96 protein-coding genes, 2 pseudogenes and 3 riboswitches (1 of these 101 running past the window's edge) are annotated in these 115,343 nt (G+C 69.8%); of the genes and pseudogenes, 55 read left to right on the top strand and 43 right to left on the bottom strand.

All coding sequences use genetic code 11. From position 1 onward, the window contains the following. Positions 1-198 precede the first annotated feature (198 nt). Positions 199-558, top strand: a complete 360-nt coding sequence (locus tag ACIRP2_RS26715) for a hypothetical protein (protein ID WP_404254468.1) — start codon at positions 199-201, stop codon at positions 556-558. A gap of 45 nt (positions 559-603) precedes the next feature. On the opposite strand, the gene ACIRP2_RS26720 is transcribed toward ACIRP2_RS26715, so the two are convergent. From ACIRP2_RS26720 to aceA, 4 genes are all read right to left on the bottom strand, one after another. Then, a complete protein-coding gene (locus tag ACIRP2_RS26720; RefSeq protein ID WP_404254470.1) occupies positions 604-1,092 on the bottom strand; it encodes a DUF4430 domain-containing protein in 489 nt (162 codons plus the stop codon). Positions 1,093-1,255: 163 nt separating this feature from the next. After that, positions 1,256-1,329, bottom strand: a riboswitch (cobalamin riboswitch). 195 nt (positions 1,330-1,524) lie between these two features. Continuing rightward, positions 1,525-2,418, bottom strand: a complete 894-nt coding sequence (locus tag ACIRP2_RS26725; RefSeq protein ID WP_404254472.1) for a 3-hydroxybutyryl-CoA dehydrogenase — start codon at positions 2,416-2,418, stop codon at positions 1,525-1,527. Continuing rightward, a complete protein-coding gene (gene aceB / locus ACIRP2_RS26730) occupies positions 2,415-4,013 on the bottom strand; it encodes a malate synthase A (protein WP_404254474.1) in 1,599 nt (532 codons plus the stop codon). The genes ACIRP2_RS26725 and aceB overlap by 4 nt, the downstream gene beginning before the upstream one ends. 80 nt (positions 4,014-4,093) lie before the next feature. After that, complete coding sequence (gene aceA, locus ACIRP2_RS26735; RefSeq protein WP_404254476.1) at positions 4,094-5,380, bottom strand: isocitrate lyase; 1,287 nt, start codon at positions 5,378-5,380, stop codon at positions 4,094-4,096. 468 nt (positions 5,381-5,848) lie between these two features. Here aceA and ACIRP2_RS26740 point away from each other — a divergent pair, with 468 nt between their 5' ends. Further along, positions 5,849-7,225 (top strand): short-chain fatty acyl-CoA regulator family protein, encoded by a 1,377-nt coding sequence (locus ACIRP2_RS26740; RefSeq protein ID WP_404255111.1) that lies wholly within the window; start codon positions 5,849-5,851, stop codon positions 7,223-7,225. 3 nt (positions 7,226-7,228) lie between these two features. Here the strand turns inward: ACIRP2_RS26740 and ACIRP2_RS26745 are convergent, their stop codons facing one another. Next, the gene (locus ACIRP2_RS26745; RefSeq protein ID WP_404254478.1) at positions 7,229-8,149 is read right to left on the bottom strand and encodes an ABC transporter substrate-binding protein; all 921 of its coding nucleotides are present in this window, start codon (positions 8,147-8,149) and stop codon (positions 7,229-7,231) included. A gap of 48 nt (positions 8,150-8,197) precedes the next feature. Next, positions 8,198-8,383: riboswitch (cobalamin riboswitch) on the top strand. Positions 8,384-8,574: 191 nt separating this feature from the next. Here ACIRP2_RS26745 and ACIRP2_RS26750 point away from each other — a divergent pair. From ACIRP2_RS26750 to ACIRP2_RS26770, 5 genes are read left to right on the top strand one after another with little or no spacing between them, the layout of a single operon-like run. Further along, positions 8,575-10,074: a CoA-acylating methylmalonate-semialdehyde dehydrogenase gene (locus tag ACIRP2_RS26750; protein WP_404254480.1), complete on the top strand. Its 1,500-nt coding sequence runs from the start codon at positions 8,575-8,577 to the stop codon at positions 10,072-10,074. Positions 10,075-10,079: 5 nt separating this feature from the next. Beyond that, positions 10,080-11,225, top strand: coding sequence for an acyl-CoA dehydrogenase family protein (locus tag ACIRP2_RS26755; RefSeq protein WP_404254482.1), 1,146 nt, complete (start codon positions 10,080-10,082; stop codon positions 11,223-11,225). Beyond that, positions 11,222-12,313 (top strand): enoyl-CoA hydratase/isomerase family protein, encoded by a 1,092-nt coding sequence (locus ACIRP2_RS26760; RefSeq protein WP_404254484.1) that lies wholly within the window; start codon positions 11,222-11,224, stop codon positions 12,311-12,313. Before ACIRP2_RS26755 ends, ACIRP2_RS26760 begins: the two co-directional genes overlap by 4 nt. Further along, entirely contained in the window at positions 12,310-13,209 is a 900-nt protein-coding gene (mmsB, locus tag ACIRP2_RS26765) for a 3-hydroxyisobutyrate dehydrogenase (RefSeq protein ID WP_404254486.1), read from the top strand. The genes ACIRP2_RS26760 and mmsB overlap by 4 nt, the downstream gene beginning before the upstream one ends. Further along, on the top strand, positions 13,206-13,982 hold the full coding sequence (locus ACIRP2_RS26770; protein WP_404254488.1) for an enoyl-CoA hydratase: 777 nt from the start codon (positions 13,206-13,208) through the stop codon (positions 13,980-13,982). The genes mmsB and ACIRP2_RS26770 overlap by 4 nt, the downstream gene beginning before the upstream one ends. 84 nt (positions 13,983-14,066) lie before the next feature. On the opposite strand, the gene ACIRP2_RS26775 is transcribed toward ACIRP2_RS26770, so the two are convergent. The 3 genes from ACIRP2_RS26775 to ACIRP2_RS26785 form a co-directional block, all read right to left on the bottom strand. Then, on the bottom strand, positions 14,067-14,195 hold the full coding sequence (locus tag ACIRP2_RS26775) for a hypothetical protein (protein WP_404254490.1): 129 nt from the start codon (positions 14,193-14,195) through the stop codon (positions 14,067-14,069). Continuing rightward, complete coding sequence (locus tag ACIRP2_RS26780; protein ID WP_404254492.1) at positions 14,188-14,487, bottom strand: hypothetical protein; 300 nt, start codon at positions 14,485-14,487, stop codon at positions 14,188-14,190. The genes ACIRP2_RS26775 and ACIRP2_RS26780 overlap by 8 nt, the downstream gene beginning before the upstream one ends. Positions 14,488-14,600: 113 nt before the next feature. Then, complete coding sequence (locus ACIRP2_RS26785; RefSeq protein WP_404254494.1) at positions 14,601-16,040, bottom strand: short-chain fatty acyl-CoA regulator family protein; 1,440 nt, start codon at positions 16,038-16,040, stop codon at positions 14,601-14,603. A gap of 210 nt (positions 16,041-16,250) precedes the next feature. Here ACIRP2_RS26785 and ACIRP2_RS26790 point away from each other — a divergent pair, with 210 nt between their 5' ends. The 5 genes from ACIRP2_RS26790 (at position 16,251) to ACIRP2_RS26810 (ending at position 23,188) form a co-directional block, all read left to right on the top strand. Then, positions 16,251-17,762, top strand: coding sequence for an MmgE/PrpD family protein (locus tag ACIRP2_RS26790; RefSeq protein ID WP_404254496.1), 1,512 nt, complete (start codon positions 16,251-16,253; stop codon positions 17,760-17,762). Then, positions 17,762-18,667: a methylisocitrate lyase gene (gene prpB / locus ACIRP2_RS26795; RefSeq protein WP_404254498.1), complete on the top strand. Its 906-nt coding sequence runs from the start codon at positions 17,762-17,764 to the stop codon at positions 18,665-18,667. The genes ACIRP2_RS26790 and prpB overlap by 1 nt, the downstream gene beginning before the upstream one ends. A gap of 93 nt (positions 18,668-18,760) precedes the next feature. After that, positions 18,761-19,900, top strand: a complete 1,140-nt coding sequence (locus ACIRP2_RS26800; protein ID WP_404254500.1) for a bifunctional 2-methylcitrate synthase/citrate synthase — start codon at positions 18,761-18,763, stop codon at positions 19,898-19,900. 136 nt (positions 19,901-20,036) lie between these two features. Beyond that, positions 20,037-20,263, top strand: a riboswitch (cobalamin riboswitch). 166 nt (positions 20,264-20,429) lie between these two features. Continuing rightward, entirely contained in the window at positions 20,430-22,754 is a 2,325-nt protein-coding gene (gene metE / locus ACIRP2_RS26805; protein WP_404254502.1) for a 5-methyltetrahydropteroyltriglutamate--homocysteine S-methyltransferase, read from the top strand. Positions 22,755-22,858: 104 nt separating this feature from the next. Further along, on the top strand, positions 22,859-23,188 hold the full coding sequence (locus tag ACIRP2_RS26810; protein WP_404254504.1) for a hypothetical protein: 330 nt from the start codon (positions 22,859-22,861) through the stop codon (positions 23,186-23,188). Positions 23,189-23,259: 71 nt separating this feature from the next. Here the strand turns inward: ACIRP2_RS26810 and ACIRP2_RS26815 are convergent, their stop codons facing one another. Beyond that, positions 23,260-23,679 carry a hypothetical protein gene (locus tag ACIRP2_RS26815; RefSeq protein WP_404254506.1) on the bottom strand — a complete coding sequence of 140 codons (420 nt, stop codon included), beginning with the start codon at positions 23,677-23,679 and terminating at the stop codon, positions 23,260-23,262. 293 nt (positions 23,680-23,972) lie between these two features. After that, entirely contained in the window at positions 23,973-24,254 is a 282-nt protein-coding gene (locus tag ACIRP2_RS26820; protein ID WP_404254508.1) for a hypothetical protein, read from the bottom strand. Positions 24,255-24,628: 374 nt separating this feature from the next. On the opposite strand from ACIRP2_RS26820, the gene ACIRP2_RS26825 reads away from it, so the two are divergent. Together ACIRP2_RS26825 and ACIRP2_RS26830 are read left to right on the top strand one after the other, a co-directional pair. After that, positions 24,629-25,306 (top strand): GAP family protein, encoded by a 678-nt coding sequence (locus tag ACIRP2_RS26825; RefSeq protein WP_404254510.1) that lies wholly within the window; start codon positions 24,629-24,631, stop codon positions 25,304-25,306. A 325-nt stretch (positions 25,307-25,631) separates the two neighbouring features. Further along, on the top strand, positions 25,632-27,470 hold the full coding sequence (locus tag ACIRP2_RS26830; protein ID WP_404254512.1) for a glycoside hydrolase family 15 protein: 1,839 nt from the start codon (positions 25,632-25,634) through the stop codon (positions 27,468-27,470). A gap of 22 nt (positions 27,471-27,492) precedes the next feature. Here ACIRP2_RS26830 and ACIRP2_RS26835 read toward each other — a convergent pair whose 3' ends face one another. From ACIRP2_RS26835 to ACIRP2_RS26850, 4 genes are all read right to left on the bottom strand, one after another. Further along, positions 27,493-27,714, bottom strand: coding sequence for a hypothetical protein (locus ACIRP2_RS26835; protein ID WP_404254514.1), 222 nt, complete (start codon positions 27,712-27,714; stop codon positions 27,493-27,495). A 114-nt stretch (positions 27,715-27,828) separates the two neighbouring features. Beyond that, positions 27,829-28,668, bottom strand: coding sequence for an SDR family oxidoreductase (locus ACIRP2_RS26840; RefSeq protein ID WP_404254516.1), 840 nt, complete (start codon positions 28,666-28,668; stop codon positions 27,829-27,831). A gap of 165 nt (positions 28,669-28,833) precedes the next feature. Continuing rightward, a complete protein-coding gene (locus ACIRP2_RS26845; RefSeq protein WP_404254518.1) occupies positions 28,834-30,414 on the bottom strand; it encodes a GMC oxidoreductase in 1,581 nt (526 codons plus the stop codon). Positions 30,415-30,536: 122 nt separating this feature from the next. Further along, positions 30,537-31,241 (bottom strand): cyclase family protein, encoded by a 705-nt coding sequence (locus ACIRP2_RS26850; protein ID WP_404254520.1) that lies wholly within the window; start codon positions 31,239-31,241, stop codon positions 30,537-30,539. A 710-nt stretch (positions 31,242-31,951) separates the two neighbouring features. Between ACIRP2_RS26850 and ACIRP2_RS26855 the strand changes: the two genes are divergently transcribed. From ACIRP2_RS26855 to ACIRP2_RS26870, 4 genes are all read left to right on the top strand, one after another. Continuing rightward, entirely contained in the window at positions 31,952-33,592 is a 1,641-nt protein-coding gene (locus ACIRP2_RS26855; RefSeq protein WP_404254522.1) for a molybdopterin-dependent oxidoreductase, read from the top strand. A 268-nt stretch (positions 33,593-33,860) separates the two neighbouring features. Continuing rightward, complete coding sequence (locus tag ACIRP2_RS26860) at positions 33,861-34,934, top strand: tellurite resistance/C4-dicarboxylate transporter family protein (protein WP_404254524.1); 1,074 nt, start codon at positions 33,861-33,863, stop codon at positions 34,932-34,934. Positions 34,935-35,369: 435 nt separating this feature from the next. Further along, positions 35,370-37,904 carry an ATP-dependent Clp protease ATP-binding subunit gene (locus ACIRP2_RS26865; RefSeq protein ID WP_404254526.1) on the top strand — a complete coding sequence of 845 codons (2,535 nt, stop codon included), beginning with the start codon at positions 35,370-35,372 and terminating at the stop codon, positions 37,902-37,904. Between the two features lie 166 nt (positions 37,905-38,070). Beyond that, entirely contained in the window at positions 38,071-38,412 is a 342-nt protein-coding gene (locus ACIRP2_RS26870; RefSeq protein WP_404254528.1) for a hypothetical protein, read from the top strand. Between the two features lie 106 nt (positions 38,413-38,518). Here the strand turns inward: ACIRP2_RS26870 and ACIRP2_RS26875 are convergent, their stop codons facing one another. Beyond that, entirely contained in the window at positions 38,519-40,891 is a 2,373-nt protein-coding gene (locus tag ACIRP2_RS26875) for an FdhF/YdeP family oxidoreductase (protein ID WP_404254530.1), read from the bottom strand. A gap of 264 nt (positions 40,892-41,155) precedes the next feature. Here ACIRP2_RS26875 and ACIRP2_RS26880 point away from each other — a divergent pair, with 264 nt between their 5' ends. From ACIRP2_RS26880 to ACIRP2_RS26890, 3 genes are read left to right on the top strand one after another with little or no spacing between them, the layout of a single operon-like run. Further along, positions 41,156-42,043, top strand: coding sequence for an oxygenase MpaB family protein (locus ACIRP2_RS26880; protein ID WP_404254532.1), 888 nt, complete (start codon positions 41,156-41,158; stop codon positions 42,041-42,043). A 27-nt stretch (positions 42,044-42,070) separates the two neighbouring features. After that, entirely contained in the window at positions 42,071-44,347 is a 2,277-nt protein-coding gene (locus tag ACIRP2_RS26885; protein ID WP_404254534.1) for a tetratricopeptide repeat protein, read from the top strand. 22 nt (positions 44,348-44,369) lie between these two features. Continuing rightward, positions 44,370-45,914 carry a phytoene desaturase family protein gene (locus tag ACIRP2_RS26890; RefSeq protein WP_404254536.1) on the top strand — a complete coding sequence of 515 codons (1,545 nt, stop codon included), beginning with the start codon at positions 44,370-44,372 and terminating at the stop codon, positions 45,912-45,914. A 66-nt stretch (positions 45,915-45,980) separates the two neighbouring features. Here the strand turns inward: ACIRP2_RS26890 and ACIRP2_RS26895 are convergent, their stop codons facing one another. Genes ACIRP2_RS26895 through ACIRP2_RS26945 form a run of 11 tightly spaced genes read right to left on the bottom strand, consistent with a single transcriptional unit; the run spans position 45,981 to position 59,955 of the window. Continuing rightward, a complete protein-coding gene (locus ACIRP2_RS26895) occupies positions 45,981-46,955 on the bottom strand; it encodes an acetylxylan esterase (protein ID WP_404254538.1) in 975 nt (324 codons plus the stop codon). 4 nt (positions 46,956-46,959) lie between these two features. After that, positions 46,960-49,386 carry a polysaccharide lyase 8 family protein gene (locus ACIRP2_RS26900; protein WP_404254540.1) on the bottom strand — a complete coding sequence of 809 codons (2,427 nt, stop codon included), beginning with the start codon at positions 49,384-49,386 and terminating at the stop codon, positions 46,960-46,962. Between the two features lie 10 nt (positions 49,387-49,396). Further along, positions 49,397-50,548, bottom strand: a complete 1,152-nt coding sequence (locus ACIRP2_RS26905) for an SGNH/GDSL hydrolase family protein (RefSeq protein WP_404254542.1) — start codon at positions 50,546-50,548, stop codon at positions 49,397-49,399. Then, complete coding sequence (locus ACIRP2_RS26910; RefSeq protein WP_404254544.1) at positions 50,545-51,624, bottom strand: DUF1565 domain-containing protein; 1,080 nt, start codon at positions 51,622-51,624, stop codon at positions 50,545-50,547. The genes ACIRP2_RS26905 and ACIRP2_RS26910 overlap by 4 nt, the downstream gene beginning before the upstream one ends. Continuing rightward, positions 51,621-52,223, bottom strand: a complete 603-nt coding sequence (locus ACIRP2_RS26915) for a hypothetical protein (RefSeq protein WP_404254546.1) — start codon at positions 52,221-52,223, stop codon at positions 51,621-51,623. The genes ACIRP2_RS26910 and ACIRP2_RS26915 overlap by 4 nt, the downstream gene beginning before the upstream one ends. Positions 52,224-52,225: 2 nt before the next feature. Then, complete coding sequence (locus ACIRP2_RS26920; protein WP_404254548.1) at positions 52,226-54,205, bottom strand: hypothetical protein; 1,980 nt, start codon at positions 54,203-54,205, stop codon at positions 52,226-52,228. Between the two features lie 3 nt (positions 54,206-54,208). After that, positions 54,209-55,999, bottom strand: a complete 1,791-nt coding sequence (locus ACIRP2_RS26925) for a heparinase II/III family protein (protein WP_404254550.1) — start codon at positions 55,997-55,999, stop codon at positions 54,209-54,211. Beyond that, on the bottom strand, positions 55,987-56,751 hold the full coding sequence (locus ACIRP2_RS26930) for an SDR family NAD(P)-dependent oxidoreductase (protein WP_404254552.1): 765 nt from the start codon (positions 56,749-56,751) through the stop codon (positions 55,987-55,989). The genes ACIRP2_RS26925 and ACIRP2_RS26930 overlap by 13 nt, the downstream gene beginning before the upstream one ends. Positions 56,752-56,795: 44 nt before the next feature. After that, complete coding sequence (locus ACIRP2_RS26935; protein ID WP_404254554.1) at positions 56,796-57,719, bottom strand: carbohydrate ABC transporter permease; 924 nt, start codon at positions 57,717-57,719, stop codon at positions 56,796-56,798. Then, complete coding sequence (locus ACIRP2_RS26940) at positions 57,706-58,674, bottom strand: carbohydrate ABC transporter permease (protein WP_404254556.1); 969 nt, start codon at positions 58,672-58,674, stop codon at positions 57,706-57,708. The genes ACIRP2_RS26935 and ACIRP2_RS26940 overlap by 14 nt, the downstream gene beginning before the upstream one ends. Positions 58,675-58,686: 12 nt before the next feature. Beyond that, complete coding sequence (locus ACIRP2_RS26945; RefSeq protein ID WP_404254558.1) at positions 58,687-59,955, bottom strand: ABC transporter substrate-binding protein; 1,269 nt, start codon at positions 59,953-59,955, stop codon at positions 58,687-58,689. Positions 59,956-60,181: 226 nt separating this feature from the next. Here ACIRP2_RS26945 and ACIRP2_RS26950 point away from each other — a divergent pair, with 226 nt between their 5' ends. Then, positions 60,182-61,285: a LacI family DNA-binding transcriptional regulator gene (locus ACIRP2_RS26950; protein ID WP_404254560.1), complete on the top strand. Its 1,104-nt coding sequence runs from the start codon at positions 60,182-60,184 to the stop codon at positions 61,283-61,285. A gap of 138 nt (positions 61,286-61,423) precedes the next feature. Further along, entirely contained in the window at positions 61,424-61,660 is a 237-nt protein-coding gene (locus ACIRP2_RS26955) for a hypothetical protein (RefSeq protein WP_404254561.1), read from the top strand. A 237-nt stretch (positions 61,661-61,897) separates the two neighbouring features. On the opposite strand, the gene ACIRP2_RS26960 is transcribed toward ACIRP2_RS26955, so the two are convergent. Further along, entirely contained in the window at positions 61,898-62,545 is a 648-nt protein-coding gene (locus ACIRP2_RS26960; protein ID WP_404254563.1) for a class I SAM-dependent methyltransferase, read from the bottom strand. Positions 62,546-63,015: 470 nt separating this feature from the next. Here ACIRP2_RS26960 and ACIRP2_RS26965 point away from each other — a divergent pair, with 470 nt between their 5' ends. Then, positions 63,016-63,714, top strand: a complete 699-nt coding sequence (locus ACIRP2_RS26965; RefSeq protein ID WP_404254565.1) for an SIS domain-containing protein — start codon at positions 63,016-63,018, stop codon at positions 63,712-63,714. A gap of 394 nt (positions 63,715-64,108) precedes the next feature. On the opposite strand, the gene ACIRP2_RS26970 is transcribed toward ACIRP2_RS26965, so the two are convergent. Together ACIRP2_RS26970 and ACIRP2_RS26975 are read right to left on the bottom strand one after the other, a co-directional pair. After that, positions 64,109-65,329: an MFS transporter gene (locus ACIRP2_RS26970; protein ID WP_404254567.1), complete on the bottom strand. Its 1,221-nt coding sequence runs from the start codon at positions 65,327-65,329 to the stop codon at positions 64,109-64,111. A 159-nt stretch (positions 65,330-65,488) separates the two neighbouring features. Beyond that, on the bottom strand, positions 65,489-66,364 hold the full coding sequence (locus ACIRP2_RS26975) for a phosphotransferase (RefSeq protein ID WP_404254569.1): 876 nt from the start codon (positions 66,362-66,364) through the stop codon (positions 65,489-65,491). 205 nt (positions 66,365-66,569) lie between these two features. On the opposite strand from ACIRP2_RS26975, the gene ACIRP2_RS26980 reads away from it, so the two are divergent. Then, positions 66,570-67,214 (top strand): LysE family transporter, encoded by a 645-nt coding sequence (locus ACIRP2_RS26980; protein ID WP_404254571.1) that lies wholly within the window; start codon positions 66,570-66,572, stop codon positions 67,212-67,214. Between the two features lie 63 nt (positions 67,215-67,277). Here ACIRP2_RS26980 and ACIRP2_RS26985 read toward each other — a convergent pair whose 3' ends face one another. After that, the gene (locus ACIRP2_RS26985; RefSeq protein WP_404254573.1) at positions 67,278-69,128 is read right to left on the bottom strand and encodes a serine hydrolase; all 1,851 of its coding nucleotides are present in this window, start codon (positions 69,126-69,128) and stop codon (positions 67,278-67,280) included. A 182-nt stretch (positions 69,129-69,310) separates the two neighbouring features. Between ACIRP2_RS26985 and ACIRP2_RS26990 the strand changes: the two genes are divergently transcribed. From ACIRP2_RS26990 to ACIRP2_RS27010, 5 genes are all read left to right on the top strand, one after another. Then, positions 69,311-70,420 carry an NAD(P)H-dependent flavin oxidoreductase gene (locus tag ACIRP2_RS26990; protein WP_404254575.1) on the top strand — a complete coding sequence of 370 codons (1,110 nt, stop codon included), beginning with the start codon at positions 69,311-69,313 and terminating at the stop codon, positions 70,418-70,420. Next, entirely contained in the window at positions 70,417-71,967 is a 1,551-nt protein-coding gene (locus ACIRP2_RS26995) for an acyl-CoA synthetase (RefSeq protein ID WP_404254577.1), read from the top strand. The genes ACIRP2_RS26990 and ACIRP2_RS26995 overlap by 4 nt, the downstream gene beginning before the upstream one ends. A gap of 510 nt (positions 71,968-72,477) precedes the next feature. Beyond that, positions 72,478-73,548, top strand: a complete 1,071-nt coding sequence (locus tag ACIRP2_RS27000) for a zinc-binding dehydrogenase (protein ID WP_404254579.1) — start codon at positions 72,478-72,480, stop codon at positions 73,546-73,548. After that, positions 73,545-74,471: an ROK family protein gene (locus ACIRP2_RS27005; RefSeq protein ID WP_404254581.1), complete on the top strand. Its 927-nt coding sequence runs from the start codon at positions 73,545-73,547 to the stop codon at positions 74,469-74,471. The genes ACIRP2_RS27000 and ACIRP2_RS27005 overlap by 4 nt, the downstream gene beginning before the upstream one ends. An 86-nt stretch (positions 74,472-74,557) precedes the next feature. Beyond that, positions 74,558-75,619, top strand: a complete 1,062-nt coding sequence (locus tag ACIRP2_RS27010) for a phosphotransferase family protein (RefSeq protein WP_404254583.1) — start codon at positions 74,558-74,560, stop codon at positions 75,617-75,619. A 63-nt stretch (positions 75,620-75,682) separates the two neighbouring features. Here ACIRP2_RS27010 and ACIRP2_RS27015 read toward each other — a convergent pair whose 3' ends face one another. After that, a complete protein-coding gene (locus ACIRP2_RS27015; RefSeq protein ID WP_404254585.1) occupies positions 75,683-76,297 on the bottom strand; it encodes a hypothetical protein in 615 nt (204 codons plus the stop codon). A gap of 109 nt (positions 76,298-76,406) precedes the next feature. Here ACIRP2_RS27015 and ACIRP2_RS27020 point away from each other — a divergent pair, with 109 nt between their 5' ends. Then, a complete protein-coding gene (locus ACIRP2_RS27020; protein WP_404254587.1) occupies positions 76,407-76,907 on the top strand; it encodes a hypothetical protein in 501 nt (166 codons plus the stop codon). Here the strand turns inward: ACIRP2_RS27020 and ACIRP2_RS27025 are convergent. Then, entirely contained in the window at positions 76,904-77,308 is a 405-nt protein-coding gene (locus ACIRP2_RS27025) for a toxin-antitoxin system YwqK family antitoxin (RefSeq protein WP_404254589.1), read from the bottom strand. The genes ACIRP2_RS27020 and ACIRP2_RS27025 overlap by 4 nt on opposite strands. A 590-nt stretch (positions 77,309-77,898) precedes the next feature. Between ACIRP2_RS27025 and ACIRP2_RS27030 the strand changes: the two genes are divergently transcribed. The 12 genes from ACIRP2_RS27030 (at position 77,899) to ACIRP2_RS27085 (ending at position 89,084) form a co-directional block, all read left to right on the top strand. After that, entirely contained in the window at positions 77,899-78,471 is a 573-nt protein-coding gene (locus tag ACIRP2_RS27030; RefSeq protein WP_404254591.1) for a hypothetical protein, read from the top strand. A 134-nt stretch (positions 78,472-78,605) separates the two neighbouring features. Beyond that, positions 78,606-79,874 (top strand): aspartate aminotransferase family protein, encoded by a 1,269-nt coding sequence (locus ACIRP2_RS27035; protein WP_404254593.1) that lies wholly within the window; start codon positions 78,606-78,608, stop codon positions 79,872-79,874. Further along, positions 79,871-80,785: an inositol monophosphatase family protein gene (locus ACIRP2_RS27040; RefSeq protein ID WP_404254595.1), complete on the top strand. Its 915-nt coding sequence runs from the start codon at positions 79,871-79,873 to the stop codon at positions 80,783-80,785. Before ACIRP2_RS27035 ends, ACIRP2_RS27040 begins: the two co-directional genes overlap by 4 nt. Then, positions 80,782-81,687: a diiron oxygenase gene (locus ACIRP2_RS27045; protein WP_404254597.1), complete on the top strand. Its 906-nt coding sequence runs from the start codon at positions 80,782-80,784 to the stop codon at positions 81,685-81,687. The genes ACIRP2_RS27040 and ACIRP2_RS27045 overlap by 4 nt, the downstream gene beginning before the upstream one ends. Continuing rightward, positions 81,674-82,537, top strand: a complete 864-nt coding sequence (locus ACIRP2_RS27050) for an aminoacyl--tRNA ligase-related protein (RefSeq protein WP_404254599.1) — start codon at positions 81,674-81,676, stop codon at positions 82,535-82,537. Before ACIRP2_RS27045 ends, ACIRP2_RS27050 begins: the two co-directional genes overlap by 14 nt. Next, complete coding sequence (locus tag ACIRP2_RS27055; protein WP_404254601.1) at positions 82,534-83,553, top strand: NAD(P)H-dependent flavin oxidoreductase; 1,020 nt, start codon at positions 82,534-82,536, stop codon at positions 83,551-83,553. Before ACIRP2_RS27050 ends, ACIRP2_RS27055 begins: the two co-directional genes overlap by 4 nt. Further along, on the top strand, positions 83,529-83,792 hold the full coding sequence (locus ACIRP2_RS27060; protein ID WP_404254603.1) for an acyl carrier protein: 264 nt from the start codon (positions 83,529-83,531) through the stop codon (positions 83,790-83,792). The genes ACIRP2_RS27055 and ACIRP2_RS27060 overlap by 25 nt, the downstream gene beginning before the upstream one ends. Before the next feature lie 31 nt (positions 83,793-83,823). Next, positions 83,824-84,384: an MOSC domain-containing protein gene (locus ACIRP2_RS27065; RefSeq protein ID WP_404254605.1), complete on the top strand. Its 561-nt coding sequence runs from the start codon at positions 83,824-83,826 to the stop codon at positions 84,382-84,384. 454 nt (positions 84,385-84,838) lie between these two features. Continuing rightward, a complete protein-coding gene (locus ACIRP2_RS27070) occupies positions 84,839-86,209 on the top strand; it encodes an MFS transporter (RefSeq protein WP_404254607.1) in 1,371 nt (456 codons plus the stop codon). A 363-nt stretch (positions 86,210-86,572) separates the two neighbouring features. Continuing rightward, complete coding sequence (locus ACIRP2_RS27075; protein ID WP_404254609.1) at positions 86,573-87,499, top strand: DMT family transporter; 927 nt, start codon at positions 86,573-86,575, stop codon at positions 87,497-87,499. 170 nt (positions 87,500-87,669) lie between these two features. Next, on the top strand, positions 87,670-88,107 hold the full coding sequence (locus ACIRP2_RS27080; RefSeq protein WP_404254611.1) for a DUF1152 domain-containing protein: 438 nt from the start codon (positions 87,670-87,672) through the stop codon (positions 88,105-88,107). Between the two features lie 275 nt (positions 88,108-88,382). Then, the gene (locus ACIRP2_RS27085) at positions 88,383-89,084 is read left to right on the top strand and encodes a metal-dependent hydrolase (protein ID WP_404254613.1); all 702 of its coding nucleotides are present in this window, start codon (positions 88,383-88,385) and stop codon (positions 89,082-89,084) included. Between the two features lie 343 nt (positions 89,085-89,427). On the opposite strand, the gene ACIRP2_RS27090 is transcribed toward ACIRP2_RS27085, so the two are convergent. From ACIRP2_RS27090 to ACIRP2_RS27105, 4 genes are all read right to left on the bottom strand, one after another. Further along, positions 89,428-89,670, bottom strand: a complete 243-nt coding sequence (locus tag ACIRP2_RS27090) for a hypothetical protein (RefSeq protein WP_404254615.1) — start codon at positions 89,668-89,670, stop codon at positions 89,428-89,430. Between the two features lie 876 nt (positions 89,671-90,546). Continuing rightward, positions 90,547-90,927, bottom strand: a complete 381-nt coding sequence (locus ACIRP2_RS27095; RefSeq protein ID WP_404254617.1) for a hypothetical protein — start codon at positions 90,925-90,927, stop codon at positions 90,547-90,549. Between the two features lie 209 nt (positions 90,928-91,136). Next, a complete protein-coding gene (locus ACIRP2_RS27100; protein ID WP_404254619.1) occupies positions 91,137-92,312 on the bottom strand; it encodes a cytochrome P450 in 1,176 nt (391 codons plus the stop codon). A 673-nt stretch (positions 92,313-92,985) separates the two neighbouring features. Then, a complete protein-coding gene (locus ACIRP2_RS27105; protein ID WP_404254621.1) occupies positions 92,986-94,080 on the bottom strand; it encodes a galactosyldiacylglycerol synthase in 1,095 nt (364 codons plus the stop codon). A 416-nt stretch (positions 94,081-94,496) separates the two neighbouring features. Between ACIRP2_RS27105 and ACIRP2_RS27110 the strand changes: the two genes are divergently transcribed. Genes ACIRP2_RS27110 through ACIRP2_RS27120 form a run of 3 tightly spaced genes read left to right on the top strand, consistent with a single transcriptional unit; the run spans position 94,497 to position 97,032 of the window. Beyond that, positions 94,497-95,312: an SDR family NAD(P)-dependent oxidoreductase gene (locus ACIRP2_RS27110; RefSeq protein WP_404254623.1), complete on the top strand. Its 816-nt coding sequence runs from the start codon at positions 94,497-94,499 to the stop codon at positions 95,310-95,312. A gap of 8 nt (positions 95,313-95,320) precedes the next feature. Then, positions 95,321-96,280: a DMT family transporter gene (locus ACIRP2_RS27115; protein WP_404254625.1), complete on the top strand. Its 960-nt coding sequence runs from the start codon at positions 95,321-95,323 to the stop codon at positions 96,278-96,280. An 11-nt stretch (positions 96,281-96,291) separates the two neighbouring features. Further along, positions 96,292-97,032 (top strand): polysaccharide deacetylase family protein, encoded by a 741-nt coding sequence (locus ACIRP2_RS27120; RefSeq protein ID WP_404254627.1) that lies wholly within the window; start codon positions 96,292-96,294, stop codon positions 97,030-97,032. 253 nt (positions 97,033-97,285) lie between these two features. Here the strand turns inward: ACIRP2_RS27120 and ACIRP2_RS27125 are convergent. Next, positions 97,286-97,441: pseudogene (locus tag ACIRP2_RS27125) on the bottom strand (aldo/keto reductase); the annotation flags it as partial. Positions 97,442-97,476: 35 nt separating this feature from the next. On the opposite strand from ACIRP2_RS27125, the pseudogene ACIRP2_RS27130 reads away from it, so the two are divergent. From ACIRP2_RS27130 to ACIRP2_RS27140, 3 genes and pseudogenes are all read left to right on the top strand, one after another. Next, a pseudogene (locus ACIRP2_RS27130) lies at positions 97,477-97,608 on the top strand (IS5/IS1182 family transposase); the annotation flags it as partial. Between the two features lie 16 nt (positions 97,609-97,624). Then, the gene (gene arr / locus ACIRP2_RS27135; protein ID WP_404254629.1) at positions 97,625-98,035 is read left to right on the top strand and encodes an NAD(+)--rifampin ADP-ribosyltransferase; all 411 of its coding nucleotides are present in this window, start codon (positions 97,625-97,627) and stop codon (positions 98,033-98,035) included. 1,210 nt (positions 98,036-99,245) lie between these two features. Further along, the gene (locus ACIRP2_RS27140) at positions 99,246-99,392 is read left to right on the top strand and encodes a hypothetical protein (RefSeq protein ID WP_404254631.1); all 147 of its coding nucleotides are present in this window, start codon (positions 99,246-99,248) and stop codon (positions 99,390-99,392) included. 311 nt (positions 99,393-99,703) lie between these two features. Here ACIRP2_RS27140 and ACIRP2_RS27145 read toward each other — a convergent pair whose 3' ends face one another. The 3 genes from ACIRP2_RS27145 to ACIRP2_RS27155 are packed head-to-tail and all read right to left on the bottom strand — an operon-like array spanning position 99,704 to position 102,929. After that, the gene (locus ACIRP2_RS27145) at positions 99,704-100,612 is read right to left on the bottom strand and encodes a carbohydrate ABC transporter permease (protein WP_404254633.1); all 909 of its coding nucleotides are present in this window, start codon (positions 100,610-100,612) and stop codon (positions 99,704-99,706) included. Then, positions 100,609-101,625, bottom strand: a complete 1,017-nt coding sequence (locus tag ACIRP2_RS27150) for a carbohydrate ABC transporter permease (RefSeq protein WP_404254635.1) — start codon at positions 101,623-101,625, stop codon at positions 100,609-100,611. Before ACIRP2_RS27150 ends, ACIRP2_RS27145 begins: the two co-directional genes overlap by 4 nt. Continuing rightward, positions 101,622-102,929 (bottom strand): ABC transporter substrate-binding protein, encoded by a 1,308-nt coding sequence (locus tag ACIRP2_RS27155; RefSeq protein WP_404254639.1) that lies wholly within the window; start codon positions 102,927-102,929, stop codon positions 101,622-101,624. The genes ACIRP2_RS27150 and ACIRP2_RS27155 overlap by 4 nt, the downstream gene beginning before the upstream one ends. Positions 102,930-103,470: 541 nt before the next feature. On the opposite strand from ACIRP2_RS27155, the gene ACIRP2_RS27160 reads away from it, so the two are divergent. The 3 genes from ACIRP2_RS27160 to ACIRP2_RS27170 all read left to right on the top strand — a co-directional run bounded on the left by ACIRP2_RS27160 (position 103,471) and on the right by ACIRP2_RS27170 (position 107,951). Continuing rightward, positions 103,471-105,174 (top strand): class I mannose-6-phosphate isomerase, encoded by a 1,704-nt coding sequence (locus tag ACIRP2_RS27160; RefSeq protein ID WP_404254641.1) that lies wholly within the window; start codon positions 103,471-103,473, stop codon positions 105,172-105,174. Next, entirely contained in the window at positions 105,171-106,118 is a 948-nt protein-coding gene (locus ACIRP2_RS27165) for an ROK family protein (protein WP_404254643.1), read from the top strand. Before ACIRP2_RS27160 ends, ACIRP2_RS27165 begins: the two co-directional genes overlap by 4 nt. Positions 106,119-106,181: 63 nt before the next feature. Beyond that, positions 106,182-107,951, top strand: coding sequence for a beta-galactosidase family protein (locus tag ACIRP2_RS27170; protein ID WP_404254645.1), 1,770 nt, complete (start codon positions 106,182-106,184; stop codon positions 107,949-107,951). A 107-nt stretch (positions 107,952-108,058) separates the two neighbouring features. On the opposite strand, the gene ACIRP2_RS27175 is transcribed toward ACIRP2_RS27170, so the two are convergent. Continuing rightward, positions 108,059-109,228, bottom strand: coding sequence for a Gfo/Idh/MocA family protein (locus tag ACIRP2_RS27175; RefSeq protein ID WP_404255113.1), 1,170 nt, complete (start codon positions 109,226-109,228; stop codon positions 108,059-108,061). 425 nt (positions 109,229-109,653) lie between these two features. Between ACIRP2_RS27175 and ACIRP2_RS27180 the strand changes: the two genes are divergently transcribed. The 3 genes from ACIRP2_RS27180 (at position 109,654) to ACIRP2_RS27190 (ending at position 111,936) form a co-directional block, all read left to right on the top strand. Next, positions 109,654-110,430 (top strand): FadR/GntR family transcriptional regulator, encoded by a 777-nt coding sequence (locus tag ACIRP2_RS27180; protein ID WP_404254647.1) that lies wholly within the window; start codon positions 109,654-109,656, stop codon positions 110,428-110,430. A gap of 30 nt (positions 110,431-110,460) precedes the next feature. Next, the gene (locus ACIRP2_RS27185; RefSeq protein ID WP_404254649.1) at positions 110,461-111,504 is read left to right on the top strand and encodes an enolase C-terminal domain-like protein; all 1,044 of its coding nucleotides are present in this window, start codon (positions 110,461-110,463) and stop codon (positions 111,502-111,504) included. Positions 111,505-111,606: 102 nt separating this feature from the next. Then, entirely contained in the window at positions 111,607-111,936 is a 330-nt protein-coding gene (locus ACIRP2_RS27190; RefSeq protein ID WP_404254651.1) for an L-rhamnose mutarotase, read from the top strand. 102 nt (positions 111,937-112,038) lie between these two features. Here the strand turns inward: ACIRP2_RS27190 and ACIRP2_RS27195 are convergent, their stop codons facing one another. Beyond that, on the bottom strand, positions 112,039-114,411 hold the full coding sequence (locus ACIRP2_RS27195; protein WP_404254653.1) for a hypothetical protein: 2,373 nt from the start codon (positions 114,409-114,411) through the stop codon (positions 112,039-112,041). A gap of 41 nt (positions 114,412-114,452) precedes the next feature. Continuing rightward, positions 114,453-115,343, bottom strand: partial view of an aldo/keto reductase gene (locus tag ACIRP2_RS27200; RefSeq protein WP_404254655.1) — the 3' portion only. The gene runs 105 nt beyond the window's last position; only the last 891 of its 996 coding nucleotides appear in the window; the start codon falls outside the window, past its right edge — the gene reads right to left on this strand; the stop codon is at positions 114,453-114,455.

Raw genomic sequence — 115,343 nt, forward strand, 5'->3', positions numbered from 1 at the left:
GGTCCCGGCGGGGGGGGCGCGCCCCGCTACCTTTAACTCTTGGGGGGCCCCCCGTCCGCGGGGGGGGGGGTGGCCTTTACACCCCCCCGGGGGGGGGGGGGGGGGCGGGGCCCCCCCACCCCGCACCGTTGCACTCCGATCGGCGGGAAGGACGAGGTGAAAGAGGAACGTTTACCTACGGTGTCGGAAAGGTCGCGGATGGCCAAAATTGTGCCGCGTCATGTAACCATCGACGGGGCGCAGTTGGTCGCCCTCACGGAACAGGAGTACGAGTGTCTCGCAGCGTCCCGGCGGCAGTTCGGCTCCCATGTGGTGCGGCTGCGCATGACCCGTGAAGCGCTGACCTCCTTGACCCGAGTGGCAGAGGCGATGTGCGCTCTGCTCCGGTCGGGCGAGGTCCCGGCCGAAGCCGTCCGCAGGGCACCCGACAGCGCCCGGACTCCGCCGAAGAGCCTGCTCGGGGCTCTGGAGGCGGCGGTCGAGCAGGCTCAACGGGTGATCGGAAAGCGGGGTGGCACACCCTCAGACTCCTTGCACGGCCCCCAGCCCAAGCGCTAGGGGCCGAGTCGGGCGTGGTCCCGTCCGTAAGCCCTTCAGGGTCGGCTAGAAGGACGTCCAGGTGAAGGCGACCTCGTCACCCGCGTTGATCTGGAACTGGCATCCGCCGACCGGGGTCGGCGTGCCGTTGACGGAGATGCTCCAGTAGGCGGAGCCGCCGCCGCTCACGTTCTTGATGGTGTCCACGGAGAAATCGTCGAAGGACGCGTACCAGGTGCCGTCCCAGCCGAAGTAGTTGAGGCGGGCGGCGTCGTCGAGGGCGGCGGTCGGGGTGGGCACCTTGGTCGGGTTGGCGCCGCCGTTGGTGCCGTCGCACTTGTGGGTGCCGCCGGTGGCGGTGGTGACGTCGTGGCCCTTGGTCGTGATCTTGCCCTTGAACAGCACCCCGTTGGGGCCCTGGATGGTGAGGTTGACCTTGACGGCCTTGTTCGTGTCCGGCTTGGTGGCGGCCTCGGCCAGGGTGGGAGCGCCGGCGAGAGCGATGCCGAGAGCCACTGTGGTGATCACAGAGCGGCGGACGAGTATCTGGCGCATGGTGCCTTCTTCCTGAGAGGGGAGACGGGTCTGCGCCGACGCACCCTCCGGCCCACGCGCCGGTCCCTTGCCGCTCCGGTGAGGAGGGCAAGGGACGCAGACACGGGACAGGGGGCTTCGCGCTGCAGACCATGACAGTGGGAAGCGGTACGCAGCGCACACCGGGTACTCCGACTCACGGTGCCCTCGGCCCCGTTCACGGTTGCAGGCCAGCGCCGGATTCCCACCGGCTTCCCCCAGCTGTGCACGCATTCGGTTGTGAGCCCCCGCCATGCGGGCCGGAGCCGAACGCATCCTAAGGTCTGGCGGGCCGTCACCGGAAGCCGATTCCGGCGATGCCCGCTACAACGCAGGGCGGACGACACCACTCGTCACCCCCGCCCTTCCTCAGCTGCCGGGGCACCCTCAGAGCCCGGGCGGCGCACCGGGATCTCAGTCCCGGGCGTATGTGTGGAACCCGCGGCCGGTCTTGCGGCCGAGCAGCCCTGCCTGGACCATGCGCTGGAGCAGCGGGGGCGGGGCGTAGAGGGGTTCCTTGAACTCGTCGTAGAGGGATTCCGCGATGGCGGCGACCGTGTCCAGGCCGATGAGGTCGGCGAGCTTCAGTGGGCCCATGGGGTGGGCGCAGCCCAGCATCATCCCGGTGTCGATGTCGGCCGGGCCGGCATACCCGGACTCGGCCATGCGGATGGCCGAGAGGAGATAGGGGATCAGCAGGGCGTTGACGACGAAGCCGGCCCGGTCCTGGGAGCGGATCGGGGTCTTGCCGAGGGTGTCGCGGACGAAGGCCTCGACGGTGTCGGTGACCGTCGGGGTGGTGTGGAGGGAGGAGACGATCTCCACGAGCGGCAGGACGGGGACGGGGTTGAAGAAGTGGAGGCCGAGCACACGGTCGGCGCGGCGGGTGGCCATGCCGAGCCGCATGACCGGGATGGCGGAGGTGTTGGTGGCCAGGATCGCCTCCGAATCCTCCACGATCTTGTCAAGCGCCGAGAAGATCTCGATCTCGGCATCGGCGTTCTCGGTCACCGCTTCGATGACGAGCTGCCGGTCGGCGAGGTCTTCGAGGTCGCCCGTGAACACCATGCGTGCCAGGGCGTCTTCGGCGGAGAGACGGTCGAGTTTTCCGCGCCGGACGGCACGTTCCAGGGAGACGGCCACCCGCTCGCGGGCCGCGCGGGCGGCGGCGGCGTCGGCTTCGACGACGACTGTGTCGAGGCCGGCGCGGGCACAGATCTCGGCCATGCCTGCGCCCATCTGTCCGCCGCCGACGATCCCCACGCGCTGTGTGGAGAGAGCCGGGGGCAGGTGCGAGGGGGCGTTCACGCGGTCACCGAGCCGGTGGTGAGGCGGACGAGGTGGCGGGAGTAGGTCTCCGGGGTGAAGAACGCCGGGAGCCGGATGGAGAGGGCCGTGTCCACGAACACCTCCCGTGCGTCCAGCACGCGGGCCTGCGGGTTCTCAGCCTTCAGAGCGGCGCATTCGGCATCGAGGAGGTCGATGACCGTGCTCCGGTCCACGCGGTCGTGGCGCAGCCACTGCCAGATCTGGACACGGGCGATCTCGGCGGTGGCGGCGTCCTCCATCAGGCCGTACAGGGCGACGGCGCCGCTGCCGCGGAGCCAGGCGTCGAAGTAGCGCAGGGCCACGGCGATGTTCGAGCGGATCCCCTCCCGGGTGGGGGGCGCGGCGATGCGGCGGACGGACAGCAGGGCGGCGGCCTTGACCTCGACGTCCTCGCGCGTGCGTTCCAGCTGGTTCGGCCGGTCGCCCAAGACTCCGTCGAAGACCTCGCGGCAGACGGGGACGAGGCCGGGGTGGGCGACCCAGGAGCCGTCGAAGCCGTCCTCGGCCTCGCGTTCCTTGTCGAGTCGCACCTTGGCGAGGGCAGCAGTGTTGGCGTCCGTGTCGCGGCTCGGGACGTGGGCGGCCCTTCCGCCGATGGCGTGGGCGCCACGCCGGTGGCAGGTGCGGACGAGGAGTTCGGTGTACGCCCGCATGAACGGTGCGGTCATCGTGACAGCGGCTCGGTCCGGGAGCTGGAAGTCGGTGCGGTGCCCGAAGGTCTTGATGAGGCTGAAGAGGTAGTCCCAGCGTCCGGCGTTGAGTCCGGCACTGTGCTCGCGCAGTTCGTAGAGGATCTCCTCCATCTCGAAGGCGGCGGTGATCGTCTCGATGAGGACGGTGGCGCGGACAGTGCCGCGCGGGATGCCGAGGAGGTCCTGGGCGAACAGGAAGATGTCGTTCCACAGGCGGGCTTCGTACCGGTTCTCCAGCTTGGGGAGGTAGAAGTACGGGCCGTGGCCGGCATCGATCTGTCGCTGCGCGCAGTGGAAGAAGTACAGACCGAAGTCGACCAGCGAGGCGGGAGCGGGCCGGCCGTCGATCTCCAGGTGTTCTTCGAGGAGGTGCCAGCCGCGCGGGCGGACCATGATCGTGGCGAGGTCCGTGCCGAGGCGGTACTCCTTGCCCCCCGGGGTGGTGAAGTCGATGTGCCGGCCGATGGCGTCGAGCAGGGTCAGTTGGCCGTCGATGATGTTGTTCCAGGTGGGCGCGGTGGAGTCCTCGAAGTCGGCCATCCACACCTCGGCGCCGGAGTTGAGGGCGTGGACGGCCATCCGGCGGTTGGGCGCGCCGGTGATCTCGACGCGGCGGTCGACGAGTCCGGGCGCGGGCGGAGCCACCCGCCAGTCGGGGTCGGCGCGCACCGCCGAGGTGGCACGGGAGAAGTCCAGGGGCGTGCCCGAGGCCAGGTTGCTGGTCCGGCGGCGGCGCTCCTTGAGGATCTCCAGACGGCGGTCCGCGAACGCGGCGTCGAGGCGGGCGACGAAGTCGAGCGCCTCCGGGGTGAGGATCTCGTCGTGGTGCTCGGCCGGTGTGCCGAGGACTCGGACACCGGCGGTCAGGGACGTGGATGACATGCGGTTCTGCTCCTCGGCGTGGGGTGGTCGGCGCCCGGGGGCAGGCCCCCGGGCGCCGTCGGATGCGGGGAGGGGAAGCCCTAGTGGAACTGCTCTTCCTCGGTGGAGCCGGCGAGGGCGGTGGTGGAGGAGGCCGGGTTGACCGCGGTGGAGACGAGGTCGAAGTAGCCGGTGCCGACCTCCCGCTGGTGCTTGACGGCGGTGAACCCGTGCTGCTGGGCGGCGAACTCACGCTCCTGGAGGTCGACATAGGCGGTCATGCCGTGCTCGGCGTAGCCGCGGGCCAGGTCGAACATGCCGTGGTTGAGGGAGTGGAAGCCGGCCAGCGTGATGAAAAGGAACTTGTAGCCCATGGCGCCGAGTTCGCGCTGGAACTTGGCGATCTGGTCGTCGTCCAGCGCCGCCTTCCAGTTGAAGGACGGCGAGCAGTTGTAGGCCAGCATCTGGTCGGGGTACCGGGCATGGACGGCCTCGGCGAACTCGCGGGCCTGCTCCAGGTCCGGGGTGCCGGTCTCCACCCAGATCAGGTCCGCGTACGGGGCGTACGCAAGGCCGCGCGCGATGACCGGCGCCATGCCGTTGCGGACGTGGTAGAAGCCCTCCGCAGTGCGCTCGCCCGTGCAGAACTCGGCGTCATGCTCGTCCACGTCACTGGTCAGCAGGGTCGCCGCGAGGGCGTCCGTACGGGCGATGATCAGGGTCGGGATGCCCGCGATGTCGGCCGCCAGACGGGCCGCGTTCAGCGTACGGATGTGCTGGGAGGTGGGGACGAGGACCTTGCCGCCGAGGTGACCGCACTTCTTTTCGGAGGCGAGCTGGTCCTCGTAGTGGATGCCGGCGGCGCCCGACGCGATCATCGCCTTGGTCAGCTCGAAGGCGTTGAGCGGACCGCCGAAGCCCGCCTCGGCGTCCGCGACGATCGGCGCGAGCCAGTCCGTCGTGTCGGTGCCGCCCTCGGCGGTGGCGATCTGGTCGGCGCGCAGCAGCGCGTTGTTGATCCGACGGACAACCTGCGGAACGGAGTTGACCGGGTACAGGCTCTGGTCGGGGTAGGTGTGCCCGGCCTGGTTGGCATCGGCGGCGACCTGCCAGCCCGACAGGTAGATCGCCTGGAGCCCGGCCCGGACCTGCTGCACCGCCTGGCCACCGGTCAGCGCGCCGAGGGCGTGGATGTAGTCCTGCTCGTGGAGCTGACGCCACAGCCGCTCGGCGCCGCGCTGGGCCAGGGTGTGCTCCTCGCGGACGCTGCCCGAGAGTCGGACGACATCCTCGGCGGTGTACGTCCGCTCGATGCCCGCCCACCGCGGGTCCGTGGCCCACCGCCGCGCCAGCTGCTCGGCCGCAGCCGTCGTGTTCGTGTCTGCCATGACCGTCACCGTCTCCATCAGTCGCTTCTGCCAATGCCTGTCCCTAGAGACGGGAAATTGGCACTGTGTGCCTTGAACGTGGGTTGCGGCCGCCGGCCCCACCTGGGGAGGAGCTGAGCAATGATGCAGGTCAGCCGGGTCGGACTGCCGGGATCTCCGACGTCAGGGCATGAGCCGTGCCCGAACTGTCCGCCTGGGCCGCCGGGTCCGGCGGGCCGCACGACAGACTCTGGCAGCGGCACGCAGTGCCATCAATGAGGTACATGTGCCAAGTTCTGCGAATCTTCCGGCACGGATTTGCCAAGGTTGCAAAGGTTGGCGGCGGGAGAATCGCGCGTAGCCTGAAGCGAACGAGCCGAACGAGCCGAACGAGCCGAACGAGCCGAACGAGCCGAACGAGCCGAACGAGCCGAACGAGCCGAACGAGCCGAACGAGCCGAACGAGCCAGGTGAGCAAGACGTACGCGGCTGCGCAGGCTGCGCGAGGAGAGCCGCATGACCCAGGCCGATCTGGCCAGGGTGCTGGGCATCTCACCGAGCTACCTCAACCAGATGGAGCACGACTCCCGCCCGCTCACCGTGCCCGTCCTGCTGCGGCTCACCGAGGCGTTCGGGGTCGACCCCGGGTTCTTCTCGGAGCGTGACACCAGCCGACTCGTCGCCGATCTCCGCGAGGCTCTGGCGAGCGAGGTCGCCGATGCCCGGGTCTCCCCCTCCGACCTGGCCGAACTGGCCGCCCGGATGCCGGCCGTCGCCTCCGTGCTGCTGGACCTGGGCCGGCGGAGCCAGCTTTTGGCGGAGCGACTGGCGGACACCGAGGACGGGCGGGACGGTGGCCCGGCCGCGCCGCGCTCACCACACGAGGAGATCCGAGAGTTCTTCTACCGCCGCCAGAACTACCTCCACGACACCGACCTCGCCGCCGAAGCCCTGGCTCAGCGGATCGGTCTCCGTCCCGGGGAGGTCGTCCGGATGCTGTCGGACCGCCTCACCGGCCACCACGGGATCCGTCTCGCGTCCGACTCCGACCGCCTCCACCACTTCGACGCCGGGGCTCGGGTCCTGCACCTGTCCGGGCGGCTGCGGCCGGGCCAGCAGGCGTTCCGGATGGCCACCCAGCTAGCCCTGCTGGAGTACGGGGCGGAGCTGGACCGGCTGGCCGCCGAGGACTTCGCGCAGGGTTCCCCCGCGCACGGCCTGGCCCGGATCGGCATCGCGAACTACTTCGCGGCCGCGCTGATCCTCCCGTACGGCGCCTTTCACGCGGCTGCCGAGGAGTTCCGGTACGACATCGAGCGGCTCACCGACCACTTCGGTCTCGGCTACGAGACCGTCTGCCACCGGCTCAGCACCCTGCAACGCCCCAGGCTGCGCGGGGTTCCCTTCTCCTTCGTCCGGGTCGACCGGGCCGGGAACATGTCCAAGCGACAGTCCGCCACCGGATTCCACTTCTCCCGCGCGGGCGGCACCTGCCCGTTGTGGAACGTCTATGAGGCCTTTGCCGCGCCCGGCCGCATCCACGTCCAGGTCGCCGCCATGCCCGACGGGCAGCGGTACCTGTGGACCGCGCGCGCCGTGACCCGCCACCGCGGCGGCTGGGGCGAGCCCGGCAAGACCTTCGCGATCGGCCTCGGTTGCGAGATCCGGCACGCCTCCCGGCTGGTCTACTCCGAGGGCCTCGACCTCGACAACGCGGCGGCGGCCACCCCCATCGGTATGGGCTGCCGGCTCTGCGAACGGCTCGACTGCCCCCAGCGTGCCGTGCCGCCCCTCGGACGGCCCCTGGCCGTCGACGAGAACAGCAGCACCTTTATTCCTTACCCCGTGGCCCCCGACCGCGCGTGAGCATCACGCCCGGCCCAGCCGTCGGGCTTCCGCCTCGGTCACCGGATCCCCTGCCCGTACACCGTGCAGGACGTGGGCGAGCACCTCGGCGCCGCGGACCACGCGCGGGCCCGGCCGGTTGAAGTACGCGGGACCGTCCAGGACCCACACCTCCCCGGCACGCACGGCGGGCAGCTCTTCCCAGCCCGGCAGTCCGGTGAGCAGGCCGATCTCCGCCAGGGTCCGTTCGGGCGGGAAGCCGCAGGGCAGGACGAGGACCACATCCGGGCGTGCGGCGCGTACCAACTCCCACGTCATCGGCTTCGTGTGCTCACCGGGCGCTGCCAGCAGGGCTTCCCCACCCGCAGCGGCGATCTGCTCCGGGACCCAATGGCCCGCCGGCCACAGTGGGTCGAGCCATTCGATGGCGACGACCCGCGGCCGATTCCGGCCCCTGGTGAGCCGGCGGACTTCGTCGAGCCTGTCGTGCAGCTCGGTGCGGCGCCGCTCGGCCCGCTCCCGTACCCCGAGCAGGTCTCCTACGGTGACCAGGCAGTCCAGGACATCGCCGAGGGTCGTCGGTTCCAGGCTCAGCACCCGGGGACCGGTGTCCATCACGCGCACCGCCCGGGAGACGTCCTCGTAGGACACCGCGCAGACATCGCACAGGTCCTGGGTGAGCAGGACGTCCGGTGCGAGCGCGGCAAGCGCCACCGTGTCCAGGGTGTAGAGCGAGGAGCCGGAGTGGGCGGCCCCGCCGACCGCCTCGGAGATCTCCCGGCTGCTGAGGTCGTCCGCGTCGAATTCGGCGCGGGTGACGACGGGCACGGAGGCGACCGCGGCGGGCGGCCAGTCGCATTCGTGGGTGCGTCCGACCAGGTCGGAGACAAGCCCGAGGTCCGCCACGATGTCCGTTGCAGCCGGGAGCAGGGAGACGATGCGCATACCGCGACTCTAGGCCCGCCCGAGTGGTGGGTCTGGACTTACTAGGACGTCCAACTATATGTTCGTGGCACAAGGTCCGCGGTGCAGGGAAGCCGGTGAGAAACCGGCACGGTCCCGCCACTGTGACCGGGGAGTGTGCTGCCATCCACACGCCACTGACGAGGGCTGTCGGGAAGGCGGGCGGCACGCGGGGATCCGGGAGTCAGGATACCGGCCGCGGATGTTCCGTGTTGTCCACGAGGATGGAGCAGACACGCATGGCACCGGTTTGTACCCACGACCCTGGTGATCCGGCGGAGCGCACACACACCACTTCCATGCGCTCGTAGTTCTCACGGCGTACCACAGCGGCGCACTCCCATGCGGGTGCCGTCCGCCGGTTCGCCGTGCCATCCCCGGATCCAACCTGACGAGAGCAGGCACCCATGGTCCGTGAACTCACCCATTTTATCGGCGGAAAGCACACCACCGGTATGTCCGGTCTCTTCGCCGACGTGTACGACCCCAACACCGGCGCCGTCCAGGCGCGCGTACCCCTGGCCGGACGGGCCGACGCCGAGGCCGCCATCGCCAACGCCGAGGAGGCGCAGGCGGAATGGGGCCAGTGGAACCCGCAGCGACGGGCCCGCGTGCTGCTGCGCTTCCTCCAACTCGTCGAGGGCGAGCGGGACAGCCTGGCCCGGCTGCTGTCCGCCGAGCACGGCAAGACTGTCGCCGACGCTCACGGTGATCTCCAACGCGGCCTGGAGGTAGTCGAGTTCGCCGCCGGGATCCCGCACCTGCTCAAGGGCGAGTTCACCGACAATGCTGGCACCGGCATCGACGTGCACTCGCTGCGCTCCCCGCTCGGCGTCGTCGCAGGCATCACCCCCTTCAACTTCCCCGCCATGATCCCGCTCTGGCAGGCAGCCCCCGCGCTTGCCTGCGGCAACGCGTTCATCCTCAAGCCGTCCGAGCGCGACCCGTCCGTACCGCTGCGGCTCGCGGAGCTGTTCCTCGAAGCCGGGCTGCCGCCGGGCGTCCTCAACGTCGTCAACGGCGGCGAAGAGTCCGTCGACACCCTCCTCGAGGACCCGCGTGTGCAGGCCCTCGGGTTCGTCGGCTCCACTCCTGTCGCCGCGCACATCTACGCCACCGCGGCGGCCCACGGCAAGCGCGCCCAGTGCTTCGGCGGAGCCAAGAACCACATGATCGTGATGCCCGACGCGGACATCGACCAGGCCGTCGACGCTCTCATCGGCGCAGGCTACGGCTCGGCGGGCGAGCGCTGCATGGCCATCTCGGTCGCCGTACCCGTGGGGGAGGAGACGGCCGACCGCCTGGTCGCCGCCCTTGAGCAGCGCATCGCAACGCTGAAGATCGGCCGGTCCGACGACCCCGAAGCCGACTTCGGGCCCCTCGTCAGCCGGGACGCCCTCGACCGGGTCCGCCGCTACGTGGACATCGGCGTCAACGAGGGAGCCGAACTCGTCGTCGACGGGCGGGACTTCACCCTCCCCGGGCACGAGAAAGGCTTCTTTGCCGGGGCCTCGCTCTTCGACCGGGTTTCCCCGCAGATGCGCGTCTACCGCGAGGAGATCTTCGGCCCCGTCCTGTCCGTGGTCCGGGCCGCCGACTTCGAAGAGGCGCTGCGTCTGCCCAGCGAGCACCCGTACGGCAACGGTGTGGCGATCTTCACCCGGGACGGGGACACCGCCCGCGAATTCACCCGCCGGGTCAACACCGGCATGGTCGGCGTCAACGTGCCCATCCCGGTGCCCGTCGCCTACCACACCTTCGGCGGCTGGAAGCGGTCCGGCTTCGGCGACCTGAACCAGCACGGACCGGACTCGATCCGCTTCTACACCCGTACGAAGACCGTCACCTCGCGCTGGCCCTCCGGGGTCAAGGAAGGCGCGAGCTTCACCATCCCGACGATGGGGTGAGCGCCGTGACCACCACCCTCACCGAGGACCAGCTCGCCCTCGCCGAGGTGACCCTGGACTTCGCGCAGGAGCAGCTGGCCCCCCACGCGGTCGTCTGGGACCAGACCAAGCACTTTCCCGTCGACGTGATCCGCCAGGCGGCCTCCCTGGGCCTCGGCGGGGTCTACGTCCGCGAGGAGCACGGCGGTTCCGGACTGTCCCGTAGTGACGGCGTCCTCGTCTTCGAGACCCTCGCCACCGGCTGCCCCTCCATCGCCGCCTACCTGTCCATCCACAACATGGTCGCCTGGATGATTGACCGCTACGGCGACCGCTCCCAGCGCGAACGCTGGCTGCCGGGCCTCTGCTCCGCTGCCCTCCTGGGCAGCTACTGCCTCACCGAGCCGGGAGCCGGCTCCGACGCGGCCGCCCTGCGCACCCGCGCGGAGCGGCAGGGCGACCACTACGTACTGACCGGCGTCAAGCAGTTCATCTCCGGTGCCGGGGCGGCCGGCGTCTACGTGGTCATGGCCCGGACGGGTGCGCCGGGCCCGGCCGGAATCTCCGCGTTCGTGGTCGAACGCGACGACCCCGGGGTGACCTTCGGCCCGAACGAACAGAAGATGGGCTGGAACGCCCAGCCGACCCGCCAGGTGATCCTCGACGGCGCCCGCATTCCCGCCGACCGACGGCTCGGCGCCGAGGGCGACGGGTTCCGGATCGCCATGAACGGCCTCAACGGCGGCCGCCTCGGCATCGCCGCCTGCTCGCTCGGCGGCGCCCAGAGCGCCCTCGACCGCAGCCTGTCGTACCTCGCCACACGCGAGGCCTTCGGCACCCGGCTGCTGGACGCCCAGGCGCTCCAGTTCCGGCTCGCCGACATGGCCACCGAGTTGGCCGCCGCCCGCGCACTGGTCCGGCAGGCGGCCGAGGCCCTGGACGCGGGCGATCCGCTGGCCCCGCGGCTGTGCGCGATGGCCAAGCGGTTCGCCACCGACACCGGATACGCCGTGGCCGACGCGGCCCTCCAACTGCACGGCGGCTACGGCTACCTCAGCGAGTACGGCATCGAGAAGATCGTCCGCGACCTCCGGGTCCACCAGATCCTGGAAGGCACCAACGAGGTCATGCGCGTCATCGTCGCGCGCGGACTCACGGAGAACCTGCGATGACCCATGACACCCAGACCGGCCCCGGCCCCGACCACGTCCTCCTGCGTACCGAGGGCCACGCCGCGTACATCACCCTCAACCGCCCCAAGGCGCTCAACGCCCTCAGTCGCCCCATGGTGCTCCGCGTCGAAGAGGCACTCACGACCTGGGCCGACAACCCCGCGATCGAGCTGGTCGTCATCGAGGGCGCCGGTGAACGGGGCCTGTGCGCAGGCGGGGACATCCGCGCGATCCACGAGGACGCCCGCACCGGCGGCACCGCCTCGGCGGACTTCTGGCGCGACGAGTACAGGCTCAACGCCCTGATCGCCCGCTACCCCAAGCCGTACGTCGCCCTCATGGACGGCATCGTGATGGGCGGCGGCGTCGGGATCTCGGCCCACGGCAGCGTCCGTATCGTCACCGAGCGCTCCAAGGTCGCCATGCCCGAAACCGGGATCGGCTTCGTCCCCGACGTCGGCGGCACGTACCTGCTCGCGCTGGCCCCCGGGGAACTCGGCACCCACCTGGCGCTCACCGGCGCCCCCATCGGCGCCGCCGACGCGCTGCTGTGCGGGCTCGCCGACCACTTCGTACCGGCGTCGGCGCTGCCCGCGCTGGCCCGGGAGCTGGCCGCGGACTCCGTACACGCCGTCCTGGAGCGGCACGTGGCAGAACCTCCCACCGGGGGACTCTCTGCCGCACGCGAGTGGATCGACCACTGCTACGCCGCCGACACCGCCGAGGAGATCGTCGCGCGGCTGCTCGCTTCGGGCGTGCCCGCGGCGAAGGACGCGGCGGACACCCTGCTGTCCAAGTCCCCGACTGCGGTCAAGGTCACCCTGGCGGCGCTGCGCCGGGCCCGCCACCTCGGACCGCTGGAACGCGTACTGGAACAGGAGTACCGCGTCTCCTGCGCGGCCCTGTCCTCACCCGACCTGGTCGAGGGCATCCGCGCCCAGGTCATCGACAAGGACCGTAATCCGCGCTGGTCCCCGGCCACGCTGAAGGCCGTCACCCCGGCGGACGTGGACCGGTACTTCGCCCCGATCGACGCGAACGAGCTCCGGCTCGTCGCGGCCACTTCGTCGCAGGAGGTCGTCTGGTGAGCAGCACCGTCGCATTCGTCGGACTCGGCCACATGGGCGGTCCGATGGCCGCCAACCTGGTCAAGGCCGGCCACCGCGTCCTCGGCTTCGACCTCGTCCCCGAACTGCTGGCCGGCGCGGCAGCGGCCGGAGTCGAGCCCGCGGCCTCCGCGGCCGGGGCTGCCGCGGAAGCCGATGTGGTCATCACCATGCTGCCCGCCGGCCGCCACGTCCTCGCCCTCTACGGGGAGCAGCGACTCTTGGCCGCGGCCCGGCCGGGGACCCTGTTCGTCGACTGCTCCACCATCGATGTCGCCGACGCCCGTGCCGCCCATGAGGCTGCCGTCGCGGCGGGTCACCGCGCCCTCGACGCCCCGGTGTCCGGCGGGGTGGTGGGCGCCGAGGCGGCCACGCTCACCTTCATGGCTGGAGGCGGAGAGGCGGAGTTCGCCGCCGCCGAGCCGCTGCTCGGCGCGATGGGCAAGAAAGCCGTGCACTGCGGCGGGCCGGGCGCCGGCCAGGCCGCGAAGATCTGCAACAACATGATCCTCGCCGTCTCGATGATCGGCGTCAGCGAGGCGTTCGTCCTCGCCGAGAGCCTCGGCCTGGATCACCAGGCCCTCTACGACGTCGCCTCCACCGCCTCCGGCCAGTGCTGGGCCCTCACCGTCAACTGTCCCGTCCCCGGACCGGTCCCGACCAGTCCCGCCAACCGGGACTACCGCCCCGGCTTTGCCGCCCCGCTCATGGCCAAGGACCTCGGCCTCGCCGCGAACGCCCTCCGGGCCGGCGGAGTCGATGCGCCCCTGGGCCTCAAGGCTGCCGAGTTGTACGCCGCGTTCGCCGCCGACGGCGCGGACCTCGACTTCTCCGCGATCGTCCGCACCCTGCGACCTCGGAACGGAAACCCCGCATGACCACCTACGAGACCATCCTGCTGGAACGCAAGGGCCGCGTCGCCGTCCTCACCCTCAACCGGCCCGAGGCACTCAACGCCCTCAACCTCCAGGTGATGAAGGAGGTCGTGGCCGTCACGGAGGAACTGGACCGGGACCCGGAGGTCGGCTGTATCGTCCTCGCCGGCTCCGCCAAGGCCTTCGCCGCGGGCGCCGACATCAAGGAGATGCGCCCGCAGAGCTACATGGACATGTACCTGTCCGACTGGTTCACCGCGTGGGACCGGCTCGGCGAGGTCCGCACCCCCACCCTGGCCGCGGTCTCCGGATACGCCCTGGGCGGCGGCTGCGAACTGGCCATGCTCTGCGACATCCTCCTCGCCGCCGACACCGCGAAGTTCGGCCAGCCCGAGATCAAGCTCGGCGTCATCCCCGGCATCGGCGGCTCCCAGCGCCTCACTCGCGCCATCGGCAAGGCCAAGGCAATGGAGCTGTGCCTGACCGGCCGCACCATGGACGCCGCCGAGGCAGAACGGGCCGGACTGGTTTCCCGCATCGTCCCGGCCGACGACCTCCTCGCCGAGGCCCTGGCCGTGGCCACGACCGTCGCAGAGATGTCCAAGCCGGTCGCGATGATGGCCAAGGAGGCTGTGAACCGCGCCTTCGAGACCACCCTCGCCGAAGGTGTCCGCTTCGAACGGCGGCTCTTCCACGCGGTGTTCGCCACCGCCGACCAGAAGGAAGGCATGTCCGCCTTCGTGGACAAGCGCCCGCCGCACTTCACCCACGCCTGAGTGCATCCGGGTCCGGGGGAGGGCAGAACCCGCCTTTCCCCGGACCTGGATACGGGTTCTGAACGGCACTGGTCAGTGCGGCGTTCAGGTGGGGTGCGGGTTCCGGACCGACAAGGAGAGCCGGTTGCGCTCCAGGTCGACGACGATCCGTACGGCGATCTCGTCGCCCTCGTGGACGACGAGCCCTGGATCGTCGACGGGCTCGTCAGCCAACTCCGAGTTGTGCACGAGTCCCTTCCACGCCGTCGGCCACGCGGACGACGGCCCCGAACGGCAGTAGCGTGGGGACCTGGCCCAACACGGTCCGGCCGACCCTGTCGACGAAGGGCGCGAGAGGACGTGGCCGGAGCGCCAACTGGATTTGTTCCCGAAGCGTGTTGACGTCGAGCACTTCCCCCACGACACGCTGTTCGGCCGTGACCACGTCGTCCGGTCGGATGTCCCATGACCAGTTCGGTTCGGGCACGCGGCCGCCAAGGAAGCGGCCCCCGCGGCCGGCGCTCACGGCGGTCATGGTGGCGAGGCGTCCGCCGCCGAGGAGGAGGAAGAGGTCGTCAGCCGACCCGTCCAGTCGACCGTCGGTCTCGCCACCGGTGTCCTGGCGCAGCCCAAGCCCCTTCAGTCCCGTCGACCGCCGTCGTCGACCGGGTAGGGGACCTGGCTGCTGCGGTCCGGGTCGACCGCCAGACGGCCGCCGACCGTGGGACGGGCGCGCTGCGCGCAGTCGCGGCGCTCGCACATCCGGCAGCCCAGTCCGATGGGGGTGGCGCCCGCCGGGTCGTCGAGGGCCGTGCCGCGCGAGTAGACCAGGCGCGGGGCGTGGCGCAGTTCGCAGCCGAGGGCGACGGCGACCTCGGCCCGGGGCGCCTGGTGGCCGAATCCGCCTCGCGTGACGGTACGGGCGATCCAGAAGTACCGCTTCCCGTCGGGCATCTCGGCAACCTGGTGCAGGATCCGCCCGGGTGCGGAGAACGCCTCGTAGACGGTCCACAGCGGGCAGGTGCCGCCGAGGCGGGAGAAGTGGAAGTCGGTGGCGGACTGGCGCTTGGAGATGTTCCCGGCCCGGTCGACACGCAGGAACGAGAACGGGACGCCACGCCGGCCGACGCGCTGGAGGGTGCTGAGCCGGTGGCAGACGGTCTCGAAGCCGACGCCGAACCGGGCCGACAGCAGCTCGATGTCGTATCCCACGCGCTCGGCGGCCTCGTGAAAAACGGTGTACGGCATGAGCAGCGCGCCCGCGAAGTAGTTCGCCAGCCCGATCCGGGCCAGCCCCACGGCCTCGCGTGAGGTGAGCTCCGGCGCCTGCGCGGCGAGGGCGTCCAGCAGCGACTGGTGTTCCAGAAGCGCGAGCTGCGTGGCGAGTTGGAAGGCGCGCCGTCCCTCGGTGAGCCAGGGCGACAGGAACAACAGGCGCTCCTGGCGCGCGAAGCGCCGGGTGTCTCCCGCAGGAGACGGGGCCGCTTGGACGACGGTGACGCCATGGAGCTTTCCGAGGCGTTCCTGCAGCGCGTCCGAGATGCGTCCGGGCAGCAGGTCGAGCTCCGAGGCCAGGGTCTCGGCCGCGGTGTCGAGGGGTTCGAAGTGGTTGTGGTGCGCGTAGAAGAAGTCCCGGACCTCGTCGTGCGGGTCCCCGGCCGACAGGGCCGGGCCGTCGCCGCCGGGGGCCAGGGCGGCGGCGCGCTCCACCGTGTCGCGGTAGCGCCGGTGCAGGGCCACCAGGGCCCGCGCGATCTCCGGATGGGCCCGGGCTGCCTCGGTGATCTCCGCGGTGTCGGGCAGGGCCGTACCGCACGCCTCGTCGGCCAGAGCACCCCGCAGATCCACGGCGAGACGGTCGTCGTCGGTGTCGGAGAAGAACTCGGCATCCACGCCGAACACCTCGGCGATCCGAAGCAGCACCGCGGCCGTGAGGGGACGCTGGCCCTGTTCGAGCTGGTTGGCGTAGCTCGCCGAGATGTGCAGGGCGCGGGCCATCTCCACCTGGTTCATGCCGTGCTCGCGGCGCAGCCGGCGCAGTTTGCCCTGCGTGTAGACCTTCGACAGTTCCTGCGGCACGACAGCACCCCTTCCTGAACTCCGGGCCCCGTCACAGCCAGGACCGGCATTCGCGAATCTAACATCTGCAGGATTCGCAAACCTTCGCAGATTCGCAGCTCCGGCCTGTACGAGATCCGCAGCTTCGCTCCGTCGCGCCCGGGCCGACGGGCGGGCAGTCTCTTGTCCGTGGGGCGCACCGGCCTCACACACCGGCTTGTGAGGAGTCCCGTGATCGAGCACCGCGTCCGCGTCCACCCCAGCTCCGACCGGCTGCCCCGGCAGGAGCAGCTCGCCTGGAAACTCGCCCTGACCGCGACCTCGGACGCGCCGCAGGATCCGCAGGCCGCGGCGATGGCCGTGAACCGGGTCGTCGACAACGCCGCCGTGGCCGTCGCCTCCCTCACCCGCCGCCCGGTCGCCGTGGCCCGGACGCAGGCCACCGCCCACGCAGAGCCCGTCGGCCGGGGCGCGTCGGTCTTCGGCAGCGGCGCACGGGTCTCACCGGAATGGGCGGCCTGGGCCAACGGCACCGCCGTCCGCGAACTGGACTTCCACGACACCTACCTGGCCGCCGACTACTCCCACCCGGGCGACAACATCCCTTCCCTCCTGGCCGTCGGACAGCACACCGGCCGCTCCGGAGCCGACCTCCTGCGCGGGATCATCGCCGCGTACGAGGTGCACGTGGCCCTGGTGAAGGGCATCTGCCTGCACGCGCACCGCATCGACCACGTCGCCCACCTGAGCGCGGCCACCGCCTGCGGGCTGGGAGCGCTGCTGGAACTGCCGACGGAGACGGTGTATCAGGCCGTGCAGCAGGCCGTGCACACCACGACCGCCACCCGCCAGTCCCGCAAGGGGGAGATCTCCAGCTGGAAGGCGTACGCGCCCGCCTTCGCCGGGAAGGTCGCGATCGAGGCGGTGGACCGGGCGATGCGCGGCGAGGGCTCACCCTCGCCGATCTACGAGGGTGAGGACGGCTTTCTGGCACGGATGCTGAACGGGTCGGACTCCGACTACGCGGTCCTGCTGCCCGAGCCGGGCGAGCCCCGCCGGGCCATCCTCGACACGTACACGAAGGAGCACTCCGCCGAGTACCAGGCCCAAGCCGTCATCGACCTGGCCCGTCGGCTGCGCGAGAAGACCGGCCCGCTGGAGAGGGTCCGCTCGGTGGTCCTGCACACCAGCCACCACACCCACCAGGTGATCGGCTCGGGAGCCAACGACCCCCAGAAGTACGACCCGTCCGCCAGCCGGGAGACCCTCGACCACTCCATCCCGTACATCCTCGCCGTCGCGCTGGAGGACGGGACCTGGCACCACGAACGCTCGTACGCCCCCGAGCGAGCCGCCCGCACCAGCACCGTCGAGCTGTGGCGGAAGATCACCACGGTCGAGGACCTGCGGTGGACGCGCCGCTACCACGACCCGGACCCGCTGCGCCGGGCCTTCGGCGGCCGGATCGTCATCACCTTCCAGGACGGCTCGGTGATGGAGGACGAGCTGGCGGTGGCCGACGCCCACCCGGCCGGCGCCCGCCCCTTCGACCGGGCCGCGTACGAGGGCAAGTTCCGCACCCTCGCCGAGCACATCGTCACCCCGGACGGCCAGGACCGGTTCCTGTCCACGGCGGGGCGGCTGGCCGAACTCTCCACCGACGAGCTCACCGGACTCTTCCCGACCGTCGACACCGAGGCCGTCGCCCGCCACGACGCCGGCCTCCCGAAGGGCCTGTTCTGATGCTCCACACCCGCGCCACGCCCTCCGAGCGCCGCCGTGCCCTGCGCGCCCGCCTCGCCGAGGGCCGCATCCTCCCCCTGCCGGGGGCGATCAACCCCTACTCCGCCCGGCTGATCCAGGAGGCCGGTTTCGAGGCCGCCTACCTCTCCGGCGCGGTCCTCGCGGCCGACCTTGGCTTGCCGGACATCGGGCTGACCACCTCCACCGAGATCGCCGCCCGCGCCGCCCAGACGACCGGGGTCACCGACCTCCCGGTGCTCATCGACGCCGACACCGGCTTCGGTGAGCCCATGAACGCCGCCCGCACCCTCCAGCTCATGGAGGACGCCGGCCTCGCCGGTCTCCATCTGGAAGACCAGGTCAACCCCAAGCGCTGCGGCCACCTCGACGGCAAGAACGTCGTACCGGCACAGGACATGGTCCGCAAGCTCCGGGCCGCCGTCGATGCCCGCCGCGACCCCGACTTCCTCCTCATGGCCCGCACCGACGCCCGCGCCGTCGAGGGCCTCGACGCGGCGACCGAGCGGGCCAGGGCTTACGTGGACGCGGGCGCCGACGCGATCTTCCCCGAAGCCCTCGCGAACGAAGCCGAGTTCGAGGCCTTCCGCAAGGCTGTCGACGTCCCGCTCCTGGCCAACATGACCGAGTTCGGCAAGGGCCCCCTGCTCGGAGCCGGCACTCTGGAGGACCTCGGCTACGACATCGTCCTCTACCCGGTCACCCTCTTCCGCTACGCCATGGGCGCCGTGGAGGACGGACTGCGCAGGATCGCCGCCGAGGGCACCCAGGCAGGCCTGCTGGAGGGCATGCAGACCCGCTCGCGCCTCTACGAGGTCCTCGACTACGAGAGCTACGGCTCCTTCGACGCGGCCGTCTTCGACTTCACCCTCCCGCCCCACGCCTGAACCCCGACATCCGCAGACCCGACGGCCGTTCCGGGGACTCCATCAGCCCCCGGAACGGCCCCGCCTGCCCCTTTCAGCCCCCGGAGGCTCCTCGTGACCAGCACCGCCCCGGAGATCCATCGCGGCCTCGCCGGCGTGGTGGCCGACACCACCGCCATCTCCACCGTGGTCGCCGACACCAACTCCCTGACCTACCGCGGCTACCCCGTGCAGGACCTCGCCGCCCGCTGCTCCTTCGAGGAGGTCGCCCACCTGCTGTGGCATGGTGAGCTGCCCGACGCCGGACAGCTGCGCGAGTTCACAGCCCGAGAACGCGCCCTGCGCCCACTGGACCGCACCACCACCGAACTCCTGGCCCGGCTGCCGCACACCTGCCACCCGATGGACGTGCTGCGTACCGCCGTCAGCTTCCTCGGCGCCGAGGACCCCGCGGAGGACGACGGCAGTCCGGCCGCCAACCTCACCAAGTCCCTGACCCTGCTCGCCCGGCTGCCCGTCGTGGTGGCCGCCGACCACCGGCGCCGCCACGGCCTGGAGCCCATCCGGCCCGACGCGGACCTCGGGTATACCGAGAACTTCTTCCACATGTGCTTCGGCGAGGTCCCCGACCCGGCGGTGGTCCGTTGCTTCGAGATCTCCCTGATCCTCTACGCCGAGCACAGCTTCAACGCCTCCACCTTCACCGCCCGTGTCGTCACCTCTACCCTCTCCGACCTGCACAGCGCGGTCACGGCCGCGATCGGCGCCCTCAAGGGCCCCCTCCACGGAGGCGCAAACGAGGCCGTGATGCACATGCTGGAAGAGATTGGCGACCCCGAGGAGGCGGAGAGCTGGCTGGACGGAGCCCTCGCAGCCAAGCGCAAGATCATGGGCTTCGGGCACCGCGTCTACAAGCACGGCGACTCCCGCGTCCCCATCATGCAGAAGGCCCTGGTGGACCTCATCGCCCGCTCGGGCGACCCGGAGACCACCCGCCTGGCCACCCTCCACGCCGCCCTGCGGCACGCCATGATCAGCCGCAAGGGCATCCACCCCAACCTGGACTACCCGGCCGGCCTCGCCTACCACCTCATGGGGTTCGACGTCCCCGCGTTCACCCCCATCTTCGTGATGAGCCGCATCACCGGATGGACCGCCCACATCACCGAACAGCTCGCCCACAACTCCCTCATCAGGCCCCTGGCTTCGTACGACGGCCCCGGCCAGCGGGAGGTGCCGCTCAGAGCATCCTGAGCCCGGACCGTCGGCCGGAGCTGCCCGACAGGCCCGGCCCCGGGCCGAAGCACGCACCGCGGCCCTCGCCCCGTCGCGTCTCATTTCCGACGTCCGACATGTGGACCGCTGTACTCGCGCCTCGGTGGAACGACCTAGGGTGGCCGGTGCAGCTGGTTCGCCCCGTCCGCCAGGCGGGATGCGTCGTAAGAGGGAACCCGGTGGGAATCCGGGACTGCCCCGCAGCGGTGAGCGGGAACGACCGCCGTCATACGCACTGGGACCGGACAACGGTCCTGGGAAGCGACGGCCAGTAGGTGCCCGCCGGGAGACCGGCAGGCGTGTCCGCGAGTCCGAAGACCTGCCCGTTGCCCGTGTGCGGCCGATGCCGTGCGCGGATATCCCGGTGACCTCGTGGGCGGGTCGGCGTACACAGCGAGCGGCACGTGCGGCCTTGATTCCGCGGCGTGGTCCGTGCGTTCTGTCGTTCCCTTCGCGTCCGCTCCCGTCGCCGGGATGTTCCTGGACACATCTCGCGAAGGAGAGTTCCGTGACAGCGAAGCCCGCAGCCGCGGTCGTACGAGCCACCGTGTACGGCTACCCCCGCCAGGGTCAGAACCGCGAACTGAAGAAGGCCGTCGAGGGCTACTGGAAGGGTCGCGTCACCGCTGACGCCCTCCGGGACACCGCCGCCGAACTGCGCCGCTCGAACTGGCGGCAGCTGGCCGAGGCAGGCATCACCGAGGTACCGACCGGCGACTTCTCGTACTACGACCACGTGCTGGACACCAGCGTCATGGTCGGCGCCGTCCCCGCACGCCACCGTGCGGCCGTCGACGTGGACGCCCTGGACGGCTACTTCGCCATGGCGCGCGGCACTCAGGATGTCGCCCCGCTGGAGATGACCAAGTGGTTCGACACCAACTACCACTACCTGGTCCCCGAACTCGGCCCGGACACCGTCTTCACCGCGGATTCGTCCAAGCAGGTGGCCGAGCTGGAGGAGGCCATGGCCCTGGGCCACACGGCCCGCCCGGTCCTCGTCGGCCCGATCACCTACCTCCTGCTGGCCAAGCCGGCTCCCGGCGTCGCCGCCGACTTCGAGCCGCTGACCCTGCTGGACCGGCTGCTCCCCGTATACGCGGAGGTCCTCGCCGACCTGCGGGCCGCCGGAGCGGAGTGGGTACAGCTCGACGAACCGGCGCTGGTCCAGGACCGCACCCCGGCCGACCTGAACGCCGCCGCCCGCGTCTACCGCGAGCTCGGCGCCCTGACCGATCGGCCCAAGCTGCTCGTCGCCTCGTACTTCGGCCGGCTGGGCGAGGCCCTCCAGGTCCTCGCGGCCTCTCCCGTGGAAGGCATCGGGCTCGACTTCACCGACAGCGGCGCGGCCAACCTCGACGACCTGGCCTCTGTGGGCGGCCTGCCCGGCAAGCGCCTCGTCGCGGGCGTGGTCAACGGCCGCAACATCTGGATCAACGACTACCAGAAGTCCCTGACCACCCTCGGCACCCTCCTCGGCCTCGCCGACCGGGTGGACGTCGCCGCGTCCAGCTCCCTCCTGCACGTGCCGCTCGACGCCTCCGCCGAACGGGACATCGACCCGCAGGTCCGCCGCTGGCTCGCCTTCGCCCGCCAGAAGACCCAGGAGATCGCCACCCTGGCCCGCGGGCTCGCCCAGGGCACGGACGCCATCGCGCCCGAACTCGCGGCCAACCGTGCCGACCTGGCCTCCCGCGCCGGCTCCGCCCTCACCCACGACCCCGCCGTCCAGGCCCGCACCGCCGCCGTGACCGATGCCGATGGGCGCCGCGCCCAGCCGTACGCCGAACGTGCCGTCGCCCAGCGGGCGCACCTTGGCCTGCCGCTCCTGCCGACGACCACCATCGGCTCCTTCCCGCAGACCGACGAACTGCGCGTCGCCCGGGCGGACCTCCGCGCCGGGCGGATCGACGCCGCCGGCTACGAGGAGCGCATCAAGGCGGAGATCGGTGAGGTGATCTCCTTCCAGGAGAAGACCGGCATCGACGTCCTCGTCCACGGCGAGCCCGAACGCAACGACATGGTGCAGTACTTCGCCGAGCAGTTGACGGGATACCTCGCGACCCAGCACGGCTGGGTGCAGTCCTACGGCACCCGCTACGTGCGGCCGCCGGTGCTGGCCGGGGACATCTCCCGCCCCGAGCCGATGACCGTTCGCTGGACCTCGCACGCCCAGTCCCTGACCTCGAAGCCGGTCAAGGGCATGCTGACCGGTCCGGTCACCATGCTCGCCTGGTCCTTCGTACGCGACGACCAGCCGCTCGGCGAGACCGCCCGCCAGGTCGCCCTCGCCCTCCGCGACGAGGTGAACGACCTGGAGGCCGCCGGGACCTCCGTTATCCAGGTCGACGAACCCGCCCTGCGCGAGACCCTCCCGCTGCGCGCCGCCGACCACGCCGCCTACCTGGACTGGGCCACCGAGTCCTTCCGGCTCACCACCAGCGGTGCCCGGCCGGACACCCAGATCCACACCCACATGTGCTATGCCGAGTTCGGCGACATCGTCCAGGCCATCGACGACCTCGACGCCGATGTCATCAGCCTGGAAGCCACCCGCTCCCACATGCAGGTCGCCCGCGAACTTGCCGCCCACGGCTACCCTCGGGAGGCCGGCCCCGGTGTCTGGGACATCCACTCCCCGCGCGTCCCCAGCACCGAGGAAGCGGCGAACCTGCTGCGCATCGGCCTGAAGGCCATCCCCGCCGAGCGGTTGTGGGTCAACCCCGACTGCGGTCTGAAGACCCGCGGCTGGACCGAGACCCGCGCCTCCCTGGGGAACCTCGCCGCCGCCGCCCGTGAAGTCCGTACGGAGCTGACGACAGCCAACTCCTGATCAATCCTGCTGCGGGCCGGCGGCCCCGAGGCCGCCGGCCCGCGACCGGCCGAGAGAGACGGGAACGGACCCGCCACGGCGGGCCGAGCGACGGAAGGTCACCTGTGGCGAAACACAAACCCCGGCACATCGTGGTCGACGGGCAGCCCATGGTGGCGTTGACGTCCAAGGAATACGGTGAACCGGCCGCCAAGCGACGCCAAGTGGGCGGAATGGGATCCCGGCTCCGCGTCGTCCGCGATGAACTGGTGGCCCTGTCGGGCTTCCTGGAAGCGCTGGTGCGAGCACTGGAGGCCGAAGGGACGTCCGCGCGACGGACCGATCCCGACAGCCAGGTTCAGGCCCTGTTGGCCACCGCACCCCGACTGCTGGGGCAGGCGCGGGGCATCGCCGGTCGGCGACGGGGCAGTCCCGCACCGCGCCCCGGGCAGTAGGGGGCGGGCCGAAACCGGCACGTCATCCGCTGACGGCCGACACCCGTCGCGCTCCCGCGCTTTCCTTCACGTCACGCTCGCCTACTCTCGGCCCACCCGACGATCTCGCTCAGGACCAAGGGCCGGAGCCTGGGCTCGGCGGCCGGGTCGCGCACGGCCTGGGCGACGGCCGGCGCACCGCGCTGGTCGGCACGGCCCGCCAGAATCCGCAGACGGGTCAGCGCGACGCGCGGGTACTCGTGACCGCGGCGGCCCGCACAGACCTCGGCCACCGTCCGGGCGAGTGCTTCGCTCAGGTTCCTCTGGCCGACGGCGTCATAGAGGTACTTGCGCACGGCCACACCGATGCCCGGATGGGTGGCAGTACCTTCCAGCACGCCCGCAGCCAGACGGCGCTGCGCATCGCTCTCCGCGGCGATCCACTGGTCGACGATCCGCAGGACTGCATGGCCTCCCGGCCCCGTGGCCAGGTGCGTCAGAGCGGTGGCCACCTGCGCACGGTACTTGGCGGCGATGCCTTTCGGTGCGGTGATCTGCGAGGCCAGCCCAGGAGTTCACTGCGCAGGTGCGGGCGCTGGACCCAGACGTGCGAGAGCACTGCTTCGTCCAGGCCGTGGCGCACCGCGCTGAGCGACAGCCCGTCGTCCTCGGTCCGATCGGCCTAGGTTCACGTTCGCCAGCGTCTTCGACGGCTCCTGGGGCACCTGCATCGACGACTTCGCCAAGACGGTGGTCGGGGCCCGCTTCGACAAGGTCTTCTCACACAGCGAAGGGTTCCCCGGTGTCAAAGATCCAGAGGTGAAGGACTGGTCGTGCCGATCTGGCGCACCGCCGCATGGACCTTCTCGTCATCCGCAGCGTCGGCCATCGCGGCGAGATCCTCCCGCAACGCATCGACCTCGCCCGGCTTGATCTTGGTGAAAACGGTGAACTCGTTGCAGACCCCATCCGTCCTGCCCGGGTGCTCAGGGTGAGCCGGCTGCGTTGCACCTGTCGCATTCATCGCGAGGCTCTCCCGCCACGGATCGGTGTAAGGGTCGCCAAGCACCCGGACATGAGGCGCCATCGCCCCCACCTCTGCAATCCTCCCTGCGGCCGAGTTGCTTCGCATCTCGGCCGCAGGGAGGTTCGGTCACCGGGGGTGTTGTCTCGAGAAGCGTCTGACTTTTGCGGGGTCGGCTGCCTGGTACCGCAGGGCCGACGCCGGGGTCCTCGTGTCCCGAGGAGCTCCCGAGGACAGATCCGGCCAGGCGCAGGAAGATGGAATTCGGTGAGACGCGCCGAGTACGTCGTCATCACCGTCGCAGGGCAGCCACGTCCGCGCGTCCGGGAAGACAGTGTCGCAGCCCATCGCACACCAACCCGTTGCGCCGCCCAGGCGGCCGGGTCACCCGCTTCCGCCGCGCCCCTGCTCCATCGGACCGCCACCCGGAGGCAACCATGGGCCACGTTCTCGGTGACGTGCTGGGCTTTGCGGCCGCCGTCGCGGTCAGCCCGCTCCCCATCATCGCCATCATCCTCATACTCGCCACACCTCGGGGACGTCTCAACGGAATCCTCTTCACCATCGGATGGATCCTGGGACTCTCGGCACTGGGCGCGGTGATGCTGGCGATCGCCTCCCCAGCAGGCGCTTCTGCCCACAATCACCCGGCCACCTGGGTGGGAGCCCTCAAGCTCGCTCTGGGAGTGCTCCTCGTTGTCCTCGGCGCCCGGCAGTGGCACCGGCGCCCGAAGGATCCCTCGCACGCTCAGCTGCCGAAGTGGATGAGTGCGATCGACCGCCTCTCTCCGGTCAAGGTCTTCGCCCTCGGACTGGCCTTGGCCGCCCTCAACGCCAAGAACGCCCCGCTGACCATCGCCGCAGGGGCCGTGATCGGCTCAGCCGGACTGCCGGTCGGGCAGCAGATCGCATCGCTGGCAATCTTCGTCCTGATCGCCACCCTGGGCCTGCTGGCCCCGTTGGGAGTCTTCCTTCTCGGGGGAGAGCGAGCCAAGATCACGCTCGGCAGCTGGAAGGAGTGGGCAGCTCAGCACAATGTCGCCGTGATGGCCGTCCTGTTCTTCGTCCTCGGGCTGAAGCTGCTCGGAGACGGCATCTCCATCCTCGTCTCCTGATGACAGCCGAGGAGTCGTGGGTGTCGGCTGTGAAGCATGGGCCGTCCGCTCGTTGCTGCGGGGTCACGGTTGTCACCGACGGCAGCCGACTTGCTGGCGCGCGGCGCCGGCCTGCGGTCCACGGCCTTCGAGCTTGTGCTGCGGCCCGTGCCCCACGTCATCGACACGCCGGACTTCTTCTCGGTCGCCGTCGCCGGGCCGGCCGCCCCCGTGCCGGCGCACAGGGCTGGGGCCTCCCTCGCCCGACGAGCCGGAGCAGGAGCTCCGGCATACGCTGATCGAGGGGGTGCATTCGGGTGAATCGCACACCGGAAGGGGCGCCCCGATGGACGAGTACCCACTGATCGAGAACCACGGGCTGATCGGCGATCTGCAGACCGCGGCGCTGGTGACCACCGAGGGGGTGATCGACTGGTTCTGCTCCCCTCGGTTCGACTCGCCGAGTGTTTTCGGGGCGCTTCTGGACAAGGAGAAGGGAGGCCACTGCACGGTCAGGCCGACCCATCGGACGCATTCGACCAAGCAGTTGTACCTGCCTGACACAGCGATCCTGGTGACCCGGTTCATGACCGAGGCGGGCGCCGGTGAGGTGATCGACTTCATGCCTGTGACCAGTACGACGGCCACGAACCGTCACCGCCTGGTCCGCCTGATCCGCTGTGTGCGCGGCACCATGACGTTCGATGTCGAAGTCGCCCCGCGCTTCGACTACGGGCGCAGCAAACACCAGTTGCACATCACCCCGCACGGAGCGGTCTTTGCCGCGGAGGATGGCACGGAACTCACCATGCACCCCATCCGAGAGCCGGAGGACGAACAGGTCGCGGACCTTCTCACGGACCACGACGGCGACCTGAAGGTCTCGCTGACCCTGGAGGCCGGTCAGCAGCGCGGGCTGATTCTGGAGATGGGTGCCGAAGGACCGCCCAGGGAGGTCCGGCGCGACGAACACCAGCGGCTCTTCGAGGAGAAGGTGGCGTTCTGGCGTTCCTGGCTGGCACAGTCGCGCTACACCGGGCGCTGGCGGGAGGTGGTGGAGCGTTCCGCGATCACGCTGAAGCTCATGACCTTCGCCCCCAGTGGCGCTGTGGTGGCCGCTCCCACGGCGGCTCTCCCGGAGCAACTGGGCGGTGAGCGCAACTGGGACTACCGTTTCACCTGGATCCGGGACGCCTCGTTCTCCGTGTATGCCCTGCTGGGACTGGGTTTCACGGAGGAGGCCAGGGCGTTCATCATCTGGCTGGGCGATCGGGTCAAGGAGCGGGCCGGAGGCGACGGGACCACGGGCCCGCTCAACATCATGTACAAGGTCGACGGCTCCTCCGATCTGAACGAGCAGATCCTCGATCACTGGGAAGGCTATGCGGGCTCCGCGCCGGTACGGATCGGCAACGGCGCCGCCACCCAGCTCCAACTGGACATCTACGGCGAGGCGCTGGACAGCATCTACTTCGCGCACCGGCACGGCTTCCACGTCGCGCACGGGGGATGGACCTCGCTGCGGACGGACCTGGATTGGCTGGCCGACCACTGGGACCAGGCGGAGGAGGGTATCTGGGAGACCCGCGGCGGTCGCCAGGACTTCACCTACGGCCGGGTCATGTCGTGGGTGGCGTTCGACCGCGCTCTGCGACTCGCCGAGGCATCGGGGTGGCCGTCCGCAGCCGGACGCTGGCAGGCCGAACGGGACGCCGTCTACGAGCAGGTCATGGCCAAGGGGTGGAGCAAGGAACGGCAGGCGTTCGTCCAGCACTACGGCAGCGAGGTCCTGGACTCCTCGCTGCTGCGCATGGCGACGGTCGGGTTCCTCACACCCGGGGATCCGATGTGGGCGTCGACTCTGGACGCCATGGATCAGGAGCTCGTCAGCGACAGCCTGGTCTACCGGTACAACCCCGCTGCTTCGCCCGACGGTCTGCGCGGCTCGGAGGGCACCTTCTCCCTGTGCACGTTCATGTACGTCGACGCCCTGGCACGCGCGGGACGGACGGACAAGGCACGGCTGGTTTTCGAGAAGATGATGGGGTACGCCAACCATCTGGGACTGTACTCCGAGGAGATCGACCCGACCGGCCGTCAGCTCGGCAACTTCCCGCAGGCGTTCACCCATCTCGCCCTCATCGACTCGGCCATGACGTTGAACGAGGCTCTCGACCGGCGGTAGCCCGCAACCGGTTCGGCCTTCGTCACCAGCGCCGCAGGTCGGCGTCGGTGAGGCCCTCCAGTTCGCCGTGGGTGTCCAGTCGGTACAGCTGAGCGTGTCTCCATGGGTGACGAACAGCGCGATGACGGCGATGGCGGCGAGAGCCCGCCGGGCCCCAGAAGCCGGCACCGTAGTCGGTGCCTCCGCCGCAGGCGTAGGCGGCGATCGCAAGCAGCAGGAAGACGGCCATGAACCCCGTGCTCACAGTCGGTTCCCAGCGGAGCGAGGGCCTTACAGCGTGTCCGCCGACAGCGGGACGAACCTGTGCATGTGTCGCCTTTTAGGGTGAAGACCGCCACGCCGGGGCGGGTGCAGCGGGTCAGCCGCCGGTGGCGAAGCCGGGGAAGAGCGTCATCCCGCCGTCGACGTACAGGGTGGCGCCCACGACGTAGTCCATGAGGTCGGAGGCGAGGACGACGGCCGCGTAGCCGATGTCCTCGGGGTTGCCGATGCGGTCGTAGGGGATGAGCCGCCGCAGGTCCTCCCGGGCCTGCGGCGTCTCCCAGGCGCTCTGGTTGATGGGGGTCTTGATGGCTCCGGGGGCGATCGCGTTCACGCGGATCTTCTTCGGGGCGAGCTCCTGGGCCAGCGTCGCCATCATCATCTGTACCCCGCCCTTTGAGGAGGCGTAGTTGACGTGCCCGGCCCAGGGGATGATCTGGTGCACCGAGCTCATGCAGATGATCTTCCCGGCCGAGCGCGACACCTCCGGGACCACTCCGCGGCGCAGGAACTCCTTGGTCGCCTCGCGGGCGCACAGGAACTGTCCGGTGAGGTTGACGTCCAGCACCTTCTGCCACTGGGCGAGGGTCATCCCGGTGAACGGGGCGTCCCGCTGGAGTCCCGCGTTGGCGACCAGGATGTCGATCGTGCCGAACTCCTGGACCATGCGGTCCGTCATGGCGACGACCTGCTGCTCGTCGGAGACGTCCGCCTCGTAGGCGGCCGCCCGGACCCCGAGTGCGGTGATCTCCTCGACCACCTTCTCGGCTTCTTCGCGGCCGGCCACGTAGTTGACCACCACATCGGCCCCGGCCTGGCCCAGGGCGACGGCCGTCGCCCTGCCGATGCCGGAGTTCGCGCCGGTCACGAGCGCCTTCTGTCCCCGCAGCAGGTGGGTGGGGATCAGGCCCTGGATTGTCCCCTCGGTGGAACTCACGATGTCCTGCTCCTCCACTGCGTGCCCGCTTCCGCCGGGCCCGTCGCCCGGAGGTCCGGGCATCAGACAAGCACCGGAGAGGGACGGCGGCATGCCACGGTGGACTGTGTTGCGCTGCCCGGCGCAGGATGTTCGCCCGGTCGGGGTCCGGTCGGGGACGGAGGCTCAGCCGAGCCGCTCCAGCAGGTGGTCGCCGACGCGGAGGGCATTCGCGATGGCCGTCAGGGACGGATTGACGGCACCGATGCTCGGGAAGAAGCTGGTGTCGACGACGTAGAGGTTGTCCAGGTCGTGCGCCCTGCAGTTGACGTCCAGGGCCGAGGACGCCGGGTCGGTGCCGAAGCGCACGGTGCCGGCCTGGTGTGCGGTGGCGCCGATCGGCATGCCCTTGTGCAGGTAGATGCTGCGGGACAGCAGATGGTGCTCGTGCATGCCCAGATGGCCGAGGATGTGCTGCAGTTTGTGCCGCAGGTGCTGGAGTCCGGCGATGTTGTTGCCCTCGTCGAGCGTGAGCCGGATCCGGCCGTCGTCCTCCAGGGTCACCCGGTTGTCCGGCTGCGGCAGGTCCTCTCCGCACAGCCAGAAGTCGACGGCGTGATGGGCCAGGACCTCGAACGGCATGTCCGGTGTCACCGCTCCGGCCCAGCGCGGGGCCTCGCCGTGGATCTGCTCGGCGTCCGACTTGCCGAGCATCTGGATCCCGCCGAGCGGGTACTCCCAGTCGTCCGCGCCCAGATACCAGTCGTGCAGGGCGAGGGTCTTCTGGAACTGAGTGTCGTTGGGTTCCTTCGAAATGGCCATCAACGCAAGGTTGTTGTGACGCATGTAGTGCCGACCGACCATGTCCGAGCTGTTCGCCAGTCCGTGCGGATGCTGGTCGTTGGCCGAGGCGAGCAGCAGCGCGGCGGAGTTGACGGCCCCGCACGCCACGACCACGATGTCGGCCGAGAACCGGGCCTCCCGCTCGCCCGGGAGCTGGGCGACGACGGTGGTGACGCTGCGTCCGGTGGCGTCGGTCTCCAGCCTGGTGACTCGGGCGTTGGTGACCATCTCCACGTTCGGGTGGCGCAGTGCCGGCTCCACGCAGATCACCTGGGCGTCGGACTTGGCGCGGACCAGGCAGGGGAAGCCGTCCACGCGGTTGCAGCGGATGCAGACACTGGAGTGGGTGGCCCTCCCGTTCTCGTCCTGGGTGAGATTGACCCCGATCGGCAGGTGGAAGGGGTGCAGTCCCTGCTTCTCAAGGTCCAGGCTCAACTGCTCGATCCGCGGCTCGTGTTCGACCGGAGGGTGGGCGTACTGGGCACTGCACGGCCCTTCCCAGGGATCCTCGCCGTGCCGGCCGTGCACCAGGTAGAGGTGCTCCGCCTGGGTGTAGTACGGCTCCAGGTCGTCGTAACCGATGGGCCAGGCGGGCGAGATGCCGTCATGGTGGCGGAGTTCGCCGAAGTCCTCGGGGCGCAGCCGGAACAGCGCCGCGCCGTAGAACTTGGTGTTCCCGCCGACGTAGTAGTTCACCTCGGGCGGGAACTCGTTGCCGTGCCGGTCCAGCCAGAACTCCGGGGCTCGGTACTTGGCCTTCACGAACACGGCCGTGGAGTCCCAGTTGTCGCGTTCGCGCGGCAGGTAGTCGCCGCGTTCGAGGATGAGTATCCGTTTGCCGGACGGGGCGAGGCGGTGAGCCAGGGTGCCGCCGCCGGCACCGGTGCCGATGACGATGACGTCGTAAGGGTGCAGGGCGTCCATGGCAACCACCGTCCTTGTTCGCGTGGACTGCGCCCGTTGCAGCTCCTCTTCTTCGAACGTACGCGCCGTACAGGGGTGCGGCACCCGGAGTGGGCCCGCACCGGTGCCGGATACCGGCACGGTCACAGAACGGCGATCGGGTTCACTGGAGAGCCGGTCGCGGCCGGTAGTCGCAGCGGCGCGACCACGCACAGGAAGTGCCAGCGTCCCTGCTGCTCGCACACCGGGACCAGCTCCTCGAAGTCCAGCCAGTCCAGCAGATGCAGCCCCATGGCGTTGACGGCCAGAACATGCACAGGAAACCCGACCTCGGCGACCGCGCTGGGCGCGGCATCGCTGTTGCCGTCCGATCCCAGGACCGACACGCCCCTCTCCGCCAGAAAGTCCATCGCTGTCGGATGCAGGCCCGCCCGGGCCCGCGTCACGTCCCAGGGGCCGAGGGTACGGCGCCGCACGCGGTGTCCAACCCGCACGAAAAGCAGGTCACCCGGTCCGACCTTGGTCTCCTGGGCGGTCTCGGCTGCGACGAGGTCCTCGGCGGTCACCTGGTCGCCGGGATCGAGCCAGGGCACCCCGCGCAACCGCGGGAGATCCAGGAGGACACCGCGGCCGACGATGCCGTCACGCACCAGGTCGAGCGTGAGCATTCCGGCCCCGTCCGGTGTCACCGTGCTCGACGGGACGCCGCCGTACAGCTCGCCGTCGAAGATCACGTGGCACAGCGCGTCGAGGTGGCTGTCGACATCACTGTGCACGTTCATGGCGAACCGGTCGCGGGCGAACGCAAGCCCGGGTGCGCCGGTCTCCCGGTGCGTGGGAGCCGTCATCCGATGGGACGCGGGCTCCGGACTGTCCGGAGTGGACCGGGTTTCGACGGTCGCGGCCAACGACACGGTGCGCCCGCATCGGACCTCGGCAGCCGCCGCCACGACCCGGTCCGGCGTCAGCCGGTCCAGCGCGCCACGCGGTTCCGCCCCCTCGTCCTGTGCCCGGCACCGCAGCCGGCGGTACAGGTCACGGAAGGCCGCTTCGGAGAGGGGCCTCGCTGTCGAGGGACGGGAGGGTACAGGCGGATCCGAGACCATCAGGAAACCTCCTACTCCTGTCGACGCTCCTTATCGACACGGAATCATCGGGACGGCCCGGCCACACGCGGGGCGCGGGCGGATTACGCCGATCGGCCGAGCGTGGTGGACAGCCCATTCGATGACCTGCGCCGACGGGACCGTCCAGGTGCCGTTCAAGGAAGCCCGGCCGGGAATTCTCACCCTTGCGACACATGCCAGATAACTGCCATTTATAGTGATTTAGGACAATGCGCCTTCATGTGACTACCTAAAGTGACGAGGTCCTCATGAGTCAACCTGCTGGTCGACCTGACGAAGGGGGGAGGGCGGGGGAAGCTCGCGCGACATCGGGTTCGGACCCTCTTGGCGCTCCCGATCCCCTGGAGAGCGAACTCAGCTCTGCCGAGGACCGTGTCGTCGTCGCGGAGTGGTCGCGGCGGATCCCCCCGGTCAGGGCGCGGATCCCGGAAGTGCGCATCGGTAAACGCTGGTACAGCACCGCCTGGCTGATCCCGGTCAGTATTGTGGGGCTCATCGCCTGGATCGCGGTGTGCCAGCAGTTGCGCACCTATTCGGCGGTGCAGAGCTGGATCGCCGGCCATCCCGGGACGGGCGACTTCCAGCCGCCAGTCACCAGCGGGTTCCCGTTGTGGTTGCGCATCCTGCACTTCCTGAACTTGCTGTTCATGCTGTTCATCATCCGGGCTGGGATCCAGATCCTGGCCGACCACCCACGACTGCAGACGGACGCCGGGTCTATGCCCGGCCGGGAGCGGCTGCGACTGCGTGGCCCGGTGCCACCCGACCGGATGGCGCAGGAGCCGCCGGAGCGTGCGTGGACGGCCAAGGACGACGCGGTCACCCTGCCTCGCTGGCTCGGCCTACCGGGGATCCGGCACTCGATCGGGCTGGCCCGCTGGTGGCATTTCAGCTGCGATTTCCTGTGGATCCTCACCGGTGTGGCGTTCTACGTGCTGCTGTTCACGACGGGGCAGTGGGAGCGGCTGGTGCCGAGGGACTGGAGCGTCATCCCCAATGCCATCTCGACCGCCATCCAGTACGGGTCGCTGGACTTCCCCGCGAACAAGGGCTGGACGCAGTACAACGGCATGCAGATTCTCGCCTACTTCGTTGTGGTCTTCATCGCTGCGCCACTGGCGTTCATCACCGGCCTGTTGCAGGCGCCGGCCATCGCTGCCAAGTTCGGGCTGGGCTGGGGCCGGATCAACCGCCAGACAGCCCGCATCGTCCATTTCATGGTCCTGGTGACTTTTGTCGGGTTCATTTTCATCCATACCGTCATGGTCTGGATCACCGGGCTGCTCAAGAACCTCAACCACATCACCACCGGCATGAACACCGCCTCGTGGACCGGATGGTGGCTCTATGTGGTCTGGATGGCCATCGTGGTGGCCGTCTGGTGGGCCGCATCACCGCTCACACTGCGCTATCCGCGGGTGGTGCAGAAAACCGGGAAGTTCCTTATCGGCTGGGCAAAGGCGCTGCTGGAGTATGCGGATCCGCGTGCAACCTACCCCGAGAAGGCGATCTCGCCGTTCTTCTGGCCCAACGGCACTCTGCCGGACAGCCAGGAATACGCGAACCTGCGGGACAACGGCTTCCGCGACTACAGACTGCGGATCGACGGACTCCTAGATCACCCCGTCACCCTGTCCTATGAGCAGCTGAAGGCGATGCCCAAACAGGAGCAGACCACCCAGCACTACTGCATCCAGGGCTGGTCGGGCGTCGCCAAGTGGGGAGGCGTGCCGATGCGAGAGATCCTCGAACTGGTGCAGCCATCGCCAAAGGCGCGCTTTGCGGTGTTCTACTCCTTCGCCGCCGGCGGCGAAGGAGGGGTCTACTACGACGCTCACAAGATCGAGCACATGCAGCACCATCTGACCATCCTGGCCTACGAGATGAACGGCGAACCGCTCAATGAGCTGCACGGCGCTCCGCTTCGGCTGCGTAACGAGCTTGAGCTGGGCTTCAAGCAGGTCAAGTGGATCCACGCCATCGAGTTCGTCGAGAGCTTCTCCCACCTCGGCGCGGGGCAGGGCGGCTACAACGAGGACCATGAGTTCTACGGCTACCGCATGCCCATCTGACGGCATGCCACCAGGAATGCACCGCGACGAAGGGCTGCATGCCGTCGCCCCCGCCGTGCGACCGCGCTGCCGGCACGCCTGCGAGCCGGGCCGCCTCGACGAGTACCGCCAAGCGGCGCGGTCGGGTCACCATGCGGGAGTGCGCCCGCAGTGCGAATTCGACTGCCCGACACTGCTCAGCGGGACTCGGGGAGCGGATCGCGGTCGGCTCGCCGTCCTCGTCGAATGGCCGGTCGGCGCCCAGGCCAGGTCTGCGGGCGGAGTGTGAATGGCCTTGGCTGCGCCCACCCCTCTCCCGCAGTGTCGCCTCCGGCGAGCCGTGCGCACAGCGGTGCTGAACCTGGACCCTGGGGCGTTTGCGTTCGTGATGGCAACCGGCATCGTGTCCAGTGCACTCGACCGGGACGGCACCCGCGGCGCCTCGGCGGCGCTGCTGGTGATCGGCCTGAGCGGATACGGGGTTCTGCTGCTCGGCAACGGCTGGCGGCTGCTGCGCTGGCGACGACGACTGCTCGCGGACGCGGTCGGGCCGAGCGGGTTCGCGTTTCTCACCGCGGTCGCGGCCTCCAGCATCCTGGCCGACCGCATGGCGGCCGATGGGCATCGGACGGCTGCTGCCGTGCTGCTGACCGTCGGAGTGCTGGGCTGGCTGCTGCTGGGGTACGGAATCCCGCTCGCGCTGGTCGCAGCCGCCCGACGCCGTCCCTCGCTGGACCAGGTGAACGGCACATGGTTCCTGTGGGTGGTCGCCACCCAGTCGGTCGCCGTCGCAGCAGTGGCGTTTGACGGGCTGACGCCCGCAGCCCATGGCTTCCTGCCCGAGTTCGCCTCGGTGTGCTGGGCGATCGGGCTGATGCAGTACGTCCTGGTGGCCCCGCTGGTCCTGTCCCGGATGCTCGTGCGACCGATGGCACCGGAGGAGCTGATTCCCGCCTACTGGGTGTTCATGGGCGCCGCCGCCATCAGCGTGCTGGCGGGTACCGCTCTGCTCCGGTTGCCGGCGGCCGATCGCCTGCTGCCGACCGAGGTCACCTCCGCGCTCTGCTTCGTGCTGTGGTCCTTCGCCACCTGGCTCGTCCCGCTGCTGATCGCACTCGGTGCCTGGCGATACCTGGCCCGGCATGTTCCGCTGCGCTTCGCGTCGAGTCTGTGGAGCCTGGTTTTCCCCGTCGGTATGTACGGAGTCGCGACCCGGCAGCTGGGAAGCGCAATCGGGGTCTCCTGGCTCATCACGCTCGGGGAGGGCGAGGCATGGCTGGCAGCAGCGGTGTGGGCCGTGGTCTTCCTGGCCATGCTCGCTGCGCTGACACGCAGTCTCTGCCGTACCGGAGCGACGCAATGAGCCGCGACCAACCTCCTTGTGGGGCGCGGTGGTTCATCGTTGCCGTTCACAGCACCTCCGGTGTATGCGCAGCTCCTGAACCGTACTCGGCCGAGGGTCGCTCCGTACCGGGTGACTCGACGTCTTCTCCCTGTCCCCGAAGCGGCGGTGCGGCAGGACACCGCGAGTGAAGCCGAACCTCTCGTCCTGCACCACGAAGACGCGGTGCTGCGACGGCAACCGGGCGGGGAACGGCGGTGTCCGGCCCGTGCCGTCGTCGACAGGCGGCACTCCGGTTCCACCCTTGGCCGGACGTCTGCGCCGTCCCGGTGAGGGGTTCCTGCCGATGCCGTCCCGCCCGCCGGGCCGCGTCGACAGCGCGGCGCCATTCCGTTTGCGGAGCGGTCGACATCGAGTTTGAGTGTGAGGGACCCCCCTCGCGCTTCAGGAGCTGACATGTCGATGGCGTTCGGTTCACCCTTCGGTTCGGCCGATCCGTTCAGCGATCTGCTGAATCGATTTTTCGGGATGTCGCCCGGAACGTCGCCCCCAGCCGTGCAACGCGTACCCATCGGGCGGCTCCTGACCGAGTCGTCGCACGAACTCCTCAACGCGGCCACGCGAAAGGCGGCCGAGGACGGAACGGCCGACCTCGACACGGAGCACCTCTTGTGGGCGGCCACACAGGTCGATCCCACACGAAAGCTGCTGTCCCAGGTGGGAGTGGACCCCGAGGCGCTCGCGGCCCAGATCGCCGAAGTGCTTCCCCGGGAGTCCGGCGCGCCCTCCGCGGAGCCGGGACTCACGCCGGCGGCGAAGCGCACCCTGGCCGCCGCCTACGCCGACTCGCAGGCGGCGGGGGTGTCTTACATCGGCCCCGAGCACATCCTCGGCGCGCTCCTCGGCGACCCCGAATCCGGTGCCGCCCGCTTCCTGCGTGCGGAGGACCTGGACGTCCAGAAGCTGCGCGGCCTGACGGAACAGGCGAACCGCGCGACGGGAGGTGCTCCCGCTGCCGCGAAGCAGCCGTCCACGACCCTGGACGAGTTCGGCAGGGACCTGACCGAGGAGGCGAAGGCCGGAAAGCTCGATCCGGTGGTGGGCCGGGCGGACGAGATCGAGCAGACCGTCGAAATCCTCTCGCGGCGCTCCAAGAACAACCCCGTGCTCATCGGTGAACCCGGCGTCGGGAAGACCGCCATCGTGGAGGGACTGGCCCAGCGCATCGTGGCGGGCGAGGTGCCCGACACACTGAAGGACAAGAGGGTCGTCGCCCTGGACCTCTCCGGCATGGTGGCCGGCGCGCAGTACCGCGGGCAGTTCGAGGAGCGCCTGAAGAAGGTCATCGAGGACGTCCAGGAGGCGAGCGGCGACATCGTCCTCTTCATCGACGAACTGCACACCGTCGTCGGAGCGGGAGCGACCGGTGAAGGCTCCATGGACGCGGGCAACATGCTCAAGCCCGCGCTCGCACGCGGTGAGCTGCATGTGGTGGGAGCGACGACGATCGACGAGTACCGCAAGCACGTCGAGAAGGACGCCGCGCTCGAACGCCGTTTCCAACCCGTCCTGATCCCGGAACCGACGGTCGAGGAGACGATCCAGATCCTCGAAGGGCTGCGGGACGCGTACGAGGCCCACCATCAGGTCCGCTTCGCCGACGGGGCCCTGGCGGCAGCGGCGGAACTCTCCGACCGCTACATCAGCGACCGGTTCCTGCCCGACAAGGCCATCGACCTCATGGACCAGGCGGGCGCCCGTGTGCGACTGCGCAGCGCCGGCCGTTCCACCGAGGTCGTCAGCCGCGAGGACCGCCTCGCGAAGCTGCGGCGGGAGAAGGACCAGGCCGTCGCCGGCGAGGACTTCGAGAAGGCCTCCGAGCTGAAGCGGCAGATCGCCGAGGTGGAGGGCGAGCTCGCGGGAATCGAGGAGCGCCGAGAAGGTGTCGTCTCGGTCACGGCCGCGGACATCGCCGACATCGTCTCCCGCCGCACGGGGATTCCGGTCTCCCAGCTCACCGCCAGCGAGAAGGAGAGACTCCTCAAGCTCGAAGAGGAGATGCACGCCAGGATCGTCGGCCAGAACGAGGCGGTCACCGCGGTGTCCGAAGCCGTGCGCCGGAACCGAGCGGGCATGGGGGACCCCGACCGCCCCGTCGGTTCGTTCCTCTTCCTGGGACCGACAGGCGTCGGCAAGACCGAACTCGCCAAGACTCTCGCCGAGTTGCTGTTCGGCGACGAGAACCGCATGATCCGGTTCGACATGAGCGAGTTCCAGGAGAAGCACACCGTCGCCCGGCTGGTCGGAGCGCCCCCCGGATACATCGGCTACGAAGAGGCAGGCCAGCTCACCGAGAAGGTTCGGCGCCATCCGTACAGCGTGGTGCTGTTCGACGAGGTGGAGAAGGCACACCCGGACGTCTTCAATACACTGCTCCAGATCCTCGACGACGGTCGCCTCACGGACGGACAGGGCCGCACGGTCGACTTCCGCCACTGCGTCGTCATCATGACGTCCAACATCGGCGCCCATCGCATCCTCGCCCACAAGGGCGACGCGGCCGAGCTCGAGGACGTGCTGATGGAGGACCTGCGGGGACGGTTCCTGCCCGAGTTCCTCAACCGCATCGACGACATCATCGTCTTCCACAGCCTCACCGAGGAGGACCTGTCGGAGATCGTCGAGCACCTCCTGCGCCGGAGCAAGCAACGTGTCCACGCGCAGGGCATGACGCTGGAGGTCACCGAAGCGGCGAAGAGGCTGCTGGTCGCTCATGGCTACCAGCCGGAGTTCGGCGCCCGTCCGCTGCGCCGCACGATCCAGACGGAGCTCGACAACCGTGTCGCCTCACTGCTGCTCGGTGGTGAGGCCGGACCGGGAGACACGATCGTCGCCGATGTGCGGGACAACTCGCTCCACTGCACGGTGCGCAAGGACCACTCCGAAAGTGGTGCGGACCGCGAGGAGTCGGCGAGCACCGGCGCGGCCTGAGGCCGGCCCTCCATGACCGCGGGCCCGAACAGGAGCCTGATCCCCGGGGTCGTACCTTCCCCGCAGCACCCCGCTGTCCCGGACCCGAAACCCCAGGCTCAGGAGTCACCGTCCCGTCCGCGGAGTGCTGTCTGCTCCATGGTCGGGTCCGGGTAGCGTACCGCTCATGACGACGATCAGTGATGCGATGTCGCCGCAGCGGCGGGCGGTGGCAACCCAGGACTGGAAGCCGGCTGAGTGCGACCGGCCGTGCCCGTGCGGCACACCGGAATGTGGTCACGGTCAGCCCTGTGCGGCCGAGGACTGCGACGGCCACGACCGGCACACCACGCGTGACCCGGCGACCGGCAACGACGTGACGGCCTGGCAGGACGCGTTCGAGTGCTGCGAGAGCGGCGCTTCCTCATTCCTCAAGCGTTCACTGCCGGAGCGGCCGTGGGGAGCCGTGAACCGTGACGGCACCCTCACGGTGTTCGACGGCGTCGCCCACTACGGGCTCGGTGGGTGAAGCGGCGCCGGCGAGCAGGCCGAGCGCCTCGTACCTGCCGATCGGCTCGTAGTGGCTCGCGCCTGGCCGTTCGACCAGGGGTTCGGTCGGCTGCCGCCGGTGGTCGTCACACCGGCCGGAGTGCTGTCCGTGTGCGCTCCCCGCTCAATGCGGCGGGGATGATGACGACCTTGATGTGTTTCATGATCGGTTGATCACTCTGGGTGCTGTAGTCGCCGAGCGCGCACAGCACGTTCATCTCGGGCATGTAACCGGCCGCGCAGCCGCGGGGGATGTTGTAGGGGATGGCGAGGTAGCCGTCGAGGGTGCGCCGGCTGCCGTCCCTCGCGATGCTCGTGATGTCGACGGGGCCGAGGTCGGCGATGCCGCGTTCGCGCATGTCGGCCCGGTTCATGAAGACGAGTGTGCGCAGGTTCTTGATGCCGCGGTAGCGGTCGTCGTCGGAGTAGATGGTGGTGTTCCACTGGTCGTGGGACCGCATGGTGCCCAGGACCAGGGTGCCCGGCGCGGGAACGATGTCGGGCAGCACCGCGGTGGAGAACTCGGCGCGTCCGGACGGAGTGAGGAAGACCAGTTCACGGGCGGGCTGCTTGATGCGGAAGCCCAGGGGCAGGCGCACCCGGCGGTTGAAGTCCTCGAAGCCGTCGAGGACCTGGGCCATGGTGTCCCGGATGCGGTCGTAGTCCTCGATGTACCACTCCCAGGGAGTGGTGCTGTCGGGCAGGGCGGCGCGGGCCATGCCCGCGATGACGGCCGGCTCGGAGAGCAGGTGCGAGGAGGCGGGGCGCTTCATCCCGACCGAGAGGTGGACCATGCTCATCGAGTCCTCGACGGACGTGCTCTGGACGCCCTTGCGCTGATGGTCCTTCTCGGTGCGGCCGAGGCACGGCAGGATGAGAGCCCGGCGGCCGTGGACGAGGTGGCTGCGGTTCAGCTTGGTGCTCACCTGGACGGTGAGCTCGCAGTTGCGCAGCGCCGCGCAGGTGTACAGGGTGTCGGGCGCCGCGAGCGCGAAGTTGCCGCCCATGCCGACGAACACCTTCACATCGCCGTTGTGCATCGCCTCGACCGTCCGGACGGTGTCCAGTCCGTGCGCGCGGGGCGGCTCGATGTCGCAGACCTCGGCGAGGCGTTCCAGGAACTCGTCGGTGGGGCGGTGGTCGATGCCGCAGGTGCGGTTGCCCTGGACGTTGCTGTGTCCTCGCACGGGGGAGGGTCCCGCTCCCTCCCGTCCCAGATTGCCGCGGAGCAGGAGCAGGTTGACGATCTCCCGGACGGTGTCGACGCCGTGCTCGTGCTGGGTGAGGCCCAGGCACCAGCTGATGATGGAACGGTCGGCCTCGCCGTAGACGCGCGCCGCAGCGAGGATGTCGGTGCGGCTCAGCCCGGATTGGTGCTCGATCTCGTCCCACGGCGTGGCCTCGCACAGCGCGTGGTACTCCTCGAAGCCGGTGGTGTGGCGGTCGATGAACTCCCGGTCCAGTGCCTTGGGGTCGGTCGCCGAGTGTTCAAGGACCGCCTTGGCCATGCCGCGGAGCAGAGCCATGTCGCCTCCGATGCGGGGCTGCAGGTTCAAGGTGCTGGTCCGGGTCGCTCTGAAGAGGGCCATGTCCACGAAGTCGTGCGGGACGATGGTGCGGGTGGCGGCCGCCTCGATGAGCGGATTGACGTGCACGATCTGCGCGCCGCGGTGGTGTGCCTCGGCGAGGGCGGTGAGCATCCGGGGAGCGTTGGATGCGGCGTTGACGCCCAGGATGAACAGCGCGTCGGCGGTCTCCCAGTCCTTGAGGTCGGCGGTCCCCTTGCCGGTTCCCAGGGACGCCTGCAGTGCGCGGCCGCTGGCCTCGTGGCACATGTTGGAGCAGTCGGGCAGGTTGTTCGTGCCCAGTTCACGGGCCATCAGCTGGTAGAGGAACGTCGCTTCGTTGCCGAGGCGGCCGGAGGTGTAGAACGAGGCCTGATTCGGATCTTCCAGCTCGCGCAGGGCGCGACCGACCACCTCGAACGCGTCCTTCCAGCTGATCGGGACGTAGTGGTCCGATTCGGGGTCGTAGACCATCGGTTCGGTCAACCGGCCCTGGTCTTCGAGGTCGTGGTCGCTCCACCCGGACAGTTCCGTCACCGAGTGTGCGGCGAAGAACTCGCGTCCGACCCGCTTGCGGGTCATCTCCCAGGTGACGTGCTTGATTCCGTTCTCGCAGATGTCCAGGCGCAGACCCTTGGTGTCGTCCGGCCACGCGCATCCGGGACAGTCGAACCCGGTGTCCTCGTGGTTCATCCGCCTGATCGCCCGCGGGCCGTCCACCAGCGCGCCCTCGCGCATCAGCAATCGGGACACGCTCCTGGCCGCACCCCAGCCGGCGGCAGGACGGCGGTAGGGGCGGTACTCCGGTTCACCCTCGGGAGCGGGCCCTGTTCCGGGCTCCAGCGATCTCTGCTCGTCGGTGTCGCCGCTCAAGACGCTCCATCCTTCCACCATTCGGGTACAAGGTGATATAGGGCACTTTCCTGGCACGCTATGCCGGTCGGCCGACGCGCGCCATTCGACCCCCGGAAGATCCGTTCCGGGCGGTCCGGGTTGCGCTCCGGCGCGAGGCGGCGGCTTCTCGTGCAGCCGGGGACCGGTGGAACGGCGGGAATCGTGTGCCGTGGCGGGGCAGGGGGCCGCGATACCATCGAGGGTGAACTCCGGTTCGACCGGGAAGGGTTGTCGGTCGTGCGGACGGTGGGAGGTACGGGCGACATGGCGGACGCCGACCCCGGGCTCTTCGGGCCCGATTCCGTCACCTGGCAGATGCACGGCGACCCGATGATGTGGGTCGCCGGGGTGCGTGCGCTGTATCTGCAGGCACTGCACCCCCGCGCCGTGCGCGGTGTCATGCAGAACTCCGATTTCCGCAAGGACGCCTGGGGACGGCTGATGCGCACGGCCGGCTTCGTCGGAACGATCACCTACGGCACCACCGAGGCCGCCGAGAAGGCCGGGGCCCGGGTCCGCAGGATCCACCGGCTCCTCAAGGCCACCGACCCGGCCACCGGCCAGACGTACGGCGTCGACGAACCCGAACTGCTGCTGTGGGTGCACTGCGCCGAGGTGGACTCCTACCTCCAGGTCGAACGCCGCTCCGGCTTCCCGCTCACGGACGCCCAGGCCGACCGTTACATCGACGAGCACCGTCACAGCGCCCGCCTCGTCGGCCTCGACCCCGCCGACGTACCGGCCACCACCGCACAGCTCGCCGCCTACTTCGAAGAGGTGCGGCCGCAACTCGCCGCATCCCCGGAGGCGTTGGACGTCGACGACTTCCTGCGCAGGCCACCGGTCCACCCACTGCTCGTACCGGCGCGCGCACTGCTGTGGCGGCGGGTCGCGGCACTCGCCCACCCGTCACTGCCCCCGTACGCCCATGAGCTCTACGGCAGACCCGTCGGGCCCGTGCACGCCGTCGACCGTCGCCTGCGCGCCACCGGAACGGTGCTGCGCCGCATCCCCTCCCGGCTCCGCCGGCGACTCCCGTCCGGTCACATTCCGAACGCGATGGCCCGGCTCGGCCCCGGCAGCCGCCCCACCCCGTACAAACTGCGAAGCCAGGCCGCCATACTGGACGGGCCGGGGAGGGCAAAGGGGTAGGCGGACCGACGGGGGCGACAGCAGGCGATGGCGGACACCAGGCTGATCCAGAGCCGGTACCGACTGCTCGATCTGATCGGGCGCGGGGGCATGGGCGAGGTGTGGCGTGCCCGCGACGAGTCGCTCGGCCGTCACGTGGCCGTCAAATGCCTCAAGCCGATGGGCCCCCAGCACGATCAGTCCTTCACCCGCGTCCTGCGTGAACGCTTCCGCCGCGAGGCCCGCGTCGCGGCCGCGCTGCAGCACCGCGGCGTCACGGTCGTGCACGACTTCGGCGAGTACGAGGGCGTCCTCTATCTGGTGATGGAACTCCTCGACGGCCGAAACCTCAGCCAACTGCTGGATGACAACGAACAGCATCCGCTGCCGGTCTCCGACATCGTGGACATCGCCGAACAGGTCGCCGACGCCCTCGGCTACACCCATCGGCAGGGCATCGTGCACCGTGACCTCAAACCCGCCAACATCATGCGGCTCACCGACGGAACGGTGAAGATCTGCGACTTCGGCATCGCCAGGCTCGGCCACGACATCGGCTTCACCTCCCGGCTCACCGGTACGGGCATCGCCATGGGCACCCCGCACTACATGTCGCCCGAGCAGATCAGCGGCGGTCATGTCGACCACCGCAGCGACCTCTACTCACTGGGCTGCGTCCTGTACGAGATCGCCACCGGGGCACCGCCGTTCGACCTCGAAGACGCCTGGGCCGTCCTCGTCGGACACCGCGACACCCCGCCCGAGCCACTGCGCACCCATCGGGCGGAACTCCCCGGATTCTTCGACCGCGTGGTCCTGGAACTGCTGGCCAAGGCCCCCGAGGAACGGCCCGTCGACGCGAGCGACCTGCGCCGACGGATCACCGTCGGCCGTACCGGCGAGCAGCCGCAGCTCCCGTCCACGGGACAGGTGCGGCTCGCCCCGCCCGTGCCCGTCACACGTCCGGAACAGCAGCTGCCGGCCTGGACCCGCGGCATGACCGGCGGACACAAGGCGTCCGGCACCCACCGCGGAATCGCGCTGCCCGACCACTCCGCGGGTCTCACCGGCGAGTGGACCACCGGGACCGACCTGCGGCACCGGACCGGGGAGCTACCGGTGCCCGGGGCCGAGCGGCCGACCCCGTCGCCGGAACTCCTCTCCACCCTCGCCAACCGGCACAGCGCGGGTCTGAACCTCGGCCGGCTCGGCCACTGGGAGGAGGCCGGCGAGGTGCACCGCGCGGTCGCCACCGAACGCGAGTACGCCCTCGGCCCCGACCACCCCGACACGCTCTCCAGCCGGTACGAGGTGGCCTTCACCCTCAGCCGCACCGGGCGATCCTCCGACGCCCTGCGGGAGTTCGGCCGCGTGACCCGGGGCCGTGAACGAGTCCTCGGCCCCGACCACCCGGAGACCCTCGCCGCCCGCCAGGAGACGGCGTACGTCCTCGACCGGCTCGGCCGCCATTTCGAAGCCCACCAGGTGTACGCGACCGTCCTCGCCTCCCGGGAACGGTCCATGGGGCCCGACCACCCCGACACCCTGCGCTGCCGCCACAACCTCGCCTTCAACCTCAGCAGGCTCGGCCGCCTGGAGGACTCGTACCGGATGGCCAGGGACGTGGCATCGGCCCGCACCCGACTGCTCGGTGCCGACCACCCCGACACCCTGGCCACGCTCTACGAGGTGGCCTACACCCTCGGTCGGCTCGGCCGCTGGACGGAGGCCCTGCAGGCCTACCGGGAGGTCGCGCGGGCCCGGTCCCGGTCGCTCGGCGCCGACCACCCCGACACCCTGTCCGCCCGTTACGAGGTCGGCATCAGCCTCGGCCGCCTGGGGCGCAGCGCGGAGGCACTGGAGCTGTACCGCGCGCTCGTCGACGACCGGACCAGGGTGGGCGGCCCCGCCCACCCCGAGACCCTCCGCGCCCGCCACGGCCTCGGCGTCAATCTGGGGCGCCTCGCCCGCTGGGAGGAGGCACTCGCCGAGGCACGCGACGTGTGCGCGATCCGAGGACGCGTCCTCGGCCCCGACCACCTCGACACCCTCGTCAGCCACCGCGAGGTCGCCGTCGGTCTCGGCTGGCTCGGCCACTGGGCCGACGCCCTCACCGTCTACCGCCAGGTCGCCGAGGCACGCGCGCGCGTACTCGGTGCCGACCACCCCGACACGCTGGCCGCCCGCAACGACGAGGCGCACTGTCTGGAACAGCTCGGCAGGGGTCCCGAGGCCGTCGAGCTGTACCGCCGGGTCGCGGCGTTGCGCCGCGGCCGGGAGCCGTCGCCGCCGGGGCCGTACACCACCACCTCTGGTCAGGCGTGATCGTCCCGTGTTACGAAGGGCCATGCCCGCACCCGACAGCTATGACGCAGTGATCGTGGGCGGCGGCCACAACGGTCTGGTCGCCGCCGCCTACCTCGCCCGCGCCGGACGGTCCGTTCTGGTCCTGGAACGCCTCGGCGCCACAGGAGGAGCGGCCGTCTCCACCCGCCCCTTCGACGGGGTCGACGCCCGTCTGTCGCGCTACTCGTACCTGGTGTCCCTGCTGCCACAGAAGATCGTCCGCGATCTCGGCCTGGACTTCGCCGTACGGAAGCGGACCGTCTCCTCCTACACCCCGACCGTGCGCGGCGGCCGTGCCACCGGACTGCTCGTCGGCGGGGACCGCACCCGGGAATCCTTCGCCGCACTCACCGGCTCGGACCGGGAGTACGAGGCCTGGCAGCGCTTCTACGGCATGACGCGACGCGTCGCCGAACGGGCCTTTCCGACGCTCACCGAACCCCTGCCCACCCGCGAGGCCCTGCGCGAGCGGATCGGCGACCGGCAGGCCTGGCGGACACTCTTCGAGGAGCCCATCGGCGTCGCCGTCGAGGAGAACTTCCACGACGACCTCGTACGCGGAGTCGCGCTGACCGATGCCCTGATCGGCACCTTCGCCGACGCGCACGACCCGTCCCTGCTCCAGAACCGCTGCTTCCTCTACCACGTCATCGGCGGTGGCACCGGCGACTGGGACGTCCCGGTCGGCGGCATGGGCGCACTCACCGACGCCCTCGCACGGGCCGCCCGCGAGGCGGGGGCGGAGATCCGCGTACGGCACGAGGCGACCCGTATCGAAACCGACGGGACACGGGCCGAGATCACCGTCCGCTCACCCGGGGCGGAACACGTCGTCGCCGCCCGCCGGGTCCTCGTCAACGCCTCGCCGCAAGCGCTCGCAGCACTCCTCGGCGACGAGCCGCCCACCCCGGCCGAGGGCGCGCAGCTGAAGGTGAACATGCTGCTCACCAGGCTGCCCCGACTGCGTGACCGCTCGGTCGACCCGCGCGAGGCCTTCGCCGGGACGTTCCACATCGCCGAGGGGTACGGGCAACTCGCCGACGCCTACCGGGACGCGGCGGAGGGCCGGCTGCCCGCCGCCCCGCCGTCCGAGATCTACTGCCACTCACTGACCGACCCGTCGATCCTCGGACCCGGCCTCGCCGCGCGCGGATACCAGACCCTCACCCTCTTCGGTCTGCACACCCCCGCCCGGCTCTTCGCCGCCGACAACGCGGCGACGCGCGCCGAGCTGCTGACGGCCACGCTCGCCGAACTCGACGCGCATCTGGACGAGCCGGTCACCGACTGCCTCGCACGCGACGAGAACGGTGAGCCCTGCATCGAGGCGAAGACCCCGCTCGATCTCGAACACGACCTGCGGTTGCCCGGCGGCCACATCTTCCACCGGGACCTCGCGTTCCCGTACTCCACCGAATCCACCGGGCGGTGGGGGGTGGAGACGGCGCACGCCAATGTGCTGCTGTGCGGGGCGGGGGCCGTACGCGGCGGTGGGGTGAGCGGGGTTCCCGGCCACAACGCCGCGATGGCGGCGCTGGGCCGGTGACCTTCGTGCGCCAGTGCCGCGACCGGCAGGCCCTGCCCCGTCGGGCAAACCTCGCCGGTCGCGGCGCTAGCGTCCGAACACGCCGCGCAGGGCGTCGCGCTTGCGCGGCAGGTCGTACTCCGCGCCGCCCTCGTGCCCGTTGTACGTGAACACCTCGATCTCGGCCGGACCCGCGTAGCGGTGGTACGCCGCGAACACCGTGGACGAGGGGCAGATCCGGTCCATCAGGCCGACCGAGAACCACGCCGGGGCGGTCGCCCGTGCCGCGAAGTTGACCCCGTCGAAATAGGACAGGGTCTCCATCGCCTCGTCGATCCGGAAGCGGTGACCGGACAGCCAGCGGGCGATCTCCGCATACGGTCCGGCGTCGGTGATCTGCGAGGCACGCCGGTAGTGGCAGAGGAACGGCACATCGGCGACGGCCGCCGCGATGTCGTCCCGCAGCCCGACGACGGCCAGCGCCAGCCCGCCGCCCTGGCTGCCGCCGAGCACCGCCACCCGCGAGGAGTCCACCGCCTCGTGGGCCTTCGCCGCGTCCACCGCCCGCACGGCGTCCGTGATCAGCCGCCGGTAGTAGTGGCGGTACGGGTCCTCGATGCCGCGGGTCAGGAAGCCGGGGGAGGACGAACCGTGTCCGTCGGGGCCGATGTCCGGGGTGTCCGCGGTGTTCTTGCCACCGCCGCCCTGGCCCCGGTTGTCCATCACCAGATGCGCGTACCCCAGTGCGCTCCAGGTCAGCCAGGAGTACGGGATGCCCCGGCCGCCGTTGTACCCGATGTACTGCACCACGGCGGGCAGCGGACCCGAGCGCGCCTTCGGCAGCAGCAGCCATGCCTTCACCGGCTGCCCTCCCCAGCCCCGGAAGGCCACGTCGAACACATCGACCGTCGCGAACCCGGCGTCGTACGGGACGAACTCGGCGTCCAGGGTGTGGCGGGCCGTCTCGGTGAGTGTCTTCTCCCAGAAGGCGTCGAAGTCGGCGGGCTCCTCCGGTTCCGGCCGGTACGCGCGCAGCCGGTCCAGATCCATGTCGAACAACAAGGGTCTAGCTCCTGTTCAGGGTGAGGTTGAGGGTGGCGCCGTGGAGTCCGGCGGTGTCGGCGGTGATCCTGATGCCGCCGCTGGTGGCGGCGGCGCTTACGCCCGGGTCGGCCCGGACGACGGTCAGACCGCGCTGCGCCAGGTCCAGGACCACCGATGAGCGCAGTTGTGTCGGGTCCGACAGCGACACCTTCACCGTCTTTCCGTCCGGTCGTACGAGCACCGAGGCGGGGCCGTCCGACGACAGGTCCTGCGCCGTGCCGGCGGTCCAGAAGTTCGCGGCGACCAGTCCGTCGGCGCAGCGGCGTACCGCGTGCACGGCGGTGGAGCGTGCGATCTGCCTGACCGGGGGCGCGGACGACCACTGCTTCGTGCGCTCGGCGGAGGCCGCCGGGGCCTGCAGCCAGAAATAGCCGGCCCCGCTCGGTGCGGCGCCGTGGTCCTGCCACAGCGTCAGATACGGGCGGGTGACCGGGGTGTCCGTGCCGTACTTGAGATTGATCTCGCGCCAGGTCGCGGTGCGGTCCTCCCGCAGGCCGTGGAGCGTGGCGGGCTCGGGGAAGACGTAGCCGCCGGTTCCGGCGACATGCAGCCACCGCACCCGGTCGAGCCGGTCCGACCAGCCGGAGTCCGTGGGGGCGGCCGTGCCGTTGACGAGGAGGGCCGCCTTCGGGTCGCGGAGCTTGCGGTTCTCCACGACGGTCTCTGCCGTGCCCGCGTCCGAGGTGATGCCCGAGCCGACGCACGCGATCACGTCGTCCAGGCAGAACCAGCTCTTCAGTCCGTGCAGCGCGCTTCCGTACGCGTGCAGCTCCATGCCGTACGCCCCGAGCGTCGTGCCCGGCAGCGTGGTGCCGCCGGCCCAGTCGGCCGTGCTGGTGGTGCGCTGACCCGCCGCGTCCGCGGGCCGTCCGGCGATGACGGTGGTGCCGGGCAGCCGGGTCGGGTCGACGGTCGGCCAGTAGTCCTCGCTGTAGTGCCCGAGGTCGTCGGTGTAGAGGAGGACCATGCCGTCGGAGAGGTGCCAGGCATGCAGGTTCTCGTTCTGGATCGACTCGTAGTTGTAGATCCGGGACGAGTACGCGGAGATGCCGAGTGCGAAGGACGGCCGGTGATGGGCCGCCTTGTCCATCCGGGGGTGCTGCTTGTGCGCCACCAGCGGGCCGCGTGCCGGGACGGGGGAGGCGATGACCCGCTGGGCGGCGACGAGCGAGGCGAGGTCGGTGACGGCGAGGAAGTCCCGGTAGGTGTCCTCGGCGATCCACTGTTTGACCAGCGCGGTGAATTGGTCGGCCGTCTCGCCGGGGAAGCTCGGGATCAGCCGTACCACCGCCTCGATGACGGTCTGTGCCGAGACGTGCCCCTGTTTGCTGGGGCGGGCGATCTCGCGCCCGCACACCGACGCCATCACGTCGCCGCGGGCCAGCAGCGGGTCGAAACCGTCGTCGACCCAGGAACGGACGTTGTCGAGATCGGGGTCGGTGACCGTCCACGCCGTACCGGCGAGGAGGTTCAGCAGCCGGGACAGGTTGTTCAGCAGCTCCTTGCCGTACCCGCCGTTGTAAGGGTGCTTGTAGTGCTGGAGGAACGATCCGTCGGAGTAGAAGCCCTCGCCGGTGCCCTCCGCCGCCGTACTGACGTCGTTGAAGGCGAGGACGCTGTTGGCACCCGAACCCTCGACGTCCGAAAGAGCGTCACGGACGCGCGCCAGATCGCCGCCGTCGCCGGTGAGGACGGCGTTGACGGCGACGACGGTGGAGATCCACACCCGGTTGGCGCCGGTGGCGATCTGCCGGTCGGCCCGCCAGAGGTTCGGGTCGGGCGTGTAGTGCCGTACGGCCGCGGTGATCCGGCCCAGCCGCTCCGTCCCGAGCACGTCGTACAGCAGCACGGCCGCGTCGTTGAGGGCGAGTGCGGAGCCGATCTCCCAGTCCCAGTCGTTGTCGAACCGGGTGTGGCCGGGGCCGTAGCGGTTCGTCAGCATCCAGTCGAGGCCGGCCAGCAGCAGATCGCGCAGCGTGGTGTCCCCGTACTGCGGAGTGCCGGGCACGGCCCACGCGGTCGCGACCGTGGCGAGCCGCTTGAACGACGTCGTGACGTGGTTGGAGAGCGCGGTGCTGGTCAGATCGGGGAACAGCCCGTCGGTACGGGTCGGGTCGAGGCCCTTCGCCGAGGTGGTGGCGGCCTTGCCGATCCGGGCCACGGCCGCGGCGATCCGCGCGTCCGTCAGGTCGAGCCCCGAGCCGCCGGTGAGCAGGGTGTGCCAGCGGGTGCGCAGGGAGGCGGCGTCATCGACGACGGTGTCGCCGACAGCCGCGTGCGCGGTGGCCGCGGCGAGTGTGAACGGCAGGGCGGCAAAAGCGCCGAGCGCCGCCGCCCCGGCGAGAACGGTGCGCCGGGTGGTTCCCGGAGTGTCGGTGCCTGGGTTCATGATGCGGCCCTCACAGAAGGTGTCGGCGGTTCACGGCCGCGGCCGACGCGGCATGACCGGCGGGGTTGGGATGCAGTCCGTCGCCGCTGTCGTACGACGGCAGCATCCGGGACGGACGGTCGGGGTCGCGCAGTGCCGCGTCGAAGTCGGCCACGGCGTCGAAGACCCGCCCGGTCCGCAGCGCCGCGTTGATCTGCTGCCGTACCGCTTCCAGTTCCGGTGTCCAGCGGGTCCAGCCCTCGAACGGTGTGACGGTCGCGCCGACCGCCCGCAGTCCGGCGTTGCGGGCGCGCAGCACCAGCTGCCGGTACCCGGCCAGTACGCGCGCCGGGTCGGTCTGGCTCGGCGGCTGCTGGAGGTCGTTGACGCCGAGATGGACGAGTACGGTCCGCAGCCCGGGCAGGGACAGCACATCGCGGTCGAAGCGTGCCTGCCCGCTCGGCCCGAACCGGGCGTCGTCCAGCAGGACCCGATTGCCACTGATGCCGAGATTGGCGACGGCCGAACCGGGCAGCCGCCTGGCCAGTTGGTCGGGCCAGCGCAGATCGGCGTCGTCGGGCGTGCCGACGCCCTCCGCTATGGAATCGCCCAGCACCGCGACCACGGGCCCGTACGCGCCCGTCACCTCGACCCCCGTCAGCAGGAACACCGAGGTGGTGCGCTCGCCGTCGACGGTGTGCGAGGCATGGGTGTTGCGGTGGAAGGAGAGCGGTCCGGTGGGGCCGGGGAGCCGGGTCTCCACCGTCAGAGCCGCCGCTTCGGCGGTACGCAGACCGGCGACCGGATCACTGGTCAGTGACGCGCCCGCGGCGATCCACGCCTGTGCGCGCCCGCCGAACGTCACCGCCCGGCCGCCCGCCGTCACAGGGCCGATCAGGACCGGAACCGTGCCGAAGGCGTGCCCGTAGCGCAGCCGGACCGTGCCGCCCGCCGACAGCCTTACGCAGGCGGTGAACGTGCCGTCGGTCAGACCGGCGCTCGCCACCGTGTCGGTGGCGGTCGGTGCTGTCTGCGCGGTCGCCCAGGACGTCGTCCAGCGCGACCGGCCCGTGCCACCGTTCGACGCCTCGGCGGCCTGCGCCGCCGGCGCCGTCGCGGCGACGGCCGCAAGCCCGGCCGCCGCTGTCAGTACCCCGCGTCTCGCGGGTCCCCGGCCGCTCACTTGGGGCACGCCCCGGTCGGGGCGTACTCGCTGCCGTAGGTGCCGACCGCGTCACCACCGGTGTTGCCGCTCATCGTGTTGGTGCACACCGGTCCCTGCGGGGTGCGCATGAACTTGATGCCGCCGCCCGCGTTACCGGTGATGGTGTTGCCGTAGACGCTGGTGTCGATGCCGTCGGTCGCGGTGTCGCCGCCGAGCCGGATGCCCGCGCCGGCATTGTCGTGAATGGTGTTGTAGCGGAAGATGTTGCCGCTGCCGCGCGCGTCCAGCCCACCGGAGCTGGGGTCCTTCTGACCGCTGCAGTCGTTGTACTCGACGTAGTTGTTGGTCGAGTTCTCCTTCACATCGACGCACTCATTTCCCTGGGTGACGATGGTGTTGTGGTGGATGCGGTTGTTCCGGCTGACGTCGGGGGCCGCGTCCGGGGCGCCGTTCGCCCCCTGCTGCTCGGGGGCCGTACCGAGGTAGATGCCCTCGCCGTTCTTGCCCCCGCCGCCGAACTTGAAGTCGTTGGCCCCGCAGTCGGTGATCGTGTTCTTAGAGATGTCGGCTCCGGTCACCAGATAGCGCACCCGCAGGCATTCGTCGGCGGCGTTCTTCAGCGTCATTCCGGTGATCCGCAGTCCGCCGACACCATTGCCGGGAGTTGTGCTCATGACATAGATGAGCTTGAGGCGGTACCCCGACACATCGGTGGGGGACCCGTGCAGCCCGTCGACGGTGAAACCGCTGAGCGTCGTCGAGTCGTGCTGCACCTGGATGATCCGGGCGTCGCCGGCCCCCTTCACCACGGCGTTCGACGGCCCGGTGATGGTGACCCCGGCGCGCTTGGTCACGACGTCCTGCCGGTACGTACCGGCGGCGAGGTTCACCACCGCACCCGTCGGCGCCAGATCGACCGCCTTCTGGATCGTGGCGAGCGGGGCGCTCGACGACGTACCCGTGTGGGAGTCGCTGCCGGACGGCGACACGTAGTACGCCGTGGCGGCTTCGGCGGCCCCGGACGCCGGGGGGAAGACCAGTGGGGCGCCGACGGCGAGCGCGGCGACGAGAGTGGTGCGCAGTACACGGCTCATGGGGTGTGCCTCCTGGGATCGGCGAAGGACAGAGCGAGCAGTACGGGGACGCTGGGACCGAGGAGCACGGGACCCAGCGGTACGACGAGAGAGAGCAGCGCGGCGGAGATCACCGCGCCGAGCAGCGCGGTGCCACGGGCCGCGGACCCGAAGCCGAGGACCAACGCGCCGCGCGACCAGGTGCGGACCGTGCCGTGCGGCGACCGGCCCGCCTCGGCGGCGAGCGCCACATGATGGACGACCAGAGCGGCCGCGATGCCCACCTGCGCGGCGAGCAGCACGAACGTCCACGGTTCCGAACGGCCCAGCAGATGGACGATATTGGCGGTCAGGACGATCCCCGCCGCGGTGGATGCCAGGGAGTGCCGCCACAGGGCCCGCCAGTACTGCGGGAAGGCGCCGAACGCGTTGGTGAAGCAACGGCTGTCACCCTCCGCCCGCCACCGCTGCAGGGCGTGCCCCATCGCGGCGAGCGCGGGCAGCCAGGTCACGAAGCCGAGCGACAGCACGGCGAACGCGGCTCCGGCGGCGGCCGGATAGGCCACGAATTCCAGCCGCCGCAGCAGCGTCGGCCAGCCGGACGAGAGGGTTGCCTGCATGATCAGCCGACCTTTCCCGTGTACGGCTCCGGGACATCGAGCAGCACCCGGCCGTCCAGCTCCAGCCGGGTGGCCGCCACCGCGTACGGGCCGTCGCCACCGAGCAGCACCGCCGCCGCGTCGGCCGAGACGGCGGAGGTACGGATGCGGCGGGCGACGGGGGAGAGGAGGACGGTCTCCTCGCCGAAGGCCACGCCCTGGCCCTCCGTACACACGATCCGTTCCACCGGGACGGGTTCGGCGCCCGGCACGATCGCCGTGAGGAAGATCCCGTGCGAAGACCGCGCGGTCGTCGCGCGCAGTGTGTGCAGCGTGCGGGTGAGGCGCAGCTCCGGCGTGCTGGACGTCGGATTGGCCTCGACCTCGGTGGCCTCGGAGACGACCGAGGCGTGGAGCGGCGCGAACCGCCGCACCAGCGCCGAGGCCGCCCCGGACCGGATCAGCCGGCTGCCGTCAGGTTGCGGCTCGGTCGGCCGGTCGGTCTGGAGCAGGAACGTCCACTCCCGTTCCGTGTCCGCCTCCGCCAGGTCCAGCAGCACGAGCCGCCCCGACGGTGTGAACACCAGCGTCCGGTCCAGCCGCCGCACCCCGAGCCCGGGGTCGTACATCGCGGCGACCTCCGCCGTGGCATGTGCCCAGCCGCAGTCGGCGGAGACGAGCACATCGCGCTGCCGGGCCTGCCGCTCGTACGGGATGTCCTTGTAGACGTGGTAGCGGTCCTCGTCCGCGTAGCCCTGCCCGTCCACCAGCAGCAGATTGTGGTGCGCGGCGCGCTTGCGGTTGCTGTAACCCTCGTCGACCGCGAGGAACGCCCCTTGCGAGACCAGCACGAACGAGCCCGAATCGGGGTGGTGGTGCCCCTGGTTCAGAGTCTCCCAGCCCCGCTCGGCCCGATGCTTCGCCGATGTCTCCCACGCCTTGTGTCCGCCGCCGGGGCTCGCCTTGAACGAGACGAGCGTGGCGTCCTCGTCCCATCCGGTTCGGGCCGCCAGCAGTCCGAGATCCGGGAAGAACGCCCTGGTCTCCGTGGGCCGGGCACTCGGCACGGACGGGTCGTACCAGAGGTGCTCGAGATACGCCTCCGGTAGGATTCCCGGCCGCACCCCGCTCTCCGCGGCCTCCTGCCACAGCAGTTCACCCGAGGCGAGTTCACCCATCCACTGCGCCTCCGGGATGCCGTACTGGGAGGCGAGACGGTAGTACAGGGCGGCACTGTGCCCGCTGCGCCGGTCGTGGCAGTCGCCGTGGTCGACGTTGAGCGCGAAGCCGGGCGCCATCTGGTGCAACCGGTAGCGGAACGTGCGGGAGAGGAATCCGCCCCGCCCCCACCAGTCGATGCCCTCCGCCTCCTGGAGGAGATCCAGATGGATGGCGAGGAAGGGAACGCCGTAGCGCCAGTACACGACACCTTCGGCGTGCGAACCGTCCTCGGGCATCAGGTCGAGCACCGTTCCGAGATTGTCCTTGGCGCGCTCGGTCCACTCCTCCTTGCCGAGCACGTAGCCGGCCGTGGCCAGACCCGCGTAACAGATCCAGTTGTGGTTCTGCCAGTACGAGGAAGACCACCAGCCGCCTTCGCTCGCCACCGCGTACTCGTACATCCGCCGCCCCTGGAGCAGCAGCTTGTACCGCAGCAGTGCCCGCACCCCGTCCGGCAGCGCGTCGCCGATCCACCGGTAGGCGAGCGACAGATGGTGCAGCAGCCAGCCGGCGTCCAGGTCGTGGTCCGGCATATGGGCCTTGCCCCAGTGCGGCAGCCGCACCGCGGCCTCGATCCAGCGCCGGCTCTCCGCCAGATGGGCCGGGTCCCCGCCGATCCGGTGGGCCAGGGCCGGGTTGGAGGCTGCGGGGCCCAGCCAGGTGATGCTGGCCGGCGGATGCGTACGGGGCGGGGTCAGCCCGCGGTGGCGGGCGGCCTCCTCGTACAGCCGCGCCTCCTGTGCGGGGCGTGGGCCGGGCGGCGGGGTCGCCGAGAGCAACAAGGGTCAGTCCTCCGTCCGGAATCGTGCGGTGCCGCCGTCGGCCAGCGCGACCGTCAGCACCCCGTCACCGTCCAGCTGTACGTCGGTCACGGCGGGGCCCGCCGAGGCCGCCTGGTACACCGAGGCGAAGGTGATCCGGTCCGACTCCGCGGTGAAGTCGATCCGGGTACGCATGCGCTGCGGATCGTCGGCCGGGCCGGGGCCGGGCCGGGCGACCGGGCGCACGGTCCGCCCCGGCGTGTGGGTGTGCCAGCCGTGCAGGGTCTCGTCGCCGTACCAGGTGGTGCGCACCGGGCCCGCGCCCTGGAGCTGGATGTCCAACGCGACTCCGGGACGCAGCTGTGCGGTGAACCGCCGTTCCCCCTCGGCACTCACGGTCAGCAGATCGACCAGATAGCCGTCGCCGAGCGCGACCCGCCGTACCGCGCGCACTCCCTCGTACGCCGTGGTCACCCCGGCGGTGACGGACGAACCGTCCGATCCGAGCAACTGCCCGGTGCACTCGGCCTGTTCGATGCCGTCCACCCGGAACGCGGGGTGTGCCTCCGTGGATGCGTACAGATCGCGGAACTCGGCGTGCGCGTAGGGCACCTGACCGGGGTCGGGCTGCCACGGTGTGGTGTCCCCGTACAGGAGGAGCGAGAGCTTGTCGCGGTGGCCGTGCGAGCCGCCGTGCGGACCGAAGTCCAGCAGGGCGTGGATGCCCGCGTGGCGCAGCACGGCGTATCCGGCCGTCGGGAACACGGTGACCGGGCCGGGTGCGGGCCGCTGCGGCAGCGGCGGACCGGCGAACCAGCCGCCCAGTTCGCGGTCGAGCCCGTCGTCGTGCGTGCCGAGCTCGGCACGGGCCCGCCCGGCCACCGCGTCCAGGGCCGGAGAAGGCATCAACTGCTGTGCCAGTGAAACCAGTTCCAGCCACTCCAGAGCGAGCGGAGCGCGCAGATACGGGCCGTCGTGCAGCGCGGGCAGAATCCCGCCCGGCGTCGCGATCGAGGCCAGTACGTCGGTCATCCCGGCCAGCACGTCCACCACATCGGACGGCACGGCCGCCGGATCCGTGCCGCGCAGCGCGAGCAGGGCGGCGCGCAGCACGAACCCGTGGTAGTAGGTGCTGCCCTCCCACTCCCAGCCGTCCTCGGCGACGGCCACCCGCAGGTGCGCGTACAGCCCGTGCCCGCCCTCCAGCCAGCGCTCGGCGCCGTCCCACTCGGTTCCGCGTACCGCGGCTGCGCCCCGGCTCGCCGCCACACCGGCGGCGTTGAGCCACGCGGTGTAGTTGGAGGCGAGATGCCCCTGGCCGGTCAGCACGTCCCGGGCGTCGAGCGCCGCCCGCTCCAGGTCGTCCAGGAGCGGCAGCACCGCCGACAGGTGATCCGTGGATTCCTCGGCGAGCGTGATCACGGTGTGCCCGATGGTGACGGCCCAGATCGCATCGGTCAGTGCCTGGTGGAAGAGGCGGCCGCGCAGCATCCAGGACTGCGCCTCGCCATGCCGCTCGGTGGCCAGCTCCGCGTACAGACCGGCGTACTCGACGAGCCGCTCCACCGCCAGGACACGCTCGCCCCGGTGGGCGAGGACCCTCAGGTGCCGCGCCCACGCCTGGTGCGACAGCACCAGCCAGGCGCCGCGCACCGACTCGTCGTCCACCCGGCAGCCGTACGCGCAGCGCGCACCGCCGGCCGGGAACACCCCGGCGAGCAGATCACCGTGGTCGAGCTCCACACCGTGTGCCGGGCAGACGAACGCGTGCCACCAGCCGCCCCGCTCCCGGGGGATCCGCCTCAACGCGGCCACACGCCACCGTCGATGTCCACCGTGGTGGCGGTGAGGAAGCCGGACGACGGCGACGCCAGATGCACGACCGCCGCCGCGACGTCCTCGGGGGTACCGGCCCGGCCGACCGGGATGCCCGCCTCCATCGCCTGCTGCGCCTCGGGCGCCGTGAACGTGTCGTGGAAGGCGGTGCCCTTGATGAAGCCGGGCGCCACGGTGTTGACCGTGATGCCGGTGGAGCCGATCTCCTTGGCCAGGCCCTTGGTGAAGCTGCGGACACCCGCCTTGGCAGCCGCGTAGGCGACCGAACCGGGGCCGCCGCCGTTGTGCGCGGCCAACGAGGACATGGTGATGATGCGCCCGGCCGGCGACTTCGTCAGATGCGGCAGCGCGGCTCGCACGGTACGGAAGGTCGACGTCAGATTGGTGGAGAGCACCTGCTCGAAGTGGTCGTCGGACATCTCGGCGATCGTCGCCCGCCCGATCAGATGTCCCGCGTTGCAGACCAGGACGTCCAGACCGCCGAGGAAGCCGGTCGCCTCCTCGACGAGCCGGTCCACATCGCCGGTCACGGTGACGTCGGCCCTGAACGCCTTCGCCCTGCGGCCCAGCGCCTCGATCGCGGAGACCGTCCTCCCGGCCTCGTCGGCGGAGGAGTGGTAGTGGACGGCGACATCGGCGCCGGCCTCGGCAAGGGCGACGGCGATGGCGCGGCCGATTCCGTGACCTGCCCCGGTCACCAGCGCGCGGGAGCCGTTGAGATCAGCAGACATGAAGTGAATACCTTTCGATGGCCGGTCGCGTGGACCGGAACCGGTCACTTGAGACCGGCGGTTGCGAAGCCCTGTACGAAATAGCGCTGGCCGATGAGGAAGAGAACGACCATGGGAAGGGTGGCCAGCGTGGTGCCGGCCATCAGAAAGTGCCACTGGGGGCCGTTCTCCGTCTTGAAGACGGAGAGTCCGACCTGGATCACCCGCAGGCTGTCCGTGCGGGTCACCAGCAGCGGCCAGAGGAAGTTGTTCCACGACGCCTCGAAGGTCAGCAGTGCCACCGTGGTGAGCGCGGGCTTGACCTGCGGCGTCATGATCCGGGCGTAGATCCTGAACTCGCCCAGACCGTCGAGCCTGGCCGCCTCCTCCAGCTCCACCGGGAGATCGAGGTAGAACTGGCGGAAGAGAAAGACGGCGAACGGGGTGACGGCGCCGGGAACGATGAGCGCCCACCAGGAGTCCAGCCAGCCGCTGCCGCCCTGGCCGAAGAGGTCGTTCCCGCCGGCCAGCGGCATGAAGCGGACGATCAGGAACTCGGGCAGCACCTTGGTGTACGTCGGGATCATCAGCGCGGCGATGAAGAGGTAGAAGATGACCTCGCTGCCGCGGAACCTGATCCGTGCCAGCGCGTACCCGGCCATCGACGCCACCACCACGTTGATCACGGTGTGGCTGAACGCGATGATGAAGCTGTTGCGGGCGTAGGTGGCGAACGGCGCGGCCTTCAGCGCGTCGATGTAGTTACCGAACTCCCAGTGCTCCGGGAGGAGTCCGGCGTCCTGCGAGGCGATCTCGACGGGTGTCTTGAGCGAGGTGAGCACCATCCAGACGAACGGCACCACCATCAGCAGCGAGACGACGGTGAGTGTCAGATAGAGCGCGATCCGGCCGGCGGACAGCGGCTTGCCGTCGGCCCGGGGCCGGTCCCGCTTCGTGACTCCCGGCCTCTGCAGCTCAGTTGTGGCCACGGGTGCCTCCCATGATCCGCCGGTTGACCAGGGTGAAGCCCATCAGCAGCACGAACAGCACCAGTGACTGCGCGCAGGCGTAGCCGACGCGGAACTCCCGGAAGGCGGACTTGTAGATCTCGTACGTCATCATCGTGGTGCTGTTGGCCGGGCCGCCGTCGGTCAGGATGTAGATCTGGTCGAAGGACTGGAACGCGCTGATCATCGACGTGATGAGCACGAAGAACGTCGCGGGCTTCAGCAGTGGCAGGGTGATCGAGAAGAACTGCCGCACCCTGGACGCCCCGTCCACCGAAGCGGCCTCGTACAGCTCCTTCGGCAGTGACTGGAGCGCGGCCAGGTAGATGAGCATCTTCATGCCGATGCCCTGCCAGATGCCGACCAGGATCACCGACGGCATCGCCCACGAGGTCGACGACAGCCAGGCAGGTCCGTCGATCCCGAGGAACGACAGGAGTGTGTTCAGCAGCCCGTTGCCCGGGTTGTAGATCCACAGCCAGACCAGCGCGATCGCGACGGTCGCCGTCACCTGCGGCAGGAAGACCGCCGTACGGAAGATCCCACGCGCCTTCAGTCCGGTGTGCAGGGCCAGGGCCACGAGCAGCCCCAGCATCATGCCGAACGGCACGGTGAAGAAGGTGTAGACGACGGTGTTGACGACGGACTTGCGGAAGACCGCGTCGTCCAGCATCTCCCGGAAGTTGTCCAGGCCCACGAACTGCGGCGCCGTCAGCACGTCGTACTTCGTGAAAGCCAGGACCACCGACGCGACGACCGGCAGGCCGATCCAGAGCGAGGCATGCAGCAGCGCGGGCGCCACCATGAGCATGCCGGCGCGTTGCCTGCGGCGCCCGGGGCCGGTGGGGGTCCGGCCGGTGCGCTTCTTCGTGATCGGGTGTGCGGTGGGGGAAGGGGGCCGTGCGGGCCGCGCCTTCAATACGGATGTCGTTCCCACGGTGACGGGTCCTTACATCCGGCCGATGGCGGCCTCGGCGAGCCGGCCGAGTTCCGCGATGGCGTCCTTCGCGGACTGGTTGCCCACGATCGCGGGTTCCAGCGTGGGCTTGATCTTTTCGCGGATCTCCATCCAGGCGGGGGTGCCGCCTTCGGAGCACGCGTCGCCCATGCTCTGCAGGGAGAGGTCGACGAACTTGTTCTCCTTCACGTATCCGGTGTCGCTGAGGTCCTTCAGTCCTGGCACCGAACCGCGCTGCTTGGCCGCCCCGAGGATCGACTCCGGCGCGGCGAGGTATTCGACGAGCGCGCGGGCCGCCGCGGGATGCTTCGAACTCGCGGCCTGGGTGACGAGGGTGCCGCCCTGGAGCATCGCGGGCCTGCGGTTGGCGAGGATGAACGCACCGAGCTTGTCGTCCTTGAGCAGGTCCGGCGCCTGGTCCCCCACCTGCTTCCACAGCGCGCTGCTCGTCACCATCATCGACGCCTTGCCGGTCTGTACGTTGGTCGGGGCGCCGAGCTCCGTTTTCTTGGCGTAGACGGCGGAGCCGTCCTTGATGAGGTCCTTGAAGAACTGCAGCGCCTCGACCCCGCGGGCGTCGGTGAACAGCACCTTCTTGCCGTCCGCGCTGAACAGCTGGCCGCCGTTGGCGAAGAGGAAGGTCTCCCAGCACTGGCGCAGTTCGATGGAGAACGGGTCGAACCCGATCCGGCCGTCCTTGGTCAGCTGCTTGGCCACGGCGCGTAGTTCGGCCCAGTTCGCCGGGGTCTTCTTGATGCCGGCCTCGGCGAAGTGGTCCTTGCGGTAGACGACGATGCGGGTGTCGAGCACGACCGGCAGCGCGTACAGCTTGCCGTCGTACCGGGACGGCTCCAGCACGCGCTTCTCGTAGTCGTGCGCGGTGGCGAACTTCTCGGGCAGCTCGGCGATCGCCTTCTTCGCGGCGAACGGCGGGATCCAGCCCACCCCCATCATCATCACATCGGGCAGCAGCCCGCCCGCCAGTCCGGTGGTGATCTTCTCGTTGAGCTGCTGGTACGTGGTGTAGTCCACGTTCACCTTGACGTCCGGATACTTCTTCCGGAAACCGCCGAGGATCTCCTTCTCCAACAGCGTCTTGCCGTCGGCGCCTTCGTAGATCGGGGTGAGCAGTGTGATCTCACCTTCGACGGGACCGTCTGCTGAGCCGGCCGCCGAAGTGCCGGTGCCGCATCCGCCGAGAGCGGCGACAGCGGTGCCGGCACCGATGGCAGCGAGCAGCGACCGTCTTTTGAGTTCCATGGGACACCCCTTTTGAGGTGGAGACTGTGGATCGATCCAGCGACGGCAACCCAGCCATGGCTGAGAAGCGCTGGTAAATCGATGCACTGATGCTAGGAACGCCTCAAGAGAGACGTCAACAGCTGATGCACATGAATTTTCAGGCGTGTTAACAGGTGTACCGGTGAACAGAGTTCAGTAAATCGATACACTGGTAGGGTCAGTTGCGTTCCGAACCGGAGGTGGCATGAGCGGGGTAACGATCCATCAGGTCGCGGAGGCTGCGGGAGTCTCCGCGAGCACGGTCTCCAACGTCCTCAACGGGCGTACGGACCGCATGCAGGCGGCCACGCTGGCCCGTGTGGAGCAGGTGATCGAGCAGCTCGGCTACCGGCCCAACCGCGCGGCCCGGATGCTGCGCACCGGCCGCATCAAGGTCATCGGTCTCATCGTGCCGTCCGTCGCCAACCCCTTCTGGGGGGCGCTCGCCCGCGAGCTGGAGGCCATCGCGCTCGCCGAGGGCTATCACGTACTGCTCTGCAACAGTGAGCGCGATCCCGCCCGCGAGCTCAAGTACGGGGAGGAACTGCTGGCCGACGGGGTCAGCGGAGTGGTGCTCTGCTCCTCGCTCCCCTCGCTCGACCATGTGACACCGCTGCTGAGCCGCGGTCTGAAGATGGTCGCCTTCGACCGCACCGCGCAGGCGGGCGATCCGCCGTCACTGGCCTCCATCAGCGTCGACAACGCGATGGGGGCCGAGCTCGCCACCCGTCATCTGATCGAACTCGGGCACCGCCGACTGGCGTTCGTCTCCGGCTCGGTCAACAGCGTGAACCGGCGCGAGCGCCTGCGCGGCTTCCGGGCCGCTCTGGAGTCGGCCGGTCTCGACCCGGCCGACGCGATCGTCTGGCCCGGCGCCGACACCGCCGAGTTCGGTGACAAGGACGCCGCCGAACTGGGGCGGAACGCCGCCAGGGAGCTCCTCGGCGGACCGCGCCCGCCCACCGCGTTCGTCGCCATCAACGACATGTGCGCGATCGGGATCTGCCGGGGCGCCAAGGACGCCGGACGCAACGCGGGGCAGGACGTCTCCGTGGTCGGCTTCGACGACATCCTCCTCGCCGACCTCTTCGCGCCCCCGCTGACGACGGTCCGCCAGCCGCTGCCGGAGATGGCCGCGGAGACGTTCCAGCAGTTGCGGGCGAGGATCGACTCGGCTCCGGTGGCGGGGCGGTCGCTGCTCATCCGGCCGAGGCTGGTCGTACGGGAGTCGACGGCCCCGGCCGGCGTGGCCGCCACGGTCCCCGGGCCGAGCGGAGCCGGGCAGCGGGTGGCGGGGCGGACGGCATAGGCGCGTTGGCCGGACTACGGGGCGAGACACCGTTGATGTGCACGTCACCTGCCTGGTCCGAAGGCTCCTGGTCGACTTCGTCGCTCGTGACAACCGGCCGGGCGGCGCCCGTGGTTGCGCCTTCGACCTGCTGTGCTGGTGGCGATCCTGCGCGGCGCCGACCGCCCCGACGGCAGCCGCGTCCTCGTCCTCTCGGTCGTCACCCACGGCGACGGGTGGTGCCGCGATGTCGCCTTCGGCGAGGACGTCGGCCTGGCCGCAGCGGAAGAACGGATCGTCCTGGACGATGCCCGCCGGGAGCGCAGGTCGTCGAAGGTGTTCCTCGAAGTTCCCTCGTTCGGTCACATCGGAGCCCGAGCGGGCGGTGGGCCCTGATCGCGAGTCGACGCCTGGAGCCCGAGGCTCCCCGTTCGGACGGGGGCATCTCCTCGGCCGGGCAGGTCCCTGCTCAAGGGCTGTCCCGTAACCCCCGGCGGGCGCGCGACGACAGCCACGGCACCTTGCCGCTTCGTCGGAACGTCCGCATACGTCCACTCCGCGGACGTTCCTCCGTCTTGTGATGCACCGCATCCGACGTTGCGCGCTGATCCACCAGGGACGACGGGACAGCCCTCAGGCTTTGCGGGCGAGCAGGTGTATCTCCTGGAACTGCCGTCGGTCGGTGGGCTGAGGTTCGCGCACCATCCGGGCCACCTCGGCCAGCCCGGACTCGCGCAGCATCGCGGCGAGGTGGTCCGGCGACCACCGATAGGCCGGTGCGACCGTGTGATCGAAGACCTGTGCCGGGTGAGAGGGATCGTCGCTGGCCGAGAATCCGATCAGAAGGTGGCCGCCGGGTGCCAGCACACGGTGGAACTCCGCCAAGACGAGGGGGAGTTCCTGCGGCGGAGTGTGGATGACGGACCAACGTGAGAGCACGCCGCCCAGCACGCCGTCGGCGATGTTCACCGCGGCCATCGAGCCCACGTCGAACTGCAGACCCGGATAGGCCTGTCGAGCCAACTCGATCATCGCGGGAGAGGCATCGATTCCGAACGCGGCCAGCCCCAATTCAACCAGATGGGCGGTGATATGGCCGGGCCCACACCCCAGGTCCGCGACCCGGCCGCCGCCACCCGCGCTGACAACCTCGGCGAAGGCCCCCAGGAACGCGCGGTCCAGGGGTCTGTCACACAGCTCGCCGCGGAACAGCTGCGCATAGGTGGGGGCAACGGCGTCGTAGGCCTCGCGGGTGGCACTGAGAGCATCGTGTTCGATCACGCTCGTGACAGTAGTTCCCGGCGCCGGGAAGAGCCGAGAGAATCGCGATCTCCACTCCCGCCCGTTCGCCCGGCCGTCGCCGGCTCGCAGAAGCCCGCATCCATTGTCCCGTCCTTCGGAGGGATCCTCGTCGGCGGCTCCATCCCTGGGTGGCCACCCCGGCGCCGAGCGGCGCAGCGACACCGAGTGCCATGGCGAGGCGCCTCCGCGGAGTCGAAGTCATGGCTGGACGCCATTTCCGCTCCTCGACGGGGCACGACCCGGCGCACCCCGGGATCGGACCGGGGACATCCCCCGACGCGGGCCGTCACCGGTGCGGCATGGAACTGCCGGGCGCGGTGTGACGGTTCGCAACGCGTCGCAAGAGGAGCCGCGTTCAGGGGTGGGCGAGTTCGAGTACGGTGATGCCGGCGAGGACGACCGCGCCGGCAGTGAGGCGCAGACGGCCGAAGCGTTCACGGAACAGCAGCGTGGCGATCAGCGCCGCGACGAGGATGCTGGTCTCACGCAGGGCGGCGACGGTCGCGAGGTCGCTGAAGATCGCGGCGGCACGCCAGGACACCACCCGCGCGCCGGCGCCGGACCCCCACGACGACCCGGCCGCCCGCGCCCTGGCCGACACGATCCATGCCTCCCGCGAAGCCCTCGACGACCTCGCCACCACGCTGACCGCCGACCGGCTGCTCGCCGCGGCCACCGCGCTGAACACCGCGCCCCGTATCGTGGTCGCGGCGGCCGGCCTCTCCGCCGCCGTGGCCGCCGACGCCGCGTACCGCCTGCGTGCCCTCGGGTGCATCGTCGACGCCCCCGCCGACTCCCTCACCGCTCAGCTCGCCGCGGCCCAACTGCCCCCGGGGTCCGTCTGCCTGGCCATCAGTCACACTGGCGCCACCCGCAGCACCGTCGACACCGCTCGCCGCGCCCGCCACGCGGGAGCCGAGGTCATCGGCCTCACCAGCTATGCCCAGTCGCCCCTGAGCGAGACCTGTACGCACACTCTCGTCGCCGGGGGGCAGGATCTCGTCTTCGGACTGGAAACCACAGCAAGCCGGATCGCCCACCTCGTCACCGTCGACGCCCTCACCCAGACCCTTCTCACCCTTCGCGCGACCACAGCGGAACAGACCCTCCATCTCTCCGCCGACGTCACGGCCGACCACTCCTACTGACCCGGTCGTCGACGAGACAGGGCGAGAGCGCGGCGATCGGCGATCGCGTGCCGTCCGGACCGGCGCGGCTCGTTCACAGGAGCGCGAACACGCCACAGCGCCCGTGGACCCGCCCCGGGCGTCGCGCCATCCGGACCGGCGGCCGGTTCGCGCATCTGCCGACGCGGTACCCGGGGCTGCACCTCTCGCGACTCCGCGGCGACGTGGTCACCCTGTGGGCCGCGGTGTGGAGCGGACCGCGGTCCGGCCGGTCTCGGCCGGTGGGACGTCCTCGTGGTCATCGACCACCTGAACCACGACCCGGACGAGATCGTCGTCGCCGAGACGGCCGCGCAGCGCGGAAGCGATGTCGCCCGCTCATCGACGCCCGGCTCAGGAGCACACGCCCGCACGCTCAGATGCGATTGACGCGGTACACGTCCCGAACACAGAGGTTGAGAACCGTCGTGGCCGCGATGGCTCCGGCACAGACCAGGAGCACGGTCCGATCGGCCCAGGCATGTGCGGCGAGCGCGGTGACGAGATAGCCGAGCGGGATGGCGATACGTTCCCCGACGCCGTTGAACGAGCTCACGCGACCCAGCTCCTCCTGGGGCACGTGCTGTTGGAGCGCGGTGGTCCACGCCACGATGGCGACATCCAGCCCCACGCCCGCGAGCACGGCACTGAGCAGTACCCAGGGCAGGCCCAGGCCCATTCCCAATGCCGCAGGTGGCAGGCAGAGGCCGGCCCCGGTGACGACGGCAACGGCCAGCAGGCGATAGGGCTTCCAGCGCAGGCACACGACCGTCCCCGCGAACAGCCCGAACGCGAACGCGCCCTGGACGAGCCCCCAGAAGCGCGCCCCCGCGTAGTGCTCGGCGGCGACGACCGGGCCGAGGAGCTGAAAGCCGGCCAGCCATGCGGCGACCACGACCGTTCCGGCGGCGGTGTACGTCCACAGCCAGGTGCGGGAGCGGAATCCGGACCAGCCCGCCCGCAGATCGGCCAGGGCGCTGCCCGTCGCGGCCGGCGCGCCCAGCCGCAGGCCGAGCAGCAGGAGCGCCGCGACCAGGAAGGTCAGTGCATCCCAGGACAGGGCCCACGCCGGGCCGCCGACCGCGACGATCAGACCTCCGACGACGGGGGCGAGCGCCTTGACGGCATTGTTCGGCAGCCGGACCAACGCATTGGCCTGCTGCAGGTGTTCCGCCGCGACGAGTTGCCCCACCACGCCGATCGCGGCCGGCGCGGTGAAGGCCACGGCGACCCCCGACGCGAAGCCGCACGCGGCGATCGAAGCCGTTGTCGCATGGTGCGTGGCCACCAGCACGGCGAGGATCGCCTGCGCGGCCGCGGACAGGAGATTGCCCAGAAACAGGATCCGGCTGCGCGACAGACGGTCCGCGAGGACGCCGCCCGCGACGGTGAAGACGATCGTCGGCGCGGAGTTCGTGGCCAGCACGACGCCGAGGGACCCGGCCCCGCCGCCCTGCCCGATCACCGCATAGGCGAGGGCGAGGGGAGCCATCGCAGACCCGGTCGCCGAGACGAGATTGGCGAGGACGAATCGCCGGAAAGCCGGAACTCGCAGTGGTTCCAAAGGGGTTTCCGACTGTTCAACCGCGGCTTTCATGTTCCTCCCGTGATCGCCCGGCGGGCCTCTGTCCTGCTCCCGGGAGCAGGCGAAGCGGTAAGCGTACGGCCGCCCCGGGCTGGCGGGGCACCGGAACAGGCGGCAGCTGCAACGCTTCGTCCAGCACAGCCCCGCCGCAGCACACGTGCCCTCCGACCGTCACACGCGCTGCTCGGCCAGGTCGAGCCAGTGCTCGACGTCGCCCGGCGCGAAGTGCCTGATGGCCCAGTCGACCATGCGCAGACTCATATGCGCCCAGGAGGGACGCAGGACATCGTCGGGCAGGCCGTCCAGAATGTCGTCGAGGCGGCCGGTGACGCCCGGGGCCTGATCGTTCGCGTGCAGCCCGAAGCGCAGGGTGACCAGGTCGAAACGGCGGTCGCCCCGGCCGGCGCCGTCCCAGTCGATGACCCCGGTGAGCGAGCCGTCGAGGGCGAGCAGGTTGCCGTGGTGAAAGTCGTGGTGCACGACGTCGTTCCCGGGCAGTCGGTGTGGGTGATCGGCCCCGACCGACTTGACCCGGTGCTCCAGGGCACCACTGCGCCGGCTGTGCCGACGCAGTGGCCCGTGAAGACAGTAGCCGGGGCCGTCGTCGAGCAGATACAGGTTCATCGTCGGGACATCCGTACGTCCGGCCAGCAGCCCGGCCTGCGACTCGTTGAGGGCCAGTGCCTGATCCAGACCATGGTGGTCCAGACACTTCACCGGCGTACCCGGCAGACACTGCTGGACCAGAACGACCGCGTGATCCACCTGGACCGCCAACTCCGTCGACGGGCAGGGATACCCCTGGGCGTGCAGCACGTCGCACACCGCCAGCGGTCCCGCCCGCAGATCCTGGAGCCGTGCGTCCGGCCGCCACTTCAGAACGGATCGATGGCCGTCGGGCCACCGCACGTACGCGGCACCGACCTCCCCTCCCGGACAGGGTCCCTCCACCACCAGCCGGACACCTGCCTCGGCGTTCAGGGCCTCGGTCACCCGGTCGGCATCAAGTCGCTCGGCGCGCGTCCAGTTCTGCGGAGATGTGGTCATCGGAGCATTCTCCGTCGTAGGGATCCGCCACCAGGAAGGGGGTGACGACGCCGCACTGCCGGCCCCGGACGGTCCGGCGTCGAGAAAATGCGTTGCCCACGGCTCCGCGCCGGCCCCACCATCTGCGCATGGAATCGATCACCGCCCCGCTGCCGCAGATCCCTGCCGCCCGCTCAGTGTGTGTTCGACAGCAGCCCGCCCGACTGTGGAGACCGACTCCCGGCCGCCCGTGATCGCCGTCCTGGTCGCGGGACTTCTGGCCGGGTACGGCATCGCCGTACCGGTCGGGGCGGTCGGGACCTACCTGGTGGGCCTCACCGCCCGGACATCTCTGAGGACGGGGGTCTGTGCGGCTCTGGGTGTCGCAACCGCCGACGGCCTCTACGCGCTCGTAGCGGTGGTCGGGGGTTCCTCGCTCACGCATGTGCTCACACCGGCCATGTCGCCCCTGCGATGGGTGTCGGCACTGGTGCTGATCGCGCTGGCGGTCCGAGGCGCCGCGGCGGCGATCGTGCGGTATCGGGGGCGGCGGGCCGCAGCCGGGATCGGAGCGGATCCCGTCGGTCCGGCACGGTCCTACGTGATGCTGCTCGGTATGACCATGATGAACCCAGCCACCGTCATCTACTTCGCGGCGCTCGTGCTCGGCAGCCGTACCACCGCCGACGCCGACCACCTGGAGCGGGCGGTGTTCGTACTGGCAGCCTTTGCGGCGTCGGCCAGTTGGCAGCTGTTTCTCGCCGGTGGGGGAGCGCTGCTCGGCCGGGTGGTGACGAGCAGCCGCGGGCAACTGGTCACCGCTGTGGTCTCCAGCGTCCTCATCACGGCACTCGCCGTCCAGCTGCTGTGACCGTGCCGGGGAAGGGGGACGGCCCTTCCCCGGCACGGTCGGCCAATGGCGCGAAAGCCCGCCTCAGTCGGCCGAAGCGGTCCATCCCAGCGCTTCGATGCGCGCGGCATCGCCGGACCGGCTCTCGTCGAAGACCGTCCGGCTGCCGTCCTCGACCCGGACGGCGTCCACGTACACCCCGCGTCCCACGTACAGCTGGTCCGTGGTGTAACGCCACCGCAGCCGCACCTCCTTGCCGCGCCACGCGGCGAGATCCGCGTCCAGACGGTGCCAGATCCGGCCGGACCAGCCGGAGACCGAGCCCGTCGGATGGGGATCGGGCTCACGCCGGTGACGTTCGGCCATCGGCACGGTGGTGAACGGCACCGGCTGCCAGCTCGCCCCGGCGTCCGCCGACGCCTCCAGGAAGAGGAAGTCGGACCCCGGCTCGGTGTCCCACCACAGGGCCGAACTCAGCGTCGCCCGTGACGACGCGAGTCGCAGCGCGGGCAGCGTGAGCGTGGCTGTCGTGGCGCTCGCCAGTCCGGAGAACCACGCCGTGCGTCCCCGCGCGGGACGGACCGCGACGGCGCGCGCCATCTGATTGGCGGTGGCCACGCGCGGCGCGCTGCCGGAGCGCCAATTGCGCACCGGGTGAACCGAGTTGCCGAGGACGATCAGGAACGAGTCGGTCGTCGGGTCCAGGACCAGACTGGTGCCGGTGAAACCGGTGTGGCCCGCCGTGCGCGGAGTCGCCATCGCCCCCATGTACCAGTGCTGGTACAGCTCGAAACCGAGACCGTGCTCATCACCGGGGAACGCGGTGTTGAAGTCGGTGAACAGCAGATCGACCGATTCCGCGGAGAGAATCCTCGCGCGCCCGTACACCCCGCCGTTGAGCAGCGTACGGGCGAGGATCGCGAGGTCCCAGGCACAGGAGAAGACCCCGGCGTGGCCCGCCACGCCGTCCAGACTGTAGGCGTTCTCGTCGTGCACCTCGCCCCAGACCAGTCCGCGGTCGAGGCCGGACCACGGGAGCCGGGCATCCTCGGTCGCGGCGATCTTCGGCTTCCAGGCGGCCGGCGGGTTGTACCGGGTGCGATGCATCCCGAGCGGAGCGGTGATCCGCTCACGGAGCAGTACGTCCTCCGTGCGGCCGGTGATCTTCTCCAGGACCAGTTGCAACGAGATCAGGTTGAGGTCGGAGTAGAGGTACACCGTGCCGGGCGGGTTGGCCGGCACCTCGTTCCACAGCAGCTCCAGCTTTCCCTCCCGCGTCGGGGCCTTGTACAGCGGAATCCAGGAACGGAATCCCGAGGTGTGCGTGAGCAGCTGACGGACCGTGATGTCCTGCTTGCCGCCACCGGCGAATTCGGGCAGGTACGAGGCGACCTTCGCCTCCAGTTCCAGTGTCCCGAGCTCGATCTGCTGTACGGCCAGGATCGAGGTGAACAGCTTGGACACCGAGGCCAGGTCGAAGATCGTGTCCTCGGCCATGGCGATCTGCCGGTCGGGCGGGAACTCCACCCCCGTGTCGGTCTTCTCGTCGTAGGCCGCGTAGCGCACGGCCTTGCCGATCGGGTGGTGCAGTGCCACCGTGCCGCCGCGTCCGGCGAGCAGCACCGCACCCGCGTACCACGGATGCTTGGGGGAGTCGGAGAGGAATTTCTCCGCATCGGCGACCAATTGGTCCAGGGGGCCCTGCAGCAACCCGGCACGAGCGGCCGATCCGCGCCGCAACGTCGGCTGTCCTTGCGTCGACGCCGCGCTCGTTCCGGCCTCTGCGCGCATACCCGACGACTCCGCCTCCGACTCCATGGCCGCCGCTCGCTCCGCGAAGGGGATCGGCGCCAGGGCGAGTGCCCCGCCCAGAGCCAGCATCCCACCGCCCAGCCTGCGTCGGCTGATCCCTCTGCCGGCCGCGTCCTCGCTCATCCGGAACCCCTTCCCACCATCTGAAAATAATTTTCGAAACTTCGTCCGATGATGAAACTTCCTTCCGCCGCAGAGATTACTGTCACCATCGCCGTCACGGAGCACCCCGGCGCCACAAAGAATCTGACACTGCATCAGAAAATGTCTTCCCTCGGATGTCCGACTGCGGCATCCTGCGGCCCATGGAGACGGAGCTGAGCAAGAAACTGGGAGTCGAGCACGCCATCTTCGGCTTCACGCCGTTCCCCGCCGTGGCCGCGGCCATCAGCCGGGCCGGCGGATTCGGCGTGCTCGGCGCGGTCCGCTACACCGCCCCCGACGACCTGGCCCGCGATCTCGACTGGATGCAGGAGCACGCCGGCGGCAGGCCGTACGGCCTCGACGTCGTCATGCCTGCGAAGAAGGTCGAGGGGGTGACCGAGGCCGATGTCGAGGCGATGATCCCGGCCGGGCACCGCCGGTTCGTCCAGGACACCCTGGCGAAGCACGGCGTACCCGAACTCGCCGAGGGCGACGAGTCGGGCTGGCGCATCACGGGGTGGATGGAGGAGGTCGCGCGCAACCAGCTCGACGTCGCCTTCGACCACCCCATCAAACTTCTCGCCAACGCCCTCGGATCGCCACCGGCAGACGTCGTGCGGCGCGCCCACGACCAGGGCGTGCTCGTCGCCGCGCTCGCCGGAAGTGCCAAGCACGCCCGCCGCCACGCGGACGCGGGCATCGACATCGTCGTCGCCCAGGGATACGAGGCGGGCGGCCACACCGGTGAGATCGCCTCCATGGTCCTGGTGCCGGACGTGGTCGATGCTGTGGGACCGCTCCCCGTCCTGGCCGCCGGCGGCATCGGCAGCGGAGAACAGATCGCCGCCGGACTCGCCCTCGGGGCCCAGGGCGTCTGGCTGGGTTCGCTCTGGCTGACCACGGAGGAGGCCGACCTCCACTCCCGCGCGCTGACGCGCAAGCTTCTCGCCGCGGGCTCCGGGGACACCGTCCGCTCCCGAGCGCTGACCGGCAAGCCCGCACGCCAACTCCGGACCGAGTGGACGGACGCGTGGGACGATCCGTCGGGTCCGGGCCCCCTGCCCATGCCGCTCCAGGGGCTGCTGGTGGCCGAGGCCGTCTCGCGCATCCAGAAGTACGAGACCGGAGCCCTGCTCGGCACCCCCGTCGGCCAGATCGTCGGCAGGATGAACAGCGAACGCAGCGTCCAGGCCGTGTTCGACGACCTGACCCGCGGCTTCGAGCGTGCCGTGGACCGGATCAATCTCATCGCCGGACGGAGCGCCTCATGAACCGGACGCCCAACGGCTTCTGGGCCCAGGCCACCGCCGATCCCGGCCGCACGGTGCTGATCGCGCCCGACGGCGAGAGCTGGACCGCCGGCAGGCTGCACGCCGCGGCCAACCGCATGGTCCACGGACTGCGGGCGGCCGGGCTGCGACAGGGCGACGCCTTCGCGGTCGTCCTGCCCAACGGGGTCGAATTCTTCACCGCCCACCTCGCCGCCGCCCAGGCCGGCTTCTACCTCGTACCCGTCAACCACCACTTCGTCGGTTCCGAGATCGCCTGGATCGTCTCCGACTCCGGCGCCAGGGTGCTCATCGCCCACGAGCGGTTCGCACCGGCGGCCGGCGCCGCCGCCGACGAGGCGGGACTCCCGGCGAGCCATCGCTATGCCGTGGGTACCATCGACGGCTTCCGCCCGTACACCGAACTGCTCGAAGGCCGGTCCGACGCGCCGCCCGAGGCCCGCACCCTCGGCTGGGTGATGAACTACACCTCGGGCACCACCGGTCGACCGCGCGGCATCCGGCGTCCGCTCTCCGGCAAGCTTCCCGAGGAGAGTCATCTCGGCGGATTCCTCGGCATCTTCGGCATCAAACCCTTCGACGACAACGTCCACCTGGTCTGCTCGCCGCTCTACCACACGGCCGTCCTCCAGTTCGCGAGCGCGGCCCTGCACATCGGGCACCCACTGGTCCTGATGGACAAATGGACCCCCGAGGAGATGCTGCGGCTCATCCACACGCACCGCTGCACCCACACACACATGGTCCCGACCCAGTTCCACCGCCTCCTCGCCCTGCCCGACGAGGTGAAGCGGATCTACGACGTGACGGCCATGCGCCACGCCATTCACGGCGCAGCGCCCTGCCCCGACCACGTCAAACGCGCCATGATCGACTGGTGGGGGGGATGCGTCGAGGAGTACTACGCGGCCAGCGAGGGCGGTGGTGCCTTCGCCACCGCCGAGGACTGGCTGAAGAAGCCGGGCACGGTCGGCAGAGCCTGGCCGATCAGTGAACTCGCCGTCTTCGACGACGACGGCAACCGCCTGCCGCCGGGCGAACTCGGCACCGTCTACATGAAGATGAACACCGGCGGCTTCAGCTACCACAAGGACGAGACGAAGACGCGGAAGAACCGCATCGGCGACTTCTTCACCGTCGGCGACCTCGGCATCCTCGACGAGGACGGCTACCTCTTCCTCCGCGACCGCAAGATCGACATGATCATCTCCGGTGGTGTCAACATCTACCCCGCCGAGATCGAGGGCGTGCTCCTCGGTCATCCCGCGGTCGCCGACGCCGCCGTCTTCGGCATCCCCCACCCCGACTGGGGCGAGGAGGTCAAGGCGGTGGTCGAACCGGCCGGGGGACACGAGGCGGGGGACGTGCTCGCCGCCGAGATCCTGAGTCACTGCGCACACCACCTCGCCGGGTACAAGCGTCCCAGGAGCATCGACTTCATCGAGGCGATGCCCCGCGACCCCAACGGCAAGCTGTACAAGAGGCGGTTGCGCGACCCGTACTGGGAAGGGCACAGCCGGGCACTGTGAACCGACGTCCGCCCCGGTGCCGGCCGCCCCGAGCCGTGGTCGTCCGGGCTCTCCCCGGGAGCCCGGACGCGCTCGGACCCGCCCCTCACCACGCACGACATCGCGCCGCCGTGCCGTGGACCGATGTCGCGCGTCGCGAGCGGACCCTGCCGACGGGGCGCCGCGCCGGGACCACGACAGCGCGCAGGACCCCCGGGCACCGTGATCACCCGTGCCCCCTCGTTCGTCATACGCCGGGCTCCGCTCCTGGGGCAACCGCAGTAGGCACCGTGTCCGCCGTCGTGGCGGTGACGGTCGCAGTCCTGTGCGCCGGGCCCCGGGCAGGCCGCGACGGGGCGGGCCGCGCCGGACGGACCGACGTCGTCCGGCAGCAACGGGGTCCTGGCTCCCAACGGCTCAGAAGCGCTGTTTCTCGGCAGGTACCCCTGCGCTAACGTCGATGGTCGAACACAGCTTCGCCTTGCACGGCGCCGGCAGCGCTTGCTGCCGCACACCGATCGGGAGGTACCTGTGCGCGCACTCGTCTATCTGGGCCCCGGTTCCGTCGAGCTTCAGGAGCGCCCGGCACCATGTGTCGGCGCCGACGACGACGTGGTGGTGAAGGTCGTCGGCACCGGGATCTGCGGGACCGACCGCAAGATCCTGCACGGGCGTTTCCCGGCCAGGCCGGGGGTGGTGCTCGGCCACGAGTCGGTCGGCCTCGTCCAGGAGGTGGGTGCCGGGGTGCGGTCGCTCGCCGTCGGGGACCGGGTGGTGGTCAACCCGACGCTGTACTGCGGTTGGTGTCCGCCGTGCGTGCGAGGCGCGACGAACTTCTGCCGCAACAAGACCGGGACGGAAGTCGGTGTGGACCGTGACGGGACGTACGCCGACGGTGTGGTGCTGCCGGAGCGGTTCGTACAACGCGTTCCGGACGGGATGCCGTTCCGCGGCGCGGTACTCATCGAGCCGCTCGCCTGCGTCCTGAACAACGTCCGGGCGGCCGGTCTGACGGTCGACGACACCGTGGCGGTCCTGGGCGCGGGTCCCATCGGGATGCTCGTCGCCCAGGTCGCCGCCCGGACCGCACGGTGCGTGGTCGTGGCCGAGACGGACGACTATCGGCTGTCCGCGGCGCGCGACGCGTTCGAACACGTGGTGGACGTGTCCCGCACCGATCCGGCCGAGGCCCTCGTGAAGGCATTCGGAGGCGATCGCCCCGGAGTGGTGTTCGACACCACGGGCAGCGGACTGGACGACGCCCTGCGTCTGATCGACGACGGCGGGCGGGTCGTCCTGATGGGCTTCGACGACGGCTACGAAGTGCCGCTGCGCCCCCTCCGCCTGACCAATCGCGGGATCCGGCTGATCGGAGCCGGTGACTTCCGTGGGGACACCTTCCCCGTGGCCGTCGACCTGGCGGGCGCACTGGGACTGGAGCGCCTGGTGACGCACGAGTTCCCGCTGGAGGCGTACGAGGACGCGCTCGGCGCACTCGGCGGGGTCGGCGGCGGGACGGGCAGACGGTACGACGCCATGAAGGTCGTCATCCGGTCCGACACGGGCCCGGTCGGAGCCGACGGCTGGCCGGTGGGCGCGTGAACGGGCCGAGGCTGGGTTCGATCGAGTCCGGCGGGACGAAGTTCGTCTGTCTCGTCGGATCGGCGCCCGACCGGATCGAGGACGAGATCCGCTTTCCCACGGGAGAGCCCGGACCGACGCTGGCCAGGGCGGTGGCCTTCTTCGAGGACGCCTCGGCGAAGGGGCCGTTGGACGCCGTGGGCATCGCGTCGTTCGGCCCCCTCGAACTGCGCCGCTCGCATCCCGCGTACGGGCGTCTCGCGGCGACTCCGAAGCCCGGATGGTCCGGAGTGGACGTGGCGGGGACGATCGGGTCGGCGCTCGGCGTGCCGGTCGGGATCGACACCGACGTCAACGGTGCGGCGCTCGGTGAGGGACGCTGGGGCGCCGCGCGTGACCGGGACACCTACGTCTACCTGACGGTCGGCACCGGCATCGGAGGTGGTGCGGTGATCGGCGGACGTGTCATCAACGGCCTGGTCCACACGGAGATGGGGCATCTGAGCGTCCCCCGGATTCCCGGGGACGACTTCCCGGGGTCCTGCCCGTTCCACGCGGACTGCTGGGAGGGCATGGCGGGCGGCGAGGCGGTCGCCGCCCGCTGGGGACGACCGGCGGAGGAGCTGAGCGGTGACGTGCTTCGACGAGCCCTGCGGATGGAGGCCGTCTACCTCGCCGCCGGACTGCGCGACATCATCTACACGACGGCGCCCGAACGCATCGTGATCGGGGGAGGGATGGCCGTCCTTCCCGGCCTGTTCCCTCTGCTGCGGGCGGAACTCGCCCGGACACTGGCCGGCTATCCGGGGCTGCCGGAGCATGCCGCCGACGACTTCGTGGTCCCCGCGACGCTCGGTCGGCTCGCCGGACCGGCCGGAGGACTCGTACTGGCCGAACGGGCCGCCGAGGACGCGCGGCGCGCGGCCCGCGACGCGATCGCGTGACCTTCCAGGAGGGCCGGGGCACGGAAGTCCCGCGGTTGGCGGCAGGGGCCGCGTGAGAGGGACCACGAACGGGAAGGCTGGCCGGCATGACGACCGGTGATCACGGCGGCCTCGACACCCGGACCCGTGCGTGGCTGACGGAACGAGCACTGCCCGGCCTCGACCTCTCGGCGGTGAGCCCGCTGCCGGGCGGATTCACCAACGACATGCGTCTGGTGACGACAGGCCAGGGGGAGCGGTACGTGCTGCGCCGGTACCGCTCCAGCGGGACGCGGATGCGACGCAACACCTGTGCCGTGGAGACGGCCGTCCTGGAGCGGGTGGCGCCGACGGTCCCGGTGGTCGACGTGGTCGCGTCCGATCCGTACGGGGACGTCACGGGCAGGCCCACGCTGGTCTACCGCTTCGTCCACGGTGTCTCCCTCGGCCAGGTGCTCGCCGGGAAGCCGACCGCGGCCGAGGCGGCCGGACTCGGCGTCGCGGTGGGCGGGGTCCTGGCAGGGATCGCAGCGGTCCGGCTTCCCCGGCCCGGCCCCTTCCACGATGTCAGCCTCGTGCCGGCCGAGAGTGGTGGCGAGGCCGCCGACCTGCCCGGTTTCGTCGAGCGTTGCCTGGCCACCGGCAACGGCGACGCGTTGACGCCCGACGAGACCGACGCGTTGCGCGGGCTCGCCGCGAGGACCGGCCACCGGGTCGCAGAGGTGAACGGGCACAGTCGGCTGGTCCACTGCGATTTCAACCCCAAGAACGTGCTGGTCTCGCGGCGGGGCGGCCGATGGGACGTGGTGGCGGTGCTGGACTGGGAGCAGGCGTTCAGCGGCTCGCCCCTCTACGACGTCGGCAACATGCTGCGCTTCGCGCATCTGTATCCGAGCTCCTTCGTGGACGGATTCGTGTCCGGCTACCGCGACGCGGGTGGTCCCCTGCCGCGCGACTGGCGTGAACTCAGCCGAACCCTGGACCTGTTCACCCTCGCGGACATTCTCACCGCTCCGCCCGACGCCGCATGCTTCGCCGGGGCACGGACGGTGCTGTTCCGCCACCTGGCACACGAACAGGGACCGACGTCGGACCGTGCCCGCCGAGTTCCACGTCTCCGGGCCCGCAGCGCGGAACACGGCGCTCGGGATCACGGCGAATCGCCATAGGTGGCCATCGCGCGGGGCGCGCGGGCCGCGCCGGGTGCGGACGAGAAGCCGGGGGCAGGCCTTCTACCGGTCCAATCCGGGGTAGTGGCCGCGTTGGTACGAGGACAGCCCGGAGACAGGGAGCTGGGCCGCGCCCCGGCAGATCAGGCAGACGCGGGTCCGGCGGCATGCACGGCAGCTCTCCCGGCCGTGCGTCTCGTCCGGCACCCAGCCGCGGCCCCCGCACTCGGGGCATCGTCCCAGGCTGTCGCACTCATAGCACAGCACGTGTCCGGACGTGACGGTTTCGGCGGTGTGGATCGGCTCCGGCCACCGGAACTCCTCCGGCTCGCGCAGGGCCATCGCCGGCGTCCGCCCGCTGAACCACACCTTGGACGGGGGCACGGGGGCATGGTCGTCGGCCACGTGGATCTCGATGGTGCAGCCGTTGTCGTGGCAGCCGGTCACCACGATGCGGGGTGTCCGGCCAGGGTTCTCCTGCGATGCCGTAGTGCTCTGCCGCCAGCCCGCCGATGTGAGCAGTGCGGCCGCGCGGGACACCATGTCGGCGGCGCCGACATGCGCGGGGTGCTTTCCGGTGAAGAACTCGGCCGCGTACTGGTAGCGGGGTGGTTCATGCCAGTCGGCGACCCGAGGCTCGTCGAGGAACAGCAGACTCAGATCACTTCCGGGGGTCAAGTCGTCGATCATCATGGTCAGTTGAGACCGTAGGGCTCGGCCCAAGCGGTCCAGTTCTTCGTGCGCGCCAGGTATGGGACCCATGATTTCCCCTTCAGGAGGTCAAAGTATGTTGCCGATCGTCACGCACGCCGCGGCCCGTGCCCAGTTGCTGCGGCATCTCACCGAAACGCTCCGGGCGCTGCCCGCCGAACTGTCCCTCGCGCTGAGGCATCCGGACCTCCCCAGGGCGAGGCTGCACGACGGCGTCACCCTGTTCGGCAGTCCTTTCGACGATGACGATGCCGATGGCGACGAGGGTGGTGACGTCGGTCGGTCCGCAGCCTTCGAGATCGGGTACTGGGTGGTCGGGACCACGCCCGACACCTCCGGCGCGTATCTCGACATGGTGATGCGCGTCTGGACCGACCGGGGTTGGACGACGCGGACCCACAGGGATTCGCCGCCGATCGAGGGATTCGCGCACAGCCCCGACGGATACGGGTTCAGCGTCAGGCAGAGCATCGACGGATACCTCAGCATGTCCGGGGGGACGCCGACCTTCATGTTCGACCCGAACCCCGGGGACCCCTTCCCGGACCGGATCGACCACCCGACCGGCGAGCTTTAGCGCGGGTTCCCGCGGACCTCGATCAAGTCGCCCTCGTCGTCGAAGACCTGTTCCCCGGCCAGGGTGCCGTCGTGGTTCCAGGAGCGGAACACGCCGTGGCACCGGCCCCACACCATGAGGCCCTCGGGCATCAACAGTCCGTCGGCCCAGAACGAGCGGGTCGGTCCGTGCGCGTGGCCGTCGACGTAGAAGTCCTGATACAGCAGCTGATCGCCGATAGCCTCCACCAGCTCGCCGGTGAACGGAACACCCTTGTAGGTGAGCGGCGGTCCGTGGACGCCGCCGTCGTCGATGACGTCGCGGTCCAGCTTCCAGTCGATCCGCAGGTGGGCCGGGGCACCGTCCGGTGCCCGCGGGCTCTGCTCCTCCCGCGCCTCCTGGTCGTGCTCTCGCCGTGTCACGCGGGTCACCGTACAACTCGCCGGGCGCGCGGGGCAGCGCTTCGGCGTAGTCGTGTGACGTCCGGTTCCTGGTCGACCGAGGCCGAGGAGCGCCAGGGGCGGAGTGGGCCGCGGGCTTTGCGGGAGGCCGGCCGCGATGTTCTTCACTCCGGCCGTGCAAAGAGCTCCGATGGCGAGATCGCCCCAGGCGGCCATCGCGCGGGGCATGCTGTCGCACCGGTCCGCCGGAGACGGGGACTTGTGCGTGCCGCGTGGAGCACGCGGCCGCCGGAATCGGGTACACCCGGACACGGGACACCGGATGGGGAACACCCGGTGCGCGGCACCGGACACCGTCCACAGGTTTCTCACGCGTCTCTCCCGAATCGCTTTCCGTCTCCAGTCGCATCGCAAATTCTCCTGGGACGAAAATGCCTTCCCCATATGCCTGGGTAATTCGTTCGACGAGAATGCAAAGATCGCAAAATGACTCCCTTGGTGTTCTTGGCCAATATGCACTCCCCAACAGGCTGATTCGTTCTGGTCAGTGGAAAGTTGGGCCGTTAAGCTGCCGTAAGTCGAAAGATCCTTGAACAAGGGAGAATTTCGCAGTGGAGAACACGAGGCCGGAAAGCGCCCTGCAGTCCACTTCCGGGGAAGGGATTTCGGGTGGATCCGACAGGAACCTGACGCCGACACCGACGGTCAGGTGCAACGGAACCCCGCCCACTCCCGAGCAGAAGGAGGGACCCTTCTACAAGCCCGACACCCCGCACAAGCCCGACTTCAGGGGCGACGTGGAGGGCGGCACGCCACTCCTGCTCCACGGCGGCATCGTCACCCCCGAGGGCAAGCCCATCGGCGGCGCACTCCTCGACTTCTGGCAGGTCGGGGACGAGGGCGTCTACGACGAGGAGGGGTTCCGGCTCCGGGGCCACCTGTTCGCCGACAGCGACGGGAACTGGCGGCTGGAGACGGTGCTGCCCGCCGTGTACCCGGGCCGGACGCGCCACGTGCACGTCAAGGTGCAGCCGCCGGGCGGCGAGGTACTGACCACGATGCTGTACTTCCCGGACGAACGGCGCAATCATCTGGACAAGTATTTCCGGCCCGAGTGTCTGATGGATGTCCATCGGACCGAGGACGGCTGGGACGCCTCGTTCACCTTCGTGCTGGACATCTGAGATTCCAGCACCGGATTTCCCGGTCGCCACGGGAGTCATGATGGGCGGTGGCCGTTCCGAGCGCACGGAACGGCCCCGTCGAAGGGCACTTGCCGGGCACGTCGAAATGCCACGTCGTGAGCATCAGGAGACACATGGTCGACTTGACGCACGCCCAAGAGCTGATCTACTACCCGGTCAGCGACTATCTGATGGATCACGGAGAAGGGATCCATCTCTATGACGCGGACGGGAACCAGTACATCGACTGCGCGTCCGGCACCTTCAATCTCAGCCTCGGCTACAGCCATCCCGAAGTGGTCAAGGCGATGCGCGACCAGATCGAACGGCTGGTGCACGCGACGTCGACATTCCAGACGAAGCCGGTCAACGACCTGGTGCGACGTCTGGTCGAGGTCACTCCCGACAACCTCACCAAGGTGCATCTCAAGGTCTCGGGCGGATCGACCGCCAACGAGGGCGCGGTCAAGATGGCCCAGATCAGTACCGGGCGGCGCGATGTCATCACCCTCTTCCGCAGCCATCACGGCCAGACGATGATGACGACCACCATGTCGGGCGAGTCCTTTCGCAAGGCGCCCTTCCCGCATCTGATGCCGGGCGTGCTGCAGGTCCCGGACCCCTACTGCCTGCGCTGTTTCTACCGGCAGACCCCCGACACCTGCGGGCTGCTCTGCGTCGAGCGGGTCAACGACTTCCTCGACCACGCCAGTTCGGGCAGCGTCGCCTGCATCGTCGTGGAACCCGTCTCGGGCAGCGGCGGCAACATCGTGCCGCCCGAGGGATACCTCGCCGCGCTGCGCACCCTCTGCGACGAGCGGGGCATCGCGCTGATCTTCGACGAGATACAGACGGGCATCGGCCGCGTCGGCCGGATGTTCGCCGCCGAGCACTACGGTGTGCGCCCCGACATCCTGACCACCGGCAAGGGGCTGGGCGGTTCGGGCGCCCAGGTCGCCGCCATCGTCGCCGACGAGCGGATGTCCGGACTCAGCAGCGACCACCACTCGTTCACCTACGGCGGCAACATCCTGGCGGCGGCCGCCGCCGCGACGACCCTCGACGTCATCGGCCGCCCCGGCTTCCTGGAGAACGTACGAGAGGTGGGAGCCCACATCATGGACCGGCTGCGGGAGCTCGCCGCGATTCACCCGTCCATTGTGGACGTGCGCGGACTCGGACTGATGATCGGCATCGAGATCGGCGACGAGGACGGACGTCCCCACAGCGACCGGGCCCAGGCCCTGGCCCGGCGCGGGATGGACCACGGCCTGATCCTGCGGACCTCCCGGTACGGTCGTGGCAACGTCATCAAGATCCGGCCGCCGCTCGTCATCACCCGGGCCGAAGCCGACCTGCTCTGCGACCGGCTGGACGCACTCTTCACCACGGAGGCAGCATGAAGGACTACGTCGTACGGCTCGCCTCATCGGTGCGCGACGAGGTGCTGGCCGCGCAGAACCGGCTCGACAGCCGGCTGGTACGAGGACATTCACCCGGTGGCGACGCGCAGTTCGGCCTCGACGACGTGGCGGAGGCCGCCGTCTGGAAGCACGTCGTCGACGGCGGCGTTCCGGTCGCCGTCTACTCCGAGGACCGGGGACTGCAATTCCACGGCAACGCCCCCGAGTACCTGCTCGTCGTCGACCCCATCGACGGCACCAGGCCCGCCGTCGCCGGACTCGAATCGGCCACCGTTTCCGTGGCCGTCGCCCGGATGTCCGAGCGCCCCCGCATCGCGGACGTGGAACACGCGCTGCTGATGGAGATGAGGACAGGGGCCTACCTCTACGGGGAGCGCGGCGCGGACGGGGTGAGTGCCCACGGCTACGACCACCCCGTACCGTCCCTGACCACGACGACCGACCTCTCCCGGATGTTCTGGTCCCTCGAATTCAACGGCCACCCCGCAGGGTTGATGACCGATGCCTACGGCCACCTCATCGACCGCTCCGCGAACACCGGCGGCGTGTTCGTCTTCAACAGTGCCACGTACTCCATCTCCCGGCTGCTCACCGGCCAGCTCGACGCCTACGTCGACATCGGCAACAGGCTGCTGCGTGACGACCCCGGCCTCCTGCCCGAGTTCGAGCGGGTCGGCAACGGACGCGTGCTCCACCTGTTCCCCTACGACATCGCGGCGGCCGTCTTCCTCGCCGAGAAGGCCGGAGCCGTCATCACCGACGGCTACGGCGAACCGCTCGGCGACACCGTGCTCACCGATCTGGGCGTCGGCAACCAGCGCTCCTGCGTGGCCGCTTCCACACCGGAACTCCACAAGGCGCTGCTGGAGGGCATCCGATGGAGGGTTTGACCCGACAGGAACCCGCAGCGCGCCCGCCCGCCCCCGACGGCACCGCCGAGTTCCGTGCACTGCTGGAACGGCTCTCCGACAAGGCGACGGCGGACTACTACAACCCGTACACCACATTCGACTGGCCCGAGTCGATTCCCACCGACGGCTTCTGGATGTCCCCGGAACTGCTGACGGTCCACGGCACCGAGACGATGGAGGCCCTGACCCCGCGGCAACTGCACGCCCTGAGCCGCTGGGAGAGCGTCCACTTCTACAGCCTGAACGTGCACGGCATCAGGGAACTGCTCATCGAGGTCATGCGGCGGATCCACACGCCCGGCTTCGAGACCCCCTCGGAGTTCTTCCACCATTTCGTCGGTGAGGAGAACGACCACATGTGGTTCTTCGCCACGTTCTGCCTCAAGTACGCCGGCAAGATCTACCCCGACAAGAAACTGAGACTGCCCGAAACCCCGCAGGACGCGGCGATCGAGAACTTCCTGGTCTTCGTCCGCATCCTGGTCTTCGAGCAGATAGTCGACCACTACAACGTCCGGATCGCGGCCGACGAACGGCTGCACCCGACCATCCGCCACCTCAACCGCCTCCACCACCAGGACGAATCCCGCCACATCGCCTTCGGACGACGGCTGGTGCAGTTGCTGTGGGACCGGCTCGTGGCGAGCGGCATCGACGAACGGGCCCGGCGCGCGACCGGCAGTTACGTCGGCCGCTACATCACCACGAGCGTGGAGTCGTTCTACAACCCCGCCGTGTACCGCGACGCGGGGATCGCGGACGGCTACGCGCTCCGGCAGCGGCTGCTCGCCCACCCCGCCCGGCAGGCCGCACACGCCCGGGTGCTGCACAAGACCACCGACTTCCTCTCCCGGATCGGAGTGCTCGATGCCGGGAACTGACGCTGCTGCCCGCACCGGCCACTGGACCGTGCGCGACGGACTCGCCTCCTTCGGGGAGCCCGCGACCGTACTCCTGCGCACCCTGGACGACGTGTTCACCCACTGGGGAACCCGCGCGGGAGCCGTGCGGATGACCTTCCCCCCGCTGCTCGGCGTCGACGATCTGCGCACCCTCGACTACTTCCGCAACTTCCCGCACCTGGGCAGCCCTGTCTCCCGTGTCCGGCCCGACCGCCTCGACGCCCACAGCCGGGGGACCGCCGACGGCCCCGTGCCCGCGCACGACCTCGCCGACGCCGGCCACCTGCTGCCCTCCGCAGCCTGCTACGGCTGCTTCCTGCACTTCTCCGGAACCGCGGCGGAAGGTCCTCTGCGTGTGAGCACGGCCGCACAGTGCTTCCGTCACGAAGACCACCACGACGGACTGCGCAGACTGTGGGGCTTCACCATGCGGGAGATCATCTGCATCGGATCCGCCGAACAGGTGCGCGACCACCTGGAACACCACTATGCGCGGCTGGCCGTCTTCGCCGCCGGTCTCGGCCTCTCCCTCTCCCGGCAGCCGGCGACCGATCCCTTCTTCGAGAAGGACGGCGCGCGCACCGTCATGCAACTGCTCGCGCCGGTCAAGGACGAGTACCTGTACACCGACGGCACCGCCGTGGCCTCGATGAACAATCACCGCAACTTCTTCGGAGAGCGCCGTTCCATCAGCTACGCCGACAAGCCCGCGTTCACCGGCTGCGTCGCGTTCGGACTGGAACGCTGGGTGCACGTGCTGAACGAACGCTTCGAGGGCGACCTCCGCGCCGCGACCGCGGCTGTCCGCAAGGCCGGCGAGGGGGAGTGAACCGGCTCACGTCGGTCCTCGGCCTCGACCTGCCGCTGCTCCAGGCAGGTATGGGAGGCATCGCGGGGCCCGACCTGTGCGCCGCGGTCTCCGGGGGCGGGGCCGGGGGAGCCCTGGCGCTCTACAAGGAACCTCCGCAGCGGGTCCGGGAACTGGTGCGTGCCGTCGTCGCCTCCACCTCCCGCCCCTTCGGCGTGAACATCATCCCCGAGGTGACAGGTCCGGCCGGCTGCCGGGCCCAGCTCCGCGCCGCCCTGGACGAACTGCCCGCGAACGCCTTCGTGACCAGCTTCGGCCTGCCGGACGCCGACGCCGCACACGACGTCGTACGGTCCGGCCGCGTCCTGGTCGTCCAGGTCGGTACGCTCCGCGACGCGCAAGCCGCTCTCCGGCTGGGTGCGGGTGTCCTCGTCCTCCAGGGCACCGAGGCGGGCGGGCACCTTCTCGGTGAGCTGCCCGCGGCGCGCCTGCTGCGTGAGACACGCGCGCGGTACCCCGACGCCGTGCTGGCGGTGGCGGGCGGCGTCGCGACCGGTTCCGACCTGACACGGGTGCTGGGGCAGGGCGCCGACGGGGCCATGGCCGGAACCCTCTTCGTTCCCGCGGTGGAGTCCGCCGCACACCCCTACTACAAACAGCGCGTGGTCGACGCGGCGGCGGACGACACCGTGGTCACCACGCGCTTCGACATCGGCTGGCCCGCCCGCCCGCATCGCGTACTGCACAACCCCCTGACGGGGACGGCGCCCCGGCACCCCGCGACGTTCATCGCGACGACCGGAGCGGGGGGCGGCCGGTGGCCCGTTCCCCGGTACAGCGCGGCGGTCCCGGTGGCGGAGACGGTGGGCCGGATCGAGGAGATGGCCATGTACTGCGGCCGGTCCTGTGCCCGGGTCGCCGGACAGTACCCGGCCGCCGTCCTCGTCGAACGATTCCGCCGCCCCTACGAGGCGGTCGGCCGAACCCACGTCACATCCACGGAAGGTGGGTCATGGAAGAAGCACTCAAGCCGGTGACCGCATGGCTGCTGGCCAGGAACCCGGAGACCGGGGAGATCCCGGCCGATCTCGACCTGATCGAGAACCGGCTCATCGACTCCCTCGGTTTCATGGAGTTCATCCTGCTGCTGGAAGACCTCGTCGGCCGCGAACTGCCCCTGCAGGAACTGGATGTGGACCGCTTCCGCTCGCTCCGGGCCATCCACGACAACTTTCTCTCCCCGCAGGCCACGAGTGTGGGGAAGCATGGCTCGTAGGACGGCGGGGTCGACCGGAGGAGGCCGGATCGTGGAGTACGGGCGGGTCGTCTCCGTGCATCTGGCCGCTGTCGCCGGTGCACCCACCTACTGCGTCGCGCAGGCCCGCGCCGTCGCGGGACGCGGTCTCGAGGGCGACCGCAACTACTGGGCGGGGGAGGGGCCGCGACCCGGGCGTCGCGGTATCGGCCGTGCCTCCGGCGTCTGCGACGTCACCCTGATCGAGCTCGAAGCCCTGGAGGCCCTGGCCCGGGAAACCGGTATCGAGCTGTCCCCCGCACTGTGCAGGCGCAACGTCGTGTGCCGGGGCATACGGCTCAATCCTCTGGTGGGCACGGAATTCCGGGTCGGCGGAGTGACGCTTCGCGGGCTTCGGCTGAGTGAACCCTGCGTCCGCCTCGAACAGCTGACCCGTCCCGGCCTGGTCCGTGGTCTCCTGCACCGGGGCGGGCTGCGCGCCGAAATCGTCCATGGCGGCACGATCCACGTCGGGGACCCGGTGGGCCACGGACGCGGCCTCACCGCCCGGCCCCCGACGAACTCTCCGTCTCCGCCGGAACCACCACCCCGCACCGAGGAGCACCGCCCGTGACCCGCACCGGCGCACCTCCGGGAAACCCCGACGCGGACGCCGTTCACTGCTCGTCCAGCAGCGCCGGGGGACGGCACCGACTGCGCGCCGTGGCACCACGGCACCTGGTGCGACAGTCCCGCCTGGACCTGCTCGTAGCGCTGTGTGGGCCGACACCCTGACCACCCTGGTCGCGCATCCGGACCGCCCTCTCGACAGCCTCGGCATCCCGAGTGGCGTCGGCCCGTGCTTCTCCGTTCAGGGCACGGACGTGTTCCGAACCGCGCGCGGCCGGTTCTGACGTGCAGTCGACGACGTGGCGGCTCGAAATTCGCTGGCACGCGCTCGTGTGATCCACTTATGTTGTGCGCTCGTGACCGAAGCCTCCGAGCACCCATCGAGCGGGTCGTCCGCGATCCCCACGCAACCGTCTGCGTCCGCATCCGGGCAGCCGGCGACGGCCGACCCCCCGCCGGTGCGCTCCGTTTCCGGTGAGGGACTGTTCTCCGGCACGTACGCCGCCGCCACCGTCAGTTTCGCCGCGGTGATGTTCCTGACCGGGTTCGCCGCGCTGGCCGTGGTGCCCACCCTGCCGATGGCCGCACGGGATCTGGACGGAGTGCCCCTCTTCCCACTGGTGGCGGGGTGCTTCGTGGCCGCCAGCCTGCTGGGCGGGGTACTGGGCGGTCATTGGGCGGACCGTGCCGGGGCGCAACGCCCGTTGGCGGCGGGCACGGCGCTGGCGGTGGTCACCCTGCTGGTCTCGGCCGCCAGCACATCGATCTGGCAACTGGCGGCCGGGCGCTTCCTGGACGGGCTGGCGGGCGGAATGGTCGCCGTGTCGATCAACACGGCCGTCGGGCAGGCCTACCCCGACCGCCTGCGTCCGCGCGTGCTGGCCCTGATGAGCACCTGTTGGATCATTCCGTCACTGGTCGGCCCACCGCTGGCGGGGCTGGTGGCCGAGTGGTGGTCCTGGCGCGTGGTCTTCTACGGGCTCGCCGCCCTGACCGTGCTGCCCACACTGGTCGTGGTGGCCGTGCTGCGAAGCCGTTCCTGGTCGGCCGCGCCCGCGCCGACGGGAGAGAAGGCGCCGCGTCCCGCACTGATGGTCGCGACGGCGGTGAGCCTGGGTGCGGCGTCGGCGCAGTACGGCGTCTCGGGCTGGAGCATGCGCCATCTGCTGTTCGCGGTCGGAGGGCTCGCCCTGACGGTGGGGTTCGCGCCCCGGCTGCTGCCGCCGGGCACCTGGCGTGCCGCGCGCGGCCTTCCCGCGACGGTCCTGCTGCGCGGCATGAGTTCGGGAGTCTTCTTCACGCTGGAGGCGCTGGTGCCACTGCTGCTCGTCACCGACCGGGGTGTGTCTTCCGTGTCGGTCGGTCTGCTCTTCACGGGGGCCGCAGTGGCCTGGGCCGGCTCTTCCTGGGTGCAGGGCCGCCTGCTGGAGCGCTGCCCCCGCCACCGTCTGGTCGTGATCGGAGCGGTGGTGCTGGCGGCAGCGGTCGTGGTCGCCGTCGTGGGTACGCTGCCCGTGCTGCCCCCGTTCGTCGCCGCGTCGTCCATGGTCGTCGCGGCCGTGGGCATGGGGCTGCTCGCGCCCGCCCTCACCCTGCTGTCGCTCTCCCACGCACCGCCCGGTCGGCAGGGCTCTGCGAGCGGTGCGATGCAGACCAACCAGAACCTGGGCCAGATCACGGTTCTGGGCGTCTCCGCCGGCCTGTTCAACGCCTGCCTGGGCGCCGGTACGACCGATTCCGCCGGCTACGGCGCCGCCTTCGGACTGCTGCTCGGGCCCTGTCTCCTGGCCGCTCTGCTCGCCATCCGTACCCGTGCCGACGGCGCTTGAGCGACTCACGCCGTGCCGTCCTGACCGCGCCCCGCTCCCGCGCCGGGCGCCCGCTCCGCGCCGGCTCGCCGACGCATTCGCCGTCCCCATGGGGAGCCGTGATCGCAAGGATGGGGAATTACGTGACGCTGATCACGTAGTTCGTGGGGAATCGCCTGACCGTCGACACATGGTGCCGGCCTGTCAACATCCTTTTTTGGAGGGCGAGTTCGGGGATATCTTCAATCGCCCGTCGGGGAGGTGGTGTCTTCCTCCCATGGGGTGGGGCCGTGCGGAGCTCGTAGCGTCGGGGTCAGGAATCGTCGGGTGTGCCGCCGCGGCGTGTTTGCCACGGATCCTGCCCGGCCCTTGGATGGGGAGAGCGTGACGAGCGCAACGGGCGCAGTGGAGCGTGCCGTCGTGGCGAGCGGGGTGGTGCCGGTCCTGGCTGCTGCCTTCCTGTGGGGCACGGTCGGCCCTGCCCAGATCCTGGCCGGAACCAGTGCGTCACCGGTGGCGATCGGTGTCTGCCGGATGCTGCTCGGCGGCTTCGTGCTGGGGCTGTTCACCGCACGGCGGGCGGGGATCCGGTCTCTTTGGCGGCGTCGTGCCTGGCCGTGGATGGTGGTGAGTATCGCGGTCACGGCGGCCTTCCAGGCGTGCTTCCTGGAGGCGGTGGCCCGCAGTGGCGCGGCCCTGGCGACCGCCGTCACCTTCGGCACCGTCCCGGTCGTGTCGGGGGTGTGCGGCCGGGTGCTGGCCGGTGAGCGGCTCGGCGGGCGGTGGGTCGGCGGCACCGCGGGGGCGGTCGGCGGCATCGTGCTGCTCCTTGTTCCCGCCGGCGACGGGCCGGCCGACGGCGTGGCTGTGCTGCTCGGGGTCGTCGCCGGCGCCAGTTTCGGGGTGTACATCTCGGCGACCAAGCGCCTGGAGGAGCAGGGGGCGGACACGGCGGCCGCGGCCCCGGCGAGCGTGTTCTGCGCGGGGCTGCTTGTCTCACCGTGGGTCCTCGCCCACCCGCACGGACTGGCCGAACCGCGGGCGGTGGCCCTGATCAGCTGGTTGGCGCTGGCCACGACGTCCCTGGGGTACCTGCTGTTCACCCGGGGCGTCCGGCATCTGAGCGGGGCGACGGTGGGCACACTCAGCCTGGCGGAACCGTTGGTCGCCGCCGTGCTGGGGGTGGCGTTGCTCGGCGAGCGGTTGAGCCCGCCTGCACTGGTCGGTGCGGCGCTCTTGCTCGGCGGACTCGTCGTGGTCTCGGTGCCGGGCCGGCGCCGCGAACGCCCCGGGGACGTCGACGGGGGGTGACGGGGACTGTTTGAGGAGGCGCGGCCGCCCGTGCGGCGGGCGGGAAGCACGTCCCCCCGCCACCCGGACGGTGGCGGGCGAGGGTACGTGAGCCTCATCGGGCAGCGGGCCCTGGCCTACCGGTCAGCGGTCCCGGTAGGACGCCATCGCCTCGTTCACACGCCCTGACGGTGGAGCACGTCTTCGACTGGCGCCCCTCGAAGGCGAGCGCCTTGTTGGTCGCGGCGGCCCGCGGCACCCTCGGGGTCTGCGGCACGCGGGACTCCGCCCGCCCCATCACGCTCACCGCCGCCAGTCCCCACGTCCACCGGCTCCCCCTGGCGCACGCCCTCAAAATCAACCCCTTGGCACGGGCGGTGGCCGGGATCACCGACCTGGCGGAGGCGGAGCGGGCGAGCGAGCGGGCCTGCGGGTTCTCGGCGACCGCCCGGGAACGTGACCGCGCGGCCCGGCTGGGTCCGCCGGCAACCCCGGCAGCCACCGTCGACGACCGCCCCATCGCACCCCAGGCACTGGCCGAGCGCTACGCGCAATGGGAGCGACGGACCGTCCGGAACGGGATCGCCTACGTCACCATGCGCCGCATCGTCGAGGAACTCGACCTGTGACATGACGAGTTCGCCGCGCACCCACCTGAGCGCGACGACCCCGGCACGGTACGTCCCGCCGCTGTGGCGACTGGCGACGGCGGGCTGACCACGGCCGACGCCCCGCCCCGGGCGGTCCGCACGGGAGGCACGGGCTCCGCGGACCCCGCCGGGCGGGGCGTTCCGTTGCTTCGGGCGCAGCCCGCCCCGTACCCCGGTCGAACACGTTGGTAGCGTCTCCGTCGTTGTTGAGTGCGTGTCACCTGCACGCACCGAACGGGGAGGACGAACACACCATGATGGGCCATTCGCACGCGATGAGCGGTGCCCTGCTCTTCGCGGGCACCACACCTTTCCTGCCACCGCTGGTGATGCACGCCCACCTCGCGCCGCAGGAAATCCTGATGGGCACGGTGCTCTGCGCCGGCGCCGCGCTGCTCCCGGACCTCGACCACCACGACGGCACCATCGCCAACTTCCTCGGCCCGGTGTCCAAGGCCCTGTGCCGCTTCGTGGCGTGGATCTCGGGCGGCCACCGGCACGCCACCCACTCACTGTTGTTCGTGGTCCTGATGACCGCGGGCACCTGGGCCGGCGTGACGTACCTGGGACGGCCGTTCACCCTCGGCATGACCTTCTTCCTCCTGGCCCTCGCGGTCCGGGCACTCAACCTGTGCCCGCCCGGCCACGGCTTCTCCGCCTGGAGCACGATCGTCGCCATGGCCGGGATCGGCACCGCGGTGATTGCCAAGTTCATCCCCTCGGCACCGGGCTGGCTGCCGTACGCCGCCGGCCTGGGGTGCCTGGCACATCTGCTGGGCGACTCCATCACCAAACAGGGCGCCCCGTGGCTGTGGCCGCTGAAGAACCGCTACGAGATCGTCATCATCAAGCACAGCGGCAACAAGCTGGAGACGGAGATCCTCACCCCGATCATGGGCGTGGCCACCGTCGTCCTGCTGTGGTTCACGGCACTGTCGCCGCACTCCTTCAGCTGACGCCGCGCCCCGATCCCGGGTCGGGGGCGTCCCCCCGCCGTGGGTTCCGCGGGCGTTGCAGACCACGGCGTGGTCGCGTCCGGCGTGGTCTTTCAGGGCCTCGATCGCGTCCTCGCACAGGGCGTTGCTGCGGACCTGGATGCCGCGGCGGAGGAACTCCTGGCCGGCGGCCCCGGCACCCGGCCGACGTCATGGTCGCCCAGACCGATGCCGCCCGGACACTGCCCCGTCCAGCCGTCGGCGACCTCCTCGAAGCGCTGCCGCGAGCTGATGGGCGGGGCAGCAGCACCGCATGGAGAAGAAGGGGGGCTCGCACTCTGCTCCAGCGACCGGGCCGAGGGGGTCAGGCGTGGTCTACCAGCTGGGACTGGGACAAGCCCTTCTCACGCGCGCAGTGTGCGCAACAGAAGAACTGTCCGTCGGCTTGCATACCGTGGCCGAGAATGCGGCACAGGCAGTTGACACAGGTCGGGGCGATCTTCTGGGCGGCGCACTCGATGCTGTCAAAGACGTGGACCGCCCCACCCGCAGTACGAACCTCGAAAGCCAACTCGTAGTCGTTGCGGCAGACCTCGCACACGGCCATGGACGATCACCCCTTGCTGCCGGAATCGATGAGCGGCACCTGCAGGCCCTTGAAGGCGCGGCGCCCCCTGGACTCTAGCGAAAGTGCGCACCCATCCTCCGGCAGCGCGTGGAATGACCCCCCGACATCCCCAGGATGGGGGAGCGGGCGTCTTCCCAGTTGCAGCGGAGACACGTCCTGCTGACGAGAGGCAGGGGAACCATAGCCATCGGCCCCCAGAGCAGCGCGTGCCCTGGCAGCGCCCCGCCATGCGCCCAAGGTTCGTTCTGATGGCCACGCGGGTCGTCGGTGTGGGCGGCGATCCAGGCCGGTTCGTTTGGATCACTTCCGCTGGCCGAGGTTGTCGTCGATGATGTCCCTGTGACTCACCGCATCAGCGCTCTGATCTCGGCCTTCGGGGTCCTTGCCAGCGTAATGCTGCTCGATCTTGCCGTTCGTGAGTACCGGTCTGGGGCGTCGGTCCTCTGGCGCGTGGCTGGAGCCGTGATCTTCTTTGGCGCTTCGTACACGCTTGTGCGGGACGTGCGGCGGCTCCGCACTGGGCCGACCGCCTGACTGCTGCACCGTTCCGACCAGCCCCGCAGGTCGTTGTTCGTGCGTGCCGTTGACTGACGCGCAGTGGGCGCGAATCGAGCCGTTACTCCCAGATCGGACGCCGGCGGGGTGGCCGGTGGCGGGACCATCGAGAGGTGATCGACGCGATCGCCCGGAAGTTCCAGATGGATCGCCCCCGGCGGCTGTGGTCGGCCGAAGACGTCCGCGTGGCCATCGGCAGCGCCCCTTCACGCCGGGACGTCCGCCAGGCCCTGCGCGACATGGCCGGCCAGGGCTTGCTGGAAGAAATCCACCGCGCGGCCCGCCACGTACTCTTCCGCCTCAGCCCAGCCCCAGCACAAGAAACGACTGAGACCACCGCCGAGAAACCGGCCGGCCACCACAGACCAGTCCTGGCCCGCCCCACTCCCACGCACCGACCCGGCGGAAGGAATCCGTTCCCCGCTCAGCCAGCATCCGCTCCCGGCCATCCGGGCCGCCATGGCGGACACCGTCCACACCGCCTGCCTGGACGGCCGGTTCATCGCTGCCCCGGCCCGCGAGTACGGCGTTGGCCGCGGCGCGATCCGCAAGGCCGTCGTCAACCTCATGCCCGGGGCGGCGGTCCTGGAGCTGCCGGTCACCACCGACATGCCGACCAAGGCCGCCGACTTCCTCCGCCCGGCCGGGCTCGAACCCGCCGAGCAGGCCGCGTTCGACCATGGCGTGGCGAACCGGACGACCAGGGCAACACGTTGCGCGTCAGCCTCACCGGGGGCGCTGCCAGCCCCTCGGCGTCACCCAGGGAGTCTCGGCGGTCAAGGCCTGATGCGAGTACGAGAACTGCGCCACGGTGACATCCGGATCGTGATCGCTCCCACCGATGTGCGTTGCTCCCCGAGGCCGGTGCCCTGCCGCTGGCTGATGTTCTGTCACCAGGCGGCCGGCAGGTGCAGCGGGCTGCGGGTAATGGAGCCCGATCGCCATTCGGTGGCGTCCAGCGGGGTGGTGAGGCGGAGGCCGGGAAGGCGGGCGGCCAGGCGGTGGAGGCCGTGCCGGAGTTCTGTGCGGGCGAGCCAGGCGCCCGGACAGTAGTGCGGGCCGGCTCCGAAAGCCAGGGTGGGACTCTCCAGCGGCGCGAAGAGATCGGCGAAGGGGTCGGGGAAGGCTTCGGGGTCATGGCCGGCCATGAGCCGGTCGGCCATGACGACGTCGCCGGAACGGATGGTCGCACCGCCGATCTCGGCGTCCTCCGTGGCGTACAGGGGCCGGGGGCGCTGTGGGTCGCCGAGGGGGATGAGGTGGAGCAGGCGCTCGGTCAGGAAACTGGCCGCGGTCTCGTCGGCTCCCAGGCGGACCCAGTCCTGTGGCCGTTCGGTCAGGAGGAAGAGGAGGCTGTTGCCCAGCATCGTCGATGTGGTGTGGTGCCCGCCCACCACCAGCAGGTTGACCAGTGCGAGGAGCTGCGGCTCGGGGATGCTGCCATCATGATCGGCGGCTTGGACGACGACGCTGACCAGATCTTCTCCCGGCGTGCGCCGCCGCCTGGCCACGATGTCGGCCGTGAACTCGGTGAGTTCCCGGGTCACGTCTGCGACCTCTGCGGTATCGCGTGTGGCGTCGGCCAAGGCGTGTGCCGACCACCGGAGCAGCTGTTCCTGGCCCACGTCCGGAATGTCCAGCAGTCGGTTCATGACCATCATGGGCAGGGGGTTCGTGAAGCCGTCGACCAGGTCCGCCGGTGATCCCCGTCCGACCAGTTCGTCCAGCACCTGATCGATGGCGCCGACCACCCACGGTTCCATGTGGCCGACGGCTCGTGGGTTGAGCATCCGCTGGAAGAGGTGGCGCAGCCGCAGGTGCTCGTCGCCCTCCTGGCGGGGAAGAGCGTCGGGGCTGTTCGCCAGGTTGGAGGCGGTCGGGAACGGCGCGTTTGATCCTCGTGGTGGAGAGCGTCTGAAGCGGGTGTCGTCCAGCGCCTGGCAGACGTCGGTGTAGCGGGTCAGGAGCCAGGCCCGGGTCCCGTCGGCCAGCCTCGTACCTCTGGGCGGGCCGGGATCGTCGAATCGCAGGCGGTGCAGGGGAAGGTGAGGCTCGGATGCGGTCACTGCCGATCGCTTCCTTTCAGGGTCTGGTGGTTGTCGCATTCCCGAATCCGCATTCGGCGTCATTCCCGGAGAAAAGTCGAAGTGCGGTCCGCGGACTGTTGGTCGTGTGTGGGGGCAAGGGGGATAAGGGCTGCCTGAAGCGGGTTCGGAGGGGGTCGATCGGCTCGTTCGCCGGGCGCCTCGCCGAGCCTCGCCCGGGGCCGAGTCGGCTCTGGGGTGGGTTCAGCCGCGGGCGGCGGGGCGCAGGGTGATTCGTTCGACGGCCTCGTGGACGGGGGTGGAGCCGGAGACGAGTTCCAGGAGGCGCACAGCCGTGGTGGGCACGCAGGCGAGTTCCGTGAGGACGGCGGCGGCGTCCGGCCGGTCGCACCCGCACCACGTGGCGCAGTTCCTCGGTGGGCTGGCCCGCGGCCCACGCCCACAGCGCTGCCTAGTGTGCGGGCGTGCAGGGAGGGGAGGGCTTCGAGCCTGCCACCAGGACACCGACGTCCAGGACGGTCTACGCCAGGAGCGGGGGCCCAGGACCAGGGGCTCCGACAGCGATCGCGCACGGCGCGTCGGCCGTGGACGGTGTCCAGTTGTGATGATCCGGAGAAGTCGCTTGTGCGGCACAGCACCGCAGCGAGGCCGAGCAGGTGATAGCCCAGTCGGCGTTCGTGGCGGTGGTTGCCGTTCAACCCTGTCGAGCCAGAGCTTCGAGAGGAAGCACGCCCGCGCCGGAAAACAGGCTGCGGGCCGTGGTGATGCGCCGCTCGCGGGCCGGGCCCGCAACGGTCAGGTGGTCCAGGGCCCGGATCAGTGCCCACGGGTCCGGTGCGTATTCGGTGAGGCCGCGCTCGGCCATCCGTCGGGCACCCTCTCTGCCATGCCCCGGAATGGGCCGATAGCTGACAACCGGCAATCCGACGGCCATCGCTTCGAGCGCCGTTTGCCCCGCCGCGTTGTCGATGAGCGCGCGAGAGGCCGCCATGAGCCCCGGCATGTCGTCGACCCAGCCCCTGGCATCGGTATGGGCGACGCGTGACAGCTCCCGGCGCAGGCGTGTGTTGGTGCCGCAGAGCACGACCGGTCTGTAGCCCGCCGAAGCCACCAACCGCGAGGTCTGCCCCAAGTGGGCCCCAGCGCCCCAGGCCCCCGTAGAGATCAGCACCGGTGGACGGTCCGGCGAGTCGAGCCGTCGCCGCCAGTCCGCTGCAGTGGGCGCCGGCGCCTGGAACCGGGGGGCCACCAGAGCGCCGGAGGTGACAGCCGGGCGCCGCACCGCTCGCCGCACCTGATGCGCAAGGTCGGGTGTGAGGCACAGATGGAGGTCGTTGCCCGGATGCATCCATTGACGGTGAACGGCAAAATCGGTGATGACGACAGCGCTCGGGATCGGGAGTGCGCCGCGCGAGCGGAGCCCGCCGGTCAGCTGTGCTGCGAGGTGGAAGACGGATACGACCACGTCCGGTCGTTGTTGTGTAACGAGGATCAGCAGCCTTCGCGCCGCGAGGGCGGCCAGGGGGGCGCCCCCGGGGCGAGGGCCGCCCCCGGGGCGGAAGAACGCCGCGTACAGCCCGGCATAGACGAGGGGCATGCGGCAGATGACCGATCGGTAGAAGGAGCGCAGACCTCTGCCGATACCAGGGGGCAGCAGATCAAGGACATCGACTGTCGTCGTCCTCCCTCCGTCGGCCTCCAGCCGACGGGCGAGTTCGGCGGCCACCGCGTGGTGACCGGAGCCCATGCCTGCGCTCAGGATGAGGAAGCGCCCGGGAACCCCGTTCATCTCTCGTACACCCCCGCCCGGGCGTCGGCACAGGAGAGAGCCGTTACCGGCGCCCGGAGTCTCTTCTCGTCATCCGGAGCCAGCAGCGCCGACGGCGCCTTCACGCGTCGCAGCGCAACCGCCTCAGTCCGACCGAGGCTTCGGCGCGCGGACGGAGGCCCAGCCGCATGACCAGCAGGCACATGACTCCCCTCGTTCGGCGAGCATTCGGAGCATTTGTCGGAAGGGACACGGAACCCGATTCTTCCATTCTGTGGGTCAGAGCGGTGCGGTGCAGTGAGGCATGGGCCCCGACGGTTTTACCGACGCCCGTCCGGGCTACTCCTAACCCGACGTGGCGACGCGGAGTCCCGCCATCCTGAATGTGTGAGGGGCAGGCACACCGCGTCGTACCGTGCTGAGACAGGGGAGAGGCTATGTCACGTGCTCCTGGGATCGCTCTTCGCGGTGTGCCCAGTGGTGATACCTCGGACAGCAGGGGTGTCCGGGCGGGTGTGGCCCTGGTGACAGGGGCCTCTTCGGGTATCGGCGCTGCGGTCTCACGCCGGATCGCGGCCGAAGGTGGCTGGCGGCTCCTGGTCGCCGGTCGCGACCGCGAGCGATTGGACAGCGTGGCGACGACGACGTGCTCGACGGCCCTCTACGCGGACTTGATGTCGACCGGCAGTACGGAGCAACTGGTCGAGGAGGCCCTTGACGCCGCCGGCGGAGTCGACCTGCTTGTGGCGGCGGCAGGCGTCGGATGGGCCGGCTCCTTCCCTTCGATGCCGGCTGCCGCCGCCGACCGGGTTCTCACCGTGGATCTGGTCTCCGTCGTCCATTTGGTACGGCTCCTGCTGCCGCACATGCTCGCTGCGGGACGCGGGCACATCGTGCTGATCGGATCGGTGGCGGGATCCGCAGGTGTCGGAGGTGAGGCGGTGTACTCGGCTGCGAAGGCGGCCATTGCCGCCTTCGCCGATGCTCTGCGCTACGAACTGAGGGGATCCGGAGTACGTATCACCCATCTGGTCCCCGCGGTGGTGGACACGCCGTTCTTTGAACGCCGGGGTTTGCCGTACACCCGTTCGTGGCCCCGGCCCATGCTGCCGGAACGCGTCGCGGACGCGGTCTGGGACGCCGTTGTGGCGGGCCGGGACGAGGTGTTCGTCCCCGGCTGGCTGCGATTGCCCGGATGCGTGCGCTCCGTGGCCCCCGGGCTCTATCACCGCCTCGCCACTCGCTTCGGCTGAACAGCGACATGAACGTTCTGGCCGTGACGCTGGCGTTGTCGGCAGCCCTTGCCAACGGTGCCGCCTCCGTGCTGCAACGGCGGGCCGCCATGGAGCAGGCGGAGTTCGAGGCAGCGAGCGGCAGACCGGATGTGCGGCACGCGACGCAACGATTGTCACAACTGGTACGCCGTCCTTTCTGGCTGGCTGGTGCATTGGCGCTCGGGCTGTCCGCGGCCTTCCAGACGGGGGCGCTGGCGGTCGGCAGCCTGTCGGTGGTCCAGCCGCTGATGGCGAGCGAACTCCTGTTCACGCTGTTGCTCGGCACAGCGGTATTCCATCACCGTCCGGACGGCAGAACGTGGATGTCGTTCCTGATGCTCGCCATGGGGCTCGCGTTCTTCCTGAGCGCCGTCGGCCCGTCGGTGGGTGAGGCAACCGGACAGGCCGCCACATGGCTGGCTGTGGGCATCTCTGCCGCGATGGCAATGGTCGCGCTGACCCTGCTCGCCCGGGCCCTCAAGGACGCCGCCTGCGCCGTGGTCCTGGGATGTGCCACCGCCGTCTCCTTCGGCTGTACGGCCGCTCTGATCAAGGAGGTCACGGGACGGATCCCGGAGGGTGTGGCCGCGGTCTTCACCACGGCGTACCTGTACGCGATGTGCTGCGCCGGTGTTTTGAGTCTGTTGCTGCTCCAGAGCACGCTGCGTGCCGGAACACTCGCCGCTTCCCAGCCGGCGCTCACCCTCGGGGATGCACTGGTAGGTGTGTTGCTGGGGAAGACACTGTTCGACGAACGGATCGCGCTGGGCATTCGTCTGCTGCCGACCATGCTCGGTGCCTGCCTGATCGCTGCTGGAACGGTGGGGCTGTCGCTCTCCCCGGCGTTCGCGGGCCATTGGGACTCGACGCGAGGGAACGACAACGCGACGGAGCAGGCCCGACTGCAATCGATGGCCGACGACGACGGAGGCACGGAATCCCGATGAATCCCCGGCCCATGAGGCTCCCCCCTGCGTTCCGTGTCTCCCTGGCCGCGTCGGCGCTGGCGCTGACCGCTCATGTCGCCCCCGCCAGCACGTGGCTGCCCGCTGTGCGGCGTAGGTGTTTCCCCTCCCTGGCCGGCCTCGGACACCCCGGCCACATCGCCCTGACCTTCGACGACGGCCCGGATCCCCGCTCCACCCCGCACTTCCTCAGCGTATTGGACCAGTTGTCCACACGCGCCACGTTCTTTGTGCTCGGGGAGAGTCTTCTGCGCCATCCGGAACTCGGCCGTGACATCGTCGGCCGCGGACACGAACTCGCCGTTCACGGATGGACACACAGCCGCCCATGGCTTCCCACCGTTGTACGGGACACGCGCGAGGTCTCGCGCGCCGCCGAGGCGGTACGAAGGATCTCGGGGGTCCGGCCGTTGTGGTACCGGCCTCCGTTCGGAATCCTGACCGGTGGCCGCTGGACCGCGGCCCTGCAGTCAGGACTGAGGCCGGTGCTGTGGTCGGCCTGGGGCCGGGACTGGACTGCGGGCGCGACCCCTGAGAGAGTTCTGGCGACCGTACGCAGCGGACTCCGGGGCGGTGGCACGGTCCTCCTCCACGATGCCGACCTGTCGGCATCCGGCCGGTGGCGGCCCGCACTCGCGATGCTGCCGGAAATGATCAGCGGCCTTCGGGCCGAGGGGCTGGCCGTCGGCCCACTCGTCGACCACGGCCTCACGCCCTTCCGCCGGGTCGGTTGAGTACATCGACCCTGACGGGGGCACTCCACCGCGAGGGGAACAACGCACCGGCATCCGGCGATGGCACCGATGGCACATCGGGGCTCACGGTGAGGACGGCTCAAGCCAGGGACGTCCCACGGCACTCGGGACAACGCCGCGGCCCGGATTCCGGAGCCGACCACGACCCCGAGCAAGGCAGCCGTCCCCACAGCCTCGGCAGCCGACCGCCGACCCACTTGAGCGGTGGCTACGGTCGTTGCTTGTGGGCCGGTCAGCGCCCGATGTCGTCCAGCTCGGTCAAGTCCTCATGAGAGAGGGAGAGCCCCGCGCCGGCGACGTTCTCGCGCAGGTGCGCCGTCGATGACGTGCCGGGGATGAGCACGTTCGGTGATCGCTGCAGCAGCCAGGCCAGTGCGACAGACATCGGGACGTGTTCTTGCTGGTGGCCGCCTACGAGCCTGACACCGGCACTCCTCGAAGCGCATCACCGTCGAACACGCCCTCGCCGATCACAAAGGCTGGAAGCAACTGGTCCGCTGGACCCACCGCCGGGAGACCCTGCCCCTCACCTACCGGGCCATCGCCGGCCTCCTCGTCATATCCTTCAGTGATGGACGAGGCGTTGGACAAAGGGCCGTTCTTTCACGGTACAAAGGCCGAGCTGCGGATCGGAGATCACCTCACCGCCGGCTTCCGTTCCAACTACCGGCCCGAAATCGTGATGAACCACATCTACTTCACCGCGTTGCGCGATGGTGCGGGACTCGCCGCCGAACTCGCTGCCGGTGACGGAGCCCCGCGAGTGTATGCCGTCGAACCGACCGGGGAGTTCGAGAACGATCCCAACGTCACCGACAAGAAGTTTCCTGGCAATCCCACCCGCTCCTATCGCAGTAGGGAACCGCTCCGGATCGTTGGCGAGGTGACCGACTGGACGCGACAGACCCCCGAAGCTCTCCAGATATGGCGAGACCGGCTGGCCGCAACGCGTCTGGATGAGCGCGCCGAGATCATCAACTAAGGGCAATACCGGCGACTTTGATGGTGGTGGGTCGTTGGTGCGACCCGGCCCGGTCCGGGTGTTATCGATCTCCCACCGTTGGTGGAAGAGGGCTGCCAGTTCGGCGGCGGGGGCCTGGTCCGGATCGCAGATGGTGGTGATGAGCCGGTAGGCCGTGCCGTCGCCTCCGTCGAGGGTGCACTCGATCAACCGGACCGGGGCCGGGTCACGGTGGGCACGCTCATCGGCGGCCGCGATCCGGGACAGGTAGGAGCCGTCACCGACCAGTTCAAGAACCGGGAGCACGATGTTCTTGCGGACCCGCCACAGCAGGTCGGCGCCCGTGCCGGATGAGGCCCGCGATACGACCTCTGCGGGTTCGCGGATGGTGGCCGAGCGTGGCTGGGACGCCGGCTGCGGGCGCCACCTCCACTCGGTCGTGTGCGTGGGGTAGACCTCGACGTCGGTGTAGGCGCCCTTGATCGCTCCCGCGCCCGCGGGCCACTTCAGGTTCACGGCGTGGGTCTCGTTCGGGGGCGTCACCAGGATGTCGGTCGGGGACGCGAGGCTGTCGCCGGTGTCGTCGACGGTGTAGACGAGGTTGAAGACGGCGGGCAGGTCGCCGCTCGCCGCAGCCATGCCGTTCTCGCCTGCACAGCCTCGCCCCGGCTCTTCCCCGGCGGCCGGTCAGGCCGACCGATCAGTGCCTGCGCCGTGGGAGAACGGCTCCGCAAGCCCGGCATCCGACTCGTGGAGACCCGCTCGACTGTCCTGTTCCAGCTCGCCACCGAACTGCCCGCCGCGATCCTCGCCCGCAGCCTCGGCATCCACATCACCGTCGCCGTCAAGTGGCAGCGGGCTGCCGCAGCGACTGGGGCGCCTACGCAGCCGAGGTCAGCCGCCGGAACAGCTGGTGAAGGAGCGGGCGTTCACGGATGGTGCGGCCCTGCTTGTCGAAGAAGCCTTGATATCGCTTCCCGGAGGCGCGCTTTCCACTACTGGGGGGTTGGGTCGGCAGAGCCCGCGGTGTCCAGCGCCAGGCCGACTCGCTGGTCGACGAGGGCTTGGAAAGCGCTCAGGTCGCCAATGATTTCCTCGGCACGGTCCCGCTGCTGGTACATCGTGTAGTACCGGGCTCCGACAGCGTCGGGGGCAGCCTCGCCACCACCGGGGACGAGGCTGGTGGCGATGGTGACCGTGCCGACGTAGACGGCCCAATGTTCCTCCCCGCGTGGAGTACACCCTGACCGAACTCGGCTCGACACTGCTGGACGCCGTCACAGCCCTGGGTGACTGGGCTGCCGCCCACCGAAAGGAAATCGGAGACAACCGGCTTCGCTACGACGATGCTCATCCGTCACAGGCGGTCCTGACCTGACGGGAGATCCGTCATCGAGCCAACACGAGGGCGGCCTGAGGAAGAGGCATGCCGAGAGTTCCAATACCCGAGTGCACCATTAGCGGTCTGCCCTGCCGAGACGATCGAGGCCCACCGAGCGTTCATCGCCCGCCGAAGGGCCTCCCGCCCCGATGAGGAGTACCGCAACCCAACAGAGGAGTGGGACGCCTATCCGGTACGAGCGATCCGGCTCCCATTTCCAGGCCTTCCTCGGGTGGGCCACTGCCCTCACCTGCTGAGAGAGGCTCGCAACGCCCGCCACAGCTGATCAGCACGGAACTGTCCGCGCGTCAGCTCTTGAGGCTTCCGGCGGACAGCCCCGAGCGCCAGAACCGCTGGAGGGTGAGGAAGGCGATACAGAGGGGGACCACCGACACCAGGGAGCCCGTGACGACGATGTCGTACCAGGGCTGGTCCCGAAGCTGGCTGTTCCAGAAATAGAGACCCAGGGTGAGCGGCCATCGTGAGTCGTCGGCGAGCATCATCAAGGGCAGGAAGAAGTTGTTCCAGATCCCCACGAACTGGAACAGACAGATGGTGACCAGCGCGGGCGACATCAGTCGCAGGGCGATGGTGAAGAAGATCCGGAGTTCTCCCGCGCCATCGACCCTGGCGGCGTCGGTGAGTTCGTCGGGCACGGAGGCTTCGGCGTAGACGCGGGCGAGGTAGACCCCGAAGGGGGTGACGGCGCTCGGGATCAGCACCGACCAGTACGTGTTGACGAGGCCGGTCGACGAGGCGAGCAGATACAGTGGGAGGGCGAGCAGCGGCGGGGGGATGAGCACCGCGCCGAGGATCACGGCGAAGACACCCTCCCGGCCTCTGAAGGGATATTTGGCCAGGGCGTATCCGGCCATCGCGGCGAACAGCGTGGCCACCAGGGCCCCGGCCCCGCAGTAGAGAAGGCTGTTGAGGAGCCAGCGGCCGAAGATGCCGTCGCTGTGCCGGAAGGCCTTCGTGAGGTTGTCGGCGAGGTGGAAGTGCGATCCGAACCAGAAACCGTTGCTGCCGAACAGGTCGCCGTTGGATTTCGTCGCCGAGACGATCAGCCACCAGATCGGCAGCAGGAAGTAGCCCGCGATCGCGAACAGCAGCACGGTGGTGCTCAGTCGGGCGGCCGAGGTGCCGCGACGGCGGGCGGGCGGCGCCGCCCGCCCGGTGTCGGACCTGCGGTGTCGGGCTGTGGGCTGCGTGCTCATCGCGATCCTCGTGTGCTCAGGCGCAGGAAGCCGTAGGACAGGGCGAATGTGGCAAGGGCCAGGACCACCGCGACAGCCGCGGCGAAGTTGTAGTCGTTGAGGCCGAAGGCAGCCTGGTAGGAGAGCATCACCGGGGTGTAGTTGCTGCTGATCGCGGCGGTCATGGGGCGCAGCACCATCGGTTCACCGAACAGCTGCAGGGTGCCGATGATGGAGAAGACACCGGTCAGGGTGAGGGCCGGGCGCACCAGCGGCACCTTGATGTGCCAGGCGATCCGGGATCCGGAGCATCCGTCCAGCTCGGCGGCCTCGTACAGCTCCTTGGGGACGGACTGCAGCGAGGTGTAGATGATCAGCATGTTGTAGCCGGTCCAGGACCAGGTGACGATGTTGCCGATCGAGAAGAGGATCACGTCGTGGGAGAGGAAGTCGACGTCTGCGCCGATGCTCCTGCCGACGTCGTTCAACGGACTGATGCCGGGCATGTAGAGGAAGGCCCACAGCACTGCCGCGATCACACCGGGGATCGCGAACGGCAGGAAGTACGCCACGCGGAAGAAGCGCTTGAACCGTGCCACTCGGGAGTCGAGGAGCAGGGCGAGGAGCAGGGCGAGACCCAGCATCACCGGCACCTGGACGAGGCCGAAGACCAGGACCCTGCCTACGCCCTTCAGGAACGTGCTGTCGGTGAGCACCCGTGTGTAGTTGTCCAGGCCGGCGAAGACGGTGCGCGGCGCCCCGAAGCCGAGCCCGGAGCGCTCCACCCGGAACAGGCTCTGATGGATGGCGTAGCCGATCGGTATGACGAACACAGCCAGGAACAGGACACCGAACGGGGCGAGCAGCACGGCGGCGGAGCGGTTGCGCCGGGCGGTGAGCCTGCTGCCGGAGCGGCCGCGCGACGGCCGCCGCTCCCGGCCCGGGGAACCGGCGAGCCGGTCCGGGCCGTGATCGCCCGACGGCGCCGGCCGCTTCGCGACCGGTACCGGAGGGGAATCCGCATCGCGGGTCATCTGACCTTCACGCCCTTGGACTTGATCGCCGCGAGCGTCTTCTTCTGTACGTTGTTGAACGCGTCGAACAGCGTGCCGGAACCGGTGTAGGCGTTGGCGGTCGCCTCGTCCAGGTCGACACCGAACTGCGACTGCGTGGGACCCCACTGCCAGCTCGTGTCCGTGTGCTGGGCGGCTTCGCCGAACACCTTGTAGATGTTCTGGCCGCCGTAGTAGTCCACGCCCTTGTTCACTTCGGGCAGTTCGAGTCCGGCGGTGGCGGCCGGGTAGATACCGGTCTTCGTGATCAGGTTCCTGAGGCTGTCGGGGTCGGTGCTCAGCCAGGTGGCGAACTCGACTGCCTCGTCCCTGTGCTGGCAGCCCTTGAGCACGGCCGTGCTGCCGCCGCCGTCGTTGCCGAACTTCTTCTCCCCGGCAGTCCACTGCGGCATCGGGGCGACGGCGAACTTGCCCTTGGCGGTGGGGGCGTTCTGGGCGATCAGCGGGTTCAGCCAGACCGCGCCGATCGCCGTGGCCACCTTGCCGGACTGCAGGCCGCTCCACCACGCGGGGCTGTAGCCCTGGTCCGTGGCCACCAGCTTTTTCTCCACCAACTGCTGCCAGTAGTCGGCCAGTTGCCGGGACTGGTCGTCGTTGACGCCGACGCGCCACGCGTCGCCCTCGGTGCCGAACCACTTGGCGCCCTTCTGCCAGGCCAGGCCGGACAGGGTGATCGCCCGCAGGTTCACGATGTGGGCCTCGGGGTCGGCCTTGTGCAGCTTCTCGGCAGCCTTGGCGTACTCGTCCCAGGTCGTCGGAACCGCGATGCCGTACTTCTTGAAGACGTCCTTGCGGTAGTACATGGCCATCGGGCCCGTGTCGACCGGGATCCCGTAGGTCCTGCCCGCGACGGTGACCTGGTTCCACGTCCACGGAACGAACTTGTTCCTCGCGGCACCGGCCTCTTGGGAGACGTTCTCCAGGGCGTCCTCGAGCAGGAACGTGGGTATCGACTCGAAGCCGATCTGCGCCAGGCAGGGGGCGTTGCCCGCCTTCACCGCCGAGAGCATCTTGTCGTAGCCGCCCTGGCCACCGGACGGCAGCTTCTTGAAGGTGACCTCGATGTTCTTGTGGGTGGCGTTGAACAGCTCGGCCGACTTCTCGTAGCCGGGGGCCCAGCCCCAGAACTCCAGGTGGACGGTGCCGCCGGCGGCCTTGTCGTCGCCGCTCCCTCCGCACGCCGCCGCTGTCAGGACCAGGGCGGCCGCGGACAAACTCCCGAGCACGGTCCGCCGTCTGGAGTGCGCGGCCAACTTAGCAAGCATGTATATGCACCTTCCCCTTGCGACAAACTGGCAATTAGTCAGATTCTTGGGCACGTTGAACGCGAGGTGCCTGGTGCTGCCCTCGAAGGTCGAGGGGTGGGGTCGTAGTCTCCCGAGGCGCTGAGGTCCGGTACGTGTATCCACCGCGAGGTGAAGCTCAGTATTTGCGTGGCGCTCCGTGGCGTCAAGACAATAGATCGGATACATTCCGCCCATGGAGATTCGTAGCTCCGAAATAATGGATGGACATTGAACCGGCTGCGAGTCTGCCTTCATCGCCGCGTCGGCCGTGATCCCGCCGTCGGACATCAGGCCGGGACCGTGCCGGCGGCTGGAGCGCCATGGGGAGGCTGAGCGGACCGCAGGGCGACGGCGACCCGGTCCCCGTCGCCCCCGACCGTCCCGACCATGGCGCGGCAGGCGCCTGCGCCGCTTGGCCCCGGCGTCATGCCGAGCGCGGTGCTCCCGGCCCTCGTCGCAGGAACGGCCTGAGTCGCACGATCAGCAAGCCCTACCGAGAGACAGAAAGGCTGACACCGTCATGTCGGAAGTTCGCGGCTATGAAGCCGAACCGTGTTACACCATCTCCGCAGAGGTGGGCGCCGGGTACCGGGAGGCGGTCGCCGGACTCGCCCCGGGTCTTGTCCTTGCCGTCGACGGCCCGGTGGCCGTGGACTGGGAGACGGTTGCCGCCGGGATCTGTGAGGCGCTGGCCGCCCGCGCCGTCGCGACCGAACAGGCCGACCTGCGCGAGCATTTCGCGCCCTGGCCGGAGGTCCTCGCCCTGACCGCCTCCGCGGTACTGGACGACGACCCGGACTTCGCCCCGCTGTCCCGGGCCGGGCTCGCCGACTTCTTCACCGGGCTGCCGGAGCCCGAGGCGGCCGACGACACCGTGACGGTCGTTCTCGGACCGGGCGCGGCCCTGGTGCCGCACGACCGGCTCTGGTACGCGGACCTGCCCAAGCGGTACGCCGAGGCCCAGATCACCGGCAAGACCGGCCGCAACCTGGGGCAGCCCGCCGGTACCGGGGCGAGCACGACCCGTCGGCTCTTCTACATCGACTGGCCGGTCCTCGACCGGCACCGCGACACCCTCGTCTCCGGCGTCGACCTCTGGCTGGACACCCAGGACGCGCAGGCTCCGTCCTGGCTGGAGGGCACTGCCCTGCGCGCTGCCCTCGCAGATCTGGCCGGGCGGCCCTTCCGTACCCGCCCCACCTTCAACACCACGTCCTGGGGCGGGCATTGGGCCCAGGAGCAGCTCGGCTTCAACCAGGAGGCGGCCAATACGGCGCTGGGCTACGAACTCATCGCTCCCGAGAGCGGGATTCTGGTGGGTACGCCGGACGGTCCGCGGGTCGAGGTGCCCCTGCAGGCACTGGTCGCCTCGCACCCCGAGGCGGTCCTCGGCGATGACGTGCACGCGAGGTTCGGCACCTCGTTCCCGATCCGCTTCGACTACCTCGACACCGTCGGCGGCGGCAACCTCTCCGTCCACTGCCACCCGCAGTCGGACTACATGCGCCGCGTATTCGGATGGCCGTACACCCAGCACGAGACCTACTACATGATGCTCGGCGGGCCCGGCCGGCAGGTGTTCCTGGGGCTGCGCCAGGACGCCGACCTCGCGGCCTTCCGGCACGAGGCGGACCGGGCGTTCCACGACGGTGTGCCGTTCGACATCGAACAGTACGTCCAGACCTTCCCGGCCGATCCGCACCAGATCTTCCTCATCCCGGGCGGCACCCCGCACGGCAGCGGCGAGGGCAATGTCGTACTCGAGATCAGCGCGACGCCGTACCTGTACAGCCTTCGCCTCTACGACTGGCTGCGCAAGGACAGCGAAGGCAGGCAGCGGCCGGTCCACGTCGGCCACGCGTTCGACAACCTGGACCCGGACCGGTCGGGGGAAGCCGTGGCCAGGGACCTGGTCCCCACGCCGCGCACCCTGCGCTCGGGCGACGGCTGGCACGAGGACGTCATCGGCCGCCTCCCGGAGATGTTCTTCGAGGTCCGGCGGATCGCGCTGGCGCCGGACACCGTCGCGTACGACGACACGGACCACCGCTTCCACGTCCTCAACGTCGTGGAGGGCGACGGAATCCTCCTGGAGACCAGCGGCGGCCACCGCCATGTGCTGGCGTACGCCGAGACACTGACCGTGCCCGCCGCGGTCGGCGCCTACCGGGTGCGGGCCCTCGGCGCGGTCCCGGTGCGCTATGTGAAGGCGCTGGTGCGGTGAACCCCGCCGACGAGGCCACCGTCTCGGTCCTCGAGATCGGCGGCACCCATGTCACCGCGGCCGGGGTGGACATCCACACCCGCAGCCTCCGGTCCGGCCGCTCGTTCCGTGAGGCGGTGGACAGCAACGGCAGTGCCGAGGAGATCCTGTCGGCCCTCGTCCGCTGCGCCGACCGGCTGTCCGGCCTCGGCGAAGGCCCATGGGCCGTGGCACTGCCCGGTCCGTTCGACTACGAGCGCGGGATCGGGCGGTTCGAAGGGGCCGGCAAGTTCGAAGCCCTGCGGGGGGTCGATCTGCGGGCCGCCCTGACGGCGTCACTGCCCGGCGCCACCGCGCTCAGCTTCTGCAATGACGCGGAGGCGTTCGTGCTCGGCGAGTGGTGGGCCGGGGCGGCGCGCGGGCACCGCGCCGTCGCCGGTATCACCCTCGGGACCGGTGTGGGTTCCTGCTTCCTGCGCGAGGGCCGGATACTGCGGCACGGCCCCGGGGTCCCTCCCGAAGGCTGGGTCCACAACCTGCGGTACGCGGGCGGACCCCTGGAGGAGACGGTGTCCCGGCGTGCCCTGCGGCGGGCCTACGCACGGGCGACCGGCGCGGCGCCGCCCGACGTCCGGGAGATCGCCCGGCGGGCACGGCACGGGGACCGAAACGCGGCGGAGGTGTTCACCGAGACGTTCCGTGCCCTGGGAAAGGTGCTCGGGCCACTGCTCGCCGCCTTCGAACCGACGGTTCTGGTGGTCGGGGGCGCCATCACGGGGGCCTGGGACCTCCTGGCCGAACCGCTGTGCTCAGGGCTCATCGAGGCCGATCCGGTCCGCAACCGACGCGTCGTCATCACCCCGGCGCACCGGCTGGATGAGGCCCCGCTGCTCGGCGCGGCCTACCTGGCCGGGGTGTGCGGCCGGCCGGGCGACCGTACCGCGCCGCTCGGAGACGCCCGCTGACACCGGCCCGGCACGTGCGACGAGGCCTTCTCCATCCACACCCCCGACCCCCAGGGAACAGCTGTGACCCCTCCCCGTTCCACCGCCGAACTGACCGTGACCGAGCGCGGCTTCCTGCGCGCCGGGCGACCTCACCAGATCGTTTCCGCCGCCATCCACTACTTCCGCGTCCACCCCGAACTGTGGGAGGACCGGCTGCTGCGGCTGCGCGCCATGGGCGTCAACACCGTCGAGACCTACATCGCCTGGAATCTGCACCAGCCGGCTCCCGGGCAGACCGACTTCTCCGGCCAGGCCGATGTCGCCCGCTTCCTGCGCACCGCTGCCCGGCTCGACCTGGACGTGATCGTGCGACCCGGCCCCTACATCTGCGCCGAGTGGGAGTTCGGCGGCCTTCCCGCATGGCTGCTGGCCGATCCCGGGCTGCGGCTGCGCCGCACCGACGACCGCTACCTGGCCGCCGTGGACGCCTGGTTCGACCAGCTGATCCCAGTCCTGCGCCCCCTGCTCGCCAGTCGGGGTGGGCCGGTGATCGCCGTCCAGGTCGAGAACGAGTACGGCAGTTATGGCCATGACACCCCCTACCTCGACCATCTGCGGCGGGGTCTGCTTCGACGCGGCGTGGACTGCCCGCTGTTCACCGCAGACGGAGCCACTGACGGCGTGCTGCGCGGGGGCGTGCTGCCCGGCACCCTGGCGACCGCGACCTTCGGCTCACAGCCCGAGGAGTCACTGGCGGCATTGCGCCGCCACCAGCCGACCGGCCCGCTGATGTGTTCCGAGTACTGGCACGGCTGGTTCGACCACTGGGGCGAGCACCACCATGTACGGAACGCGGACGAGGTCGCCGGGGAGCTGGACCGGATGCTGGCTCAGGGCGCCTCGGTCAACCTCTACATGGGCCACGGCGGCACGAACTTCGGATGGTGGAACGGAGCCAACCACAACGAGAACGACTACCAGCCCACCTGCACCAGTTACGACTATGACGCTCCGGTCGGTGAGGCCGGAGAGCTGACCGAGAAGTTCCACGTGTTCCGTGCGGTGATCGAGCGGCACCGTGGCCCGATCCCGTACGCGATACCTGCGACACCGGACCGGCTCGCCCCGCAGACGGTACGGCCGAACGGTGCGGTGGCGCTGGCGGACTGTCTCGATGTGCTCTCCACTCCTCGTCAGCGGCTCTCGCCGGAACCGATGGAGGTGCTGGGCCAGTCACTGGGGCTGATCCACTACCGCACGTGGCTCCGTGGCTCCTTCCCCGACTCGACCCTGCGCGTGCACGGCCTCGCGGACCGGGCCCAGGTGTTCCTCGACGGAGTGCCGCTGGGCGTCCTGGAGCGGACAGGGGCGCTCGACGCGCTGCCGATCAGCGTCCCCGACACCGGCGCCGAACTCGACCTGCTGGTGGAGAACATGGGACGGATCAACTACGGCCCCTTGCTGGAGGATCGCAAGGGCATCAGCGGCGGCGTCCGGATCGACGGCCAGTTCCAGTTCGACTGGGAGATTCGCCCCCTCCCGCTGACCGATCTGGCAGGCCTGCGGTTCGGGGCCGCCGAACAGGTCGAGGGCCCGGCCTTTCACCGTGCGACGCTGGAGGTACCGGAACCGGCCGACGGCTTCCTGGCCCTGCCGGGCTGGACCAAGGGCCAGGTGTGGCTGAACGGCTTCGCCCTCGGCCGCTATTGGGACCGCGGACCCCAGCGCACCCTGTACGCCCCCGCCCCGGTGTGGCGGGCCGGCCGAAATGAACTCGTGATCCTGGAACTGCACCGGCCGGGCGAGCGGATCGAGCTCTGCGACGTCCCGGATCTGGGCCCGACCGACTGACCCGGCGGAGTGCCAAGTGGCTCCGGCCCGTATTCCTTGCGGACCGGAGCCACCTGAAGCGAGTCCCGGAGGGCCGACGGGATTCCGCCCGCTTCCGCCTGCCTGAATCAGCTCTGGCCGTGCCCGAAGTACGCGGCCAACTCCCGGTCCGGGGCCGCGACCTCGACGGCCCGGCCGCCGTCCCGCAACGACATGGTGGCCGCGTAGCCGGCGGCGACCGCTTCGCGGGCCGCGACGGGCGAGGTGACGGTGGCCCCGCCGTCCCGTGCGAACCGCAGGAACTCCGCCATCAGTACGGGATCGGCGCCCCCGTGCGTGCCGGTCGGTGTGTGCACGGGCACCACCAGATCGGCCTCGGCGCGGCCGTCGGAGCGGCGGTTCCACACGTGGATCTCCGCTCCCTTCGAGTCGCCGAAGTTCTCCAGCCGCCCCTCGGTGCCGATCACCGTGTAGTTGCGCCAGTAGTCGGGGGTGTAGTGACACTGCTGGTAGCTCGCGAAAACTCCGTTGTCCAGCTGCATCTGCATCATGCTCAGGTCCTCCACGTCCACCACCGGGTGGAGACCGGTCTGGTTGAGCGGCGGCCAGTTCTCCGTGGACAGCCACTCGGTCATCCGCTCCCCGCTGCGGTCGCGGTGTGAGTCGATGTCGCCGTAGACCGTCAGCCCGCCCATGGCGTTCACCCGCCGGGTGCAGCCGCCGGCCAGCCAATGGATGACATCAATGTCGTGCGCGCCCTTCTGCAGCAGCAGGCCGGTGGTGAGGCGTCGGTCCGCGTGCCAGTCCTTGAAGTAGAAGTCCCCGCCGTGGCCGACGAAATGGCGGCACCAGATGGCCTTGACCTCGCCGATCGCCCCCTTGGCGATCAGTTCACGCATGGCCACCACGACCGGCATGTGGCGCATGTTGTGGCCCACGTACAGCGGGGTCCGATGCCGGTGAGCTGCCGCGAGCAGCCGGTCACACCCCTCGGTGGTGATCGCCATCGGTTTGTCCAGGAACACCGGTACACCGGCCTGAAGGAAGTCCAGGCCGATCTCCTCGTGCGTGTGGTCCGGAGTCAGCACCAGCACGCCGTCGAGTCCCGCGTCGAGCAGCTCCCGGTGATCCACGGCAGTCCGCACCTGGGTGCCGAACCGCTGTTCGGCGCGCGTCAGCAACCGTCGGTCGCGGTCGCAGGCGGCGGCCACCAGTGAGCCCGAACCGGGCTGGTGCGCCAGATCGGCCAGGTCGCTGCGATTACCCAGGCCGATGACGCCGAGCCTGATGTCGTCCAAGGTGCTTTCCCTTTCAGAAGGTTTCGACCCCAGCAGGGCGAGGATGACCAGTTGATAGATCTGGAACATATCCGCTTGCATGGTGGGATTGCGCTTGGTTCTGAGGGGGTCGGGATGGTGTCGACCGCCAGGAAGGTCGCGCTCTCGGAGGTGCTGTGGCTGGGCGGAGAAGGATTCCGCCCCGGTGAGAGGTGGGGTGAGGCGGTCGGTGCGGGACGGAACGAGTCTGAGTTCACCGGATCCTGGCGTCAAGAGTTTGGATGTGATTCACTGACCCCGGATTGGCTGATGTATCTGAAACATATCGCAAAAGGTGCGTCTCTGCGTCGCTCGGCGACCTCAAGCCCGACGTGGACCGCCGTACCGTCCGGACCGCCGTGACATGGATCGACGGAGAAGTGGACCGACGTGAAAGGGGAGTGCCGGTGACCCGCGCAGCCCACAGCACCGCACCCGCGCCGCAACCCCCGGGCGACGGGGCCGGATACCGTCCCGGCTACGAGGTCGCGGCCGAACGCATCCTCGAGTACCTCGTCCTGGCCGGCCTGGGGCCCGGCGCCCGGCTGCCCACCGAGCAGGACCTGGCCGACCGGGTGGGGATGAGCCGGACCGTGGTCCGCGAGGCGGTGAAGATCCTCTCCGCGCTGGGCCGGCTGTCCGTGTACAAGGGCCGCGGCATCTACGTCGCCCAGCCCGACCAGTCCTCCTGGCAGCACTCCCTGACCCACTTCCTGCCCGCCGATCTGCGTCAGGTCGACGAACTCTTCGAATTCCGGCGCCATTTGGAAACCACCACCGCCCGCCTGGCCGCCGAACGCGCCACTCCCGCCCAGGTCAAAGCCGTACGCGCGGCGGCCCACCAGTCCACCCGTGCCGCCCGGCAGGACGACATCGACGCCTTCAGCCACGCCGACGACACCTTCCACACCGCCATCGCCACCGCCACCAACAACGCCTTCTTCGCAGCCACCATCGACACCCTGCGTCGCCTGCAACATCAGGTCACCGCCCTAGGTCTGGCCGGCCTCGCGGGCGGCTCCCTGCGCGACGCAGCCGCCCAGCACGAAGCCATCGCCCACGCCGTCGCCACCGGCGAACCCACGCACGCGCACACCCTCATGGCCCACCACATCGACCGGACCACGCACCAGTTCCAACGAGAGATCCGGCACCGCATCGCCCCGGGCCACCCCAACGCCTGAACCCCACACCACCACCCATGAAGGACACCCATGCGAATCACCGACGTGACTGTGGAACTGGTCGATCTGCCCGCTCAGCCGCCCTTCCGGTGGCGGGCAGGGTTGCCTGGATCGGAGCCGGCGGTCGTGGGCGGGATCCTGCGGGTCCACACGGACGAAGGCCTGGTGGGCGAGGCGCGCACGAGACGTGGGCTGATCGTCGCCGATCTGGTGAACCGCCGTATACGTGAGGACCTGCTCGGCCGCGACCCGTTGATGCGCGAGCTGCTGTGGCACCGCCTGTGGGAGCTGGACCGCATAGAGGAGCTCCCCATCTACGCGCTCGGCCTGGTCGACGTCGCGCTGTGGGATCTGGCCGGCCTCGCGGCCGGACAGCCGGTCCACCGGCTGCTCGGCCCCTACCGCGAGGCCATCCCCGCCTACGCGAGCACGGTCACCTTCGGCAGCGTCGAGGAGTACCTCGATGTGGCCGACCAGTGTCTGGAGCTCGGCTACTCCGCCATCAAGCTGCACGCGTGGGGAGACCCGCGAGCCGACGCGAACCTGTGCCAGAAGCTGCGGGCCCACGTCGGTGACGACGTCCCGCTCATGTACGACGGCTCGGCCGGGTTCGACCTCGCGGACTCGGTGTACCTCGGCCGCGCACTGTCCGAGGCGGACTACCTGTGGTACGAGGAGCCGATGCGCGAGTTCAGCGTGACCGCCCACCGGTGGCTGGCCGAACAGGTCGACATTCCGCTGCTGGTCGCGGAGACCTCCGACGGCGCGCATTTCAACGCTGGTGACTTCATCATGGCGGGCGCGGCGAGCCGGGTCCGCACCAGCGCGCAGCTCAAAGGCGGGATCACCGGAGCCCTGCGCATCGCGCACCTGGCCGAGAGCTACAACCTGCGGGCCGAGGTGCACGGCAGCGGAGTGGTCAACGCCCACCTGTGCATGGCGATCCCCAACACCACCTACTACGAGTCCCTCGTGTACACCAACCCCGTGCAGCGCGAGCCGGCGGTCGGTGCCGACGGGCTGGTGCGGGCGCCGTCGGCCCCCGGCATCGGCTTCGATCAACCGGGCTGGTGACGCCTTCCGATCGAACCGACAGGGCGGCTCCGGCCCGTCCTTGATGATGACTCAGGTTCCAAGGCCTCAGCACCTCAGCGCCTCGTGGAAAGGAGCCACACCATGCCCGTGCAACGCTTCGCCTCGGTCATACGCCTGCGTGGGGAACTCGAGGCGGAATACCGCGCCTTGCACGCGGCGGCCTGGCCCGAAGTCCTCGCGACCCTCAAGCGCGCCCACATCGGCAACTACTCGATCTTCCTGCGTGACGGGCTGCTCTTCAGCTACCTCGAGTACACCGGCGAGGACTACACGGCCGACACCGCACTCATCGCCGAGTGCCCGGTCACCCGGGACTGGTGGGCCCGTACCGACCCCTGCCAGCGGCCACTGGACAGCGTCGGAGACGGCGAGTGGTGGGCACCTGCCGAAGAAGTCTTCCATCTCGAGTGACATCAGGGGCAAACGGCGGAGGGGCGGACGCCGCTGCGTCCGCCCCTCCGCCGTTTGCCTGCCGCGGGTCACAGACCGTGGACGGGGACAGGCTCAGTCGGATCAGGCTTGACGTGCGACCTTGCCTTTCCTCGTGATCCGCACGGTGACCGACCCACCCGCCGGGACTTCGACCTGCGGCCAATCGAGGAACGCCGTGTACCCGAGGGGGCGGGCCGATTGGCGCGCCGTTTCCGCCAGTACCGACACCCGCGCCGTGTAGGCCGTGTTGTTGGTCAAGCGGACTACGGCGACCTGACGGCTCTCTCTGACATGCTCGGCCTCGACATGATCAAAGGGAATGAGAATTCCTTCCCCGGGCCGCACGTAGATTCCGGGAAGTTCGAGTGCCATCAAGACACCGTTGGTCTCGGTCCAGGAGTTTCTCGTCCTGATGAAATCACCGATGGCGCCCTTGCCCTCGGCATCGCTGGGCTGGATCCGCTCCATGCTCGAACCGATGAGGTAGTCGGTGGTTATGTGCCCCGGCATGTTGACGGCCTCGGCGTGAGCATGCTGGATGTCGCTGATGAGTTCAGCGTACTTCTTGTCCCCAGTAGCTCGATACAGCTTGAACAGGTGGTCGGCGGAGGACGTACAGACACCGGGCGCGGCATGTTTGTTCTGGCTGCTTGCCCAAACGGCGCCGGCCATCCTTCCCTCCAGCCGTGCGATATCACTGCCTGCCGGAAACAGCGGATCGTACGCAAGAGTCCAGGACGAGCACAGAGCGGCCTGGACCTTCGCGCGAATCAGCCATCTCTTCTTTCCGGTGTACTGGTACAGCGCCATGAATGACTCCAGGAGGCCAAAAGCTGTTTCGGAGTCCGCATCCTGTGAAATATCCGCGCACGCTCCGCTGGTGAATCCGCGGGACTTGATGTCGCGCTCATAGTAGAATTCGGCTGCTTCCTCGGCCGCGGCCAACCAGTCCGGACGGTGGAAGTATTCAGCCGCCAGGGAGAGCCCGGCCGGGGCGATGGCGCCGGCCGTCGAGTTGTACACGGCGATGTCGCCCGTTTCGGGCACGATGTACTGACCGAATTCTCCGTGCCTTTGCCAGGTCCGGGTGAATGCTTCGGCCAGACCGGCTGCGGCCAGTTCCCAGGATTCCTTGATGGTGCCGCCGTGCCCTTGCGCCTTCAGGAGCATCACATGCTTGATCAGCCAAAAGAGCACGTCTGCGTTCTTGCGCACCATAGCCTGCACAGCAGGGAAGTCGGGGTGGGCCTTCTCCGATCGGATCTCTCCGTCTTCGCTGATGAAGCCGTAGAAGAATCCGCTTCGCCCCTTCATGCGGGAACAGATGAAGTCCAGCTCATCGGCGACCCTGCCCCGTTCCGTCGGGTCATTCAGAGCCAACATGGGGTAGGTGTTGATCATTCCGCTGACCCAACCCAGTTGAAAGTGCCTGGAGTTTTCCGGCAGGTAGTAGCGTCCTGCCTTGGTCTCTGTGAAATTGCCTCGGCAGATGTTGGTGCCGAGCTCGGCCAGCTTACTCATCGGAAGCAGGTTGCGAGGCGCGGTGGGACCGGTGAGCGACTTTCGCACATCCATGAATTTTTGCAGGACTTCCGGAATTCCTTCGGCATCGAAGGTGAAGACCTGGAAGCGAATCGAAACCGCATCACCGTGAGCCCAGTCCGACGCCCTGTCATCGCTTGTCCGGAAATCGCCGAAACCGGCCACCTGTCGGCGCACAACCGGTGCCGAGATGCTGAATTCACAGCTTTCCCTGCCCGCACTCTCCTCTATCGAGAGTCCACTGTTGCCCAGGCGGGTTCCCTGTTCGGTGAGGACGATCCATCCCTTTTGGAACTTGGGCGAGAAGAAGCTCATCGCCGGGGTGGCAGTACTGAACGTCGCCAGCTCGATCCGCGAAGGCGCCGCAGCGTCGACGGCCAGTCGCGGATTGTTCGACATCGTCAGCGGTGTCCGCGGATTGTAGTACATGTCGGCCGGATAGTCCGGATTGTATCCGTTGCCGATGGTTCGATAGCGATTGCCGTTGTAGATGATTCCGGGAATCATCACGTAGTTGGCGGTCTCCCAGCTCTCGAAGGGGAAATCCACGGAGATCGCGGTCTGTTCCGCCGCCCCCTTCTCCAGGGTGCAGGTCAGGGTGACCTCCCACCCGTGACCATCGGGTACCCGCCGCGTATCCCACTTCAGTTGCCACCGTCGCGGTCCGTCGGTCAGCAGGTCGCCGTCGAATTGCTGGACCCGACGCAGCGTCGTGCCGTCATATTCCCGGATCGATACCAGGAGGGAGCCGTGCAACTCGCGCAGAGCGCGGCTGAGTTCCGCGGCCTGGCCACTGGCTCCGGCAACCCCTGCGTCGAGCGGTTGGGCTCGCGAGACCGTGGGTTCGAGAGCGATCTTCGCTCCAACTCCGGCGGCCGCCAACAAAGAAAGGCAGTTTCTCCTGTCAAGCATTCTGCAACCATCCTTGTGTGCGTGTTCCAGCGAATTGAGTTTCAGATCGATGTCGGTCCAGGCACCGGCACGCCCGGCGGCAGCAGACCCTCGGCACGCAGGGCGAGCCACATCTCCTCGGGGACGGGGTGGTTGATCATCGCGGCGGCGTCCGTCACCTCGGCGGCGCTGCGCGCCCCGAGCAGCACACCGGCGACCGCCAGGTGCCCCAGCGGGAATTGCAGGGCGGCTGCCCGCAGCGGAACCTTGAAGGTCTCGCACAGCGTGCGCAGGGCCAGCGCCCGGTCCAGCAGGTGTGCCGGGGCCGGTACGTAGTCGAAGGTCGCGCCCGGCTGGGGATCGGCGAGGAGGCCCGAGTTGAACACCCCGCCGACCAGCACGGACACTCCGCGTTGCGCCGCCAGCGGCAGCAGTGCGGCCAGAGCGCTCTGGTCGAGCAGGGAGTAGCGGCCGGCCAGCAGGACCACGTCGATGTCGGTGTCGCAGACGAAGCGTGTCGGCATTGCGGTCTGGTTCATACCGACGCCGATCGCGCCGATCGTGCCCTCCGCGCGCATCCGCTCCAGCTCGGGGTAGGCGCAGTCGAAGGCTTCGCGCTCGTGGCCGTCCGGGTCGTGCAGGTAGACGGTGTCCACGCGGTCGAGGCCGAGCCGGGCGAGGCTCTCCTCGACGCTGGTTCGTACACCTCGGGCGCTGAAGTCCCACACCCGTTCGTGGGTGGCAGGGACGGCGAAGCCGTTCGCCAGGTCGTCGCCGGGCAGTCCGGCACGTGCGCGCAGCAGGCGGCCGACCTTGGTGGACAGCGTGAACTGCGCACGTGGCCGGGTACGCAGTGCGTCCCCCAGCCGGCGCTCGGACAGGCCGAGTCCGTAGTGCGGAGCGGTGTCGAACGCACGGATGCCGCAGTTCCAGGCGGTCTCGACGGTGGCGGC

The sequence above is a fragment of the Streptomyces sp. NPDC101194 genome (assembly GCF_044767885.1).
Lineage (GTDB): Bacteria > Actinomycetota > Actinomycetes > Streptomycetales > Streptomycetaceae > Streptomyces.

What these genes read in the sequence shown, in the direction of transcription:
- ACIRP2_RS26715 (WP_404254468.1), top strand. Translation starts at nt 199, where the DNA reads ATGGCCAAAATTGTGCCGCGTCATGTAACCATCGACGGGGCGCAGTTG.
- ACIRP2_RS26720 (WP_404254470.1), bottom strand. Translation starts at nt 1,092, where the DNA reads ATGCGCCAGATACTCGTCCGCCGCTCTGTGATCACCACAGTGGCTCTC.
- aceB (WP_404254474.1), bottom strand. Translation starts at nt 4,013, where the DNA reads ATGTCATCCACGTCCCTGACCGCCGGTGTCCGAGTCCTCGGCACACCG.
- aceA (WP_404254476.1), bottom strand. Translation starts at nt 5,380, where the DNA reads ATGGCAGACACGAACACGACGGCTGCGGCCGAGCAGCTGGCGCGGCGG.
- ACIRP2_RS26745 (WP_404254478.1), bottom strand. Translation starts at nt 8,149, where the DNA reads ATGCGCATCGTCTCCCTGCTCCCGGCTGCAACGGACATCGTGGCGGAC.
- ACIRP2_RS26750 (WP_404254480.1), top strand. Translation starts at nt 8,575, where the DNA reads ATGGTCCGTGAACTCACCCATTTTATCGGCGGAAAGCACACCACCGGT.
- ACIRP2_RS26760 (WP_404254484.1), top strand. Translation starts at nt 11,222, where the DNA reads ATGACCCATGACACCCAGACCGGCCCCGGCCCCGACCACGTCCTCCTG.
- ACIRP2_RS26770 (WP_404254488.1), top strand. Translation starts at nt 13,206, where the DNA reads ATGACCACCTACGAGACCATCCTGCTGGAACGCAAGGGCCGCGTCGCC.
- prpB (WP_404254498.1), top strand. Translation starts at nt 17,762, where the DNA reads ATGCTCCACACCCGCGCCACGCCCTCCGAGCGCCGCCGTGCCCTGCGC.
- ACIRP2_RS26820 (WP_404254508.1), bottom strand. Translation starts at nt 24,254, where the DNA reads ATGGCGCCTCATGTCCGGGTGCTTGGCGACCCTTACACCGATCCGTGG.
- ACIRP2_RS26825 (WP_404254510.1), top strand. Translation starts at nt 24,629, where the DNA reads ATGGGCCACGTTCTCGGTGACGTGCTGGGCTTTGCGGCCGCCGTCGCG.
- ACIRP2_RS26830 (WP_404254512.1), top strand. Translation starts at nt 25,632, where the DNA reads ATGGACGAGTACCCACTGATCGAGAACCACGGGCTGATCGGCGATCTG.
- ACIRP2_RS26845 (WP_404254518.1), bottom strand. Translation starts at nt 30,414, where the DNA reads ATGGACGCCCTGCACCCTTACGACGTCATCGTCATCGGCACCGGTGCC.
- ACIRP2_RS26850 (WP_404254520.1), bottom strand. Translation starts at nt 31,241, where the DNA reads ATGACGGCTCCCACGCACCGGGAGACCGGCGCACCCGGGCTTGCGTTC.
- ACIRP2_RS26860 (WP_404254524.1), top strand. Translation starts at nt 33,861, where the DNA reads ATGGCCTTGGCTGCGCCCACCCCTCTCCCGCAGTGTCGCCTCCGGCGA.
- ACIRP2_RS26865 (WP_404254526.1), top strand. Translation starts at nt 35,370, where the DNA reads ATGTCGATGGCGTTCGGTTCACCCTTCGGTTCGGCCGATCCGTTCAGC.
- ACIRP2_RS26870 (WP_404254528.1), top strand. Translation starts at nt 38,071, where the DNA reads ATGACGACGATCAGTGATGCGATGTCGCCGCAGCGGCGGGCGGTGGCA.
- ACIRP2_RS26875 (WP_404254530.1), bottom strand. Translation starts at nt 40,891, where the DNA reads ATGGTGGAAGGATGGAGCGTCTTGAGCGGCGACACCGACGAGCAGAGA.
- ACIRP2_RS26880 (WP_404254532.1), top strand. Translation starts at nt 41,156, where the DNA reads ATGGCGGACGCCGACCCCGGGCTCTTCGGGCCCGATTCCGTCACCTGG.
- ACIRP2_RS26885 (WP_404254534.1), top strand. Translation starts at nt 42,071, where the DNA reads ATGGCGGACACCAGGCTGATCCAGAGCCGGTACCGACTGCTCGATCTG.
- ACIRP2_RS26890 (WP_404254536.1), top strand. Translation starts at nt 44,370, where the DNA reads ATGCCCGCACCCGACAGCTATGACGCAGTGATCGTGGGCGGCGGCCAC.
- ACIRP2_RS26900 (WP_404254540.1), bottom strand. Translation starts at nt 49,386, where the DNA reads ATGAACCCAGGCACCGACACTCCGGGAACCACCCGGCGCACCGTTCTC.
- ACIRP2_RS26910 (WP_404254544.1), bottom strand. Translation starts at nt 51,624, where the DNA reads ATGAGCCGTGTACTGCGCACCACTCTCGTCGCCGCGCTCGCCGTCGGC.
- ACIRP2_RS26915 (WP_404254546.1), bottom strand. Translation starts at nt 52,223, where the DNA reads ATGCAGGCAACCCTCTCGTCCGGCTGGCCGACGCTGCTGCGGCGGCTG.
- ACIRP2_RS26930 (WP_404254552.1), bottom strand. Translation starts at nt 56,751, where the DNA reads ATGTCTGCTGATCTCAACGGCTCCCGCGCGCTGGTGACCGGGGCAGGT.
- ACIRP2_RS26945 (WP_404254558.1), bottom strand. Translation starts at nt 59,955, where the DNA reads ATGGAACTCAAAAGACGGTCGCTGCTCGCTGCCATCGGTGCCGGCACC.
- ACIRP2_RS26950 (WP_404254560.1), top strand. Translation starts at nt 60,182, where the DNA reads ATGAGCGGGGTAACGATCCATCAGGTCGCGGAGGCTGCGGGAGTCTCC.
- ACIRP2_RS26970 (WP_404254567.1), bottom strand. Translation starts at nt 65,329, where the DNA reads ATGAAAGCCGCGGTTGAACAGTCGGAAACCCCTTTGGAACCACTGCGA.
- ACIRP2_RS26975 (WP_404254569.1), bottom strand. Translation starts at nt 66,364, where the DNA reads ATGACCACATCTCCGCAGAACTGGACGCGCGCCGAGCGACTTGATGCC.
- ACIRP2_RS26985 (WP_404254573.1), bottom strand. Translation starts at nt 69,128, where the DNA reads ATGAGCGAGGACGCGGCCGGCAGAGGGATCAGCCGACGCAGGCTGGGC.
- ACIRP2_RS26990 (WP_404254575.1), top strand. Translation starts at nt 69,311, where the DNA reads ATGGAGACGGAGCTGAGCAAGAAACTGGGAGTCGAGCACGCCATCTTC.
- ACIRP2_RS26995 (WP_404254577.1), top strand. Translation starts at nt 70,417, where the DNA reads ATGAACCGGACGCCCAACGGCTTCTGGGCCCAGGCCACCGCCGATCCC.
- ACIRP2_RS27010 (WP_404254583.1), top strand. Translation starts at nt 74,558, where the DNA reads ATGACGACCGGTGATCACGGCGGCCTCGACACCCGGACCCGTGCGTGG.
- ACIRP2_RS27020 (WP_404254587.1), top strand. Translation starts at nt 76,407, where the DNA reads ATGTTGCCGATCGTCACGCACGCCGCGGCCCGTGCCCAGTTGCTGCGG.
- ACIRP2_RS27035 (WP_404254593.1), top strand. Translation starts at nt 78,606, where the DNA reads ATGGTCGACTTGACGCACGCCCAAGAGCTGATCTACTACCCGGTCAGC.
- ACIRP2_RS27040 (WP_404254595.1), top strand. Translation starts at nt 79,871, where the DNA reads ATGAAGGACTACGTCGTACGGCTCGCCTCATCGGTGCGCGACGAGGTG.
- ACIRP2_RS27050 (WP_404254599.1), top strand. Translation starts at nt 81,674, where the DNA reads ATGCCGGGAACTGACGCTGCTGCCCGCACCGGCCACTGGACCGTGCGC.
- ACIRP2_RS27060 (WP_404254603.1), top strand. Translation starts at nt 83,529, where the DNA reads ATGGAAGAAGCACTCAAGCCGGTGACCGCATGGCTGCTGGCCAGGAAC.
- ACIRP2_RS27085 (WP_404254613.1), top strand. Translation starts at nt 88,383, where the DNA reads ATGATGGGCCATTCGCACGCGATGAGCGGTGCCCTGCTCTTCGCGGGC.
- ACIRP2_RS27090 (WP_404254615.1), bottom strand. Translation starts at nt 89,670, where the DNA reads ATGGCCGTGTGCGAGGTCTGCCGCAACGACTACGAGTTGGCTTTCGAG.
- ACIRP2_RS27095 (WP_404254617.1), bottom strand. Translation starts at nt 90,927, where the DNA reads ATGGTCGAACGCGGCCTGCTCGGCGGGTTCGAGCCCGGCCGGGCGGAG.
- ACIRP2_RS27105 (WP_404254621.1), bottom strand. Translation starts at nt 94,080, where the DNA reads ATGAACGGGGTTCCCGGGCGCTTCCTCATCCTGAGCGCAGGCATGGGC.
- ACIRP2_RS27110 (WP_404254623.1), top strand. Translation starts at nt 94,497, where the DNA reads ATGTCACGTGCTCCTGGGATCGCTCTTCGCGGTGTGCCCAGTGGTGAT.
- ACIRP2_RS27115 (WP_404254625.1), top strand. Translation starts at nt 95,321, where the DNA reads ATGAACGTTCTGGCCGTGACGCTGGCGTTGTCGGCAGCCCTTGCCAAC.
- ACIRP2_RS27120 (WP_404254627.1), top strand. Translation starts at nt 96,292, where the DNA reads ATGAGGCTCCCCCCTGCGTTCCGTGTCTCCCTGGCCGCGTCGGCGCTG.
- arr (WP_404254629.1), top strand. Translation starts at nt 97,625, where the DNA reads ATGGACGAGGCGTTGGACAAAGGGCCGTTCTTTCACGGTACAAAGGCC.
- ACIRP2_RS27145 (WP_404254633.1), bottom strand. Translation starts at nt 100,612, where the DNA reads ATGAGCACGCAGCCCACAGCCCGACACCGCAGGTCCGACACCGGGCGG.
- ACIRP2_RS27150 (WP_404254635.1), bottom strand. Translation starts at nt 101,625, where the DNA reads ATGACCCGCGATGCGGATTCCCCTCCGGTACCGGTCGCGAAGCGGCCG.
- ACIRP2_RS27155 (WP_404254639.1), bottom strand. Translation starts at nt 102,929, where the DNA reads ATGCTTGCTAAGTTGGCCGCGCACTCCAGACGGCGGACCGTGCTCGGG.
- ACIRP2_RS27160 (WP_404254641.1), top strand. Translation starts at nt 103,471, where the DNA reads ATGTCGGAAGTTCGCGGCTATGAAGCCGAACCGTGTTACACCATCTCC.
- ACIRP2_RS27185 (WP_404254649.1), top strand. Translation starts at nt 110,461, where the DNA reads ATGCGAATCACCGACGTGACTGTGGAACTGGTCGATCTGCCCGCTCAG.
- ACIRP2_RS27190 (WP_404254651.1), top strand. Translation starts at nt 111,607, where the DNA reads ATGCCCGTGCAACGCTTCGCCTCGGTCATACGCCTGCGTGGGGAACTC.
- ACIRP2_RS27195 (WP_404254653.1), bottom strand. Translation starts at nt 114,411, where the DNA reads ATGCTTGACAGGAGAAACTGCCTTTCTTTGTTGGCGGCCGCCGGAGTT.